Source organism: Candidatus Poriferisodalis sp. (assembly GCF_965204195.1).
In the GTDB taxonomy this organism is placed as follows: Bacteria; Actinomycetota; Acidimicrobiia; order Acidimicrobiales; family Poriferisodalaceae; genus Poriferisodalis.
The window spans coordinates 401,371-516,713 of sequence record NZ_OZ241975.1 but is presented as its reverse complement, the minus strand read 5'-3'; the positions used below and the strand labels follow the sequence as shown (position 1 = coordinate 516,713).

Sequence of the window (115,343 nt, the reverse complement as noted above, 5' to 3'; positions counted from 1 at the left end):
GCCCCCACGTCTGATGCCACCTCGGCATCGGCAATGGCAGCGACGAGCCCGTCCATCATCGGCGTGGACATCGCGTTGCGACGGTCGGGACGGTTCAGCGTGATCGTCATCACGCCGTCGGTGATCTCGACAGCGATGTCGTCGGTCCCGGTATCGAAGATTCGGCTCATCGTGCTCTCCTTGCGTTCAGCCCCCGCAGTATCGCGAACCGCTGTGACACGCGCCCGACTACTCGTCGTCGGTCGGGAACGAGCCGAGCGTCACCTCGATGACGCGCTGAGACCCATCAGATCCGATCAGCGTCACCTCTGCTGAGTCGCCGGGCACCAGCGCCAATATCTCGGTCACCAAGTCCAGGCTGCTCTCGATCCTCACACCGTTGAACGCCACGATCACATCGCCCACCACGATGCCCGCCGCATCGGCCGCCTCGCCCTCCACCACGATCACGACCACCGCGCCCGAGGTCACACCCGGCGGCAGTTGAACATCCGGCGGCGCATCTCCGGTGTCTTGGCCGGGCTCGACCGTCTCGGGCCCCGCATCGCCCAGATCGTCGAGATCGGGGGGACCTTGGGTTGCCTGCCACTCGAGCAGCGTGTCCACCGACACGAGGCTCACGCCGAAGAATGCCCGCGCCTGCACGATGCCCTCGAGCAGCTGGTCGATGACCGGTCGGGCATGATCGATCGAGACGGCGTAACCGATGCCCTCCACGAAGCCGCCTGCGATGGCGGTGTTGATGCCGATAACCTCGCCGGCCGCATTCACCAGCGGCCCCCCGGAATTGCCGGGATTGATGGCCGCGTCGGTCTGGATCAGCCGGACCAGGCGCTTGCTGTCTTCCAGCTCGATCGAGCGGTTCAAGCCCGACACGATCCCCGCCGTGACGGTTGGCTCGCCGACGATGCCGATGGCGTTGCCGATGGCGATCACCTCGTCGCCGACTTCCACACCCGCACTTGAGCCCAGCCGAACCGTCGGCAGATTGACGACCTCGACTTGCAGCACCGCCAGATCGCGGGTCGTGTCGACCCCGATGGCCTCGGCCCGAGTCCGCTCGCCGCCGAAGAATCGCACCTCGATGCTCTCAGCCTCCTCGACGACATGTGCATTGGTGACGATCAGGCCGTCAGAGTCCACGATGAAGCCTGACCCTCCCCCGTCGCCGCCGTCAGGCGTCGTGACATCGACAATCACCACCGCCTCTTGCACGGCCTCCAGCACGGCCTTCACGTTGATGTGCGCGAGACGGTCTCCCAGCGGCGCACCAGCGCCGGAAAACCCGCCCTCCAGCAGCTGCTCCAGGTAGGAATCGTTGCCCCCGAGGCTGTCCAGCACCACCTCGTTCCTGCTTGCCGACAACGCAGCGCCGCCCTCGGCTGCAGTCACCGATGCGGCAACCGCATCGGTCGCGGCGATTGCCTCATCAGCATCCCCTGGACCCGCAGCAGATGTCGCCGGTGCCTGCGAGCCGACGCCGCCACCGGCGGCGACGGGAGGGGCGCTGTCATCGCCCGCCAGCACGATCACCAGCAGCAACCCGGCCGTCAGCGCTCCGATGAGCGCCCCCACCGCGCCTGCGATACCGACCAGCAGGCACCCCGGCCGCCTTGATGTTGCCTGGTCTGCTGGTTCGACGGGCAGATCCGGTTCAGCCATCAGCGAACGGCGAGGCGTTCGGCTGCGCTGGTCGACAAGAAATCGACGTTCTCACGGAACTGATCGGTGTCGGTGTCCTCGGCGTCTGCCATCGCCCCGTGCAGGTACCGGTTGAGCACGCCCTCCGATATAGCAGCCAGACGCCAGTACGAGAACGCGCGGTAGTAGTCGACCTGCGACAGGTCACGCCCCGACGCATCGGCATACCAATCCAGCATCTGGCTGCGGGAAGCGAATCCGCCCGCCTGCGTGGGCGCCGAGGAGCCCGCCGACACCTCATCGGGCGACACCCAGTTGTTCATCAGGTAGCCCACATCGGCCATGGAGTCGCCGAGCGTGCACAGCTCCCAGTCGAGCACCGCAACGATGTCGCCGGAACCCGACAACATGTTCCCCAGCCGGTAATCGCCATGGACGATCGCCGAGCCGACCTGCTCAGGCTTGCGAGCCTCCAGCTCCGCAGCGACCTCGTCCATGATCGGCAGCTCACGAGTCTTGGACTGCTCCCACTGGCGCTTCCAGCGACGCAGCTGCCGCCCCAGGTAGTCCTCCCGCCGCCCCAGATCGCCGAGCCCCACATCGTCGGGCTCGATCGCATGCAGCTCGGCCAGCACATCAGCCACCCGCCGGCTCAGCGGCACACGCTCGCCGTCAGGCACCAGCGCCGCCTCGTCCGCCGAATGCAGCACCGCCCCCTCCTCGTAGCTCATGACGTAGAACGGCGCCTCGTTGACGGTCTCATCGGCGCACAGCGCGATCGCCCGCGGCACCGGCACACCGGTCTGCCCAACACCCGAGATGATCTTGTGCTCCCGACTCATGTCGTGCGCCGTGGCCAGCACATGGCCCAGCGGCGGCCGCCGCAGCACCACCGACGAGCCGTCGGCGCAGTGCACCCGGTAGGTCAGGTTCGAATGCCCGCCGGCGATCAGCTCAAAACGCAGCGGCTGAGCGGCCTGCGGCACATGGGCGGCAAACCACTCGCTGACCGCAGCGGCATCGATGCCGACCGGCACATTCATCCGTAGGTGTAGAAGCCCCGGCCGGTCTTGCGCCCCAGCAGCCCCGCGTCGCACATGCGGCTGAGCATCGGCGGCGGCGCGTAGAGCTGCTCTCGGAACTCCTCGTAGAGCGATTCGGCCACCGCCATCGTCGTGTCAAGCCCGATCAGATCGCACAGCGCCAGCGGACCCATCGGGTGGTTGCAGCCCAGCACCATGCCGGCGTCGATGTCCTCGGTCGAAGCGAAGCCCGACTCGAGCATCCGCACGGCGGACAGGATGTAGGGGATCAGCAGGGCATTCACCACGAAACCGGCCCGGTCCTGGCTGTCCACCACCCGCTTGCCGAGCCGTTCCGATGCGAACGACCGGCAGCGCTCGGCCGTCTCCTCCGCAGTCAGCAGCGACGAGATGACCTCCACCAGTCCCATCACCGGAACCGGATTGAAGAAGTGCATGCCGATGACCTGCGACGGCCGATCGGTGGCCATGGCCAGCTTCATGATCGGGATGGCCGACGTGTTGGAGGCCATCACGGCATTGGGATCGTCGAGCACCTTGGACAGCCGGCCGAACACGTCCAGCTTGGCCGGCTCAGACTCGACCACCGCTTCGATCACGAACTCACGATCCGCCAGCTCGTCAAGATCGAGGCCGAACGACATGGCGCCCAGCGCCGACTCCCGCCCCGCTTCGTCGAGCTTGCCGGCGTTGACAGCCCGGTTCAGGCTCTTCTCGATGCGGGCCATGCCAGCGGTCAGCGCATCCTCGTTGACCTCCACGATCTTCACGTCGCACCCGTTGCGGGCCGCAACCTCGGCGATGCCCGACCCCATCAGGCCGCAGCCCACCACACCGATCTTGTCCATGAGCCCCTGCCCTCAACTCGACGCCGTGGGCAATCTACCGCTCATGGCCCGCTGACTACCTAGCCGACGCCCCGGGAGACTCATGACTCGCGCGGCGGGATCGCTCGATGGCCTCGTTCACCGCAGCCACCACCTCGTCGGCGGTGGCGCCGGGGGTGAGCACTGCCGCCACGCCCGCCTCGCGCATCGACTCAAGGTCGCCGTCGGGCACGATGCCGCCCAGGATGACCGGGATGCTCTCGGCGCCGGCCTCGCGCAGGCGCTCCACCACCAGCGGCATCAGCGCCTCATGGGCGCCCGACAGCATCGACACCCCGATGGCGTCCACGTCTTCGTCGATGGCGGCGGCCACCACGCTTTCGGGCGTCTGGAACAGCCCGGTGTAGATGACCTCGAAGCCGGCATCCCGCAGCATGCGAGCCACCACCTTGACCCCGCGGTCATGCCCGTCAAGACCGAGCTTGGCAATCAGCACCCGTGACACGGGCCGAGATTACCGGCCTGCCCTGCTGATCTGCCGTGCCGATCTGCCCTGCCGGTCAACTGTCCATCAGTCCGGGGAACGGAATGGCCTCGGGCAGCGGACCGGTGATCACCGGCGCCGCGGCCTCCAAGCCGGCGGCAAGCCGGAACGCCGTCTCCCAGCCCGTCGGGCGCGCTCCGAGCTGCGCGATCCCCACCTCCGCCTCCGACCGCAGCGCAGCAGTGTCGGGCGCATCGAAGCACTCATGACCGATGGCACGGGCCAGCCGCACCACGGTCTGGCTGAGCCGGCTGTCGGTGGCCTCGGTCAGGATCATCACCTGCTCGAACGCCGCCTCCATCGCCGGCAGGTCGGCATCACGGGCGTGCGCCAGCGCCCGTGCCACCAAGGCATTGCGCACGTCGACGTAGGTGCCGGTGCCGCTGGCCATAGCGAAGCGCGACTGCTCGAGTGCGTCCACCGTGCGCCCGGCGGTGGCATAGGCGATGGCGAGGCACGAGTGCAGATAGGTCGACGGCAAATCCGCAGTGGGAACGGCCTCGAGCGCAGCAATGGCGTCCTCCGCCTGGCCGAGCTGCGCCAGCGCCAGCCCCAGCGAGACGTCGAGATCACGCTGGCCGATCACTGCGGTCTGGTCGGGGCCCCGTCCCGGCTCGCGCGGCCGCTGATCAGCCGGCTGCTCCCAGCCGGCACGGGCCAGATCCTCACTGACCATCTCGGGCTGGCCCATCTGCACCGCGGCACCGGCCCGCACCGCCCGGGCGAATCCCTCCAGCGGCTGGCCCGGCATGTCGTTGGCCCGCTGCAGGCATTCGGCCAGCATCGCCCGGCTGCGCTGCAGCTCGCCGACGGCCGCGTACGCCCGGCCCAGCAGCCCCATCGCCTGCACCTCGCCGAAATCGCTGTGCACGTCGCGGAACACCTGCTCGGCAGCCTTGGCCCGCTCGACGGCATCCGCCGCCCGGCCCGACCACAGGCTGAGCGACCCCAGCAGCAGGTCCATCATGGCCTCGGTGAAACGCTCGCCCCGCTCGTGGGCGATGGCATGCACCGACGTAGCCAGCTCCTCGGCCTCGTCACGATCCCCGGCATGGAAGCGCAGGAACGCGAGCAGCCCTTCCGCCGTCGCCAAGCCGACCGTGTCGCCCAGATCGCCGAACCGTTCGATGGCAGTGGTGATGCGATCGCCGGCCTCGTCGATCAAGCCCTGCTCGAACGACAGCCACGCCAGATTCTGCAAGCACCACGCCACGCCGCTCTCGTCGCCCAGGTGCCCGAACGTGCCGTTGGCCTCGTTGATGTAGCGGTCGGCCCGGGCGTACTCGCCGGCTCGCAGCGAGGCCAGCCCCCGCAGCCGCAGCGACTCGGCCGCCTCGCGCACCTCGCCCAGCGTGCGGAACTGGTCGAGCGCATCGGCCAGCAGCTTGTCGGCCGCCGCGTGCTCGTCGCCGGCAAGAGCCACCTCGCCCAGCACCCGCAGCCCATGAGCCGCAGCGAGCCGGTTGCCGTTCAGCGTTGCGAGCGCTCGGGCCAGCTCGGCATCGGCATGGGCGCCGTGCAGCTCCCCCAGCCGCAGGCGTGCTGACGCCCGGCCCAGCGCCATGTCGATGAGGCGCGGGTCGGCATCGCCGAGCATCTCGATGGCACGCCGGTAGAACTGCGCCGCGGCGTAGTGGCTGTCTCGGGCCGCGGCCCACTTGCCGGCACGGCCCAGCCACTCGATGGCCACCTCGGTCATGCCGCCCTCGAACGACTCAGGATCTGCAGCGGTCTTGCTGGCTCCGGGCTGACCGGCGTCGGCACCCATCTCCACCGCCGAGGCGAAGTGATCCGCAATCACGCCCACCGAGTCGCTGGCAGGGTCGTCGCGGTTCTGCGCCAGCCACAGCGCGACGTCGAGGTGCCGTTCGGCCCGGTCGGTCTTGGTCAGCATGCTGTACGCCACGTCGCGCACCACGTCGCTGCGGAACGTCCAGACATCTGCCTCGCTGGTGAAGATGTCCTTGTCGACCAGCCGCTGGAAGGTGGCAGCGTCGCTCTCGGCACTGGTGTCGGGATTGGTGGCCGCCGTCATCTCGAGCAGCTCGCTGGTCGAGCCGCCGCCGCCGAGCACCGATGCGGCGTCCACCAGCCGCCGCTCGGGCGAGCTCAGCGTGTCGAGACGGGCCGCAACCAGCCCGCGCAGCGTGTCGGGCATCTCGGCCAGCGATCGTTCCTCGTGATCCGGGCGAGCACCAGGACCCACCACGCCCGACTCACGCAGCAGCACGCACATCTCTTCGAGGAAGAACGGGTTGCCGCCGCTGCGCTCGTAGAGCTGATCGGCCAGGTAGGCGGGAGCGCTGCCGCCCAGCAGCTCGGCGGCCAGCTCGGCGGTGGCCTCGCGGCTCAGCGGATCCAGGTTCAGCACCACCGTGCTGTGGCGACCCGGCGGCACCGTCCAGCGCTGCTCGTCGACGTTCCAGCGGGCCGTGGTGATGACCACGAACGGCTGGTTGGCCAGTGCTGCCAGCAACTGCTCGAGCACGCTGAGCAGCCGCTCTTCGGCCCAGTGCACGTCGCTCAGCAGCAGCACGACGGGCTGGCGACGCGTCATCGCTCCCAGGAAGCGGCGCAGGGAGCGGAAGGTGGCCTCGGCGCGCCACTCGATCTCGGCGGGGTCGCCGCTGCCCACCCGGCCCAGCACGGCGAGCACCACGTCGGTGATCTCGTCGATCTCCTCGTAGTTGACGATCTGGCTCTCGCCGTTGTTGTTCGTGGGCCGCAGCACGTCGGCCACCAGCGACGAGATGCGCCGGGTGGCCTGCACGGTCGAGTCGCCGGCGTTCACCCCTGCTGCGGTCGCGATGGCATCGCCCAGGCAGCGCAGCGGGTTGGTCTCGTCGTAGGGCAGCGCCATGCTCTCGAGCACCATCGCGTCATGGCGTTCGGTGGCGCCGTGCGCGGCTTCACGGGCGAGGCGCGTCTTGCCCATGCCGGCCTCGCCCACGATCTGGCACAGCCCCGCTCGGCGGCGGGCCACTGCGGTGTCGATCGCGGTTTCCAGCAGGGCATGTTCGAGATCGCGCCCCACCAGCGGCGAGATCGTGGCGCTGCGGTGGCGACCGGGCGGCGCCAGCTCGCCGCTGGCCAGGAAGACGGGCACGGGCTCGTCACGCCCGCGCAGGCCGATCTCGCCCCGCGGCGTGTAGTCGACGATGCCGACCGTGGCCGCCTGCGTCGTCGGGCCCACCAGCACCTCGTCGGCCTCGGCCAGCGTCTCCAAGCGGCTCGCGATGTTGACCGTGTCGCCCATGGCCGTGTAGTCGCCGCCGGCCCGCAGCGCCCCTACCAGCACCTCGCCGGTGTTGATGCCGATGCGGATCCGCAGGTCGAGATTGCGCTCGGCGTTGAAGGCTTCCAGTGAGCGCTGCATGCGGAAGGCGGCCCGCAGCGCCCGCTCAGGGTCGTCTTCATGCGCCGTCGGCGCGCCGAACAGCGCCAGGATCGCGTCGCCGATGATCTTGTCGACCGTGCCCCCGAAGGCAGTCACGTCGGCCACGAGCCGCTGGAAGCACTGGTCGATCAGATGCTTGATCTCTTCGGGGTCGGCGGCCTCGCTCATCGAGGTGAACCCGACCAGGTCGGCGAACAGCACCGTGACGACGCGGCGCTCCTCGGTAGAGACGAGCAGGTTGCCGCAGGTATGACAGAAGCGTGCGCCCTGCGGGACCTCGGTGGCGCACGCAGGACACTTCATCGCGGCATTCTAGAAACGACGCCCGGAACAGGCTGAAACCCGCTATTCGTGGGCGATCGCGTCCAGGATCTCCATGCGCCCGGCGCGGCGGGCCGGCAGCACTGCTGCCAGCAGACCCGCCAGCCCCGCAACCACGATGTAGACGGCCAGCGTTGCGTAGGGCACATCGACGGTGGTGATGAACGAGTCTGGCGTGGCCAGCGAACCGGCCACGCCCAGCACGGTGCCGACCACCACTCCCAGCAGGCCGCCGAATGTGGCGACGATCGCCGCTTCCCAGCGCACGGCCCGACGCAGCTGGCGCCGGGTCATGCCCACGGCTCGCAGCAGGCCGATCTCACGAGTGCGCTCGAACACCGACAGCGCCAGCGTGTTGGCGATGCCGATCAGCGCGATCACGAACGACAGGCCCAGCAGCACCGTGATCACCGCGAAGATCGAGTTGACCAGGCTCTGGTTGGCTTCGCGGAACTCGACCCGGTTCTCGCCGATCACGCCGGGATAGCGGTTGACCACATCGGCGAGAGCGACCTGGCTGCTTTCGGCGTGGCCAGCATGAGCCAGTGCAGTGCCGAAGCGGTAGTCGCGGCGGCCGAAATGCTGCTCCCACAAGGCGTTGTCGATGAGCCAGTTGCCGTAGATGGCCGCGTCGGTGAAGATCGCTGTCACGGTTAACGTGACGGTCTCGTTGTCGGGGAACGTCGCCTCGAGCGTGTCCCCGACGGCGACGCCGAGATCCCCGGCGGGGTCGACGTGCAGCGCGATGCCGGTGAGCGGATCACCACCGGTGATCGACCCCGAGATCACGTCGCCGTCCATGTGACGCTCCACCGTGTCGAAGTCGGCAGTGACCACATCACGGCTGTCGCCGTCCACGACCATCCCGCCGAAAGCCACCCGGTAGCCGACGACGCTCTCGATCTCGTCGCGATCTTCGAGGTCGTCGAGAAGCTGCGCCGGAAAGCCAGTCGCAGGATCGAACGGTGATGCTTCGCTGCGGACGAAGTAGTCGGCCCGCACGGCGTCGCTGAGGACATCGGCGATCGTGCTGCTCACCGAGGCGCCGACGACCGACGTCGTCGCCATCAGCGTCACGCCGATCATGAGGGCGCCGGCGGTGGACGCCGTGCGTCGAGGGTTGCGGGCCGCGTTCTCGCGCGCCAGCCGGCCCGGCATCCCGAACAGTGCCTGGATGGGCCGTCCCAGCACGCGCACCACCGGCCGCGCAATCGCCGGACTGGCGACGTTGAGGCCCACGAAGGTGACGAGCGCGCCGATGCCCGTCAGTGCGAGCACCGCGGCGGTGCTGCCAACCCCGGCCATGCCCAGCGCCAAGCACACCACGCCCGCAGCGGTGACGGCTCCGCCCACGGCAACCCGTCGGCGCCACCCGCTGCGCTCGATGCGGTAGTCATGCGCCAGCGCGGCAATCGGCGTGATGCGGCGCGCCCGCATGGCAGGCACGATCGAGGCGATCATCGTGACGCCCAGACCGATCACCACCGCCAGCACGACGGTGCGCGGCCGCAGCACCAGCGGCCCCGACGGCAGGCCGAAGCCGCTCGCACGGATGGCCGCCCGCATGACGAGGCTGACCAGCATGCCCACGGCAATGCCGATCGCGGTGCTGAGCAACCCCACGATCGCCGACTCGACCACGATCGAGCGCGACACCTGCTTGGGCGTGACGCCGATGGCCCGCCACAGCCCGATCTCGCGCACCCGTTGAGTCACCACGATCTGGAACGTGTTGTTGATGATGAACGCCGACACGAACACCGCGATGAAAGCGAACACCAGCAGGATCGAGGTGAAGATGTTGAGGACAGTCTGGAACTGCTCGGTCTGCTCCTCGGCGGCAACCTCCTGGGTGATCACCTCGTAGTCAGCACCCACCGCCGCGCCGATTGCCGCGCGGACCTCGGCGACGTCGGCGTTCACGAGCACGCGTATCTCCACCAGCCGGTCGCCGAAGCCCAGGAACTCCTGGGCGGTGTCAGTGTCGAACACCGACATGGTCTGCCCGAGGCTGGTGTTGGTGTCAGGCGATCCGAAGTTGAAGATGCCGACCAGCTCGAAGGGCTGCGAGCGAACCGGCCCGTTGATGTCGTAGGTCTCGCCGACCCGCAGGTCGTTGTTCGTCGCCGTCGTTGCATCGACGACGAATTCCCCGGACCCGTCCGGAGGTTCGCCCTCGATGAGGAAGAAGACCCGTGACGAGAAGTTCATGCCCAGCGCGGGCGGGCCCTGCGGCCTGATCGCATTGCCGTCGTCGTCCACGATGACCACGTTGCGCGCCTGCACGGTGCCGGAGGCCTCGACCACGCCGTCTATCGCCGCCACTTCGTCGAGCAGTGAGTCCGGCATGGTCGGGCGGTCGGCCTCGTTGCCGATCTCCTGCGCGGCCCGCACGGTCAGGTCGGTCTCGCCGGCGATGTCCTGCGCTAGGTCGCCGAAGGTCGAGCGCAGACTGTCAGTGAGCGCGAACGTGCCCACCACGAACGTCACGCCGGTCACCACCGACAGCGTCGTGAGCGCGAAGCGGATCTTCTTGTCGAGCAGATTCCGCAGGGCGAGCTTCAGCACTGCTTCACCTGCCCCGCACCTGTCCGACCGGCGTTACTCGTCTGCGATCGCGTCGAGCACGTTCATCCGGCTCGCCCGGAATGCCGGGAACAGCGCAGCGATCAGCCCGAACGCCACCGAGATGACCAAGAAGAACACCAGCTGCGCCGCCGGAATCGAAACAGTGTCGATGATGTCGTCGGGGATCGCCGCCGAGGTGGCCAGGCCGAACGCCCCGCCCAGCACCACGCCCACCACGGCGCCGTACAGCGAGACAGCCGCAGCCTCCCAGCGGATCATGCGCCGCATCTGGCGGCGGGTCATGCCGACCGCTCGCAGCAGCCCGATCTCGCGGATGCGCTCGAACACCGACAGCGTGAGCGTGCTCACGATGCCGATCAGCGCGATCAGCAGGGCGAAGCCCAGGAACACGTTCACCAGCACGAGCACGGTGTTCAAACTGGACTCCACGCTCTCCTGGAACTCCTGACGGTCTTCGAGCACGGCTTGTGGGTAGCCGGTCATCACCTCGTCGATGGCTGCGCGAGCGGCCTCGGGGTCGTCGATGTCGGAGCGCACCAGCACGATGTCGTCGAAGGCAGTGGTTGCCACCTGCTCATACTGGGCGCTGTCGATGATCCAGTTGCTCCAGAAGGCGCTGCCGTCGAAGATGGCCGTGACCGTGACCGTACGGCGGTCTCCGCTGACGAAAGTCAGGTCGACCTCATCACCGAGCGCGAGACCTTCGTCTCCGGCGACGTCGCTGTGTATCAGCAGCCCGGTCTGGGGGTCGAAGCCGTCCAGCGTGCCTTCGGTCACGTCGATATTGACCACGGCGTCGAGGTCGCTGACGTTGGCGGCGGTGAGCGTGGACTGCACCACCGTGGCCTGCACTTCAGTGCTGCTGGATCCGATCTGCACGAGATCGAAATCGAATCCCACTGGTGTGCCGATGCCGGCGGCGCGGATGTCGGAGCTGAGCGTCTTCGGCAATCCGGCCTGCGTGTTCACGCTCACGATGAAATCGGCATTCACTGCGCTGGCCAGGCGATCGCCGAAGGACACCTTGAGAGACTGCCCCACGATCGACACCATGGTCACTAAGGCCAAGCCGATCGTGAGCGCCACCGCAGTGGCGGAGGTGCGCCGCGGGTTGCGAGCGGCGTTGGCACGGGCCAGCCGACCCGAGATCGGCATGATCCACTCAAGCGGTCGCGCCAGCAGTGACACCACCGACCTGGCCACCAGCGGGCTGAGCACCGACACTGCCACGAAGGTGATCGCGGCGCCGGCGCCGAGCGTGCTGAGCTGCGGCGTCGCACCGTCGAAGTCGCCGAACAGGCCGAGACCCGTCAGCACCAGACCGATGGCCAGCAGCACACCGCCGCTGGCCAGCCGCTTCCAGCCGAGGCTGGCACGCTCTTCGCTGGTTGTGCCCTCCGACAGACCCGCCACCGGCGAGATGCGCGAGGCCTTGATGGCGGGCACCAGAGATGCCAACACCGTGAAGCCCACACCCACCGCCACCGCCCACAGCACGGTGCGCGGCGTCAGCGGCAGCGAGCCTTCGGGCAGCGAGGCCCCGAGCGCGTTGAACAGGCTCTTGATCCCGAGCGCGCCCAGCATTCCCAGGCCGAGCCCGGCCACCGAGGCGATGACGCCGATGATCGCCGATTCGGTCAGCACCGACATGCGCACTTGCAGGGGTGTGGCACCGACAGCCCTCAGCAGCGAGAGCTCCCGCACCCGCTGGCCCAGCACAATGTTGAACGTGTTGGAGATGATGAACATGCTCACGAACAGCACGATGAACGCGAACACCAGCAGGATGGTCTGGAACGGCCCGATGAAGGTCTCGGTGGCGTCGCTGAATTCCTCTTCGGAGTCGGCGGCGGTGATCACCTCGACGCCGTCGGGCAGTACGGCTTCGATGCGGGCCTGCAGCTCGGCGATGTCGGCGCCTGCTTCGGCCCGCACGCTGATCACGGTGAACTCGCCGGGGTAACCCAGCACTTCCTGGGCTGTCGCCGTGTCGAACAGCGAGAAGATGGCGCCGATGCCGGCATTCTCGGGAAAGCCGAACTGCGCTGCGCCCGTCAGTGTGAACTCGCGCGGACCGGTGGGTGTCACCACCTGGTAGGTGCCGCCGAGCTCGAAGTCGTGGCCGTCGTCTTCGAACGTGGTGATGTCGATGGCGAACTCGCTGCCGCCGACGGGCCAGCGGCCCTCCATCAGGTAGAACTGGCTCAGCGACTCGTCTTCGAGCCAGTTCGTGCCGGCCACCGGCGGCCCGAAGGTGGTCACGGCTTCGCCGTTGCCGTCCACCGGGATCACGCCGTCGACGAACAGGCCGCCCTTGGCGATCTCCACGCCGTCCACCGCAGCAATGTCGTCGACGAGGTCAGCGGGCACGGCGGGTGCCACGGCTTCGGTGATCTCGCCGAACGGCAGCTCGCCTCGCACCGTGTAGTCGGTGCCGGTGTTGATGTCCTCAGCGAGCTGGTCGAAGCCCGAACGCAGCGAGTCGGCCGTCACGAACGACGCCACCACGAAGGCCACGCCGATGACGATGGTGCTCGCGGTCAGCGCAAACCGGATTTTGTGCGCGAGCAGCGATTTGATGCCGAGTCGCAGCATGTATCAAGCGCCGAGCTGGTTCATGTGTGCGCGAATGCGCTCGGGTGTGGGGTCGGCGAGCTCGTCAACGATCTTGCCGTCCACCAGGAACACCACCCGGTCGGCGTATGACGCTGCGACCGCGTCGTGGGTCACCATCACGATGGTCTGACCCATCTCGTCCACGGCGTTGCGCATGAAGCCCAGGATCTCCGCGCCCGTGTTGAGATCGACATTGCCGGTGGGCTCGTCGGCGAAGATCACCTGCGGCTGGCCGGCCAGCGCCCGTGCCACCGCCACGCGCTGCTGCTGGCCGCCCGACAGCTCGCTGGGCCGGTGCTTGAGGCGGTCGGCCAGGCCGGTGGCGCTGACCACCTCGTCGACCCAGTCGGAATCGCCCGCGCTGCCGGCCAGATCCATCGGCAGCATGATGTTCTCGATGGCGGTCAGGGTGGGGACCAGGTTGAACGCCTGGAACACGAACCCCACGTTGTCGCGGCGCAGCAGCGTGAGATCGCGTTCGGAGAGCGTCGACAGATCGACCTCGCCGATCAGCACCTGCCCCTCGGTCACCCGGTCGAGCCCTGCCATGCAGTGCATGAGGGTGGACTTCCCTGATCCCGACGGACCCATGATCGCGGTGAACTGGCCTTGCTCGAACGTGACGTCGATGGCGTCGAGTGCGCGAACCGCAGTGTCGCCCGAGCCGTAGATCTTGGTGGCGGCGACGCCTCTCGCCGCTGCATGCGTGGGTGGAGCCGCGACAGACATGAAGCCTCCCGGAGAGGTTGCAGACCAGCGCGCAACTCTACGCACGCCGACCTGCTGCCCATGTTCAGGTTTTTCTCAGGTTCGCAGCGTGGGACCCCGGTAGCCGGGGGTGGTCGCAGTGAGGTTGTGACACCCTGAGGTGAGACTCGCGCCATCCACCCGCGAGGCCGAGGAGTGCTCTGTGTCGATTACCGAATACCGCAGGTCCATTCGTGCAACACGCGGGACAGAGCAGGCGACTGAGCACAGCTATCGGCCGGCGCTGCAGAAGCTGCTGCAGACTCTCGGTGGCAGTGATGTCGAGGCGATCAACGAACCGACACGAGCGAAGTACGGCGCCCCTGACTTCATCGTCGAGCGACGGCAAGTTCCCATCGGCCACGTCGAGTGCAAGGGCATCGGCACGAGTCTCGACGCCGAGGCAGACAGCGAGCAGCTCAAGCGTTACCGCAAGGCGCTTCCCAATCTCATTCTCACCGACTACTTGGAGTTCCGTTGGTACGTCGACGGTGAACTGCGGGCCGAAGCGAGACTCGGACGATTCGACAGCACGGGACGCCTGACAGTTGCAACCAACGGTGAGGAGTCAGTGCGTGAGCTGCTCGTCGAGTTCTTCAACGCCCAAGTCCCCGTCGTCGGGGACCCAGAGGACTTGGCTCGGCGCATGGCCTCCAAGACGAGACTGCTGCGCGGCACCATCGAACAGGTCCTGACTGAGGATGTCGACGGTGCCCCCGCACTCGCGGGGCTGCTCGCGAGCTACCGAGAGGTGCTAATCAACAACCTGAGCGTCGGTGACTTCGCCGACTTGCAGGCGCAAACGGCTGCGTACGGTCTCTTTGCCGCAAGATGCCTGCACTCTGGACCGGCCAGTGCCTTCAACCGCCAATCGGCAGTCTTCGCTGACACCACGCCCTTCTTGCGGGATGTCTTCATCCAAATCGCCGGGCCTAGTGCCGACAGCCGCATCGCCTGGATCATTGACGATTTAGCGTTCCTGCTCGCCCGGGCCGACATGGCGGCCGTATTGGAAGGCTTCGGAGAGGCCACACGGCAGGAAGACCCGATCGTCCACTTCTACGAGGACTTCCTCGCCGCGTACGACCCGCACCTGAAAGAGCTGCGCGGCGTCTACTACACACCAGAACCGGTCGTGTCCTACATCGTGCGCAGCGTCGATCGGGTGCTGCGTGACAAGTTTGGGCTGACGGACGGTCTCGCTGATACGACCACCGTGGACATCACCACGGACGAGGGGCGCACACGCGCGCTCCCGCGAGTGCTGGTCCTCGATCCAGCCGCAGGCACCGGCACGTTCCTGCGCGAGGTCGTGTCGCATATCCGCAATGACTTGGCGAAGCGGGGGCTCGCCGGGGCATGGGGCTCGTACGTGCCTGAGCAGTTGCTGCCCCGCTTGTTCGGCTTCGAACTGTTGATGGCGGCCTACACGATCTGCCACCTCAAGCTCGCCATGGAGATCAGCGGCGATGCGGACCAGTACACGCTGCCTAGCGACGAGCGCTTGGCCGTCTTTCTGACCAACACTCTTGCTGAAGCCCACGAAGACGCCAGCGGCCCGATGTTCGCCACGGAAATCGTCCGCGAGGCTCAGGAGGCCGACGCCGTCAAGCGTGACCACCCAGTCATGGTGGTGATCGGTAACCCGCCCTACTCCGGCCACTCGGCCAACAAGGGGAAGTGGATCAGCGACTTGCTGCGCGGTCGCATCGCCGACGACCCGCACAGTTACTTCAGCGTGGACGGCGAGCCCCTTGACGAACGCAACCCGAAGTGGCTCAACGACGATTACGTGAAGTTCATCCGGTTCGCGCAGTGGCGCATCAACCAGACCGGCGAGGGCGCACTTGGCTTCGTGACGAATCACAGCTATCTCGACAATCCCACGTTCCGTGGGATGCGGCAGTCGCTGCTGGAAACGTTCGACGAGATCTGGTTGCTCGATTTGCACGGAAACTCGAAGCGAAAGGAACGCTCTCCCGACGGAAGCCAGGATCAGAACGTCTTCGACATCCAGCAAGGCGTCGCGATCGGCATCTTCGTCAAGACCGGCAGTGACAGCGACGGCTATGCGACGGTCCGACACGCGGACCTGTGGGGAGACCGGGGCGACACAGAGACAGGCAAGTATGCATGGCTCGCCGAACACGACATCGACAGCACGCGGTGGCAAGAGGTCGCGCCTCGAGCACCCGACTACTTCTTCGTGCCACGCGACTACGCCCTGCTCGCCGAGTATGAGGCCGGTTGGAAGCTCCCGGACATCGCACCGGTGAACTCAGTCGGGATTGTCACAGCGCGGGACAAGATTGCCATCCAGTGGTCGGATGCCGACATGCGGCGTGTCGCCGTCGACTTCGTGGACCTCCCGGAAACCGTTGCTCGCGAGAAATACAACCTCGGCCGCGACTCGCAGGACTGGACGGTTGCGGCAGCGCAAGAGGACATCAGGACCCACGACGACGCGCGCCAGCACATCAAGTCGGTTCTCTATCGGCCGTTCGACACGAGGTCGACCTACTTCACCGGCACAGCGGGAGGGTTCATCTGCCGACCACGGACGGACGTCATGCGCCACATGCTGGCTGGCTCCAACCTCGGATTGTGTGTCGGTCGCGCGGGAAGCGTGATCGGCTCTGAGGATTGGGATATTGCAACAGTGACGGCTGCACCGACGGACTTCAATCTCTTCCGGCGGGGTGGAAACTGCTTGTTCCCGCTGTACCGCTACCCGGCAGACGGCGATGCGCTGAATCTGGGCGTCGCCGGCCGATCTCCGAATCTGGCTCCCGAGTTTGTCGATGCCGTCGCCGAGCGCACCGCACTGCAATTCGTCCCGGATGGGCACGGAGACCTCGAATCAGCCTTCGGTCCCGAAGATGTCTTGCACTACATCTACGCGGTGCTCCACAGCCCGCAGTACCGGCGCAGGTACGCCGATTTCATCCAATCGGACTTTCCGCGCATTCCAGTGCCGGCCGACCATGTCCAGTTCGTGCAGCTCGCTCAGATGGGTTCCCGTCTCACGTCGCTGCACCTGATGACGACCTACAGCGACGAGCTGCCCGCATTCGACGTTGAGGGGTCCGGCTCGGTCGGGAAGGTCCGCTACAGCGAGCCTTCCCGCGACACGCCCGGTCGTGTCTGGATCAACCGCGACCAACACTTCGAAGGCGTCTCGCCCGAGACATGGCATTTCACCATCGGCGGCTACCAGCCAGCGAAGAAGTGGCTCCAAGACCGCAAAGGACGCGTCCTCGACTTCAAGGACATCCAGACCTACCAGCGCATCTGCGCCGCCCTCGCCGAAACGCCACGCCTCATGCAGCAGATCGACGACATCATCGAAGCCCATGGCGGCTGGCCCCTCAACTCACCAAGGCACCCGGCCTAGCGGTTCGTCGGACAGTCCCGCTCTCGGACGGAACAATCACCGTCATCGGGACACCCGCCCACGATGAACTGCTGGTGTCGGTGACCGACGAGATGCGGGTGCTGGTAGAGCTTGTCGTCTAGGCGCAGGAGGACGGCGTGCCGAAGATGGACTTCAAGCGGGATCTTGGGTGCGAGATCGTCCGCTACTTCGACGAGCGCTCGATCAGCTTTGAACGGGAACAGTCTTCGGATACTCCATGGCTCCTGGAACGGTACTTCCGCCTCCGCTTGAAGGAGATCGCTCCCCGACCGCGCAGAGTGCACCATTCGACTGAACTGCGAGCCAAGCTGGGGGCAGTAGAAGAGCGCTATCGCCTGCCGTTCACGGAGATTGAGCAGCGCTTCGAGATCGGGAGTGATGTCTCGGAGTTTCAGAGCAGGCTTGCGTCGAACGTCAGCGTTCCTGACGCGATGTTGAACGACCTGGGTTTGCACCACCTCCATCTCGGCGCGAAGCGATCTCCGGATGCCAAGCGAGTCGAGCGATCCGACATGCTGCTGCTCGTCATGGTGTGTCCCGATGATGCGTACTTCGTCGACATCCGACCGCATCCCCAATCAAGCGATCCCGACGACTACGGCTGGTCCCAGCAGGAGTACTTGCGACTGATCGACCGCAACTGGAGCCACCTGCTGGACCCCTACGAACTTCGAGGCGTGACCGGAAGCTCGATCCCTGACAGCGGACGGCGAGCCCTCCAGCAAAAGAACGCCAACGTCGCGACACAGATCGGCGACAGGGCGATCGCTCCGCCTGGGGGCGGCATGACATCGAGCGGCGCGAACCTGACCCATGTGTGGATGGCGATGAAAGTGCTCTGGCAATTGGAGCAACTGGAGGGCGCCATCCACGCAGACTGGGAAGGACAACACCAGACGTTTCAGCGAGCGGGGTTGGACGCCGGTCTTGACACCGAACTGCACTTGGTCCCGATCAAGGGAGCGACACTGCCCGAGATTCTTGTAGGACCATTCACCGGCGGGTTGCTGCTGAGCGGCTGGACGATCCAGATCGCCGATACCGGAACGCGGCTGGAATGGGGTCTGCAGTGGGCTTGACCGTGGGTTGCCCATGTACGCAGACCGATAATCGGCCGTCGCTCTCAGCCTGCGCAAATCTCCTGAAGGACGACGGCTGACGGTTCTGTTGCGCCTCGCTTCAGCTCCATACGACGGTCACCCATCGTGCGGTACCGCACTGCGGGCGTGCCATTCCGATGTCGAGAGGGAAGTGCTCGCATCGTCGACCACTCCTGATGTACACCACCACGGCCGGTTACACAAAAAATGGGCCCTACAGCGCCGTATCCCCGGGTGCGGGGTCAAGGCTGTAGCCACCTGTGCCACCGGGCGATGCAACCCGTCACAGCCTCGGCCGTGCGGGGCTTGAAGGGCCGTCGACCCTCAAGCGTCCTGACCGCGCCCAGGTACGTCTTCACGCGGTCACGATTGCGTTCAGCGGGGTCGTGGCCATTGTCGAGACACCACAGCACGTAACGCCCAACGCGCCGCAAGTAGGCGGTTCTGTCATCCGATGTGGCAGCGGACGCTTCCACGCGTGGTGCCCATATGCCAAGCCGTCCGCGGTTCTCATCCCACCAAGATTGACGAGCCACTCGCCGGACGCTACCTGTGCATTCTGTGTGGCACGGCGGCGGGGCCGTTTCCAATCGGAGTCAAGGCGAGGGTCGCCAAGGCCAAGAGGGATAGCTGCAGCAGGCTTCAGACCCGTGTTGGGCGTGCTCGCGCTTCGTGAGCTCCGCTTCCGCGTCGTCCAGCATCGATCGAGCGCCTAGCCGTGCCGCGAACTCGTCGTGCAGTTCGGATAGCGGCCGCAAGCCGAGTTCACGACGACGCCAGAACCAACCCATGCCGCTGTTGCCTACTCCGTATCCGACAGGTAGTGCGCGCCGAGATAGGGCTCGGGATTGTCGACAGACCAGCGGTGCAGTGCTCTCGCCAAGCTGTTCGGCATCGCTCCGCCGCGGCTGAGCCGAGTCTTGCGCACTACGACTACCGGAACCACGGCATCGCCGGCGGCAAACGCCTGCTTCAGGATGCGCTCAAAGTCGTCCTCGTCTTCGGTCACCACGACTCGCGCTTGTTCGACCGCAGTTGCGTACACGCTGTCATCAGGAGCGGCTCGCAAATCGATGTCGACAACGCTCACGGCATCGTGACCTCGCGCATTGAGAGCATCGACGGCGGCACGGGGCAACATCTCGTCAAGCAGCCACCTCATTGCCGGATCAGAGGCTCGGGCCGGAATACCTGTCCCGCGTCCGCTTGGGGCGGGGTTGACTCATCTGTTGATGCGCAGCGTCTCGCTCGCGTTCGGCAATCATCTCTCCGATGCGCACGGCGGCAGCGCGGTTATCGGAGATCTTTGCTTCGATCTCGGTCGGGTATGCCTCGTAGAACTGCACGGCAAGTCTGACCTGTCGAGTGCACAGATCGGCCTCTTCGCAGACTGTCTCGACGGGGTCGTGTTCGCCCCGTGGCACTTCACGCAACGCTCGAATGATCTGCCATACGTCTGGGCCATCGGCCAAGCTGGCTCGGCGCCCCGACGGCCCGTCCGGTAGACAATTCCCGGAAACCGGCGGGCCTTCAGGCCCTCGTCGATGAGCGAGGCAGCCAGAACTGGAGGCGGCTGGTCACTGGCTTCGCCCTCGGCGCGCAGACGCTCAGCAAGATCCTGAGATATCGGAAGAGACACAACCTCTGCCACGACCCCAAGCGTAGGCGTCCGCTTCACGCGGCATCCAGCAGTTTTTGTGTTCAAGGGCGAAGGGTGGGGCCCCGGTATCCGGCGGTGAAGCCGTGCTCGATCAGTGCGTCGTGGATCGGATGCTCGGCTGCGGGGCCGGCGTCGATGCGGGCCAGCTCGACCTTGGCGAGCCGGCCGTCGGCGAGTGCCTGGCGCAGCGCGCCGACCCAGCGCAGGTCGGCTGCGGCGTGCTCGAAGGTGTGCAGGGTGCGCCCGCCGCGGTCCAGCGCGACGAGCGGGGTGCCGTCGGCCAGCACCACGTGCGCGCCGGCAGTTCGGCTGGGCCGGCCGTCGCTGGCCGGCCAGCCCAGCGCGGCGCCGTACGGCTGGGCTGGGTCGGCCGCGCCGAGCACCACTACCTCGTCTGAGCTCTCGCGGTAATCGCGGAGGCGCTCGACTGCTGCGGCGGTGGCGAACTGTGCCGCGCCGAGGCCCTCCACGAAGTGTCCACGCCGCACGCTGCCCCGTTCCTCGAGCGCGCGCAGGATGCCGTATGCCGCTGCGAAGCCGCCCGGATGGCCCTCGGCCAGCACGCCGGGACGGGTGACGATGCCGTGCCGCTCCAGCAGCGCTTGCGCGCCGCCGTGCGCACGCTCGGTGGGTGGCGGCGCCGGTTCGCGCAGCGGCGAGGTCAGCGACCAGCGCCCCGCCGCGCTCGGCGGCCCGCCGCTGCGCAGGCGGCCGGGGCGTCGGCGGGCCGGACCCGAACGGGTGAGCACGCCCGACCGGCCTCGGCGCGCTCCCTGTCGGGCGCCTGCGGCTCGGCCGGCGCCGGAAGACTTGCTTCGGCCGCTGCGGCGCGGGCCGAGCGCTCGCAGCGGGGCAAGCGTGTCGTTGGTGACCAGCCCTGCCCACACCAAGTCCCACAACGCAGTCAGCACCCGCTCGGACAGGCCTGAGAGGTCGGCCTGCCCATCGCTGTCGGTAGTGGCGGCGTGGGCGGCGCTGAGCAGATCGGGCCAGAAGGCCGCTCCGTGCTCGCCCAGGTGAGCGAGCACTGCCGCTGCCACCGGGTCGTCGGGCTCGTCGTCAGTTGGCGGTGCCAAGGTGGCGATTTCGTCGCGCCAGTAGAGACGGATGCGGCCGTCGTTGGGGCCGAGCGATCCCGCACCGATCCACACCAACTCGCCGCTCGCCAGCAGTGCATCCAGGTCGGCACTGCTGTAGCGCGCGACGCGCGCCGGCAGCACATCGGTCTCGAGGATCGAGGCGGCCACGGGCGCACCAGCGAGCTGCGTGATGGCATCGGCGAGCGCATCGGCGCCCCGTCGCGGCCAGTCGATGCTGTGCCACGCCGTCAGGAAGCGGGCATACGCCTCAGGCGGCACCGGCTCCACCTCGCGGCGCAGCCGTGCCAGCGAGCGTCTTCGCACGGTTCGCAGCACCGACGTGTCGCACCATTCGGTGCTGGTGCCGTCGGGCCGGAACGCTCCCCGGGTGACCCGCTTGGCGGTTTCCAGCCGGTTGAGCGCCGCAGTCACGCGCACGATTGCGATGCCCAGCCGCTCGGCAACGGCGTCGGCCTCGAACGGCACATGAGTAGATGCGAAGCGGGCCACCAGCTCGTCGAGCGGATCGGTACCCGGCGTCAGCACGTCGACGGTCAGCGCAGCGGGCAGACCCACGGGCAAAGCACACCCCAGCGCATCCCGGTACCGGGCGGCGTCCTCCACCGCCACATACCGGGTCTCGCCCGCCACCCGCAGCTCAACGGCACGACGTTCGGCCACCAGCTCAGCCAGCCAGTCCTCCCCCGGCGCACTCGGCTCGCAGCGGTGCATGACCTCCAGCGCGGTGAGGTCGCCGACCCGGCTCAGGACGTCGGCGAGCTCGTCTGCGCTGCGAGCCCGGCGTCCGTCGGCCAACCGCTGCAGCTCCAGCTCGAGCGTGGCGAGCACCTCCGCATCGAGCAGCTCGCGCAGCTCCTCGGCGCCGAGCAGATCGGCCAGCAGGTCGCGGTCGAGCGCCAGGGCAGCGGCCCGGCGTTCGGCCAGCGGCGCGTCGCCGCCGTACATGAACACCGAGATCCAGTCGAACAGCAGGCTCTGCGCCATCGGCGAGGCACCGTCGGTGTCGACAGTGACCATGCGGATCTTGCGCGACCGGATGTCGGACAGCACCTCCGCCAGCGCCGGCACATCGAACACTTCCTGCAGGCATTCCCGGGAGGTTTCCAACAGCATCGGGAAGCTCGGGTACTTCGCCGCCACCTCCAGCAACCCGGCAGAGCGCTGGCGCTGCTGCCACAGCGGCACGCGCTCGCCGGGCCGGCGGCGAGGCAGCAGCAGCGCCCGGCCCGCGACTTCCCGGAAGCGCGAGGCGAACAGGGCCGTCGAGGGCAGGTGACTCACGATGGCGTCGCGCACCTCGTCGGGGTCGAGCGCCAAGTCGGTCGCATCCAGCACCGGAGCGCCGCTGGTGCCCGGCGAATCCCACGCCGATCCGTTGCCGGCCGCACCGTCGGGCTCGTCGGGCGACCAGACATCGGGCAGCCGCAGCACGATGCCGTCGTCGCTCCACAGCAGCTCAACGCCGCCCATGCCGTTGACGTCCCCGCTGCCGCCTGCTTGCTCGGCGAGCTTGGCCTGCAGGGCGATGCCCCACGGCGCATGCACCCGGGCGCCGAACGGGGTGAGGATGCAGATGCGCCAATCGCCGATCTCGTCGCGAAAGCGCTCCACCACGATTGTGCGGTCGTCGGGCACCGCGCCGGTCGCCGCCCGCTGCGCGTCGAGGTAGCGCAGCACGTTGACCGCGGCCGAGCGATCGAGGCAGTTCTCGCGCTGCAGCTGTTCGACGAGCTGAGCGGTCGGCTCTGCGGCTTTGGAAGCTCGACGAGGCGGCGCCACACCGCCGCTTGTCTCCGATGACGGCTGGCTTGCCGGATCCACGTCGCCGCGCCGGGCTGCGACGGCAGCGCGCTCCGCTTCGGCGTCGAGCTGCATCAGGTGGGACTCAAGATCGGCCGGCAGCGCGTCGCCGATCGTGCGGATGAACGCCCCGACTGCCCTGCCCAGCTCCAGCGGCCGGCCGGGCCCGTCGCCGTGCCAGAACGGCATCTTGCCCGGCTCGCCCGGCGCGGGGGTCACCACGACACGGTCGAAGGTGATCTCGGCGATCCGCCAGGTCGACGCTCCCAGCAGGAACGTCTCGCCCACCCGCGCCTCGTACACCATCTCCTCGTCGAGCTCGCCCACACGCGACCCGTCGGTGGTGAACACTGCGTAGAGGCCCCGGTCGGGAATCGTCCCGGCGTTGGTCACCGCCAAGCGGCCTGCACCCTGGCGAGCCCGCAGCATCCCGGTAGTGCGGTCCCACACGACGCGCGGCCGCAGCTCGCGGAACTCCTCGGACGGGTAGCGGCCCGCCAGCAAGTCGAGCACCGAGCTGAACACCTCCTCGCTGAGCTGCTCGTAGGGCGCGGCCCGCCGGATGACAGCCAGCAAGTCGGGCACCGGCCAGTCGTCGACCGCGACCATGGCCACCACCTGCTGGGCCAGCACGTCGAGCGGCTGGCGCGGGAAGCGGATCGACTCGATCTCGCCGGTGCCCATGCGCTGCGCCACCACCGCCGCCTCGACCAGGTCGCCCCGGTGGCGGGGGAAGATCTTGCCGACGCTCGGCTCGCCCACCTGGTGCCCGGCCCGCCCGATGCGCTGCATGCCTGCGGCCACCGACGGGGGCGAGGCCACCTGCACCACCAGGTCGACCGCGCCCATGTCGATGCCCAACTCCAATGACGAGGTGGCCACGATGGCGCGCACCCGGCCCGCCTTGAGATCGTCCTCGATTCCGAGGCGCTGCTCGCGGCTGAGCGAGCCATGATGCGCCCGCACCAGCTCGGCACCCTCCGGCGGCGAGGTGCCCTCGGCTTCAGCGGCCCGGTTGAGCCCCTCCAGATGCAGCTCGTTCAGCCGGGTGGCCAGCCGCTCGGCCAGCCGGCGCGCATTGGTGAAGATGATGGTGGAGCGGTGCGCGTAGACCAGCTCCAGCAAGCGCGGATGAATCGCCGGCCAGATGCTGTTGGAGTGCGTCTGCGCCGCGGGCGGGGCCGGCTGGGTTTGCGTGTCTGGGGACACCGTCTCGATCGGCGCTTGCGGCGGCGCTGCGTCTGATGGCGCCACCGCGAGCGGCGCAGTGTCCGATGGCGCCACCGCGAGCGGCGGCGCGTAGTCGTCGTCATGATCCACACGCACGGCGCCGTTGGGAGCGGCGCCGGCACTGGCCGCGGCCAAGTCGCCCATGTCGGAGACGCCGACGATGACCTCCACGTCGAGCTGCTTGGTCATGCCGGCATCGGTGATCTCGACATGTCGCGACGCCGGCTGGTCGGGATCGGTGCCGCCGAGGAACCGGGCCACCTCCGACAGCGGCCGCTGCGTGGCCGACAGCCCGATCCGCTGCGGCGGCTCGCCGGTCAGTTCGCACAGCCGCTCCAGCGATAGCGCTAGATGCGTGCCCCGCTTGGTGGCTGCCACCGAGTGGATCTCGTCGACGATCACCCACCGCACCCACCGCAGCGTCTCGCGCGCTTGCGACGTCAGCATCAGGTAGAGCGACTCCGGCGTGGTAATGGCAATGTCGGGCGGTCGCGTGACCAGCCGCCGGCGTTCAGCAGCGCTGGTGTCGCCGGTGCGCACCCCCACCGTCGGCATATGCACGTCGACGCCCAACCGCTCCGCGGCCAGGCTGATGCCGGCCAGCGGCGCACGCAGGTTCTTGTCGACGTCGACGGCGAGCGCCCGCAGCGGCGACAGGTACAGCACCCGGGTGCGCTCCGCACGCGCCGGCTCGGGCTCGCTCATCACCCGGTCGATCGCCCACAAGAACGCGGCCAGCGTCTTGCCGGACCCAGTAGGGGCGGCAATCAAACAATGCCGCCCCGCAGAAATGCTCTCCCACCCAGAAACCTGGCACTCAGTAGGAGCAGCAAAAGTAGAAGCAAACCACTCCGCCGTCGGCGCGGTAAACGACCCCAATGCCGGGTGCATCCGACCCGCAATGTCGCCCTCAGAGGCAGAACCAGCCATCCAAGGCCATTACTACAACCCCGGTGTCACACCCGCCTTCGCAGCGGGCGCGTCCTAGCTGGGCGGGTTCAGCGTGCCGTCGAACCCCTGGTTATGACTGCCATCACACATCGGCTTGGTATTCGAGTCACCACACCGACAAAGCGCAACAACCGCATCGCCGTCAGACAGCGTGTTCCCTTCGTGGTCCGATACCTGGCACGGACCACGCACCAGCAGCGGTCCATTGTCCAGCACTGTCACCGTGACATCAGCCATGCGAATCTCCCGAGCTCGCCTCTGCCGCAGCGGCGTGAGCGGCAGTGCGGCCAGTGTTGCACGCCCCAGCGCGGTCTGACGCAGCAGCCGAACGGAGCGGTTCAGGCAACGGCCGCGACGACACCACCGCAACCCGCTTGGTGGCGCGGGTCAGCGCCACGTACAGCGCCCGCAGGCCTTGCGGTTCCTCGTCGACCATCGCGGCCGGCTCCACCACCACCACGCCGTCGGTTTCCAGCCCCTTGCACAGCCGCACCGGCGCCAGGGTCACATGCGGATGCAGCGCTCCGGTGGCGTTGCGGCTCGCAGCGGTGGCGCGGCCGAAGTCGACGCCGGCGGCGCCAAGCAGCTCGGCGATGTCATCCATGTACTCGGCCGGTGACACCACCAGCATGCTCCCGCCGTCCAGCTCAGCCGCCTCGGTGATCACCGTGTCGAGCACAGCCTGGGCTAACAGGGAGCGCTCAGATACGAACTCTCCCGTTGGCGAACCTGTTATCTCCCGCTCTTGTTCGCTGCGCTCACGGGCCGCTCGGGCCACGGCTTCGCCTGAAGGCTCAGCCTCTGGACCATCGGGCGCTGTCACGAAACGGGGCGGCGAGCCGTCGATTCGCACCGCGGCGGGCGGTGCCAGGCCGGGCGCCGCCGCGGCCAGCACCTCGTTGGCCAGCTCGAGGCTGGGCTGGGGAATCCGGTAGCTCAGCGTGAGCTCGGACAGCCGTGGCGCCACCGGCCCCGACGGCAGGTGAGCCAGAATCTCGTGCCAGCTCGACGGCGCATGCGCGGAGGTGGCCTGGGCGATGTCGCCGACCAGCGTCATCGAGCCGTTGAGCGACCGCCGGGCGATCATCCGCAGCGCCATCGGCGGCTGGTCCTGGCATTCGTCCACCACGATGTGGCCGTAGGTGCGCATCTCGGTGTCGCTGCGGCGCTTGCGCGAGCGCGACCGGGGCCCCAGCACGGCGTAGGCCTCGTCGAGCACGGGCACGTCGGCGTCGCTCCACTCGTAATCGGCTTCGCTGTCGCCCCGGGGGCGGTACAGCTGCTCGGTTTCGGCATCGGCCAGCGCCTCGCCGGCCGCCGACCGCAGCAGCGCACGCGAGCCGTAGAGGTCGCGCAGCAGCTGTGCTGGGGTCAGCAGCGGCCACATGCGCTCGAACGCCTCCATCACCTCGGGATGGCGGGAGAACCGTTCGCGCAGCTTTCCGGGGTCGGGGCGGCGGCGATGCGAGGCCGACATGGCCGCATAGACCGCCTGCTCGACGTACGCCCGGCCCGCATTGTGATGGCGGAAACGGCGGCGGGCCTCAGCCACGATGGCCCTTGACGTGCTCGCCGCCAGCGTGACGTAGCCCAAGCCGAACTCGAGACGCAGATCGCTGCGCAGCGGGCGCTGCCGGTCGCGCACGGCGTTCGTCACCACCTGCGACATGCGCACATCGCCCTTGATGCGCGCCACGTCGGGCGTATCGGCCAGGCGCACCCGCACGTCGGGAAAGATCTCGTTGAACAGGTCGGCCAGCACGAACAGGTGCACGCCCGCTTCGCCCAGGCTGGGCAGCACCCGTTCCACGTAGCGCAGGAAGAGCCGGTTGGGCCCCACCACCAGCACGCCTTGGCCGGCCAGGGGGAACCGGTACGTGTACAGCAGGTAGGCGGCGCGGTGCAGCGCCACGATGGTCTTGCCGGTGCCGGGACCGCCCTGGGTGACCAGGATGCCCTTGCGCGGGCTGCGGATGATCTCGTCCTGCTCGGCCTGGATGGTCGACACGACTTGGCGGAGCTGGCCGTCGCGGCGCTGCTCGAGCGCGGCGTACAGCGCTCCGTGGGCGTTCAGCCGCGGGCCGTTGCCGCCGTTGGCACTGGCGTCGAGCGCATCGAGGTCGAAGATCTCGTCTTCGAGGTCGGCGAGGACGCGGCCGCGGCACACGAAGTGGCGACGGCGCAGCAGCCCCAGCGGGTTGCCGCCGGTAGCACGGAAGAACGGCTCCGCGATCGGCGCTCGCCAGTCCACCACCACCGGCTCCTGCCGCTCGTCGGCAACTGCAAGCCTGCCGATATAGAACGTCTCGCTGGGACCCGTGGCGTCGGGCACTTGCGCATCGGCGCTCGTCTTGGCCGAGCGGTCGATGCGGCCGAACACCAGCGACGACGAGCCGAGCTCGAGTTGGCTCAGGCGCCCTGCCACGGCGTCTTCGATGACGTCGCGCTCGAAGCGAGCCTGCCGGGTGCCGCCACGACCCACTTCGACCATGTCGCGCAGCCGCGTCGCCCGCTGCCGGGACGACTCCAGCAGCGCGTACGCGCGGTCGATATGAGCTTGTTCTGCCTGGATTTCCGGATGGCTCACGCTTGGCTCGTCACCGCTTTTGAGGCTGATCAAGGCTACTCGCGGCTCGTCATCCCTCCGCGCGGCTTTTCTGTTTGCGGACTGGCGAAACGCACCAGGCGAGCACCACGGCCGCTGCCAGGATCAGCGGCCACGAACCCAGCACCAGCGCGGGCGTCGATCCTGATCGAAGCTCCGCATCCCCGGCCAGCACGACGGATTCGCGCAGCTCGCTGCGGTGGGTGACCTCGCCGCCGGGCGACACGATGGCGCTGTAGCCGGTGGTGGACGCCTGCAGCACCCAGCGCCCGGTCTCGACCGCCCGCAGCCGGGCGCTGGCGAGCGACTGGGAGGGCACCACCGAGGTGCTGTACGACGACGCCAGGGTGGGGTTCGCGACGATGCGGCCTCCCGCCCGGACCGCGTCGCGCACGAGGTCGCTGAAATACACCTCGAACGACGTGACGACGGCGATGTCGCCCAGCGCGGTCGACAGCACGCCGGGACCCTCGCCGGCGATTGCTTCGCGCGAGATCAGCGACAGGTCGGCGAACGGCTCCACCACGCTGCGCAGCGGCACGTACTCGCCGAAGGGCACCAGGTGGGCTTTGTCGTAGCGGTCTGCCAGCCCGGACTGGGGATTGATGGCGACCGTGGCGTTGCGGAAACGTTGATCATCCGCGCGCTCGTAGAAGTTGGCTATCAGGACCGTGTCGCGCGTTTGGGCCAGTTCCGAAATCTCGGCGAGCTGCGGCGAGTCTTCCAGCGGTTCGTCGGCCGAATTGCTGCTCTCGCTCCACACCACGAGATCGGCGCCGCCCTGCCAGGCGTTGGTGGTGTCGAGGTGTCGCAGGCGCACGCTGCGCTGCGGTGTGTCGACGTTGGTGCCCAGTTCGCCGCCGGCCTGCACGACGGCCGCCGTGACGGTGGCATCGACTGTGGTGGCGGGCCACGCCAGTGCCGCAATGGGCGCGGCGATGGCCACCACGGCCGGCCAGGAGACGGCGCACCATTCGCGCGCGCAGAGCCGCTCGACGATGACGGCCCCCACGCCGACGAGCGCAATCACCCCCAGCGCACCCGCAAGCACTGCGGTGCTCAGCCACGGCCCGCCGGCCTGCCCCAGTGCCAGGTTCGACATAGGCACGCCGCCGAAGGGCACCTGCCAGCGCACGGCTTCGCCGAGCACCAATGCTGCGGGCACCCCCAGGGCACGCCATCGGCCGCCAGCCGGAACCAGCGACAGCGGCAGCGCCATGATCAGCGTCTCGACCGGCACGGCCGCGATCCATCCCGGCACGGTCAGCTCAGTCATCCAGAAGAGCCCGAGCAGGTAGGCGCCCAACCAGAAGGCGGCGGCGACCTCGAGCCGGTCACGCCAGCGCTCGGCGCCGCGGTTGCAGAAACGCAGCCAGAGGCCGAGTCCGACCGGACCGAGCGGCCACAGCCCCCACGGCGGCAGCGACAGCATGGTGAGTGCTCCGAGCACGAGCGCAAGGCCGTCGCGCAGCAGCCTGTTCACAGTGAGTTGGCGGCCTGGCTCAAGCCGAGGTGCTGCACGACGGCTGCTGCCGCTTCGTTGCCCTGGCGGATGCATGCGGGGATGCCGAGACCCCGGTAGGCCGCACCGGTCACGAACACGCCAGGCATCTCGCGTGCCAGCGCCTCCTCGATCCGGTCGACGAGACGACCGTGGCCGGGCCGGTACTGCGGCAGCGACTGCGGCCAGCGCGAGACCCGCCTCTCGGTCACGGCACCGGCATCGCTCAAGCCGCGCAGAGACGAAAGCTGCGACAGCTCTGCGAGCACCGTGTCGCGCAGCTCGGCATCGTCGAGGCGCGTATGACGGTCATCGTCGTCGCGGCCCACCGACACCCGCAGCACGACGTTGGGGCGGCCGCTGGGGCTGCCGCCGTCGCCGACAGCGCCGCCAGCGGAATGAGGAGCGCCCTCGCCGACAGGGTGCCGGCGGTCGTCGTGCTCACCGCTGCCGGACCACGCCGGCCACTTCGCCGACCCGTAGCTGCAGGCCGTCGTGAGCCAGCCAGTGTCTCGGGTGACCAGGAAACCGGCCTCAGCCGGCGCCTCGATGGCGTCGGCGCGCACGCTGAGCGTCACCACTGCGACCGACGCGTACTCGATGAGTGCCATCCGCGCCGCAGCGGCGGGCGCGCCGGGCAGCATTCGCGCTGCCGCGTGGGCGGGCGCAGCGACGATGACGGCATCTGCGTCGAGCACCTCCGACCCGGTGTGCACGGCGAAGCGCGTGCCAGGGCGCCGGATTGCCTCCACCGGTGTGCCCAGCCGCAAGATGCATCCGTCCAGCCGCTCCGTCAGCGCCTGGACCAGCCGGCCCATCCCAACAGCGAAGCTGCCGAAGATCGGCGCCGGTGCGGACCCGTCTGCGGCGGGCGTCGGCTGCATCCGGCGCAGTCCCCGCATCAGCGAACGGTTGCGCTCCAGCGCCTGGCCGAGGATCGGTGCCGACGTTGCGGCGTCGAGCCGGCTGATGTCGCCTGCGCTGATGCTGCCGAGCAGCGGGTCGACCACCTGCGACGCCACTGCCGCACCCAGCCGGGCGCGCACGATGTCGCCCACGCTGGCGGCGCCGGGTCGAACGCGCACGGCGTCTTCGTCGCCCGATGTCACAGCGTCGCCAGAGGTCACCGTGCCACGAGCACCGGGCCGCACACGCACGGAGCGAGGCGCGCTGGAAGCAGCGGCAGCTGCGTCCCGCCGGTCGATTGCATCGCGGCGCAACCGGCGTGCAGTGAACCGGCGCGGCAGCACGTAGTCGGCCACCGCCCGCAGCTTGCCTGCCGGACCCAGCAGAGGGGAGCGGATGAGCGGACCCAGACGGGTGGGCACGCCGCCCACGAGCCCATCGGGAAGGGAGGTGAGCTGCGGGCCATCCCCACCCGCATGCACCACCGAAGCACCGCCGACTGCCGGCGAGATGCGCTCGGCCGAGATGCCCAGCTCCTCGCACAGCTCTGTCGCCCACGGCACCCGCAGCAGGAACGCATCGGCGCCCTCGTCCACCAGCCGTCCTTCGAACGGTGTCGAGAGGATCTTGCCGCCCAGACGCTCGGCGCTGTCGATCAGCACCACACGGGGCACCTCGGCCCCCGCGTCGGCAGGGTGCAGCAAGCGGTATGCGGCAGTCAGCCCGGCGATGCCGCCGCCGACCACAACAACCCGCTGAGTTGTCATGCCTACAGGTCACCACGACTGCGGGGTGCCACGATGCAGGCCACCGCTCGCTCAGTCGGGCTGTTTGGGCAGCGGCCGCCGGTACGCGTGCACATAGTCGGTCAGCCGTTCGAGCACCGCGGGGTCGGTCTCGGGCAGCACGCCGTGGCCCAGGTTGAAGATGTAGCCGCTCTCGGTCGTGCCTGCGGCCAAGATGCGGTCGGCGGCGGGGCGCACGGCATCCCATCCCGCCACGCACAGGGCCGGGTCGAGGTTGCCCTGCAGCGCGACGCCGGGCCCGACCCGCTCGCGAGCCGCCTCCAGCGGAACCCGCCAGTCCACGCCCACCACGTCGGCGCCCACCTGCGCCATCTGGTCGAGCAGCTCCCCGGTGCCCACGCCGAAGTGCGCCCGGGGCACGCCCAGGTCGGCCAGTTCGTCGAAGACCCGCTTGCTGTGAGGCGCCACGAACGCCGCGTAGTCGGCGGGCGAGAGCGTGCCCGCCCACGAGTCGAACAGCTGCACGGCGCTGGCGCCTGCCAGCACCTGCGACCGCATCGAGGCCACGGCGATGGACGCCAGCCGTTCCATGAGGTCGTGCCACAGCGCCGTGTCGGTGTACATGAGCGACTTGGTCCGCAGGTGCTGGCGGGAAGGTGCACCTTCGACCAGGTAGCTCGCCACCGTGAACGGCGCCCCGGCGAAGCCGACGAGTGGCACGTCGAGCTCGGCCGCCAGCAGTCGGACGGTGTCGAGCACGTACGGGGTGTGCGCCTCGGCGTCAAGCTCCGGCAGCCGATCCAGATCGGTGCGGCTGCGCAGCGGCTGTCCGGCCACCGGCCCCACGCCGGGCACCACGTCGATCCCGAAGCCGATTGCGGCGGCCGGCACCACGATGTCGGAGAACAGCACGGCCGCATCGACCCCGTAGCGGCGCACCGGCTGCAGCGTGATCTCGGCGGCAGTGGCCGGATCGGCGATGGCGTCGAGAATGCTGCCCTGCCCTCGCAGCGCCCGGTATTCGGGCAGCGAACGCCCGGCCTGACGCTGGAACCACACCGGCACCTGCTCGGTGCGCCGGCAACGGGCGGCCCGCAGGTACAGGCTGTCGCCCAGCCGGTGAATCGGATGATTCGCCGGCAGCGGACCAGCCGGTGCCGCGGCAGTTGACTCAGCCATGCGCTGCGAACGGTACCGGCACCAGGTCGGGATGCTCCGCTGCCGAGCGGGCGCCCGGTTCGCGTCGGCAGGCTGGCAAGTAGCCTCACGCGACCTTGACGAGCTCGCCCGCTCGATCCGGCTCTGCCGGGCCGGTGCCTGCCGGGTTCTCGCTTTCCGACGGAGGCTGCGATGGACCCCGACACCGGGCCGGCAGACATGCAGCCCGTCGACGAGCCGGCTGACAGCGGGCCGCCGTTGCGCATCGCACTGCTGACCTACCGCGGCCATCCCTGGGTCGGCGGCCAAGGCATCTATGTGCGCCACCTGGCACGTGAGCTGTCGTCGCTGGGCCACAGCGTCGAGGTGTTCAGCGGGCCGCCTTACCCGCACCTCGACCCGGGCATCAAGCTCACTGAGCTGCCCAGCCTCGACCTGTACCGCATGCCCGACCCGTTCCGGGTGCCCAAGCTGGCCGAGTTCCGGTCGCCGATCGACGTGCTGGAGTGGCTCATCACCTGCACGGCCTCGTTCGCCGAGCCGCTGACGTTCAGCCTGCGAGCGTTCCGGGCGCTGCGCAGCCGGCTCGACGACTTCGACCTGGTGCACGACAACCAATGCCTCGGCTACGGCATCGACTGGCTGCGGCGGGCCGGCATGCCCACGCTCGGCACCATCCACCACCCGATCACGGTGGACCGGCGGCTCGAGATCGCCCACGCGCCGAACCGCGGCAAGCGCCTCGCCATGCGGCGCTTCTATGCCTTCACCCGCATGCAGAACCGGGTGGCGCGGCGTCTCGACCGGATCGTGACCGTGTCCACCAACAGCTTCGACGACATCGTCACCGACCTCGGCGTGGATCCCGCCCGCCTGAATATCGTGACGGTCGGCGTCGATCCGGCCCAGTTCCGGCCCCTGCCGCAGGTGATGCCGGTGCCGGGCCGGCTCATGACCACCGCCAGCGCCGACGTGGCCATGAAGGGCCTCGCCTACCTGCTCGAAGCGCTGGCCAAGCTGCGCACCGAGGACCCATCGCTGCACCTCGTGGTGATCGGGCGTCCCAAGGACGACTCAGCGGCGAGCCGGCTCATCGATCAGCTCGACCTGGCCGGCAGCGTCGAGTTCGTGAGCGGCGTGCCCGACCAGCGCATCGTGGAGCTCTACAACGAGGCGCAGCTGGCGGTGGTGCCGTCGCTGTATGAGGGCTTCTCGCTGCCTGCCGTCGAAGCGATGTCGTGCGGCGTGCCGCTGGTGGCGACTACCGGGGGCGCTCTGCCCGAGGTCACCGGCGCCGACGGCGAGACCTGCCTGCAGGTGCCGCCTGGCGACTCCGAGGCGCTGGCGGCACGCATCGGGTGGGCGCTCGCTCAGCCCGATCTGCGGGCAACCGTGGGAGCGGCTGGACGGGCGCGGGTGGCAGCGAACTACTCGTGGGCAGCCACGGCCCGCAAGACCGTCGAGCAATACCGTGCGCTGCTGGCAGACACTCCAGCGCCGCCGCCGGGCGGGCGCGACTTCCGGGTGCTTGCCGAGCGCTGATGCTCACCGTCGACTACGAGCGTCTCGGCGCCGTTCGCGGCGACCGGGTGCTGGACCTGGGCTGCGGCGCGGGGCGTCACGCCTTCGAGAGCGCTCGGCGCGGCTGCGTCACCGTGGCGTCGGATCGTGATCCCGACGAGCTGCGCGCCGTCACCGACATGTTCGCTGCCATGGACGACGCCGGCGAGATCGACTCGCCGGCCGACCAGCAACTCGGCCATGCAGTCGTGGCCGATGCCACCGCATTGCCGTACCCCGACGCCAGCTTCGACCGGATCATCGCCGCGGAAGTGCTCGAGCACATCGTCGACGACGGGCGGGCCATCGCCGAACTGGCACGGGTGCTGCGGCCCGGCGGCACGATCGCCGTGACGGTTCCGGCGCAAGCCGCTGAACGGGTCTGCTGGGCGCTGTCGGCCGACTACCACGCACCCGCAGTGCCCGACGGCCATGTGCGCATCTACCGCTCCGGAGAACTGCGGGCGAAGCTGGCAGCGGCCGGGCTGTATGTCTCCGACAGTCACGGCGCGCACGGCCTGCACACGCCCTACTGGTGGCTGCGCTGCCTGGTCGGGCCGCGCAACGACCAGCATCCGCTGGTGCGGGCCTACCACCGGCTGCTGGTGCGGGACATGACCGAGGCGCCGCCGCTGACCCGCACGCTCGACCGAATGCTCAACGCCGTGCTGCCCAAATCGACCGTGCTGTACGCCTACAAGGCCCGTGCCCATGCGACGGTTCAGTCGCTCGCCGAACCAGTGGGAGCCGCGCATGCAGCCTGAGTTCGCGCCCTCGGAGTTCGCGGCGGCGGCCGACGTTGGACCGGACGTGCAGCCCCGGCTCGCCGCGGCTCCCGACGCCGGACGTGCTCGCCAGACGCAGACAGTCGAGCAGGCCGCGCCCCTGCTGACGGGCGCGGAGGTCGCAGCCACGGCCGACGCCATCGAGGCCTGCCAGCAGCCCGACGGTCTCATCCTGTGGTTCGACGGCGGGCATGCCGATCCGTGGAATCACGTTGAGTCAGCCATGGCGCTCGCGTCGGCGGGACGCCGCCGGGCGGCCGAGCGCGCGTACGAGTGGCTGCAGGCGCACCAGCACGAGGCAGGAAGCTGGCACAACTACTACACCGCACTCGGCATCAAGGACTTCAAGGTCGACACCAACTGCTGCGCCTACGTCGCGGTGGGCGTCTGGCATCACTGGCTCGCCACCGGCGACCGGGGCTTCGTGGAGGCGATGTGGCCGACCGTGGCACGGGCGCTCGACTTCGTGGTGAGCCTGCGCACCGCCAGCGGGCACATCCCCTGGGCGGTGCACGCCAATGGCACGCCGTGGCCGTATGCCCTGCTCACCGGCTCATCGTCGATCGTCCACTCGCTGCAATGCGGCCTCGCCCTGGCAGAGCTGACCGGTCACGAGCGCCCCGCATGGGCGCGCACCCTGGCCCGAACCACGCATCAGATCCGCCACCGGCCCGACGGCTTCGAGCCCAAGGACCGCTGGGCCATGGATTGGTACTACCCAGTGCTGTGCGGCGCCCTCGACGGGGCGCAGGCCCGTTCTCACCTCGCTGCAGGCGCACCCAAGTTTCTGTTGAGTCAAGGCGTGCGCTGCGTGGCCGACCAGTCCTGGGTGACCGCGGCGGAGACCTGCGAGTGCGCGCTCGCCTACCTGCGCACCGGCAACGCCGCCGCTGCCCGCCAGCTCGTCGAGGCCACATCTGCGATGCGCAATGACGACGGCAGCTACTACACCGGCTGGGTCGTGCCCAAGTCCCGGACCTTTCCCGACGCCGAGCGCACCAGCTACACCGCTGCGGCCGTGCTGCTGGCCACCGACGCGCTGGACCAGCGCACCGGGGCCGCCGGCGCACTCATCACGACGCCGGGCCGCTGACCGACCTGACCAAGGGCCGGAGTGCGTGGCCCGAGCGGCCCGTGAACAGAGCGAGCGGCAGCGGGAGACGAGATGCCTCGCGTCGTGAAGGCTCACCCGTCGACGGGTCTTTGCAGGACGCGCAGGCTGCCCTCGGCGGCGTGCTCGATGAAGCCGTCATCGAGGGCTCGCAGCCAGATCTCGTATGGCGGCCTGCCGCCGTCGCCGGGATCCGGGAACACGTCGTGGATGGCCAGCAGGCCGCCTGGCAGCAGCTTGGGCGACCACGCCTCATAGTCGGCGTGAGCGGACGCCTCGCCGTGGCCACCGTCGATGAAGACCAGCGCAGCGCTCGACCAGTGCGCCGCGACCGTGACCGAGTCGCCCACGATGGCCACGACGACCTCTTCGAGGCCGGCGTCGATGAGCGTTTGCCGCAGGATCGGCAGCGAATCCATGCGACCGGTGCTGGGGTCGACCAGCTCAGCGTCGTGATGCTCCCAGCCGGCCTGCATCTCTTCGGAACCACGGTGATGGTCAATGGTGAACAGCACCCCGCCAGACTCCGCCGCAGCAGCGCCCAGGTACACCGCCGACTTGCCGCAGTACGAGCCGATCTCCACCAGTGGTCCCTGCGAGGCCACCTCGGCAGCGGCCCGGTAAAGCGCCAAGCCCTCGTCGTGGGGCATGAATCCCTTCACCCGCTGGGCCAGCGCCGCCAGCTCGGAGTTCATGGCCCCTCAGAGGCTGAGCCGGCGGGGGCCTCGGGTCGGGCGAACAGCACCCGGTCGAGCAGGATGAACTTCCCCGCCCACAAGACCCCGAAGCCGATGAGGTTTGCCGCCGAGACGGCCACGGTCGACTGCCACCACCGGTCGGCCAGCGCCACCGCCAGCGATGAGATGCCGAGCCCGGCGAGGCTGTAAGCCCAGAACGGCAGGATCTCGCCGGCGAACGAGTGGCGGTCGGTGCGAGACCACACCCAGCGCCGGTTGGCGTAGTAGGCAGGCCCGGCGGCGACGCATACCGCCACCACGTTGGCCACGACCGCGGGCCAGCCCAGCACCGCATAGGCCGCCACCAGCACGGCCTGGGTCACCACCACCGTGCCGCCCGACACCGTGCTGTAGCCGACCAGCCGCCCGAAGAGCCCCCACCTCATAGCTCGCGCCTCATGACGACAATCTCACTACGGGGATCTCAGCTGCGCGGATCTCTGGACGCGAGGGGTTCTGGCGAGGTGTCGCAAGCGGAGCGGGGCGGTCACTGCTCCGCTGGAGCGTTCGGCCGGTAGAACGCGGCCAGCAGCAACAGCGTGGAGACCAGCCCGCCGGCGATGGCGACCAGGAACCAGACCGGTCCGCTCCAGTCGAGGCCGAGCGCGTTGTCGAGCGACCAGTCGCCGGGACCGGTGGCCGCCACGGCCGCCGCCGCCACTGCCAGCACGAACACGTACTCCCAGCCCTCACGGATGATGAAGAAGCCGTTCTTGCGGTGGCCGACCCACCCGGCGGTGGTCATCACGCCGATGAAGGCCATCGCACTGAGGGGCGTCAGCAGACCGAGCGCGAGTCCGATGCCGGCGCCGATCTCGGTAAGGGCGGCGAGGTAGGCGTGCAGCAGTCCGGGGCGCAGGCCTTCGGCGGCGAACCAATTCCCGACGCCGCGGATGCCGCCGCGGAACTTGGCGATGCCATGGAGCGCCAGCGTGACGCCGACGATCACTCGCAGGACGAACAGGCCCAAGTTGATGCTGTCTGGATCCATGGTTCTGGGGCCTCCTCAAGATGGTGCGGCGAGACGCTCGCGCCCAAACCGTACTTACAGGTCGAGTCGGTAGACGTTGGTGTTCCGCTGGTTGAAACCGAGCCGGGCATACAGGCGGTTGGCGGCCTCCCGGTCGGGTCGCGAGGTCAGGTCGACCGTGCGGGCGCCTGCTTGCCGGGCGATCTCGATGGCGTGCCGGTTGAGCGCAGCACCTATGCCGCGGCCTCGTGCCGATTCGTCCACCACGACGTCTTCGATCCACGCCCGCAAACCGCTGGCCAGCGGGAAGAGCACAAGGATCATCGCGCCCACCATCTCGCCGGGTTCGGAGTGCGGCGCCTCGCCGGGAGCAGTGCGGGCGATCAGCACCGTGTTGGCGGGGTGACCGACGATGCGTTCCAGCGCTGCAGCATCAGGCGGCGGCGAACTCGACAGCTGCGGGTGCAGCCGCGCGAACGCGCCGACCAACGCATCGTCGACAACGTCGCACACGTCAATGCGAACACCAGCGTCCGAGATCGCGGGCACCGCGGCGGGTTCAGCCACGATCCGCATCGTACGACTGCAAGGTCGCCGCGGGTCGTTCAGGGCCGTCTCACAACAGGGTGCCGCTAGCCTCGCCGACGTGGGCCATCTTGAGTGGTTGGAGCGACCCGAACCCGGCAAGGACACCATCCTCATTGCAGCGTTCTCGGGCTGGAACGACGCCGGCGATGCGGCTACCGAGTCCGCCAAGTACCTGCGCCGGCGCTTCCGCTGCCATCCAGTAGCCCACATCGACCCCGAGTACTTCTACGACTTCGCCTCGGTGCGGCCCAGCGTGCAGGTTGTCGAGGGCGAGCGGAAGATCGACTGGCCCACGCCCGATGTGCGCATCGGCGAGGTCGACAACGGCCGGCCGGTGGTGACCGTGCTCGGCGTGGAGCCCCGCCTGCGCTGGCGCACCTTCTGCGACGTGATCATCGAGATGGCCGAATCGCTGGGCGTCTCCACGGTGGTCACGCTGGGCGCGCTGCTCACCGACACCCACCACAACGCACCGGTCAACGTAGTGGGCGCCTCCAACAACGCCGCCCTCAACCTGAACATGGGCCTGCGCCAGTCCACCTACGAGGGCCCCACGGGGATCATCGGCGTGCTGAACGATGCCTGCCACCGGGCCGGCTTCGACAGCGTGTCGTTCTGGGCCACCGTGCCCACCTACGTGCACAACTATCCGTCGCCGAAAGCCGCCCTGGCGCTGGCCGAGCGGGTGGGGCAGTTCCTGGGCGTGACGCTCGGCGAGTCAGAGCTGCACAGCGCCGCCGCCAACTACGGCCGCCAGATCGACGAGCTGGTCGCCGGCGACGAAACGCTGGCCCAGTACGCGCAGCAGATCCTCGAGGAATCCGCCGCCGAAGCCGTGGAGGACTTCAGCGAGATGGTCGAGAACCCCGACGGCCTCATCGACGAGCTGGAGCAGTTCCTGCGTCAGCAGGAACCAGACTGATCAGCAGCGCAGCACCCCCGCGAACCCACGAGATGAAGATCTCTGCCAACTGCGCACGGGGGTGCTGCGTCACTTCGGACTGTAACCGGGTGCTGCGGCAACCGGCAAGGGAATTGCGCTAGGCGAGGGCGTGGCGGAGGGCCAGCTCTACCTCTCGCTGGTGCGCCTCGTCGATGACCGGCCCGTCGGGGCCGACCACGTAGAACGAGTCGACCACCTCGTTCGCCAGCGTCTGGATCTTGGCTGAGCGGATGTCGAGGCCCATCTCGGCCAGCACCCGGGTGACCTTGTAGAGCACGCCGATGTGGTCCTCGGTGCGGACCTCCACGATCGTGGCCCCAGTGGCCGACTCGGCATCGAACGTGACCTTCGTGGCAGCCCGGGTCGCTGACAGCGCCCGGCGGCGCCGGTACACCCGCGCCCGCTCGGCGATGCGCGCCTCCAGCGCCAAGTGCCCGCGCAGCGACCGACGTACGTCGAACGTGACCCGGTCCCAGTCCACCGGCGTGTCGGGCGGCACGATCCGGAACGACGACACGGCCATGCCCGCCGGGCTCGAATAGGCGTCGGCCTGCAGCACGTCGAGCCCCCGCAGCGCCAGCACGCCGGCAGCTCGGCTGAACAGGCCCCGCTCGTCGGGCGCCACCACGGTCAGCACGTCGTCGTCGACTCGCAGCGCCGTCTCGCCCGCAGCCATCAGCTCCACCACCTCTTCGGTGAGCAGGCGGCGGTGGCCCGGCGATGCCTGATCTGCACCGCTCATGTGCTCGGTGGTCATCTCGACCAGGGCAGTCACCAAGTTCGACGTCCACTCCCCCCACGCCATGGGACCGGTCGCTAGGCAGTCGGCTTCGGTCATCACGGCCAGCAGCTCCAAGAACTCCGGCGTCTCGGCGGCCCGGGCGACCGTGGCCACGGTGAGCGGGTCGTCGAGGTCGCGCCGGGTCGCGACGTCGGTCAGCAGCAGGTGGTGCTGCACGAGGCGCACCAGCGTGTCGGCGTCGTCGGAGCTCCAGCCGCAGCGCCGGGCGATGGGACCGGCCAGCCGCATGCCGGCCTGCGTGTGATCGCCCGGGTAGCCCTTGCCGATGTCATGCAGCAGCGCACCCATCACCAGCAGGTCGGGGCGGGCCACACGGTGGGTGAATCGGGCCGCCTCGGCGACGGCCTCGAGCAGGTGCCGGTCCACCGTGAAGCGGTGGTAGCGGGAGCGCTGGGGGCGATTGCGGTTGGGCGCCCACTCGGGCAGCACCCGCGTCCACACGTCGAAGTAATCGAGCGTCTCGATGACGTCGATGGCCTTGTGCCCGCAGCTCAACAGCTCGACGAAGAGCGCTCGTGCGCCGTGAGGCCACGGGTCCGGGAAGTGCGCCTGCCGCTCCGCCAGCTTGTCGAGGCTGGCTCGGCTGATCGGCACGCCGCTGCGGGCCGACTGCACCGCTGCATGCAGCACCAGCACGACGTCGGTTGCGGGGTCGCCGTCGATCACCAGCTCGCCGTCGCGCACCGACAGCCCGGCGATGTCGACCTCGGGGGCCGCGAGCTCAGCGTGCTGGCGGGCGACGCTCGACCACAGCTGGTCCGACAGGAAGGCGATGATGCGCCCGGCCTGTGCGATCTCAGCCACGAACGCATCGGCGTCGATGGCGCCTGATCGCTCGGCCACGGCGTCCTGGTCGTCTGCCGACAGCACATCGCTGCGCAGGCCGGTGGTGCGATGCAGCTCCACGCGTGCCCGCAGCAGCGTCTGGTAGGCCTCGGCGAGGCGTTCGGCGTCTGCGGCGGGAAGCTGGGCGCCAGCCAACTGCGCCCAGCGGATCGCGTGAGCGTCACGCAGCCCGCCACGGCCGGTCTTCAGATCGGGTTCCAGCAGGAAGGCCACCTCGCCGCTCTGGCTGTGCCGACGGCTCACGGCGCGCTGCAGTTCGTCGAGCCGCCCCGATGCGTTGTCACGCCAGTCGGCCGTCACTCCCTCGACGAGCCGTGCGGTCAGGCCTTCGTCGCCGGCGAGGTGGCGTGCATCGACCAGCGCCGTTGCCGTGTCGATGTCCGAGGCTGCCAAGTCCAGCGTGTCGGACAGCGACCGCACGGCGTGGCCCAGCTTCAGCTTCTCGTCCCAGATCGGGTACCACAGGCGGTCGGCCAGGTTGCCGCCATGCGAGCTGTCCCCGAGTGCACCGTGGCTCTCCAGCAGCGACTCGCGGCCGTCGTGCAGCAGGAGCAGGTCGATGTCGCTGCCGGGGCACAGCTCGCCGCGGCCGTAACCGCCGACGGCCACGAGCGCCACGCCCGTGCCGGCTCCATTCGCGCTGTCCCCCGGCGCACTCGACAGCCCGCACTCTGCAGCTTCCGTTTCGAAGCGCTCGGCCAGCCACGCGTCGGTCAGCGCGGACAGCGCCGCCGGCAGCTCGGCTGCGTCAGCGGTCCGGACCAGCGAGGCACGCCGCTCGCCGAACGACGTCATCGCTGCCCCTCTGCTCTTCGACGCTGCAGCACTTCGAAGGCTTTCGCGGCACCCCAGGCGATGCCGATCGGGCCGAGGTCGGGGTCGATGTCGGCGAACGAGGCCGGGGTGAGCCCGTAGGGATCGTCGGGAAAGCGGGAGGCGTCGAAATCGTCGCGGTCCGGTGCCGGCACCCCGCCGTCCGCCAGCACCTGTGTCGGGAATCGCACAGCGCTGCGCAGCACGGTCAACGGTGTGGATGTCTGCGCATCGACGTCGGTCTCAAGCAGCGCGCGCAAGGGAGGTCCAGTCTCGGCGGCGCATCGCAGGCCCGCAGCGCGCGTCTGCTCACTGAGGCCCGCAGCGTCGACACCGACTCGCTTGCACGTCTCAACTACGCAACGCTCCACCCATCCGTGCAACGCAGCAATTGCGCCATCGGCCAGCAGCTCCGCCGCTTCACCAACCGAACCGGGCACCGGCGCAGCAGCTTCCTCGCCGTGCGACCCTCCGGTCGCACCGAACGAACCGGGCACCACTGCGGGCACCGCCTCGCCCCGCGTCTCTTCGGCTTCGTCCCCCGAGCGAGGCATCGCTGCAACGGCAGACGGTGGGGCGCCGACGCCGCAGGCGCTCATCGGTCGGTCTCTTGGGAGGCAGCGGGGCCTACGCAGTTGCCGTCGGCGAGGGCGCCGTTGAGATTGCCGGAGCGGAAGCCTTCTAGGTCGAGCGTCACATAGCGGTAGCCGACGCCGCTGATCGCTTCCACGATGGCTTCACGTCGGCGGACCGCTTCGGCGAGATCATCGAGCGGCAGCTCGATGCGCGCCGTGTCGCCGTAGTCACGCACCCTTAGCTGGCCGAAGCCCAGCCGGCGCATCGCCGCTTCGGCCCGGTCAAGCCGCGCCAGCAGCGGCACCGTCACCTGTGTTCCGTAGGGCACCCGCGAGGCGAGACACGCGGCGGCGGGCTTGTCCCACGTGCGCAGACCCAAGTCGGCGCTGACGGCGCGGACATCGGCCTTGGTGAAGCCCGCCTCCACCAGCGGGAAACGGGCGCCCCGGTCGCGAGCGGCGTGCTGGCCCGGTCGATGATCGCCGAGGTCATCAAGGTTGACGCCCAGCACCACCAGCGCGCGCCGCGCAACCGCCAAGGGTTCGAGTTGGTCCATGAGCGCCGACTTGCAGTGGAAACAGCGGTCTGCGTCATTCACGCGGTATGCGGCGCGTGTCATCTCGTCGGTCTCGACCGTCTGCCATGCGAGTCCCCATTCGGCCGCCAGGGCTGCGCAGTCGGCCGCCTCGTCGGTCGCGAGGCTCGGCGAGACCGCTGTCGCACACAGCGCATCATCACCGAGCACGTCGTTCGCCGCCCAAGCCACCAGCGACGAATCGACACCGCCGCTGAACGCCACGATCACCGGCCCTGACTGCGAGAAGAACCCGCGCAGCAGCGCGAGCTTTCCGTCGGCGGTCGCCGACGCATCCGGCACGCTCAACCGTTCCCTCCCGCGCGAGGCCCACGCCGTCGATGCGGCGCCCGAGGGCTCAGCGCCGGGCATCTCGCCGCTCCCGTTCCCACCCTCGCCCAACGTCATCAGTGCGGCGCCGGGCGGCTCAGAGCCGGTCGGCCGGGATGGCGTAGAACATCTCGGCGCCGCCAGTGACTGCGGGCACCAGCCCGCGAGCCGACGGCAGGATCTGGTCGGCATAGAAGCGAGCAGTGGTGACCTTGTCGGCCAGGAACGCCGGTGACGCAGCGCCGTCGCCACCACCCGAGCCACCCTCGCGGGCATCAGCGACGGTCAGGCCCTGGTCTGCCAGCAGCCCAGCGGCCGCCTCCGCGCTGCGGCCCAGCAGCCAACCGCCGACCACAACGCCGGCGAGCCGCATGAACGGCGACGAACCAGCGGCCACGTCGTTCGGTGCCGTCGAAAGCTGACCGCCCAGCCACATCGCCGCTTCGCCCATCGCCGCAACGCCGTCGCCCAGCGCAGCGCCGATCGCAGCCAGATCGGCATCGTCGCTGGCGGCCAAAGCCCCCGCCGTTGCTCCCATCTCGCCGATGAGGCGCGCCATGGCGTCGCCGCCGCCGAGCGGCAGCTTGCGGAAGGCCAGGTCCGCCGCCTGGATGCCGTTGGTGCCCTCGTAGATCGGGGCGATCCGGCTGTCGCGCCAGTGCTGCGCTGCACCGGTTTCCTCCACGTAACCCATGCCGCCGTGCACCTGCACCCCGAGCGAGGTCATCTCGACGCCGAGATCGGTGCCCCAGCCTTTGCTGATCGGCGTCAGGATCGCGGTGAGCTCGTCGGCCCGCTCGCGCTCGTCGGGATCGGTCGCCACGATGGAGCGGTCGATCGCCGCCGCATTCAGGTACATCACGCAGCGCATGGCCTCGGCGTTCGCACGCATCGTCAGCAGCATCCGCCGCACATCGGCGTGATCCACGATCGGCGACGACTCGCCCGGCGGCAGCTCGGCACCGATCGCCCGCCCCTGCTTGCGGGTCAGCGCATACTCCCGCGCCTGCTGGTATGCCCGCTCGGTCAGCGACAGCCCCTGCAAGCCCACCGACAGCCGGGCGTTGTTCATCATGGTGAACATGGCGCGCATGCCGCCGTGCTCGGGGCCCACGAGATAGCCGACGGCGCCGCCCTCGTCGCCGTAGGACATCACGCAGGTCGGGCTGGCGTGGATGCCGATCTTGTGCTCGGTGGACACGGCCCGCAGGTCGTTGCGGGGCCCCAGGGTGCCATCGGGGTTCACGAGGAACTTGGGCACCAGGAACAGGCTGATGCCGCGGGTGCCGGGAGGCGAGTCGGGCGTGCGGGCCAGCACCAGGTGCACGATGTTGTCGGCGAGCTCGTGCTCGCCGTAGGTGATGAAGATCTTCGTGCCGGTGATGAGGTAGCTGCCGTCGTCCTGCGGGATCGCACGGCTGGTGAGGGCGCCCACGTCAGAGCCGGCGTGCGGCTCGGTCAGGTTCATCGTGCCCGACCACTCGCCGCTGATCATCTTGGGCAGGAACGTCTGCTGCAGCGTCTCGTCGGCGTGGTGGGTGAGAGCGTCGATGGCGCCCTGGGTCAGCAGCGGGCACAGGCTGAACGCCATGCTGGCCGACGTCAGCATCTCCTGGACGGCCAGGCCGACACACCACGGCATCCCGCCGCCGCCGAAGTCGTCGTCGAAGGCCATGCCGTTCCAGCCGGCGTCGACGAACTTGCGGTAGGCATCTGCGAATCCGTCGGGATGCGTGATCACGCCGTCGTCGAAGTCGAGCCCCTGCTGGTCGCCCGGCACATTCAGCGGCGCAACCTCGGCCGACATGAAGCGGCCGGCTTCGTCAAGGAGCGCGCTCGCAGTCTCCAGATCGGCGTGCGCGAACCGTTCGTGCCCGGCCAGATCCTCCAGATCGGCCACATGCTCAAGCACGAACAGCATGTCGTCGACGGGGGCGGAGTACTCAGACATCGCAACCTCGATTGGCGGTCGATTCGGCGCCGGGACATCACAGCGACGCACCAGCCTGCGAACAGACTAAGACGCTGAGCCGCTAAGGACAGATGCCGCGCCGCTCGTCTACAGACCGCGTTGCCTGCGCCTTCTATCGCAGCTGTGTTTGATGCGTCTACTAGTGCAGGCCGATGCGATCGAGGACCGTGGGGGGGTCGGCCAGCAGACCTGTGTAGAAGGTGCCGAACTCGCCGTAGATGGCGCTGGCCTCGTCGTAGCGCATCGTGTACACGACGTCCTTGAGATCGTCGAGATGCTCGCCGAACAGCGTGACGCCCCATTCGAAGTCGTCGACGCCGGTGGATCCGGTCACCACCTGCAGGATGCGGCCGCGGAAGCGCCTTCCCGATTTGCCGTGGTCGTACATCAGCTCGCGGCGGGTGTCGTACGGCAGCGTGAACCAGTTGCCGCTGCCATCGCCCGTTGCGTCACGGCTCTTCGACATGGGGTAGAAGCAGAAGGCCCGCTTGCCCTCGGGCGGCAGCTGCGGGTACAGCCGCGGCGTCTTCATTTCGGGTGGCAGGTCGGGCGCGTACTCGCTCACCTCGGTCATCGAGACGTAGCTGTCGGCGACCTCGAGGCCGGCCTGCTGGAGTTGCGTCTGCAGGCTGCGCAGCCGCCACAGGTCGGGCCCCAGCGCCATGAAACCGACATCGGCCTTGTGTCCCAGTACGGCAACGGTCAGCACCTGGTGGTCGCTGTCGACAGTGTCCTCGAGGGCGGCGAGCAGGCCCGAGCGATCCGCAGCGGGAGTCAGCTTGCAGAACAGGTGCAGCACGCCCCACCCGATCGACGTCGTCACCTCCGGATGCTGCGACACGCCGGCAGCCTATGAACGAACAGCAGGTGCGGGGAATTCGCCGAGACGCTCGGGCACTCCTGCCAGGCTGCCGCTGTAGATGTTCAGCTCGTCGCCGCGTGCGAAGCCCGCCAGCGTGATGGCCGCAGCCCGAGCCGACTCGATGGCCAGCGAGCTGGGGGCGCTGACGGCGATGAGGGTGCCGATCCCTGCCGCCCACGCCTTCTGCACCATCTCGAAACTGGCCCGACCGCTCACGAACAGCGCCATCGCGCCGGCATCGTCACGCCCGTCGAGCAAGCGCCTCCCGATCACCTTGTCGACGGCGTTGTGGCGCCCGATGTCCTCGCGCAGCACATCGATGCGGCCCAAGGCGTCGAAGGTCGCGGCGGCGTGCAGCCCGCCGGTGCGGCCGAACATCTCCTGTGCGCCGGGCACTGCAGCCAGCGCTGCATGAACGGCGTCGACACTGAATTGACGGGTGCCCACCAGCGGTCCCAGGCGGGCGGCCATGTCGGTGATGGTGGTGCTGCCGCAGATCCCGCAGGCGGCGCTGACGTTGCCGAGACGGGGCGTCGGCACCGGCGCCCTGCCGCCGGTTTCCACGGTGACGACGTTGTACTCGAATTCGGCCGCGGGACCCTCGCCGCAGTAGCGCACGCCCGTCACCTCGGCGTCGCCGAGCAGCCCGTCGCCTGCGCAGAACCCCGCCGCCAGCTCGTAGTCGTGGCCGGGCGTGCGCATGGTGGTGGCCACCATGTGGCCGTCGAGGCGGATCTCGAGCGGCTCCTCCACCACGACCTCATCGGGCCACCGTCGCCAGGTGCCCTGCCGCAGCCGGTCCACCCGCACCCGCATCGTGCGCCCCCGCCGCATCCGGTCAGGGTACCGGCACCCCCCGCATCGCTCATTCGGACATCGGGTCAGGGCCGCATGCGGGCCGCGAGTGCTGCGCGCACGAGCGGAAAGCGCAGCGCGCAGCGGCCCGGGCGGGGACCCGGGCCGTTGCGTTGGGTTGGGCTGTTCTTGGGGAGTTTGGGGAGGCTCTCGCTAGAAGTCCATGTCGGGCATGGCGGGAGCGCCGCCGGCATCGGGCTCGTCGCAGATCACAGCCTCGGTGGTGAGGAACAGCGCGGCAATCGACGAGGCGTTCTGCAGCGCCGACAGCGTCACCTTGGCAGCGTCGATGACGCCCGCCGCAACCAGGTCCTCGTACTCGCCGGAGGCGGCGTTGAGGCCCATGGCACCGTCGAGCTCGCGCACCCGGCTGACCACCACGCCGCCTTCGAGGCCGGCGTTCTCGGCGATCTGCTTCAGCGGTCCGGCCAGCGCGCGCTCCACGAGCCGCGCACCGGTGGACTCGTCGCCGTCGAGGCCGTCCGCAACGGAGCGCACTGCTTCTTCGGCACGTACCAGCGTGACGCCGCCGCCGGCCACCACACCAGCCTCGATGGCCGCCTTGGTGGTGCTGACTGCGTCCTCGATGCGGTGCTTCTTCTCCTTCAGCTCGACCTCGGTGGCCGCGCCGACACGCAGCACCGCCACGCCGCCGGACAGCTTCGCCAGCCGTTCCTGCAGCTTCTCGCGGTCGTAGTCGGAGTCGGTGTTGTCGATCTCGTTCTTGATCTGCTCGATCCGGCCGCGCACCTCGGCTTCGTCGCCGGAGCCCTCGATGATGGTGGTCTCATCCTTCGTGACGACCACGCGGCGGGCCGTGCCCAGCAGGTCGAGCGTGGTGTTCTCCAGCTTGAGGCCGACGTCCTCGCTGATGACCTGGCCGCCGGTCAGGATGGCCATGTCGGCCAGCATCGCCTTGCGGCGGTCGCCGAAGCCGGGGGCTTTCACGGCCGCCGAGCGGATCGTGCCGCGGATCTTGTTGACCACCAGCGTGGCAAGGGCCTCGCCCTCGACGTCCTCGGCGATGATCACGAGCGGCTTGCCCGCCTGGGTGACCTTCTCGAGCACCGGCAGCACGTCGCGGACCGCGGAGATCTTGCCCTGCATGAACAGCAGGTACGCGTCGTCGAGCACGGCTTCCTGCGAGTCGGGATCGGTGACGAAGTAGGGCGAGATGTAGCCCTTGTCGAAGCGCATGCCCTCGACCAGGTCCATCTCGAGGCCGAACGTCTGCGACTCCTCGACGGTGATCACGCCGTCCTTGCCGACCTTGTCGAACGCGTCGCTGATCAGCTGGCCGATGTCGCCGTCGGCGGCGGAGATGGCCGCCACCTGGGCCACATGGGTCTTGGAGTCGGTCACGCTGATCGACATGTCCTCGATGGCGCCCACAGCGGCGTCGACACCGGCCTCGATGCCCCGCTTGACGGCCATCGGGTTGGCGCCGGCGGCCACGTTGCGCAGGCCGTCGCGCACCATGGTCCACGCCAGCACGGTGGCCGTGGTGGTGCCGTCGCCGGCGACGTCGTCGGTCTTCTTGGCGACTTCCTTGACCAGCTCGGCCCCGATGCGCTCGACCGGGTCCTCCAGCTCGATGTCCTTCGCGATGGACACGCCGTCGTTGGTGATGGTGGGCGCGCCCCACTTCTTGTCGAGCACGACGTTGCGGCCCTTGGGCCCCAACGTGACGCGCACTGCGTCGGCGAGCTGGTTCATGCCCGACTCGAGTGCACGGCGGGCCTCGTCGTCGAACGTGATCATCTTGGCCATATCGGCTGGCTCCTGTCTCGGATGACTCTCGGGAGGGGTGACTGGGCGTCACGATGCCGCTGCGTTCGCAGCAGCCGTTAGCACTCTAGAGATGAGAGTGCTAACCGCCAACCCCGGAGGCTGAGCCGAAGGCGAAGCCGGGGCCCGAGCGGCCCGTGAGCGAAGCGAACAAGAGCGGGAAGCGAAGCCTTCAACCGCCTCCCTGCTGGTCCACGCTCGCGGAAGCGGGGAGGAGACTGGCAGCGAGGTCGGCGGCGGCATCGCGGACGGCCGCCAGCGTGTCGCCCATCGAGCGCTCGGCCCCGTACCGCTCCGACAGCACCGCCAGGCTCGTGGCCGGGGTATCGACGGCGGGCGGGCACCAGTCCGCGAGATCAGTATCAGGGTCGCGAGCTCCCACCACGACGCCCACGGGCACGCCGGCCTCGGCCGCTATCTCCAGAACGCCACCCACGACCTTCCCGTCGAAGGAGCTCGCATCGAGCCGCCCTTCGCCGGTGATGACCAGATCGGCGCCGTCGATCGCGTCGGGCAGGCCGACTTCGGCTGCGACAACGTCGAATCCCGGTGCCAGCTCGGCTCGGAGACCGGCTGCCAGCCCGCCCGCCAAACCGCCCGCGGCACCTGCGCCCCGCATCTCGCTGACATCCACGTCGTAGCGCTCGCGGTACAGGTCGACGAGCCGCTCAAGGCGACGGGTGAGCAACTCGATCTGCGGCGGCGACGCGCCCTTCTGCGGTCCGAAGATGTGCGCGGCATCGCAGAAGCGAGTGCGGACATCGCAGGCCACCACCACCGAGACGCCGGCGAGGCGGGCCAGCGGCGACATCGCGTCGAGCGCGCCAAGGCCGCCGTCAGTGGTCGCCGAGCCGCCCACGCCCACGACGACCCGCCGTGCACCGCTCGCAACGGCTTCCGCTATCAGCTCGCCGGTGCCCGCGGTGGTCGCGGCGAGCGGGTCGTTGCCTTCGGCACCGCCTGCCAGCAGCAGGCCGCTCGCACAGGCCATCTCCACGATGGCAACCTCGCCATCCAGCCGCCACCCCGCTTCGATCCGGTCCCGCAACGGCCCGATCACCAATGAGGTGCGATTCGGCCCGCCCAGCGCGTCGAGCGTGCCCTCGCCGCCATCCGCCACGGGCAGGCAGACAACCTCGACGTGCTTGCCGAGCTGCCGGCGCACGCCATCGGCGATCGCTGCTGCCACCTCCGCAGCCGACGCAGTGCCACGGAACTTGTCCGGGCACGCGACGACCCGCATGTTGACAGCCCGCTACTCGGCCAGGTCGGTCCCCAGCGCCACCAGCACGTCAGGCGTCTCGAAGCCTTGCACTGCCGCCGTGTCTGCCAGCATCGGGAACACGTCGTTGTCGGCGTCGAGCTCCAGCACCCCCGCAATCGCCCGCGCTTCGAGCAGCGAGCCCGGCTGGTAGTAGATGCGCGTCCGGTCGATGGGCGTTCCCACGTAGTTAGTGGGCGTCTTGGTGATGTAGCTCAGCGTCTTGAACCGGTCGGTGAGCCGCCCTGCAGCCCCCCGGACGGTCGTGGAGTTGGCAACTTGCACCGACACTTCGGCCGCCGGTCGCGGCTGGAACGGCTCGGCGCCCGCCGAGGTGGTGTCGGTGGCGGGTGCGGCGGTGACGGTGGTCGCCACGGTGGCGACCGTGCCCGAGCCGGAGTCGCCGGCATCGGCGGGGCTGCTCGTAGGCGTGGGCGCCTCTGTTGCGGTCGGGAGCGTGTCGCCTGGTGCGGCAGGCGGGGCTGTGTCGGTCACGGTCGTGCCGTCTGGATCGTCGACCGAGCGGAGCAGCAGCACGCCCACGACGACGGCAACCAGCACCAGCAGCAACCCGCGCACTGCGGCGCCGCTGTTGGATTCGCCAGCTTGGCTATTCACGGCTGTGAGCGTAGAAGGAAAGATGCGCTGCCGGGTGTACCCCTCAGTAGTTTGCGAAACGGACCCCGACTGTGAGAGCCAGCCCATGAGTGTCACCATTGTCGACCACCCGGTAGCCGCAGCCCTGCTCACCCGGCTGCGCGACAAGGACACCGCCGTCGAGGAGTTCCGCCAGCGGCTCGACGCGCTGACGTTCCTGCTGGTGTCCGAAGCGCTCGCCGATGCGACATCGGTGGCCGAGCCGGTGGAGACGCCGCTCGGGCCCGCGGAGGGCTCGCGCCTCGATCCGATGCCAGCGATCGTGCCCGTGCTGCGCGCCGGGCTGGGAATGCTCGATGCGGCGCTGCGGCTCCTGCCTGCTGCGCCGGTGGGTTTTGTCGGGATGCGGAGGATCGAGACGTCCGACGGTGTCGGCCACGAGTGCTACCTCGAGTCGCTGCCGGGCGTGCTGGAGGATCGACCGGTGCTGGTGCTCGACCCGATGCTGGCGACGGGCGGCTCGGCGGCCGAGGTGATCCGGGTGCTCGCGGCGTCGGGCGTCGGCCGGGTCACGATGGTGTGCACGCTGGCCGCACCCGAGGGGATCGCTGCCCTGCAGCGCAGCGCCGCCAACGTTCGCATCGTGACGGCCGCCGTCGACAGCCATCTCGACGAGCGGGCCTTCATCGTTCCCGGTCTGGGCGATGCCGGCGACCGTCTCTACGGCTCAGCCTGACCGATAGCCCGCTCTTGTTCCCCGCCCTCATTTGATACGGGCTCACGGGCCGCTCGGGCCCTGGCCTCGCCCAACCGCTCAGCCTCTGGGTTGTGCAGCTGCGCCATCGTCGGCAGGCTCGGCTGAGCTCCCGCGACTGTCACCGCCCAAGCGCCAGCCCGCACGGCCAGTCGCGCCGCCTCGGCCACGGTCGCGCCCGATGCCATGCCGACCGCGAACGCCCCGGCAAATGCGTCCCCTGCACCGGTGGCGTCGACCACGGCAACCCGCGGTGCGGCCACAGTGATCTCCCCGTCGGCATTGGCCGCGGCATCGGCGCGAGACGCAGGTGAATCGGGCGGTTGCTGCGCAAGATCAGCGGTGCGCGGCGGCTGAATGACGCAGCCCGCTGCGCCCCGTGTCTCGACGAGCACCGCTTCGGGACGCAGCTCGGGCACGCTGCCGTCGGCGTCGGGGTGACGCAACTGCTCGGCTTCGGCGCGGTTCACGATGACGATGTCCGCCAGCGGCAGCACAGCGGGGGCAACGTCGTTGTACGGAGCGGGGTTCAGCACCACGAACGTGCCGTGCTCGCGGGCGATGTCGGCTGCCGCCAGGGCCGCGGCGACGCTCACCTCGCCTTGCAGCAGCAGCGCATCGGCCGCGGCGATCTCGTTGGCGGCTGCCTGCACGCCCCTGGCATCCAGCGATGCGTTGGCGCCCGCGGCCACCACGATCGACACGTCATCGGGATCGACGGTGATCGCCGCCAAGCCGGTCGGCACATCGACACTGGCCACGTGCCCACAGTCGATCCCCTCGGCCTCCAGGCCAGAGCGCAGCCACCGGCCCTGTTCGTCGTCGCCGACCCGGCCCACCATCACCACGTGCGCGCCCAGCCGGGCCGCGGCCACTGCCTGGTTGGCGCCCTTGCCGCCACGGAACCATGCGATGCGCTCGGCGTGCATCGTCTCGTCGGGCGACGGGCGCCTCGGCACCCACAGCGTCACGTCGGCGTTGAGGCTGCCGACAACGGCAATGCGCGGCCGGTGCGTCTCGCTCACGGGATCAGGCGCGCTCTGGGGCCTGTTCATCGCCGAAGGCTGAAGCGGCCAAGGCCCCCAGATGTGCCACGGCATCCTCGCTGTGGATCGACGCCGTGCCCGACGGGTCACAGATGAGCGGTCCGGGGCGATAACCGCGGCTCCGTATGCCGCGTTGCGTCGACTCGACAAGCTTCAGGTCCTCGGACACCGTGGTATTCCAATCCAAGTCGATGATTCCCTGCTGCACTTCAGTCGGCTCGGCACCGTCGAACCACCACTCGCGTATGAGCAGCGTTCGATCCGGCCCGAGCGGCAGCCAGCGGTAGGTATTGAGCGCTTGACCGGGATAGCACTGGAACGACGACGCCGGCCAGATGTAGAACGCGGCATAGTCGTCGCTGTCGACGGGCCGGGTGTACCGGGAGATCTCGTCGGGGACGCCCCGGGCCGTGTGGCGGATCACGTTTCCCTCGGGACGGATGCGGTAGCTGGCCGGGTCGACCACGCCCGAGGTGAACGATCGATGCACGTTGGGGCAGTGGTAGCACTCGTTGTAGTTCTCCACCGCGATCTTCCAGTTGGCCTCGATGAGGTGGGTCCGGCGCCACGTCAGCACCCGGGATTCCGCCTGCGGGGCGAGCGCCAGAAGCTCCTCCTCTACACCGGGGGCATGCAGCGCCAGCGGCGGCGCTTCGAGATCCACATTGACGAAGAGGAATCCGGCGAGCCGGTCGACCTGCAGTCGCGGAATGTGCACGTCGCCGACATCGCGACTGCGCGCACTCACCAGCGTGCCGTCCAGCCCGTACACCCAGGCGTGATACGGGCACGTAATGACGCCGGCCGTGTCGAGGAGGTCGCCGCCCGGTCGCTCTGGCGGGAACAGCTCGTGACCTCGGTGCTGGCACACGTTGTAGAAGCCGCGGATCTCGCCGCCGTCGTTGACGACGAAAACCGGCTCGTCGCCGACCGTCGCCGTGAGGACCTGGCCGGGTGTCGCAACCTGGGAGGCGTGTCCGACGAGGTGCCAGGACCGGGCGAACAGCGCTGACATCTCCACAGCGAAGATGTCTGGATCCGTGTAGCAGTGGGCTGGCAGCGCGCGTGGCCGTGCGTTTGCGGCAACCCCATGATCGGCGTCATGGGCCCGACCGGCGCCGTGCGGGGAACTCACCCAGCGATGCCGATCACCAACTGCAGTGCGGCTTCCACTGGCCGATATTCTGCCGCGCGTTCATGGCCGCACCTGTCCACCTTTCCTGCCGATGACCGCCGCCACGCTTTCCAGCGAGACGGGCGGTCCGACCATGCGAGCAGCGTTGCTGGTGGGCCACGGCGGCCCCGAGATGATCCAGGTGCGCGACGACGTGCCGGTGCCGGCGCCGGGTCCCGATGAGGTGCTCATCGAGGTGGCGGCGTGCGGCATCAACAACACCGACATCAACACCCGGGTGTCCTGGTACAGCAAGTCGGTGACGGCGGCGACATCGGGCGAGGGCTACGCCGACGCAGACGCCGCAGATTCCACCTGGGGCGGCCGGGGCGTCGAGTTTCCCCGCATCCAGGGTGCCGATGTGGTGGGACGGGTGGTGGCCGGCGGCGATCATGCCGATGCCGACCTGGTGGGGCGGCGGGTCATGGTGGAGCCTTGGCTGAAAGATCCCGCTGACCCGGCTGACCGCAGCAAGGCTCGCTATCTCGGCAGCGAGGTCGACGGCGGCTTCGCGGAGTACGTCGCGGTGCCGGCCGTCAACGCCTACCCGGTCGACTCCGAGCTCCCTGATGCCGAGCTGGCGACGTTCGCCTGCGCCTCCTCGACGGCTGAGCACATGCTCCAGCGCATCAGGCTCACCGGCGGCGAGAGCATTGCGGTTCCCGGTGCGAGCGGTGGCGTGGGCTCGGCGCTGGTGCAGCTCGCCCGCCGCCGCGGCGCACGAGTCGTGGCGGTATCCGGCGCTTCCAAGGCAGCGCAGGTGCTTGAGCTCGGGGCGGATGCGGTGGTAGCGCGGCAGGGCCCTGAGCACGATGTCGCTGCGGCGGTCGAAGCCAACGGCGGACCGTTCGACGCGGTCGCCGATGTGGTCGGCGGCGATGCCGTGGGGACATGGCTCGATGCGCTGACCGGCCGCGGGCGCTATGTCACTTCAGGCGCCATCGCCGGACCCATCACAGAGATCGACCTGCGGGCGGTCTACCTCAATGATCTGGAGCTGCACGGCGCCACGATCTACGGGCCCGGCCTGTTCGCAGACCTCGTCGGCTACATCGAGCGGGGCGAGATCCGCCCGGTGCTGGGCGGCACGTTTCCCCTTGAGCGAATCCGCGAGGCCCAGGAAGCCTTCGTGAGCAAGGAGCACTTCGGCAACCTGGTGATCACCCTGTCGTGAGCCCGAGGTGGGAATCGAACCCACAACCCCCGCTTTACAAGAGCGGTGCTCTGGCCGTTGAGCTACTCGGGCAGCGGTCCCAGCGTATGGGCGGCGCCCCAGACACGTTGCGCAGATGCGTGAACGCTCCGTCGTCGCGCAAGTCGTTTCCCGCTCTTGTTCGCTGTCGCTCACGGGCCGCTCGGGCCCCTGGGCTCAGCCTCTTGCTTCAGGCCGAATTGCGGGTGCGGGCGATGTCGAACAGGGCCACGGCTGCAGCAGCCGCCACGTTGAGCGATTCGATGCGGCCAAGCACCGGGATCGACACCACCTGATCGCACCGGCGCTCCACCAGCGCCGACAGCCCCCGGCCTTCGGCGCCGAGTACCAGCACCAGCGGCTCGTCGCCCACCCGCAGCGATTCGAGCCCGTCCGGTGCGTAACCGTCGAGACCGATGGCCCACAGACCACTATCGCGCAGCTTTGCGATCGCAGCGGGCAGGCCGCCGACCAGCGCAATCGGCAGGTACTCGATGGCACCCGCGGCGGCCTTCACCGCGGCCGGCGTGAGGTTCGCCGAGCGGTGGCTGGTGAGCACGACCCCGGTTGCACCGGCGACCTCTGCCGTGCGCAGGATGGCACCGAGATTGCCCGGGTCGGTGACACCGTCGGTCGCCACGACGAGCGGCAGCGTGTTCCCCGCAGATCTCGCTAGCTCTTCCAGCGGCACCGGCTGAACAGCAGCGGCCTTGGCAATCACGCCCTGCGGTGCGGCGGTGAGCGCCGCCTCGTCCAGCTTGCGGCGGGTGACCTCGCGCACCGGCACCCGCCGGTCGCCGGCGAGGTCGACGATCTCGGCCAGCGTGGCCGCCGAGTGCGCGTCCTCGGAGATCAGCACCTCGTGCACCTTGCGCTTGCCGGCGCGCAGCAGCTCACGCACGGCTTGTCGGCCCTCAACGTGATCCCCACCGAGACCCTTCGGCCGCGACTGGTTGCGTGGTGCCGGTACCCGAGCTTCGCGGCCGTCTCTTCGGTCTCCACTCCGCGCCGGGCTCGCAGCACCCCGCCCGGGCCTCGCCCGGTTCGCCGAACCAGCACCCCGCTGTTGTCCGCCTCGGCCGCGATCTGACGGTCCGCTACCCCGCTCGCCACGCCGCGGGGAGGCACCACCGCGCCGAGGGGAATCATCTCGCCGCCTGCCGCGCTCGGCACTCACTGCTCGCCGCCACCCTCAACTGCCGCAGATTGCCGCCCACCGTTGGCGAGACGTGCCGATTGCTGCCCGCCACTGGCGAGCAGCAGCGCCACGGCGTGGGCCACGATCCCATCGGCATTGCCCAGCCCCTCGGTCCGCTTGCCGCACACCGTGACCGGTCCGCCGGCTGCGCTGCTGAGCCGCTCCCGCATCTGATCGCGATGCGGGGCGATCATCGGCCGATCGCAGATCACCGTGCAGTCGGCATTCGCCAACTGCCAGCCGTTCTCAGCAAGCAGCGCCGAAACCTGCCGCAGCATCTCGACGCTGTCAGCATCACGCCAGCGCTCATCGCTGTCAGGAAACTGCGTGCCGATGTCGCCGAGTCCGGCGGCACTCAACATCGCATCGATCACCGCATGCGCAACAACATCGGCATCGCTGTGGCCCTCCAGCGGCGGATCACCCGGAAAGCGAACCCCGCCCAGCACCAACGTCCGCCCCGAAGGAGCGACATCAGCAAACGGATGCGCGTCATAGCCATGCCCCACCCGCATCGCCGGCCCAGCCCCGCCGTCAGCAGCACTCACGCCAATTGACGCTAGAGCCCCCCGCCAGCGGCGCGGCCACGCAGCAACGCCTCCACGACGAGGAGATCGGCCGGCGTCGTGACCTTGTGCGCCGTCGCCTCGCCCAGCACCGCCAGCACGGTGCCGCCCGCAGCCTCCACGAGCGCAGCATCGTCGGTTGCCTCGGGCTCCCCAGCATGAGCCGCCACCAGCGCCTCCCGCCGAAACGCCTGAGGCGTCTGCACTCCAAACAACCCCGAACGGTCCACCGTCCCAGCGACCACGCCGCCCGATTCGTCCCAGTCCGGCACCCGCTTCAACGTGTCGCTCACAGCGAGCGCAGGCACAGCAGCATCGGCCCCGCCCCGCACAGCACCGATCACCGCCGCAAACAACTCCGCCGAAGCCCCCGGCCGAGCAGCGTCATGACACACCACCACATCAACATCATCCGGAACGGTCGCCAGCCCAGCCCGAACAGACCCAGACCGAGTCCCCCCACCCGCCACGACCGCGTCTACCCCCGCGCCGAACCTGTCAACCATGGACGGTGCGACCACGAGCGTCACTCCATCGCACGCCGCCCGAGCCGCCTTGACACCCCAGGCAACCATGGGCCGCCCCGCGATGTTCGCCATCACCTTGGTGTGACCACCGGCCACGGCCCCATACCGCGTCCCCTCGCCAGCAGCCAGTACCAGAGCCCAAGCCCGCCCCACCCCCCAAGTCTGCCCCCGCCAAAGGCAGCAGGAAACGACGGCTGGGGACGAACTGGGGCCCCGCGCGCAGTTATGAAGCCCCCCACACACGCCCAAGAGCGGGACTGTCAGATTTTTTGTGTAACCGGCCGTGATGGTGTTCATCGGATGTGGTCGGCGATCCGGTCGCCGTAGTGGACGGTCAGGGTGTTCAGGATGGTCTTCCAGCCGTTGGTCTTTCCGGTCAGGTTGCTGCGGTTTTTGCGTCTGGCGTTGGCGACAAGGTAGAGGACCTTCATCGCGGCCTGCTCGTTGGGGAAGTGGCCTCGATGGCGCACGGCCCGTCGGAATCTGGCGTTGAGGCTCTCGATGGCGTTGGTGGTGTAGACGACTCTGCGCAGCTCAGCGGGGAACTCCAGGAACGGCACGAATTCGTCCCAGGCCTGCCGCCAGGAGCCGATCATGGCGGGGTAGGTGTGCTCCCAGTCCTCGGCGAAGCTCTCGAAGCGTGCCTCGGCGGCCTCGGCGGTGGGCGACGTGTAGATCTCCCGCATTGCCTTGGTGATCGGCCCCCAGTGCCGTTTGGAGGCGTAGCGGAGGCTGTTGCGGACCATGTGCACCACGCAGGTCTGCACCGTGGCCTGGGGCCAGGTCGCCCGGATCGACTCGGGCAGGCCCCGCAGCCCGTCGCAGCACACGATCAACGCGTCAGCGAGGCCTCGGTTTCTCAGCTCGGTCAGCATCGCTGCCCACTGCTTGGCGCCCTCGCCGCCTGCGGGGCCCAGCCACAGGCCCAGCACGTCGCGCTCGCCGGCGAGATCGACGCCGATGGCGACATAGACGGGCCGGTTGGCGACCTGGGAGTCGCGGACCTTGATGACGATCGCGTCGATCAGCAGCACGGCGTAGACCGGCTCAAGGGGCCGGTTCTGCCACACCGCCATGTCGGCGACGATCTCGTCGGTGATCTTCGAGATCGTCTCCCGGCTCACCGAGGTGTCGTAGATCTCTGCTAGATGGTCCTGGATCTCCCCGGTGGTGAGCCCCTTCGCATAGAGGCTGATCACGTTGCCCGACAGCCCGTCGAGACGGCGCCGGTGCTTGGGCACCGTGGTCGGCTCGAAGGTGCCCGCCCGGTCACGCGGCACCGCCAGGTCGACCTCGCCGATCTCGGTCGTCACCCGCTTGGGCGTCGACCCGTTGCGCGAGTTCGGGGTGCCGCGGCCCTCAGGAGCGTGACGCTCATAGCCCAGATGCTCGGTCATCTCGACCTCGAGACCGGTCTGGAGCACCTGGCGCACCAGCCCGGTCAACAGGCCACCGTCACCGGTCAGCTCCACGCCCTCAGCGCGGGCCTGGGCCACCAGCTGCTCGGCCCAGTCGGCCATCGCCGCCTCGCCGGCAGCCTCGCTCGCCGGCACAGCCGGCATGTCATGATCAGTCACAGACATGATCCTCTCCAGCCCACAGCCCCCGGCTGCGGACCCTCAGATCACGCCCGATACACAAAATTCCTGACAGGCCCAAGGACCCGAGGAGACGAGGGCTGGGGAGGGGCTGGGGTACCCGCGCGCAGTTATGAAGCGCCCCGCACACACCTAGCGAGCGCACGAAGCGCTTCGTCTGTTTGAAGCACGGGTGCCCCAGCCCGTCCCCAGCCCGGGCGTACCACTCAAGGGCTAGCGGAAGGTGAGCCCCCGTCGGCGACGCCGGTTGCGAATCGCAAGCGCCACCAAGAGCGCTGCGATGATGGCCACAGCAATCCCCCAGATGATCGCAATGCGCGCCCCCCGGCTAGCACGCTGAGCCAGCCGCTCGGCTTCGGCGTCTGCGGCCGCGATCTCGGCATCAACCAGCTCGCCGACCACCCGAAGCTCCCGCGTGCCCCCTTCGTTCAACGTCATCGCCCCAGATGCGGGCAATCTGCCGGCGCCATTGGGCACGGACGCCTGCACCACCAGCGACACCAGCTCGTCCAGCGGAGCTCCCGCGCGAGCTTCGATGTCGGCGATCGGCATGCCGAACAGCTCCCCTTCGAGAGCATCAGCGGTGGCGGGGTTCACCAAGCTGCTGACCGGACGGTCCAGGCCGACCGTGAGGGTCAGCTCGTAGCGCACCCGTGCGCCGTCGCGCGAACCCACATAGGTCGCTGACCTGAACAAGCCGGCTGAACCGTCCGCAGGCCGGTCGATCTCGTCGAGCACCTCGGCCAGCTCAGCGGGCGACGCGAAACGCTTCGACGCAACCACTACCAGGCGCTGGCCGGCGGCGGTGTCCGAGGCCTGCTGGCTGACATCCCAGTCGACCAAGTCGTCGTGGGTGATCAGCTCAGCGAGATCGGGCGTCCAGCGCATCACCTCCTCGTCGAAGGTGACCTCGACGATGACCTCGCCGGCGCCGTCATGCGCGATGTCGACGTCGACGACGATGTCGGCGCGGCAGCCCACTGCCAGCACCGCTGCTGCCGCAGCCACCAACGGGACAGCAAAGCGCAGCCACGACTGCCCGCGGGTCAGAGGCGCTGGCGTTGGAAGCACCGTGCCCGCCATGGCACGGCTACTCGGCCGTCGCGGCCTCTTCGAGCTCGATCGGCCCGGGGTCGAAGCCTTCGATGGCGCGGAACACGATCTCGTCGTCCTCCACATCCACCACGATGATCTCTCCGGCGTGGAATTCCTTGTAGAGGATCCGCTCGCTCAGCGCGTCCTCGACGTGGTGCTGCAGTGCACGGCGCAGCGGCCGGGCGCCGAGCTGGGGGTCGTACCCGGTGCGGGCCAGCCATTCCTTGGCAGCGTCGGTCAGCTCCAAGCCCAGACCCTGCGCCCGAAGCTGGTCGGAGGTGCGCTTGATCATCAGGTCGACGATCTGCACCACTTCCTCGACGCTCAGCTCGTGGAAGACGATCGTGTCGTCGATGCGGTTCAGGAACTCGGGCCGGAATTGCGCCTTGAGCGCATCGTTGACCTTCTCCTTCATCCGCTCGTAGCTGGCGCTCTCGTCGGCGGTCGCGAAGCCCACGCGAGCTTTGCGCAGGTCGGCGGTGCCCAGGTTGGAGGTCATGATGAGCACGGCGTTGCGGAAGTCGACCGAGCGGCCCTGCGCGTCGGTCAGCCGTCCTTCTTCGAGGATCTGCAGCAGCGTGTTGAAGACGTCCGGGTGGGCCTTCTCGATCTCGTCGAACAGCACCACCGAGAACGGCTTGCGTCGCACCGCCTCGGTGAGCTGGCCGCCCTCGTCGTAGCCCACGTAGCCGGGGGGCGCGCCCACGAGGCGGCTCACCGTGAACTTGTCCATGTACTCGGACATGTCGAGGCTGATCAGTGCGCCCTCGTCGCCGAACAGGAACTCGGCCAGCGTCTTGGCCAGCTCGGTCTTGCCGACGCCCGACGGGCCCAGGAAGATGAACGATCCGCCGGGCCGCTTGGGGTCCTTCAGGCCGGCGCGTGTGCGGCGGATGGCCTGGCTGACGGCCTTGATGGAGTCGTGCTGGCCGATGACCCGCTTGTGCAGCTCGTCTTCCATCTTGAGGAGCTTCTGGGTCTCCTCCTCGGTGAGCTTGTACACCGGGATGCCGGTCCAGATGGAGAGCACCTCGGCGATGCCTTCCTCGTCGACCTCGTCGAACAGGTCGTGCCCCTCCGAGCGAGCCTGGGCCATCACCTCGGTCCGCCGCTCGAGCAGCTCCTTCTCCTCGTCGCGCAGCGCCCCGGCGGTCTCGAAGTCTTGCGATTCGACCGCCTGCTTCTTGCGCTCGGTGACATCGGCCAGCTTCGTCTCGATCTCCTTGAAGTCGGGCGGCGTCGACATGCGCTTGATGCGCAGGCGCGACCCGGCCTCGTCGATGAGGTCGATGGCCTTGTCGGGCAGGTGACGGTCGGCGATGTAGCGATCGGCCAGGTTCGCCGCGGCCACGAGGGCCTGGTCGGTGATGGTGACCCGGTGGTGCTGCTCGTAGCGGTCGCGCAGCCCCTTGAGAATCTCGATGGTGTGGCTGAGCGTGGGCTCGTCCACGGTGATCGGCTGGAAGCGGCGCTCCAGCGCTGCGTCTTTCTCGAGGTACTTGCGGTACTCCTCGAGCGTGGTGGCACCGATGGTCTGCAGCTCGCCGCGGGCCAGCATCGGCTTGAGGATCGACGCGGCGTCGATCGCGCCCTCTGCGGCGCCGGCGCCGACGAGGGTGTGCAGCTCGTCGATGAACAGGATGATGTCGCCGCGGGTGCGGATCTCCTTGAGGACCTTCTTCAGGCGCTCCTCGAAGTCGCCGCGGTAGCGGGAACCGGCCACAAGCGCGCCGAGGTCGAGCGTGTAGAGCTGCTTGTCGCGCAGCAGCTCGGGGACGTCGTTGTTGACGATCTTCTGGGCGAGACCCTCCACGATGGCGGTCTTGCCCACGCCGGGCTCGCCGACGAGCACCGGGTTGTTCTTGGTGCGGCGCGAGAGCACCTGCATGACGCGCTCGGTCTCGCGCAGTCGCCCGATCACCGGGTCGAGCTTCTTGGCCCGGGCATCGGCGGTCAGGTTGCGCCCGAACTGGTCGAGCACCAGCGAACCGCTCTGCGCGCTCTGCTCGCTGGATTGGCCCGACGAAGCACCGACGGTCTCGCGCCCGCTGCCCGAGCCGCTGTAGCCGGAGAGCTGCTGGATGACTTCCTGGCGGACCTTGGAGAGATCGGCGCCGAGCTTGACCAGCACCTGCGCGGCGACGCCCTCGCCCTCGCGTATCAGTCCGAGCAGGACGTGCTCGGTGCCGATGTAGTTGTGGCCGAGCTGCAGCGCCTCTCGCAGCGACAGCTCGAGCACCTTCTTGGCGCGCGGCGTGAAGGGAATGTGGCCGCTCGGCGACGAGCTGCCCTGCCCGATGATCTCCTCCACTTGGCTGCGCACGGCCTCGAGCGAGATGCCCAGCGATTCGAGCGCCTGGGCCGCGACGCCTTCGCCTTCGTGGATCAGCCCCAGCAGGATGTGCTCGGTGCCGATGTAATTGTGATTCAGCAGGCGCGCTTCTTCCTGCGCCAACACCACCACTCGGCGAGCCCGATCGGTGAAGCGTTCAAACACTTGGCCTCCTGGCGTGAGCCCTGCACACGGGAGCTTCGGGTCTCCTGATCGCAGTGTAACGATGCCTTGTCGGATCGCTCCCTGCTGTCGCTGTCGTTTACGGTTGCGCCGTGGCGTTGCTTTCGCCCCTGCAAACCCGACCCCGTCCCGATGACGACTTGGCCCGCGTCGAAGCGGCATTGCGCGCCGCCGCGGTCACCGGCGACGAATTCCTCACCGAGGTGACATCGCATCTGATCCCTGCGGGCGGCAAGCGCCTGCGTCCGGCGTTTGTCATCGCTTCGGCGCTGGCGCTCGATCCCGAGGGCGCCGCGCCCCCAGCAGTCACCGACGAGATGGTGCGCGGCGGCGTGGCCGTGGAGCTGGTGCACCTGGGCTCGCTGTATCACGACGACGTCATGGACGATGCCGAGACACGACGCGGCATCGAGGCCGTCAACCATCGCTGGGGGAACCTCAAGGCGATCCTGGCGGGCGATTTCCTGCTGGCCAAGGCGTCGGAGCTCGCAGCGTCGCTGGGGACCGACGTGGCCGCGCTGCTGGCCGCCACCATCGGGCGGCTGTGCGAGGGGCAGGTGCGTGAGCTGCAGCTGATCTATGACCGCAGCCGCACCGAGGACCAGTACTTGCTGGCCATCCAGGGCAAGACTGCGGAGCTGTACGCCACTTCGTGCCGCATCGGCGGGCTGGTCTCGGGCGCTGACTCCCGGTCGCTGGAACGTCTCACCAGCTTCGGCCTCGCGTACGGCATGGCATTCCAGATCGTCGATGACGTGCTCGACTTGGTGGCTACCGACGAGGAACTCGGCAAGCCCTCGGGCAACGATCTGCGCGAGGGCGTGTACACGCTGCCGGTCATCCGGATGCTGGCTGACGGCCATCCGTCCCGTGAGACGTTGGCGGCGCTGCTGGGAGAGCCGCTGGACGACGAGCGGAGGGATCGAGCCCGAGCGATCGTGGTGGACAGCCCCGAGATCGCCACGTCGGTGGACACAGCGCAGGGCTACGTGCACGACGCGCTCGACGCTCTGGCCCCGCTTGATGCGACGCCGGCGGTGGTCGGCTTGCGGGCCGCGGCGTCGAATCTGCTCGGGACGCTGCCGCCGATCGCCTCGCGTGCGGGCGCCGCGGGCCGATCCTGAGCGTGCCCGAAATGGGTCCTCTCTGGCCGGTGCGACGCTGCTACCGCCACCCGGTGTGGGACGCCGGCCGGGGCCCGTGCTGGGAGTGGGGCACCCGCACGTTCGTGATGGGCATCATCAACGCCACCGACGACTCGTTCTCCGGCGACGGCGTCGCCGATCGGCTCGACGATGCGCTGGCCTTGGCACGAGAGCTGGTGGCAGCCGGCGTCGACATCATCGACGTGGGCGGCGCGTCCAGCAGGCCCGGCGCCGAGCCCACTCCGCTGGAGGAGGAGCGACGCCGCGCCGTGCAGGTCATCGGAGCCGTCCGGGCCGAGCTCGACCGCATCGGGGCCGAGCTGCCGATCTCGGTCGACACGACGTGGGCCGGCGTGGCGGCGCCCGCCTTCGATGCCGGCGCGTCGGTGGTGAACGACATCACCGGTTTCCGCCTCGATCCCGACATGGCGCCGCTGGTGGCCGAACGCGGAGCGGCCGCCGTCATCATGCACAACCAGCGCGGCCGGCCCCACACCGATCTCGTCGCCGATGTGACCGCCGGGCTGGAAGCCAGCCTGCAGATCTGTGCGGACGCCGGTGTCGGCACCGATCGGATCGTCGTCGACCCGGGTTTCGGCTTCGGCTTCGGTGTGTCGCAGAACCTCGAGATGATGCGCCGCCTGCCCGAATTCTGGTCGCTGGAGCTGCCCGTGCTCATCGGCACGTCGCGCAAGTCCACCATCGGCGCGGTCACCGACACCAAGCCCGGCGATCGCCTCTTCGGGACGGCATCCACCATCGTGGCCGCCATCTGCGCCGGCATCGACGTGGTGCGAGTGCACGACGCTGCGGAGATGATGCAGGCGGTTCGCATGACCGACGCCATCGTCCGCCCCGCCCGCTGATCGCGGGCCGTTGGCGCCTCAGCTCTCGACTGGTGTGACAGCGCCGTCGGGCATGAGCTGGGTGCGGGTGCCGTCAGCGGCCTCGCTGTAGAACGTCGGCCGGCCTGACGCTTCGAGCGTGGCGAGCATGGCCGGCAGCGGCGCACCGACACCTCGGAGGAAGTCGATCACCCGGCCGGGGCCGAGGTGGTCGAGCATCTCGAACGGGCCGTGCACCCAGTTGAATCCCCAGCGGATGGCGTTGTCGACGTTCGCGATGTCGTCGGCGATCTCGGGCACCAGGTCGGCCGCGTAGGCCAGCGTGCCGCCGAAGATGTGCCGAGCCAGCTCGCCCTGCGGGGAGTCGGCAAACATCACCTCGCCCAGGTCTGCGGGCACGCCCTCGAGATCAGGCGCAGAGGCGGCACGCCATTCGCCGGTCAGGAGATCAAACGTCTCGGCCTTGCGTGACCCGTCGTCGAGCTTGGTCCGCCGGCTGAAACCGCCGCCGGTCTTGCGGCCGAGCTGTCCCCGGTCGGCCATGTCTTGTTCCGCTGCGGGAAACGCAGTGAACTCGAGCCCCCGGTCGCCTGCCGGCAGGTTCTGGGCCAGGTTGGCGCCCACCAGCTCCATGACGTCGAGGCCGATGAGATCGATGAGCCCGTACAGGCCCGTGGGCGGCAGCCCGACCGGCGCGCCCAGCACGGCGTCGATGGTCTCCTGGGTCATGCCGTCGGCCAGGAACGGCTTGGCCATGTGCAGGCCCGACAGCATGAAGAAACAGCCGATGCGGTTGCCGATGAAGTTGACGGTGTCCTTGGCGTGCACCACGCCCTTGCCGAGACGCTCGGCGCCGAATCGGGCGAAGGCGTCGATCACCTCGGGCTCAGTGTCCTCGCCGGGCACCAGCTCGAACAGCTTCATCACCCGCACGGGATTGAAGAAATGGGTGATCGCCACATCACGGCGGAAGCGCTCGCTCATGCCATCGGAGATCTGGCGCAACGGGATGCCCGACGTGTTCGACGAGATGACCGAGCCGTCGCTGCGCGCGGCTTCGAGCCGCTCGAACAGCTCGCGCTTGGTGGCCAGATCCTCGATGACCGCCTCGCACACCCAGTCGTAGCCGGCGATGTCGTCGAGCCGGTCGTCGACTGTGCCGATGCCGACCAGATCCCGGCATTCGGGGTCGACGCCGTCCAGTGCACGCTGCGCCGCGGCCTCGTCGCTGTCGAGCACGAGCACCCGGCACCCCGCCGCTGCAGACGCGGCGGCGATGCCGGCGCCCATCGTGCCCGCGCCGATGATCGCTACTGAACTGATCTCACGCATGGCCTCTGCCTATCGGGTGCCGGAGACTTCGCGGCCGATGATCTCCTTCATGATCTCGGTGGTGCCGCCGTAGATGGTCTGGATCCGGGCGTCCGCGTACGCCTTGGAGATCGGGAACTCGCTCATGTAGCCGTAGCCGCCGAACAGCTGCAGGCAGCGGGTGATGAGCCGAAGCTGCATCTCGGTCACCCACCACTTGGCCTCGGCGGCATCGGTGGCGGTCAGCTCCCCGGCATTGAGCGCTTCGATCTGCCGGTCCACGAACACCCAAGCAATGTCCAGCTCGGTCTTCATCTCGGCCAGCTCGAAGCGGGTGTTCTGGAACGAGGCGATGGTCTGTCCGAACGCCGTGCGCTCGCCGACGTAGTCCACCGTCCAGTCGAACGCAGCCTGCGCGTGCGCCACCCCGCCCACCGCGATCGACAGGCGTTCCTGGGGCAGGTTCCGCACCAGGTGCAGGAACCCGTTGCCCTCGCCGCCGAGCAGGTTCTCCTCGGGCACGAACACGTCGTCGAAGAACAGTTCGGCCGTGTCCTGGGACTTCAAGCCCAGCTTGTCGAGATTGCGGCCCCGCTCGAAGCCCTCCATGCCCTCCTCCAGCACGATCAGCGACATGCCCCGGTGCTTCTCGGTGGGGTCGGTCTTGGCCGCCACGATCACCAGGTCGGAGTTGATGCCGTTGGTGATGAACGTCTTGGCGCCGTTCACCACGTAGCCGTCGCCCGAGCGCACCGCCGTGGTGGTGATCGAGGCCAGATCGGAGCCGGTCCCCGGCTCGGTCATGGCGATGGCGCTCATCAGCTCGCCGCTGGCGAGGCCCGGCATCCAGCGTTCGGCCTGCTCGTCATTGCAGAGGTTGATGAAGTACGGCAGGCAGATGTCGTTGTGCAGCGTCATGCACTGCCCCGAGCTGGCCGCGCCCGACGCGTGGACTTCCTCGTTGACGATGGCGTTGTAGCGGAAGTCGAGAACCCCGCCGCCGCCGTATCGCTCGTCGACGGCCGTGGCCAGCAAGCCCACATCACCCGCCTTGCGGAACATGGCCTTGTCGATCTTGCCGTCGGCTTCCCATTTCTCGTGGTTGGGGACGATCTCGCGCTCCACGAAGGCTTTGGCCGTCTCGCGGAACATCTCGTGCTCGTCGTCGAAGATGGTGCGCCGCATGAGGCGAGCGTATGCCGCCGCGCTGCGGCGAGCCACGGCCGGCCGCGGCGGGCAGGCGTCGGGGCTGCACAGATGCCGCACAGATAGCGTCTCGGCCCGTGACCGAGCACGACTCACCGAGCGATCTCGGCGCCACGGTCGAGCCCGGTCACGACTGGAGCGCGGTCGAGCGAGCGGCTGCCGCGATGCGACGGCTGAACCAGGCGCTGGCGAACCGGCGGGTCGACGACGAGGTGCTCGACGAGATCACGGCCACGGTCGAGGCCACCGCGGCGCGGCTGGAGCAGGGCACGCTGCGGGTGAAGATCGACGACATGCTCTCGCGGCCCTACCTCCGCGAGATCTACGAGGGGCAGTACTTCCCGCTGCCGCTCGAACCCGGCGACGAGATCGAGTTCGACCCGTTCTCGATCGGCGGCGGCACGCTGCATCCGGCTTCGGTGAACGTCAGGTACTTCAAGGAGTCCGACGACGCCGTGACCGGCGAGGCGGTGGTGGACCCCATGTTCGCCGGGCCGCCCGAGCGCACCCACGGCGGCGTGGTGGCGCTGATCATCGACGAGCTGATGGGGGCGCTGAACCGCATGCGGGGCCGGCAGGCATATACCGGCCGGCTCACCGTTCATTACCGTGCCGCGACCCCGCTGGACGTACCGCTGCGTCTGCGGGCGTGGATCGAGAGCACGTCGGGCCGCAAGATCGTCCAGCACGCCGAGGTGCATGGCCCCGAAGGCCTCTGCGTCAACGCTGAGGGCCTGTTCATCCTGCGAGCCGACGCGCCGCCGATTCCCGAGGGCTAGTCCTGCCGTTGCTCCGGCGAGGCGGTGGCGAGCTGGTGCAGCAGCTCGACGGTGCCGACGTACTCGCAGTCTTGGTCGGCGACGGCTGACAGTTCGCCGAGCGTGACCAGCTCGGGTGCCAGCTCTGCGAGGGGGTCGAGCACGAATCGGCGCTCGCGTAGGCGGGGGTGCGGGATCTGCAGCTCGGGGTCGCGCATCTCCACGTCGCCGAACAGCAGTACGTCGACGTCGAGCGTGCGCGGGCCCCAGCGTTCACGGCGCACCCGCCGTGCCGCGGCTTCGAGGGCTTGGCAGCGGGCCAGCAGTTCGTAGGGGCCGTCGGGCACCGACAGCTCGGCCACGAGGTTCAGGAACTCCGGCTGTTCGGGGCCGATCGGCGCGCTGCGGTACACGCCCGAGACAGCCACGAGCACGCCAGCGGCATCCAGCGAGTCGAGGGCATTTGCCAGCTGTGCGGCGGGGTTGCCGATGTTCGCACCCAGCCCTATGAACGCCCGCGTGCTGGACTGGCTCACGCCGGGCGGCGGGTGATGCGCACGCCGCTGGTGCCGAGGTCGGCCGCTACGGGCGGGCGGAGCTTGGTGACCGTGACCGTCGTGGCGGTCACGCCGTCGATGCCGCACAGCTCCCCGGCGATCAGCTCGGCCAGCCGTTCGAGCAGCTGCGGCTGTGCGTCTTCGCACAGCGCCACGATGCGGTCGCACACGGCGCCGTAGTCGACGGTGAGGCCCAGGTCGTCGGTGGCTCCCGCCCGGCTCAGATCGGCGTAGAGATCAACGTCGATGCTGAGCGGCTGCGGCGCGGTGCGCTCATGCGCCAGCGCCCCGATCACGCACGTCACCCGCAAATCGCGCAACTCAATGCAGTCGATGCAGTCGGTCACTGCAGTGCTCAGCTCGTTGCGCCCTGGCCGGGGAGAATGCTCAGCGCCACGTCCACCACACGCCGCCCCTCAGGGCCGACTCGCTGGCCGAAGATCCGCTCGGTGATGGCCGTGGCCTGGGGACCGGTGGGCACCTTGCCCGACAGCAGGAGATACGACGCCACGAACCCGCAGACATCCTCGCCGACGCGCTCCTTGTGCAGGATGACGCGCTTGCGCTCGCCGGCCAGCCGCTCCAAGTCGTCATGGACCGACTGCAGATACTCGCCCAGGTCGTCGAAGGCGGGCCACGGCCGGTGCAGGTAGGGCATGTCCAGCTCGTCGTAGTTGTGCAGGTTGTGCGGCGCCGAGATCAGCGACACGACGATGTCGAACTCGTGACGCCGCAGCCAGATGATCTCCTCCTGACGGCGGACGCGCCGGTGGCTGGCGCCATAGCCGCCAGGACGCTCGCACACCGCCAGGCGGTCGGCGACGACCCAGTTGAAGTTGCGGGGCTGAATGCCCTCCGCCCACTTCCCTCTCATTGCTCGCCGTCCCTCGGAGCGTCGCACGCGCTCGCCATGCCTCAGTGCGCGTCTGCCGCCGAATGTACCGGTGCCGATCCGGCGGTGCACGGCGCTGTCGAGCAAGCTCTAGCTGCCGTCGTCGACCGAGGAGTCGTACGCCCGAATCTCCGCCAGATTGCGATATTTCTGCGCCAGGTCGAGCCCGTAGCCGATCACCCACACCGGCGGCAGGCGGAATCCGATGTAGTCGACGAGCCCGTTCAGGCTGCCGTTGTGCTCGCGTGTCAGCAGCGAGCAAACCGCCAGGCTGGCAGGACCGCGGGCCAGCAGGCTGCGACGCAGGTACGACAGCGTGAGACCGCTCTCGACGATGTCCTCCACCAGGATCACGTCACGCCCCGCGATGTCGATGTCGAGATCCTTGAGAATGCGGACGACGCCGCTGGATCGGGTGCTGCTCCCGTACGACGACACGGCCATGAAATCCATCTCGACCGGCAAGTCGATGGCACGGCTGAGATCGGAGGCGAACATCACCGCCCCCTTGAGCACCGCTACGAGCAGCGGCTGGCGGCCCGCGTAGTCGGTGGTGATCTGCGCGCCCAACTCGGCCACTCGTGCGGCAATCTCGGGGCCCGACACGAGCACTTCGCCGACGGCGGGGTCGCTGGCGAGCATCGAGCCGAGGTCGCTGTGGGATTCCTCTGAAGCCGATGCCCCTGCCACGTGAGCCGAACTTAGCGGTTATGCGTTTCCGATGGCGGAACGGCTTGCTCGAGTCGGAGCCGATCGGCCGAGCGGCTGACTCGCCGCCCGCCGCCCACCTCGGTGGCGCGGTGGGTGTGTCGGGCCACCTCGAGCACCCGCTCGACTGCGCTGGCGTCGGGCGGATGATCGGTACGCAGCCACGACCGGATGGCTCGCCGGGCCAGGGCCACCGGCGCATTCCGCAGCTCACACGCACTGGTGGGATCGATGTCGGCCGCCAGCACGTCCAGCAGGTCGGCGTCGGCAGCCGCCAGCCCGGATCCACGGGCCAGCAACGGCACCACGTCACGCCCGGCGATGTCGCACAGCAGCGGGATCACCTCGTGACGGACACGGCTGCGCCAGAAGCGAGGGTCGGCGTTGGATGGATCACGGACGGGCTCGTAGCCGACCAGCTCGCAGACCCGCTCGGTATCGGTGCGCCGCAGCCCCAGCAGCGGCCGCCGGTCGGCTCTCATGGCGGCGAGCGCATCGAGCGCGCCGCCGCGCAGCAGCTGCAGCAGCACTGTCTCTGCCTGGTCGTCGGCGGTATGGCCGAGCAGCGCATGGGGGCCGAGCGCGGCGTGGCGGGCCTCGCGAGCCCGCGCCTGCAGGTTCGCCCCAGGGGCAAGGTCGAGGTGCATCACGCTGAACCGCGCCCCGAACTGGTCGCACAGCGCCTCGACTCTCGCCGCTTCCGCCCTGCCCGCTTCGCGCAGCCCGTGATCGATGTGGACTGCGGAGACGGCGGTGATCCCGCTGCCGCTCCGCTGGGCAAACCGGCAGGCAAGCACCAGCAGCGCAGCCGAATCGGCGCCGCCCGACACTGCGCACACCAGTTCAGGGCCCTCGATGTCGTCGAACGTGCACCGGTCCACCAGGCATTCGAGTTCGTCTGAGCCCCTTGACGCATCGCCAGCAGAACTGGGTGGCGCGGAAGGGGCGCCTGCTGCCGTCACCCGCGGCGAGCGGGGTCCAGCGGCTCGATCAGGCCGCGGGGACACGCTCCAGCCAGGCTTGAGGGTCGCGGATCTCCGCCATGGACGGCAGGTGCTCGACGCGTTCCCAGATCCTGTCCACCGCCCGCGGGCCGCGCTCGGCCTCGATCTCGGCAATGAAGTCTTCACCGGCCTGGTATTGCGCCAGCTTGGCCTCGATGCCCAGCAGGCGCTGGATCAGCCGCGCCATGCCGCGCACATTGCGACGCCGGTGGTGCATCACCACGGCAAACCGGTCGGCATCGGGGATGTGCCCGCGGGCGGCTCGCGCCATCGTGACGTCGCCGTGCCCTTCCACCAGGCTCATCATGCCGCCCACCTGGGCGATCAGCTCGCGCTGGTGGTCGGTGGCGAACACTGCGGCGAGCCCCCCTTCGCCCAGCAGGTCTTGGCCGTTCTGGCCGTCCTGGCCTGAACCACTGCGACGCAGGGACATCAGGCTGCGGAGACCCTCGCGCACACGCTCGGGATCGGGCTGGGCCTCGTCGACCAGCCCGTTCACCAGATGCAGGAAGTGGGGCCGCAGCCACGGCACACCGGTGAACTGCGAGCGGTGTGTCAGCTCGTGGAGGGCCAGCCACAGGCGGAATTGAGCCGGGACGAATGCGTAGCGCTTCTCAGTGACCAGGATGTTCGGGCCGACGAAGTAGACCGTGTCTCCCGCTGTGCCCGCCGAGCCGCCTGCCGGCGCGGTGTCGTCATCGGAGGCCCACAGCAGGTCGTACTGGCCGAGCACCCGCTTGGACATCCAGCCAAGTACGGAGCCCAGCTCCACCGCTCCCAGCGTCTGCGTCACCCGCGAGGTCTCGGCGGTGCCGTCGGCACCGGCCGATGCGCCCAGCAGCGGTTGCAGCAGCCGCCGGAACGCCGCGATGTTGGCGTCGATCCAGCCCGTCCGGTCGATCACCTCTGCGTGCGCCTCGCCCGGCGTCTCCAGCCCGGTCTCGATGGCCACCAGCTCAGCCGCAACCGGCACGAAGCGGGCGAAGTCCTGCCGCAACGGTTCAGCGAGGTAGGACTGGTACAGCGGCTCGGTGCCTGCGACCCGCACCGCGATGCGGCGCGCCAATTCCCAGTCGACGTGCTCGTCGGCGGGATCGCTCACTGTGTGGCTCAGCGCTTGGGGTACCGCGGCGCAACCACCTTCTGCACGTAGCCCGCGACCAGCTTGAAAACGGTCAGCACCGTCACGATGGTCAGCGGGACCGCCAACCAGTAGTGCCAGACCTGCGCGCCAAGGAGCTCCATGGCGCAGATAGTAGTGGTCGACTGCGCCAGAACCCCATCGGGAGGGCGACCTGCCGCTGCTACCGTGAGCCGCCCGTTGCCCGAGTAGCTCAGTGGCAGAGCGGCTCTCTCGTAAAGAGCAGGTCGTGGGTTCAATCCCCACCTCGGGCTCGCCGGCGCCCCGGCGGCCGTCTCTTGTGCGCGGAGCGCTACAGGCCCGAGTGGCCGAGGCGGATGAATAGGCAGCTGAGCGCTAGGCGCTGGTTGGCGTTGAAGCGCAGTGCCTCGGCGGCGTCACCGATGGCATCCAGCTGCCCCGCCGCTGCCTCTGCACGCAGGCCGCCGTTGCCGGATTCATCGCGGATCTGCGCTGCCAGCACGGCCAAGCCCATCGTGATCTCGTCGGTGCGCACCCGGCGCAGCTCGCGGCGGTGACGCTCGTCGAGCGAGCTGCGGCCCACATTCGTGCCGTACAGCTCGGCCTGCTCGTCGGCCGCTGCTCGCTCGGCTTCTCGGCGGGCCTCGAGCGGTGCGGCGGCCTGCTCGGCTGCCTCCAGCGCGGCATCCACTGCTGCCATCGCTGCGGATGCCGTGCCGTTCAGGGTGCCCCGCAGACCGCGCCACGTCTCGATGCGCACGGCAGCGTCGTCGTCGGAGGCGAGCAGCCGAGCACGGTCGATCGAGCCGCCGGCAGCAGCCGCAGCGAAGCTGGCACGGCCATGCTCAATGCCCTCGGCAATGAGCAGCGCTTGCAGGTCGGCGTTGCCCAGCGATTCGAAGTCGACGCGTGCACAGCGGGAGGCCAACGTCTCCATCGACCGGTTGACTTCCTCCGCGAGCAGCACGAAAACGCACGACGGCGGCGGTTCCTCGACGGACTTGAGCAGGATCGGCGCGCTGAGCGCGGCACGGTCGACGTCGCAGAGCACGATGACCTTCTGCTCGCCGGCGACAGGCGCAGCCGCGGCGGCGCGCACCGCCTCGCGGGCCTGCTCGGCCGTCATGGCCGCACCGACACGGTCGAAGATCAGCAGGTCGGGATGCTGCTCGGCGAGCGCGAGGCGGCGTTCGCGTTCGGGGGTCGGGCTGCGCGCCGCCAGCAGTTCGCCAGCGAAGCAGCACGCTGCGCCGCGCAGGCCGGCGCCTGCGGGGCCGACGAACAGATAGGCGGGCAGCGGCGAGGCCAGCGCTGCCTGCAGCCGTTCAACCGCTGCCGGCTGGCCCACGATGCCGTCGAGCAGGTTGCCAACCGGCGCCTCGTCCACGGGCGCTTCGGCCGCTGCCGGCTCGTCGATCGATGGCGGGGCAGGCGAAACCGAGAGCTCGTCCGCTGCCGGCATCCCGGCTGGAGCCGGTATCGATTCGCTCGCAGGCGCCGAGCGGTCAGGTTGTTGCGGCGCCTCATCGGGCGGTTCTGGCAGGTCATCGGACGGTGCTGGCGACTCCGGCGGCGGTGAGGGCGCTGGCGCGGCGTCGCCGAAGTCGAACAGCGACAGCGGGGCCGGCTCGGCCGCAGCGTGCTCCGACGCTTCTCCCGGTTCGTCGGTGCCGTCTTCCGATGCCACGGCGAACGCTCTAGTCCGCCATCGCGGGATGCTCGCCGATCGCGACTCGCACCCGCTCAGCCACCTCGTCGACGCTGCCGGTGGCGTCCACACGGACCCAGCGATCGGGTTCCGCGTCGCACAGTTCGCGATAGCTGCGCCACACCCGCAGCGCGAACTCCAACGCCTCGCCCTCCAGCCGATCCGGCCCGTCACCGTCGAGCTCGTCGGCGTCGGGATCGGCGTCTGAGTCGCCTTCGAGCAGCGACATCTGCTCGCCGCCGACCCGGTCCAGCCGGTGAACGCGCCGGTCAGAGTCCGCGAGCGGCACATCGAGCAGCACCACCACGTCGGGCAGCACGACGTCAGGCAGTTCGTCGGAAGCATCGGCGGGCCGGCGGCAGGCGTAGTCGATCAAGGCCCGCAGCTCGTCGAGCGGCAACCCCCGTCCGTAGCCCTGGTAGGCCAGCGTGGAGCCGTAGGAGCGGTCGGTGACAACATCGCGGCCCGAACTCAGGGCGGGCGAAACCACCGTCGCAATGTGCTGCGCCCGATCGGCACAGAACAGCAGCGCCTCGGTCCGGGCCGACGGCGCCTCGTCGGGCGCGGCATGCAGCAGCACCTCCCGCAGCGCCTCGCCGAGCGGCGTGCCGCCCGGCTCGCGGGTGAGCACGGCATCGAGGTGGGACGCCAGCATCTCGGCCTGCGTGGACTTGCCGCTGCCGTCGAAGCCCTCCAGCGCGATGTAGCGGCCGCGGCCGGTCATGAGCTGTCCCCCGCGGCCTGCGGTGCCCGGCGCCCCTCGCCCTGCCGGCTGCGCAGCGACAGGGCGGCCAGCACGCCTGCCATCAGGATCAACAGAGCACCCAGCCACAGCGCTCCCCTCACCCCGGGCAGCGCGAGCACCGAGTCGCCGACGCGGATCTCGTTGTCGAACGCAACCTCGAAGAGCCACTGGAAGCCGTCCGACAGGAAGCCCCCAGCCGCCATCGAGATCAGCAGGCAGAAGCGCACCAGCGTGTACATGGCCGCGAAGACCCGCCCGCGCAGCACCTCCTCCACGTTCTCGTGCAGCAGCGTCAGCCCGGTGACGTACACCGAGCCGGCCGCCAGCCCCAGCAGCAGCACCCCAGCCAGCACCAGCAGCGTGATGGACACCGAGGCGGCAAACATCAGCGAGGCACCGGCGAGGAACACCGAGAACACAAAGAGCCGGGCGCGCCCCTCCGCGGCAAGCGCGGACTGGCGGCCGAGGTAGTTCGCGGCGCTCTGCAGCAGCGTCACCAGCGCCACCCCGCCGCCGACGCCCAGGCCCATCGCCACCAGGATCGAGCTGAAGCCGGCGCTGCCGGCACCCAGCACCTCGTCGTTGAAGACCGCTCCCAGCGGTACGAGCATGCCGCCGCCGATCATGCCGGTGCCCAGGCCCACCAGCACGGCACGCACCTGCGGGTTGAGGGCGATGAAGTCCCAGCCTTCGCGCAGCTCGCGGAAGCCCTGGCGCCAGTCGATGCGGCGACCGGTGTCGCGCTTGCGATGCGCTGCGGTGATGTGCGGCGACAGCGGCAGCGTGGCGATGATCGCTGCGGCAATGAGGAAGGTGGCCGAGTCGAGGACGAGCGACATCTCCACCTGGCCTATGTCGGTCCAGCCGATCAGCTCGCCCAGCTTGGCCATGAGGGCGAAGGCGCCGGCGCCCAGCGGGAACGTGCCATACGCGGCCACCAGGCCCAGCGAGTTGGCCGCGGTGAGGTGCTGGGCGGGCACGATGTTGGGGACGATCGCCTCCTTGGCCGGGCTCCACAGCGAAGTGGCCAGCTCCAGCGCCAGCGATGCCAGCACCAGCAGCCACACCCGGTCGATGAACGGGATGGTCAGCAGCACGCTGGCCCGCACGATGTCGCAGATCACCAGCAGGCGCTTGCGGTTGAAGCGATCCACGATGATGCCGCCGGCCGATGCCAGGAAGAAGCCCGGCAGCACCCGCGCCGTCACCACCAGTGCGATGGCGGAGCCCGGCTGATCGCCGCCGATGCGCCGCGCCACCTCGATGGTGGCGAGCAGCCCGATCCAGTCGCCGAACGAGCTCACCACCTGCGCGACCCACAGGCGCAGGAACCCCGGCGCTGCGAACAAGCCCGGCTGCGGCGCCTCGGCCCCTGCGTCCGGGTCGTCGACGGCTTCAGCGTCGGCGTCAGGTACCCCCGAGCCCCCGAACGACTGCATCGAGCGGTCCGAATCCATGGCACTCAGCAGGCTAGAAGCCGGACGCTCCCTGCTATCCCGGTTTCTTCTTGGCAGGCGATTTCTTCGCAGCGCGCTTGCGGGTGGGCGATTTCTTGGCGGCGCGCTTCTTTGCCGGCGACTTCTTCTTTGCCGGCGACTTCTTCCGGGCGGGCTGCTTGCGCCGGGCCGCACGCTTCTTCGCCGGGCCTTTGGCACGCCGCATCGCCAGCAGCTCGGCCGCGCGCTCCACGCTCAGCGTATCGGCATCGTCGCCCTGGCGCAGCGACGCGTTGTACTCGCCGTCGGTCACGTACGGGCCGAAGCGGCCGTCCTTCAGCACCATCGGCTTGCCGCTGTCGGGGTCCTGGCCGATCTCGCGGCCCGCATTGGCCGCCTGCTGGCCCCGGCGGCGGCGGGGCTGGGCGAGCAGCGCCAGCGCCTCGTCCAAGGTGAGCGTGAAGAGCTGCTCCTCCGATTCGAGGCTGCGGTTCTCTGCCTTGGCGTCGCCGACCGGCGCCTTGGTGAGATAGGGGCCGAAGCGCCCGTTCTGCACCGTGATCTCGGCGCCGTCTGCCGGATCGACGCCGACGGCGCGCGGCAGCGTCAGCAGTTGCAGCGCGTCTTCCAGCGTCACGGTCTCGGGCGACTGAGCGGACAGCAGCGAGGCTGTGCGGGGCCGGTCGTCGGTCTCGTCGGGCCGACCCACCGAGACGTACGGCCCGAAGCGCCCGGGCCGCACGATGATGTCGAGGCCGCTTGCCGGGTCGGTGCCCAGCACCCGTTCGGTGGGCGCGGCGAGCAGTTCGAGCGCCCGTTCGATGGTGAGCTCGTCGGGCGCGAGATCGTCCGGCAGCGGCCGGGTGGCATCGCCGCGCCGCAGGTACGGCCCGAAGCGTCCCACCCGCGCCACCACCGACTCGCCGTCGGCATCGGTACCGATCGGGATGCTGTTGATCTCGGCTGGGTCGATGTCTGCCAGCCGGTCGTCGGAGACGAGGTAGCGCAGGCCGCCGGTCGCTTCGGGCGTGGCGGCGCCCTCATCGCCGAAGTAGAACGCCGTCAGCCACGGCTGGGCGTCGCGCTCGCCGCTCGCTATCTCGTCGAGGTCCTCCTCCATGCGGGCGGTGAGCGCGTAGTCGACCAGGTGATCGAAGTGCCGCTCCATCAGTCCCACCGTGGCGAATGCGGTGAACGCCGGCACCAGCGACGAGCCCTTCTTCCACACGTACCCGCGCGCCTGGATGGTCTCGATGATGCTGGCGTAGGTGCTGGGCCGGCCGACGCCCAGCTCCTCGAGCCGCCGCACCAGCGACGCCTCGGTGAACCGGGCCGGCGGGCTCGTGCGGTGCTCGGCAGGTTCCAGCGACACCGCCGTTGCTGCATCGCCCGCGTCGAGGTCGGGCAGGATGCGCTCGGGCTCCTCATCGGCACCGGCCGGCGGCGGTGCGTAGACGAGCCGGAAGCCGGGACTGCGCACCACGGTGCCGGCGGCGGACAGCTCGACGCTGTGGCGCCCGGCCGCCGGCGAGCCTTGCGACAGTGCCGGCGCCAGGTCGCAGGCTGCCGTGCCGGCCAGCCTGATCGTGACTGTCTCGCCGGTTGCATCGATCATCTGGCTGGCCACCGTGCGCTGCCACACGAGGTCGTACAGCCGGGCGGCGTCGCCGCCGAGATCGGTGACGCCGCCGGGCGCCGGCCAGCTCTCGCCGGCCGGACGGATCGCCTCGTGCGCCTCTTGGGCGTTCTTGACCTTGCGGGTGTAGATGCGGGGCTTGGGCGGCAGGTTGTCTGCCCCGTAGCGGCCGGCGACGATCCGCCGTGCGGCGCCGAGCGCCTGGCCCGACAGCGTGGTGCTGTCGGTGCGCATGTAGGTGATGCGGCCGTTCTCGTACAACCGCTGAGCGGCGGCCATCGTGCGTGAGGCGGAGAAGCCCAGCCGGGCACCGGCCGCCTGCTGCAGCGTCGAGGTGATGAACGGCGCCGGCGGGCGGCGCCGGTACGGCTTGGATTCGCGCGAGGTCACGGCGAACTGCGCCCCGGTCAAGGCACCGGCGAGCGACGCCGCAGCGTCGGCGTCGAGCACCGACACGGAGTCCGCGCGCAGCTGGCCTTGCTGATCGAAGTCGCGACCGGTGGCGATGCGGCGCTCGTTCAACGACACCAGCGACGCGTCGAACCGCTCCGCGGCGCGAGACGAACCGGCACCGGTGCCGGGCTGGGCGTCGAGCGTGGCGGTGATGCTCCAGTACTCGGCGGCCCGGAAGGCCATCCGCTCCCGCTCGCGCTCCACGATGAGCCGGTTGGCCACGCTCTGGACCCGCCCCGCCGAGAGCCGGGGCGCCACCTTGCGCCAGAGCACCGGCGAGACCTCATATCCGTAGAGGCGGTCGAAGATGCGCCGAGCTTCCTGCGCGTCCACCAGCCGCCGGTCGAGGTCGCGGGGGTTGTCGATGGCATCGCGGATCGCCGCGGCGGTGATCTCGTGGAAGACCATGCGCCGTACCGGTATCTGCGGGTTCAGCACCTCGAGCAGGTGCCACGCGATGGCCTCGCCTTCGCGGTCCTCATCGGTCGCGAGGTAGAGCTCATCCGCGGTGCGCAGCAGCGACTTGAGGCGCCGCACCTGATCCCGGGCCGTCACCACATAGAGCGGCTTGAAGCCGTCGTCGGGGTTGACGCCCAGCGTCGCCCACGACTCTGACTTGTAGGCGGCGGGCACCTCGGAGGCATTGCGCGGCAGGTCGCGGATGTGACCCACGGACGACTCCACCACGTACTCGTCGCCCAGCAGGCGCGAGATCGTGCGCGCCTTCGCGGGCGACTCGACGATGACGAGAGAAGTGGCCATGGAGATCCGAGGTGAGCAGCGCCGGACGGTAGCGCAACTGTTTCAGTAAACAGCAGCCAGGCGAACCTACGGGGATGCCTGCCGGGTGCCCATCCGATACAGCGCCACCGCAACAGCACCCGCAGCGACCGCAGCAATAACGGCCACTGCCAGGTCGGATGCAGGCGGCGCGCCGAGCGCAGCATTCCCGAAGCCGCCCGAATCGGCGTCGCCCACCGGCCAGGGCCACAGCACCCGCAGCGAACCGGCCATCAGGCCCATCAGCACGGCAATCATCGCGTCGCGCCAGCGGTCCAGCAGTCGCTGCAGCAGCCGTGAGAACACGGCGAGGCCGATCACCGCGCCCAGCCCGAACAGCACCACCGTGCCGACGTCTCGATCGGATACCGCTTCGGTGATGGGGTCGTACAGCCCCAGCAGCAACAGCACGAACGCCCCGGAGATGCCCGGCAGGATCATGGCGCAGATCGCCAGCGCGCCGGCGCCGACGATCACCACCGCAGCCGGATCGGCAACGCTGCCCGCGCGAATCCCCAGCAGCAAGAACACCCCCACCCCCACCGCCACAAAGATGACCGCAAGGCCCGCACGCCAACGGCTCACCTGCGACCTCGTAGCCACCACGGTCACCGCAACCAGCCCGAAGAACGCCGCCGACAAGCCGACCGGCTGCTCATCAATCAGCAGCCGCACCACCTCAACAAGAGCCACGATCGCAACGCCGATTCCCGCCGCCAAAGCAACAAGAAACCCCCACTCGGCTCGCCCAGCCATGGCCACCGCGCTGCGAAGCCGACCCCGCAACGCCTGAGACCCCGCAGCGCTCAAGTGCGCGATCTGCCCCACCAGCCGGTCATAAATCCCCAGCAGCAGCGCCACGGTCCCACCAGACACCCCCGGCACAACATCCGCAGCCCCCATAGCCAACCCTCGCGCCAGGTTCGTGAGCGCCCGCCGGAACATCAAGTCGAAGCTAGACGCGGGAAGTCCCCGGGCGATGACCCGGGGACTTCCGCTGACAGCAGAGATGGTGCCGCTGGGCAACTCAGCCCATGGCCGAGTGTCAGCCGCTCGAAACCACGTCGTCCAGCGCCATACCTGGGCCCCCGTGTTCGGAAACGTCGAGACCCACCATTTCCTCCTCCGCCGACACTCGCAGCCCGATGGTCGCCTTCAGGATCCCGAACAGGATCATCGAGGTCACAATGACCCACACGGCCACGATCACCACCATCAGGAACTGCACGATCAACTGCTCGATGCCGCCGCCGTAGAACAGGCCTGCGTTCTCACGGCCCAGGAACGCATCGTCGTGGGTTGCAAACAGGCCGATGGCCAGCGTGCCCCACATGCCGGCCGCGCCGTGGACGGCGAAGGCACCGACCGGATCGTCGATCTTCATCTTGCGGTCCACGAAGCCGACCACGCCCACCACGATGAGCCCGGCGATGAAGCCGGTGACGATGGCGCCCCACGGATCCATCGTGCCGCAGCCGGCAGTGATGCCGACCAGGCCGCCCAGCGCGCCGTTGCCTGCCATCGGCACGTCGGGCCGGCCGGTGCGCAGCCAGTTCAGCGCTGTCGCACCGATCGTGCCAGCACACGCCGCCAGCACCGTGTTCAGCGCCACGAACATCACGAACTCGTCGGCTGCGAGCTCCGAGCCGGGGTTGAAGCCGAACCAGCCGAACCACAGGATGAACACGCCCAGGATGGCGAGCGTCACGTTGTGGCCCGGAATGGTGCGCGAGGTGCCGTCGGCTGCGTACTTGCCGATGCGAGGCCCGAGCATCCAGGCGCCGACGAGGGCGATCCAGCCGCCCACGCTGTGGACGATGGTGGAGCCTGCGAAGTCGCTGTAGACGGCGTCGCCGATCGAGATGTTGGCGATGAGCCCGCCGCCCCAGGTCCAATGAACCACGATCGGGTAGATGATCGCCGTGGTCACGAGGCTGAAGATGAGGTAGGTGCTGAACTTGGTGCGCTCCGCCATGGCGCCCGAGGCGATGGTGACCGCCGTGGCCGCGAAGACGGCCTGGAAGAAGAAGTCGGTGGAACCCGACAGGCCTTCTGAGATGTCGAACAGGTCGACGCCCGACAGGGCGAACGAGCCCCAGCCGAACGCACTGTTGCCGTCGCCGCCGTAGGCCAGCCCGTAGCCCACCAGGAAGAACGCCAGGATGCCGATGGATGCGTCGGCGAGGTTCTTGGCCATGATGTTGGCCACGTTCTTCGAGCGGGTGAGGCCCGACTCGAGCATGGCGAAGCCGGCCTGCATCAGGAAGACGAGCACGCCGGCGATGAACACCCACAGGTTGTCCATCACGGCCTGCACCATCTCGGCGGACAGCGAGTCGTCCTGCGCGCCGGCGGGCCCGGCGAACAGGAACAGGCCGCCGAGGGCGCCCGCGACGATGAGGAACAGCTTGCGTTTCATGGCCAATCTCCTACGACTCGGCTCCAGATGTGTGGCTGATGCAGCGAAGCTAGGAATGGCGTGTTGCGCGGGAGTCACCCCGACGTGACCGCTCGATGCACAGCGCGGGTCGGGGCTGTTGCCGAGATGTTTCGGCCGCGTTGCGGCCCGGGTTCCCCGCTCTTGTTCCCGAGTTCGATTCGATACGGGCTCACGGGCCGCTCGGGCCCCAGCTAGCTCATGGGGTAGCGGAGCTTGGGGCCGGCTTCGGCCCAGTCCATGTGGTCGCGGATGTACTCGTTGGCCGGGTCTCGAGGTGGCGAGTAGTCCCAGCCCTCGGCTGCTGCGGCATGGACTACCCGGCGGGCACGCTGGGACGCCAGCACCTGCTCACGGATCGAGGCGGAATCCCAGCGCTGGGTGACCTCCGCGGCGAACGCAGCCGACAGATCCGCCAGCTCCGGCGAGCCCGCCAGATTCCGATGCTCTGCCGGATCGGTCGAGACGTCGTACAGCAGCGGCGGGTCGGTATCGCAGTGGATGTACTTGTAACGGCCGCGGCGGATCATGAACAGGGGATGCGACGTCAGCTCGCCCATGTACTCGCCGACGGTCTCGTCGACGGGATCATCGCCCCCGGTCGCCGCGGGCCAAAGGCTGCGGCCGTCGAGCGGTGCGCCCAGCTCAGCCGGCGGACCTCCCGCGATATCCATCAGCGTGGGGGCCAGATCCAGCAGGGAGCACACGTTGGGCACCGTGCCCGCAGCGACGTCAGGCCCCGCCATCACCAACGGGACGCGGGCCGAGCGCTCGAAGAACGACATCTTGAACCAGGAGTCCCGGTCGCCGAGCATGTCGCCGTGATCGCCGGTGGCGATCACTACCGTGTCGTCGGCGCGGCCGGTCTCGTCCAGCACCGCGAGCAGCTCGCCCAGCCACCAGTCGAAGTAGCTCGTGTTGGCGTAGTAGGCGTGGCGGGCGGTGCGGCACTGCTCCTCGGTCCACCCCCGGGTGTCGGCCTCGATGCCGGCCCGGATGCGCACGGTGTGCGGATCGAAGTCGGCGGGCACCGGTCCCGGCAGGTCGATCCGGTCGTGGTCGTAGAGGTTCCACCACTCGGGCCGTGCCACATAGGGGTCGTGGGGGTGGATGAACGCCACCGCCAGGAAGAACGGGCGGTCGTCGGGTTCGCGCGCCAGGTCGTACAGGCAGCGGCGTGTGGCGAAGCCGACCTCGTTGTCGTAGTCGATCTGGTAGGTGGCGAGCGCTTGGCCGGCCCCCGAGAGGCTGTCCATGTTGTGGTACCACTTGCCGATCCGCTCGCCGGCCGCATCCCAGTTGGGCGTCCACGCGAAGTTCGCCGGGTAGATGTCGGTGGTGAGGCGCCGGCTGAAGCCGTGCAGCTGGTCGGGCCCGACGAAGTGCATCTTCCCCGACAGCACCGTCCGGTAGCCCGCCAGGTTCAGCCAGTGGGCGATGGTGGGGGCTGCGGCACTCCACTCCGACGCGTTGTCCCAGGCACCGATCTGCGATGCCGCCCGGCCGGTCATCATCGAGTACCGCGACGGAGCGCACAGCGGCGAATGGCAGTACGCGGCATCGAACCGCGCACCGCGCTCCGCGAGCGAGTCCATCGACGGCGTCTGCACCACGGGGTGGCCGTAGGTGCCGGTGAAATGCGGCGCCAGCTGGTCCGCCATCACGAGCAGAACGTTGGGCGCAGCCATCAGTCGAACAGTACGCCCGCCCGAACCCAACGCGCACCAGCGCGCGGTCAAGGTCAATTTCGGGCGTGCTAAGGTTTCGAAAACCGTCTAAATAGCCTGTTTTGGTCCGGGTCGGCTGGGACAGCCGGACCGGCGGCGGGCCGAGCGCTCTCGGGGAGGGCTGCCGGCACCTGCCGGCGACAGGCGGGAGACACACACCGGGGGGTGCCCATGTCCGAAACACGCAAATCCGGCGAACGAACTCGCCTGTCACGACTGCGCCAGCAGCGAGGACTCAGCGGCTGGCAGCTGCTCATTGCGCTGCTTGCAGCCATCGGGTTGCTCGCAGCGGCATGCACCGGCGGCGACGGCGACGACGCAGCCGAGGAGCCGGCCGCCACCACCGAGGCGATGGCGGAAGAAGAGCCAGCCGAGATGCCGGCCGATGAGGGTCCGGACCTGGGCTCCCAGACCACGATCACCTTGGCCGCGAATCCGTGGAACGGCTCGACCTTGAACGTGGCCGTCGCTGCGCAGCTGCTCGAGAGCGAGCTCGGCTATGCCGTCGAGATCGTCGACATCGACGAGAACGCCCAGTGGGCTGCGATCAACACCGGAGACATCAGTGCATCGCTGGAGGTGTGGCCGTCGGGCCACGCTCACAACGTGATCGACTTCATCGACAACGCCGATGCCAACGTGGACCACGCGGGCCTGCTCGGCCCGGTCGGCAAGATCGGCTGGTTCACGCCGACCTACATGATCGAGCGCCATCCGGAGCTGGCGACCTGGGAAGGCTTCGCCGATCCGGCGCTGGCCGGCCTGTACGCCACAGCCGAGACCGGCGACTTGGGGCAGTTCCTGGGCGGTGATCCCAGCTTCGTCCAGTACGACGAGGACATCATCAACAACCTGGGCCTGCCGATGCAGGTGGTCTACGCCGGGTCGGAGGCTGCGATCCTGGCCGCCGTCGACGCTGCCTACAGCCGGGAGGAGCCGATCCTGGTGTACCTGTGGACACCGCACTCGGCGTTCAACAGCTACGACCTCACCAACGTGCTGCTGCCCGAGTACAGCGACGACTGCTACGCCACGGCCGACGCCGGCGGTGTTAACTGCGACTATCCCGCCGATGTCCTGTTCAAGATCATCGATGCGAGCCTGGCCGAGAACGCCCCCGCAGCTGACGCCTTCCTGCGGGCCATGAACTACGACAGCGCCGACCAGATCTCCATGCTGGCCGCCGTCGAGGGCGAAGGCATGTCGATCGACGATGCCGCTGCGGCCTGGATCGCAGACAATGAGGCAACCTGGAGCGCCTGGCTCGAGTAACCCATCAGCGCTCACTTCCTCCTAGGGCGCTGACCCGTCGGCGTCGGCCTCCCACGGCCGGCGCCGGCGGGGCTCGTCCCGCATGTCCCCAGAGGCTGAGCCGCAGGTGATCCGGTGACCGAACCCCTGTACGACTTCATCATCGTCGGCGGCGGATCGGCTGGCTGCGCGCTCGCCAACCGGCTGAGCGCGGATCCTGCCAACAGGGTGCTGGTGCTCGAGGCCGGTCGCCGCGACTACCGGTGGGACGTGCTCATCCACATGCCGGCCGCGCTGGCCATGCCGATCGGCAACCGCTTCTACGACTGGCAGTACGAGACCGAGCCGGAGCCGCACATGGGCGGGCGGCAGGTGTACCACGCCCGCGGCAAGGTGCTCGGCGGCTCCAGCTCCATCAACGGGATGATCTTCCAGCGCGGCAACCCGGCCGACTACGACAAGTGGGCCGGCCAGCCCGGCATGGCCGCGTGGAGCTACCGGCACTGCCTGCCGTACTTCAAGCGGATGGAGACCTGCCTGGCGGGTCCCGATGACTGGCGCGGCGGCGACGGCCCGCTGGTGCTCGAGCGGGGCCCGGCCACCAGCCCGCTGTTCGAGGCCTTCTTCGACGCCGTGCAGCAGGCCGGCTACGAGCTGACCGACGACGTGAACGGATTCCGCCAGGAAGGCTTTGCAGCGTTCGACCGCAACATTCACCGCGGCCGGCGCCTGTCCGCCTCACAGGCCTACCTGCACCCGGTGATGGGACGCCGGAATCTGGAACTCCGCACCGGCGCGCTGATCAGCCGGGTGCTCTTCGACGGCAGCCGGGCAACCGGAGTCGAGTACCGGCAGAAGGGCCGGCGGGGCCGCACCCGGGTCGCCCGAGCGGGGCACGTGATCCTGTGCGCGGGGGCGTTCGGCTCAGCGCAGCTGCTGCAGCTCTCGGGCGTGGGCTCCCCCGCGCTGCTCGGCCAGCACGGCATCGGCGTGGTCTCGCCCCTGGACGGCGTGGGCGAGAACCTCCAGGACCACCTGGAGGTGTACATCCAGTACGCCTCGAAGCTGCCGGTGTCGATGCAGCCCCACCTGCGGCGCTGGCGCCACCCGTGGATCGGCCTGCAGTGGCTGGCACGGCGGGGACCGGGGGCCACCAACCACTTCGAGGCGGGCGGCTTCGTGCGCAGCAACACCGACGAGGCCTACCCCAACCTCATGTTCCACTTCCTGCCGCTGGCCGTGCGCTACGACGGCTCGGCACCGGTCAGCAAGCACGGCTACCAGGTGCATGTCGGGCCGATGTACTCCGATGCCCGCGGCTGGGTGCGCATCAGCTCAACCGACCCCACCGCCAAGCCGGCGATCCGATTCAACTACCTGTCCACCGCCCAGGACCGGCGCGAGTGGGTCGAGACCGTGCGTGTCACCCGTCACATCATGAACCAGCCCGCCTTCGCGGTCTACAACGACGGCGAGCTGTCGCCCGGCCCCGGCACACAGTCCGACCACGAGATCATGGACTGGGTGGCACGCGACGCCGAGACGGCGCTGCACCCTGCGGGCACGGCGCGGCTGGGCACCGACGAACTGGCGGTGACCGACCCGGCGACCATGAACGTGCTGGGCACCTCGGGCCTCAGCGTTGTGGACGCCTCGGTGATGCCCACCGTCACCAACGGCAACATCTACGCGCCGGTCATGATGATCGCCGAGAAGGCCGCCGACCTGCTGCTCGGAAACGAGCCGCTCGCTCCGCTGGACGTGCCGGTCTACGGCCGGGCGTGCGGGGGTTCGGGGCCGGGCCCTGTGCCGTCGTGACGGCCGTCGTGATCGGAGATCATCGCGGAGACGAGGTCGAGCACCTCGTGGCGCTCGGCCTTGGTCGGGGGTGCGAGGCCGAACAGGTCGATCAGCCAGAGCCCATCGCCCACGATGCGTGCGAGCAGGCCGGCGGTCTCGGCCAGCTTGTCGTCATGCATGAGGCGCTCCTGCCAGCGCTCGAACGTTGCCCGGGTGTTCGCCAGCAGCTCGTCGTCGAGCGCCGCGGCCGCCAGGATCGATGCCGAGGTGTCATCGGCGGCCTTGTAGGGCTCGCGCACGTAGTCGAGGTAGGCGAGCGCGAACGTGCCACGGGCGGCGGGATCGGCTGCCCGGAACCGGGCTTCCCGTATGTCCAGCTCGTCGTCGAGCACGGCGAGCGTCTCGTCGAGCAGCCCGGCCATCAGGGCATCCTTGGAGCCGAAGTGGTAGAGGAAACCGCCCTTGCTGACGCCGGCCGCTATCGCGACCCGGTCGAGCGTGAGATTGGCTGCGCCGTCGGTGCGGATGACCTCGATGGCCGCCCGCAGGATGCGCTCGCGGGTCTGCACGGCTCGCTCCTGCACCGGGCCCGATCTCGAGGCTGCGCTGTCCGCGGCAGGCGGCGGTGCTTCGCTGTCACCGGATGTCGCGTCGGGGGGGCGAGATCGTGCCACAGTCAGCACAGCGTATCGACGCGCCAAACCCGTCCAGGCAGACGGTAACGCGGCACGCGGGGGCAATGGGGGCAGCCATGGAGCCGATCGTCACGGTCAGCGGCCTGTGGAAGATCTTCGGCAAGAAAGTCGATGCTGCCCGTGAGCTGGCGGCCGAAGGCGCCGATCGGGAGCAGATCCAAGCCGACACGGGCTGCCTGGTGGCAGTTCGCGATGTCACCTTCGACGTGCATGCCGGCGAGACGTTCGTGGTGATGGGCCTGTCGGGTTCGGGCAAGTCCACGCTGGTGCGCTGCGTGTCGCGCCTGATCGAGCCCACATTCGGCCACATGGAAGTGTGCGGAACCGTTCTCGCCGACGCCAGCGATACGGCACTGCGCGAGCTGCGCCGCAGCAAGATGGCGATGGTCTTCCAGCATTTCGGACTGTTCCCCCACCGGCGCGTGGTCGACAACGTGGCCTACGGGCTGGAAGTGCAGGGCGTTGCGCGTGACGAGCGCCATGAGCGGGCGCGAGAGGTGCTCACCACCGTGGGGCTCGACGGCTGGGGCAACCACTACCCGCAGCAGCTGAGCGGCGGCATGCAGCAGCGAGTCGGGCTGGCACGTGCCCTTGCTGTCGAGCCTGAGGTGCTGTTCTTTGACGAGCCGTTCTCGGCGCTCGATCCGCTCATCCGGCGCGATATGCAGGACGAGCTGGTGACGCTGCAGATCGAGCTGCAGCGCACCATCGTGTTCATCACCCACGACTTCGCCGAGGCACTGCGCCTGGCCGACCGGATCGCCATCATGCGCGACGGGGCCTTCACCCAGGTCGGGACGCCGCTCGAGATCTTGACGCAGCCCGCCGACGACTATGTGCGGGCCTTCACGCAGGATGCGCCGATCGCCAAGGTGCTCCCCGCGTGCTCCCTGATGCGGCCGGTCGGTGACGTCGCTGTCGAGGAGAGCTGGCCACGCACCACTGAGACCGCCACGCTCGAATCGGCCCTGCCGTTCCTGCTGTCGGAGCACCGCCCGGTGGTGGTCTGCAACGCCGAGGGCGACCCCCTGGGCCTGCTCCACCAGGACGATGTGGCAGCGGTGCTGGAGCAGAACCTGCGATGAGCCAGACAGTCGCCGCTGGGCCCGGTGCCAGCGTCGGCGCGCCCGTCTCGCGGCGACGGTCGCCGTTCGCCGTGGGGCTGGCGGCCTCCGCGGTCGCGCTCGTGATCGTCGGCTTCGTCGCATCGGTCGGCGCCTTTCCCGAGTCATGGAACCTCGGCCTGGCCGACCCCATCGACCGCACACGGCGCTGGCTCATCAACAACCAGACGTCCCACTGGCTGTACACGGTGCTGCTGAACCCGCTGACCGACCTGGCCGATGCCGGCATCCGCCAGCTCGAGGCGATCCTGCGGTGGTTCCCGTGGTACGTGTACCCGGTCGTCTGCGGCCTCGGGCTGTGGCGTGTGCGCGGCCGGGTGGCAGGCGCGCTCGGCTTCTGCGGCGTCGTGCTCATCGGCATGACCGACCTGTGGCAGCAGGGCTTCGCCACGCTCGCGCTGATGGGCGTAGCGGTGTTCCTGTCGCTGCTGGCCGGCATCCCGCTCGGCATCGCTGCATGGCGCAACGACCGGTTCGCCGGCGTGCTGCGCCCCACGCTCGACGCCATGCAGACCATGCCCGGGTTCGTCTATCTCATCCCGTTCGTGCTGCTGTTCGGCATCGGGCGCGTGCCGGCGCTGATCGCGACGGTCATCTTCGCCCTGCCACCGGTGGTGCGGCTCACCGATGTCGGCCTGCGCAACGTGCCCGGGCCGATGGTGGAAGCCTCGGAGATGTTCGGCGCCACCGACCGCCAGACGCTGCGGCTGGTGCGGATCCCCGCCGCTCGCCCGGCGATCCTGGCCGGCACCAACCAGACCACGATGCTCGCCATGAGCATGGTGGTGATCGCCGCATTCATCGGCTCGGGCGGTCTCGGCCAGGACGTGCTGCGAGCCATGCGCGACATTGATGTCGGCGAAGCCTCTGAAGCCGGCATCGCCATCGTCATCATGGCGATCATCCTGGATCGCTTCACGCGGGGCATCGCCACGCTGGGCGAGCGCGGGCGCGGCCAGGACACGAACGCCCATACAGGCGGCTCGCTGCGGCCCGCGGACACCGTGGCGATCCGCTGGATCGCCGCAGCAACGGCGCTGGTGGCGCTGGTGGGCGGCATCGCAGGTCACAACAGGTTTCCCGAATGGCTGCAATGGCACTACGCGCCGTACATCAACGACATCACGGCGTGGGCTCGCGACAACCTCTACGACATCGGCAACTCGGGCATCGGCACCGGACCGCTCAGCGACTTCATCACCGTCTACATGGTGACGCCGCTGCGGGAGCTGCTCTCGTCGGGCATTCCCTGGCCGGCCATGATCGGGCTCGGCGTGCTGGGCGGCCTGCTGGCTCGTGGCGTCACGCTGGGACTTGGCATCGGCGTCGCACTGTTGCTGATCGGGTGGCTGGGCATGTGGGAGCTGTCGATGGACACGCTGGCCCAGACGCTGGTGGCCGTGGCCGTCACGCTGGCCATCGCAGTGCCGCTGGGAATCCAGGCCTCCCACAGCGATCGCTTCCAGAAGCTGATCGACCCGGTGCTCGACTTCCTGCAGACCATTCCCAGCTTCGTGCTGCTGGTGCCGGTCATCACGCTGTTCCACGTGGGGCGGATCCCGGGCATCATCGCCTCGGTGGTGTACGCGCTGCCGGCGGCGGTGCACTACACCGATCTGGGGCTGCGCCGGGTTCCCGCCGAAGTGCACGAAGCGGCCACGAGCTTCGGCGCAACCCGTTGGCAGCGCCTGCGGCGCGTCGAGCTGCCGCTGGCCGCACCCGAGCTGATGGTGGCGGTCAACCAGGTCATCATGCTGGTGCTGGCCATGGTGGTGATCGCCGGGCTCGTCGGCGGCGGCGGGCTCGGCCTCGAGACGGTGAACGCGCTGCGCCGCAGCGACGCCGTCGGCCGGGGCTTCGAGGCCGGCATAGCGATCGTGCTGCTGGCAGGGATCCTGGACCGCCTCACCAGAGGCGTGGCGGACCGCCTCCGCCCCCCCGCCGCCGCCTAGTCCCGCTGCCAGCGGCATCGGAGCGACTCGAACCGGCAAATGTGGCCGCGGGTGGTTCCTGCAAGCGGCAACCACGATGGCGGCCGGCAGATACGGGAGCACTACGGTGTCGTCATGACTGGTTCGCATCGCTGTCCGAACAGTTCCTCACACTGGCGGTCAATGATGCAGAAGGCGGTTGCTGTTGGCGTGCTGGCCCTGCTGGCGGCCGCATGTATCGACATGGAGCTGGACTTTCTCGTCCACGACGACGGCTCGGGATCGGTGACCATGACGATGCGCATCGACGAGGCAGTGATGGAGTTGGCTGCCCTCGGAGAAGGCGGGACCGCCGAAAGCCTCTGCCAAGAGATGCTCGACGATATGGACGCCGACGACATGTTCGGTCTCGGCCTCAGCAGCCTCGATTCGAGTGCTGAAGTGGGCGTCGTGGACGGGAGTTGTGTCACCACAATGACCGCCACGTGGGATGCAAGCCAATCCGAAGTGATCCTGGCCTCCTTCGCTGAAGACGACGGCCCTGACATCCGCCGCCTCGACAACGGCGGCTGGCGCTTCGAGATGGACCTTGGCTCGCTCGAGGACGATGAGCTCTCGCTCGACGATCTCGAGATGGTCACGGCGATGGGCTTCGACTTTCCCACGCTGGCGATTTCGGTGACGCTGCCCGGCGATGCCGTTGAGCACAACGCCCACTCGGTGAGTCAATCGAAGTACACGTGGGAGATTGACTTCGAGAACCTGGACGAGGTTCCCGAGGCGCTCTACGCAGAAACGGCGCCCGGCGGCGGACTGGGGCCCGCGGCAATCGGAGCGATCGTGGCCGGGGTCGGGTTGGCCCTCGCGGCTCTTGTCACGCTGCGCCGCCACCGCGAGGCTCAGGCCGCAGCAGCAGATGACACAGATGACAGCGACGATGCTTCGTGACCACAAATTGAGTTGATGTAGTCACAATTTGTCCACGCTGTGACCACTTCACTTGCTAGTGTGGTCACATGAGCAATGACATCGGCATCCGGGAGCTGAAGGCGAAGCTGTCGGAGTGCGTGCGGCGGGCTGCCGGCGGCGAACGCCTCATCGTCACCGACCGGGGCCGGCCGGTGGCACAACTCACCCCGCTGGACCCCTCGACGCTCGACGACCTGGCACGCATCGAGCAGGGCGTCGCCGAAGGCTGGATCACGCCCGCCAAGCGGCGCGGCGGCCTCAAGCACTTCGATCCGCCACAGCCAGTCCCGTCCAGTTCAGGACTCACCATCATGGAGGTACTCGACGAGGATCGCGGTGACTGATGCTCTACGTGGAGTCGAGCGCTCTCGTCAAGCGCTACGTGGCCGAACCGGACTCTGACATCGCTCTGCGGTTCATGGACGCTGAACCGACGCTCGTGACCTCACGTCTTGCCGAAGTCGAAGTGCGCCGCAGCCTCGTGCGCCTTCTGGCCGGACCAGAGCTGGCAGACAAGCGCCGCGACTTTCAACTTCATCTCACCGCGTTCGACATCGTGGCTCTCGACGAACACGTACTCGAGGACGCGGCCCGGATTGCTGAGGAGACGCTGTGCCGCTCGCTCGACGCGATCCACCTGGCGGCTGCCCGACGGGCGAGCCCGAATGCGACCGTGCTGACGTTCGACCGGCGTCAGGCAGAAGCGGCCCGCTCCATCGGCATGGCCGTCCTCGGCGCTTGATCTCTGAGCGGGCGCAGCTGCCCGCGCGGTTGCCTAGAGGAAGGCGGGGACGAAGACCAGGCTGACGATGGTCATCACCTTGATGAGGATGTTCATCGCCGGGCCCGAGGTGTCCTTGAACGGGTCGCCGATGGTGTCGCCGACCACCGCCGCCGCATGGGCATCGGTGCCCTTGCCGCCGTGCGCGCCCGCCTCGATGTACTTCTTGGCGTTGTCCCAGGCGCCGCCCGAGTTGGCCATGTAGATCGCGATCAGGAAACCGGTCACCACCGCGCCGGCCAGGAAGCCGCCGAGCGCGTTCACGTCGATGAAGCCGATCACCAGCGGCAGCACCACCGCCAGGCCGCCCGGCAGCAGCATCTCGCGCAGGGCCGCCTGGGTGGAGATGTCGACGCAGCGGCGGCTGTCGGGCTTCACGCCCGGCTCGCCCTCGCGCAGCCCGGGGATCTCGGCGAACTGGCGGCGGACCTCCACGATCATCGCCTGGGCCGCCCGGCCCACCGAGCTCATCGTGAGCGCCGCAAAAATGAACGGCGTCATCGCGCCCAGGAACAGGCCGATGGTGACCGCCGTGTCGTTGATGTCGCGGAACACCTGGTCGCCGGCGGTCAGGCTGAACGACTTGAACAGCGCCAGCGCCGTCACCGCAGCCGAGCCCACCGCGAAGCCCTTGGCAACCGCTGCGGTGGTGTTGCCCAACGAGTCGAGGCTGTCGGTGACGCCGCGCACCTCGGGCGGCAGCTCGGCCATCTCGGCGATGCCGCCGGCGTTGTCGGCGATGGGCCCGTAGGCGTCCACGGCCACGATCACGCCGGTCACCGCCAGCATGCCGATGGCTGCCAGCGACACGCCGTACAGCCCGATCACGTCGCCGGCCTCGCCGAATGCAAGCCCGCCGAACAGGTACGACAGGCCGATCATCGTCACCACCAGTGCGACGGCAGGCAGCGTCGAGAGCTTGCCCTGCGCGATGCCCTCGATGGTGACCGTGGCGGGGCCTGTCTCGGACTGCTGGGCGATGCCCTTCACCGGCCGGAAGTGCTCAGAGGTGAAGTACTCAGACGTGAAGCCGATGGCCCAGCCGCCGAGCAGTCCCACGATGATCGTGAACGCCAAGAAGATGGGAGCGCTGAGCTCGTAGCTGCCGATCGTCGGGCTGCCGCTGAACAGCACCAGCGTGCCGACGATGGCAAAGACGACCGTGAGCGCCATGGCCACGTACTGACCGGTGTGCAGCTGCCCCGACAGGCTGCGGCCCTCGCGGCCGCGCACGAACAGCGCGCCGATGATCGAGGCGATCATCCCGAGCGCCCCGATCAGTATCGGGTACATCAGCAGCCCTTCGGCGTCGCCGAAGCTGCCGGCCAGGCTGTCGCCTTCGAGGAACACCGGCACCAGCAGCGAGGCCAGCACCACCGGCGCCACGATCGACCCGGCGTAGGACTCGAACAGGTCGGCGCCCATGCCGGCCACGTCGCCCACGTTGTCGCCGACCGCGTCTGCAATGGTGGCCGGGTTGCGGGGATCGTCCTCGGGGATGCCGGCCTCCACCTTGCCCACCAGGTCGCCGCCGACGTCGGCTGCCTTGGTGTAGATGCCGCCGCCGATACGGGCGAACAGCGCGATCGAGCTGGCACCCAGCCCGAACGCAGCCACCACCTGGAAGGCCTGGTCGACGCCCAGCCACTTCACCCACAGCAGGTAGTTGATCGAGATGCCCAGCAGCGCCAGGCCGGCCACGCTGAAGCCCATCACGGCCCCGCCCTTGAACGCCAGCGGCAGCGCCTTGGCAGCGCCCTGGCGGGCAGCGTTGGCCGTGCGGGTGTTGGCCGCGGTGGCGATGCGCATGCCGATGAAGCCCGCCACCGACGACAGCACCGCGCCCATCAGGTAGGCGAAGCTCGCCGCCAGCCGAGGTGTGAAATCGTCGGCGATGGGCACGATCAGCAGCAGCACGAACATGGCCGCCACGAAGACCGACACCCACCGGTACTCCCGGCGCAGGAACGCCATGGCCCCCTCGCGGATGGCTGCGCCGATCTCGCGCATCAGCTCGGTGCCCTGGTCGGCCCGCAGCACCACCTTGGCGAAGTAGTACGCCAGCAGCAGCGCTAGTACGGAAGCGATCAGGGCGAGATACGGAACAGCAGTCACATGGGCCTCCAGGGGCACATCGAAATCAGGTCAAGTCGGGTCAGATCAGGATCAGGTCGAGTCAGGACCGGGTCACGTCGGGATGGCTCGGGGGAGTATGCCGGACCGAAGGTCAGGATGCAGAAGTCCCGTCGTGGGAGTGGTGCTCCTCGGGCGGCACTTCGGTGTGAGCGCCGCGCTTGCCGGAGAACCACAGCAGCGCCAGCGCGGCCCCGCCCGCAGCGCCGGAGGCGACCAGGATGCCGATCTTGGCCAGATCGGTGATGCCGCCGTCGTCGAAAGCCAGCCCGGTGATGAATATCGACACGGTGAAGCCGATGCCGGCGGCGAAGCCCATGCCCACGAACTGCGGCCAGTTCATCCCTTCGGGCAGGCTGAAGCCGAACAGGGTCGCCACCCAGGTGAACAGCGCGATGCCGAGCGGCTTGCCGACCACCAGTCCCAAGATGACACCCCAGGTGACAGGCGAGCCGGCTGCTTCGGTCACCGTGTCGACCGAGAGCGGCACCCCGGCGTTGGCGAGCGCGAAGATCGGCACGATCAAGAACGCCGTGAACGGGTGCAGCAGCGACTCGAGCCGCTCGGTCACCGGCACCGATTCCTGCACCAGGAATGACGCCTGGTGGACCTGCTCGACGCTGGGATCGTCGGGGAGATGATCCACCATGTCCTGGGCCTTGGTGCGGTCCAGCAGCGGCTTGGCGGGAGTCAGCAGGCCGAGCACCACACCGGCGATGGTGGCGTGCACGCCCGATTCCAGGGTGGCGTACCAGATCACAAGGCCGATCACCCAATACACCTCGAGCGCCCACACCTTCATCAACGCGAGCATCCGCACCAACACGGTCAGCACGACGGCCACCGCCAGCCATCTGAGGTCCAGATCGCCGGCGTAGAAGATCGCGATCACCGCGATGGCCCCGATGTCGTCCACGATGGCCAGCGTCAGCAGGAACAGCTTGAGGATCGGGGGCACCCGAGACCCCAGCAGCGCCACCACGCCCACTGCGAAAGCTATGTCGGTGGCCATCGGAATGCCCCAGCCCGAGGCGGCTTCCCCTGTCGGGTTGAACACCACGTAGAACAGCGCGGGCACGACCATGCCGCCGATAGCGGCAATCGCCGGCAGCGTCGCGGCACGAACGGTCGAGAGGTACCCCGTCACCAGCTCGCGCTTGATCTCGAGTCCCACCACGAAGAAGAACATCGCCATGAGCCCGTCGTTGACGAACGCTTCCAAGCTCAGCGGGTGGACGTGGTAGCCGCCTACGGTCAGGTCGATCTCGGTGTGCCAGAAGTCGAAGTAGCTCTGGCTCCACGGCGAATTGGCCCAGATGAGCGCCGTGGTCGCGGCCACCAGCAACAGCACGCCGCTGGCGACCTCGCGATGGACGAACCTGAGGATCGGCTGGGCCACGAACCGGGCCAGCCACCTGTCGCCGCCTGCGAATGTCTCGCGCTGGAACAGGTACTCCGGACCCGCCATATGGCCGCACAGGATAGGTGCCGCTACAAGAGGTGCCTTGCGGCGTCGGTTGTCGCCCGCCTTGTTGTGGCGAGGTTCAGCGAACAGTCACCGCCGCAATGGCTGCTTCTAGCCCGGCGGCTGTGTCGAAGAGCGAATCGACCCCGGTTTGGGCCAACGTCGCGGCCACCTCCGACGCACGCACCACCAGCACCACACCGCCGCCCGCGGCCCGGCAGCGTCGGCGCGCATCGAGCAACACGCCGAGGGTGACCGGCTGCAGGACGTCCACATCGGACAGGTCGATCACCAGCTGCGGCTGGGTGCTGGCTGTCGCCAGCGCCGAGCGCAGCGCAGTGTCCAGCGACGCGATGGATGCCAGATCGAGCTCGCCGCGCGGCGTCACCACCACAACGGCAGTGCCGTCGGCGGCCGTCACCGTGCGCTCAGCGATACCCAGCATCAGGGTGACTGTGCTAATCGTCGGGGTTGCGTCGACAGGTGCATGGGACCAGCCGGGGGCTCACGCAAAGCGGGGCATCACCTTGTCGCTGATGAGCTCGAGCGACGTGTTGATCTGGTCGGCGGAGTGGATGCCCTGGGGCACCAGGAAGAAGGCTTCCTCGACGCCGAGCACCGTCTGCGCCTCGGAGATCTGGCGGCTGATCGTGTCGGGGCTGCCGACGAGCTGCAGCGGCATGCCCTGGCCGAACTGGATGGCCCACTGGTTCCAGAACCACTCCATGTCGGCGAACTGTGCCCAGGCTTCCTCGTCGGTGGGCGCGCACACCGCTACGCCGCCCCAGCCGCACTCGTGACCGCGGGGTTTCTCGATGCCGTGCTGCGCGGCCTCGTCGCGGTACGCCTTCCACAGCGCCTCGCAGAAATCCATCTTGTCGCTGAGCACGATCGGCGTGCCGCCGTAGCGCGCCCAGAAAACCGCCGAGTCCATCGACATGGTGAACCCGCCATACAGCGGCGGGTGCGGCGACTGCAGCGGGCGTGGGGCGATGCCCACCTCGTGGATCGTCATGTCGGGGTCGACCCCGGCGCCGTAGTCGGAATAGACGGTGTGGGTGTGGGGGTTGAGGTTGTCGTTGGGGAAGCGCCAGAACTCGCCCTCGTAAGAGAACGTGTTGTTCTTCAAGGCGGTGAGCACCACATCGACGAACTCTTCGAAGAAGCGGCGGTTGTGGGCGTCTTCGTCGGTGCCGCGGTTCCACTTGCCCACCGCTGCGAGGTCGGGGCGGATCTTGAACTGGTCCACCCAGCGGTGCTGGTAGCCGCGCACCACGCCGAAGCACAGCCGCCCGCCGGTCATGTGGTCGAGCGTCGCCACCTGCTCGGCCACACGCAGCGGGTTGTGTGTGGTCGAGACGTAGCCGCACGCGATCGGCCGCAGCCGGCTGGTGTGCTGGGCGATCCAGCTCGCCATCAGGTTCAAGTCGTTGGAGATCTCGAAGCCCTCGATCTGCAGGTGGTGCTCGGGATGGCCGAAGCCGTACCAGCCGTTGTTGTCGGCGAAACGCGCGATCTCGGCAATCTCGCCGAGCATCCGTTGGTAGTAATCGTTATTCAGTCCTGCGAGGCCGGCTTCGAGTTCATGCCGGCGGCCGATCGTGCAGTACATGAACAAGCTGAACTTCACTCTGGCTCCCGCTGTCTCGCTCCCCGGCACGATCCGGGGTTCACTGCGGAGTGTAGGTGAGCGTCCTGCGGAGGGTCCCGAGAGCCCCGCACGCACCTTTCGGCCGCCGACCACTGCATGAACGCCTGTTCAGGACTAGGTTTTTCTGCGGCATGAGCAGCACCGATGCAGCCGATCTAGAGCCCGTTCCCGCAGAAGCCGGCGATTCGCCCGGCAACGGCAATGACGACGCCAGCAGCGACGACATCGGGAACGGCAATGGCCGCCGGATCCGCAAGGGCGAGCGCAGCCGTATGCGGATTCTCGATGCCGCCGCGCGCCTGCTCTCCTGCCGCGGCTACGCCGCCACCACCCTGACGGACATCGCCGCTGCAGCGGAGATGCAGGCCGGCAGCCTCTACTACCACTTTGATTCGAAAGACGCGATCGTCGAAGAGGTGCTGAGCGTCGGCATCGACCACGCCCGCTCCGCGATCGACGCCGCACTGGAAGCGCTGGGTCCCGAGGCCCGAGGTTCCGACCGCTTGGCCGAGGCCATCGTCGCCTACGTCAACTGCATCGTCGCCGAAAGCAACTTCACGGTCGCCAACATCCGCTGTTTCAACGAATCGCCCCCGCAGACCCGCGAGAGCCTGGCGGTGCCACTGCGCGAGTTCGCCAATCTCTGGGTGGGCCTGCTCACCGAGGGTCAGGCCGATGGTTCGCTGCGAGCCGGCGCCAACGCCAAGGTCCTCGCCCGCATCATGATCTCCGGACTGAATTCGCTGGCCAGCTGGTACCGACCCGGCGGCGAACTGCGCCTCGAAGACCTCGCCCGCCAGTTCGCCGACATGGTCCTCGACGGTCTGCACCCCCCCGACTGAGCCACCGGGAACGCACCAGCTACAGGCGGCCGCTGGTGATGAGCTTGCGGCGGTGCTCGAGGAAGTCGACGAGCACGTAGTCGCCCAGGTTGTGGGGGCTGGTGAAGAAGGCCCGTCCCCCGTTCATCTCGGTCATCTTCTCCACGAACGCCCGCAGGTAGCTGTTCGGATCGAGCATGAACACGTTGATGCGGATGTCCTCGCGGGTGGCCCGGGCCACCTCGAGCAGCGTGGCCTCGATGGTCTCGCGCACCGGCGGGTAGGCGAAGTACGGCCGCCCGTCACGGGCCAGGTGGGCAGTCGGCTCGCCGTCGGTGATCATGATGATCTGCTTCGAGCCGGTCTGGCGGGCCAGCAGGCGACGGGCGATCATGAAGCCGTGCTGCATGTTGGTGCCGTAGGCGAAGTCCCACGACACCTCTGGCAACTGCGCCGCGGTCAGTTCGGAGGCTGACTCGGCGAAGCCCACGATGCCCAGGTAGTCGCGCGGGAACTGCGTGGAGATCAGCGAGTGCAGCGCCATCGTGACCTTCTTGGCGGGCAGGAAGTTGTCGCGCATCGGCATCGACAGCGACAGGTCCAGCATCAGCACCGTGGAAGCCCGCGACAGCAGCTCGGAGCGCTCGATCTCGAAGTCGTCCGGCGTCAGGCTCACCGGCGTGCCGGTGCCCTGGCGGGCCACCGCGTTGCGCACGGTGCGCTCGATGTTCAGGTTGAACGTGTCGCCGAATTCGTACGGCTTGGTCTCGTACGCGAACTCGTGGCCGACGCCCGACTTGCGCACCTGGTGGCTGCCGACCTTGTCGTCCATCAGGCGGTTGAACAGGTCGCCGAGCGCGTTCTGCCCGATGCGCCGCAGCGCACGCGGCGTCAGCTCCAGGCGTCCTTCGGTGTGCTGCGCGAGGCCTGATTCCTCGAGCATGCGCGCCATCTCGCTGAGCCGTTCGAGAGCCTCGGCCGACTGGTCGCCGAGCAGCTCGCGCACCCGCTCGGGATCCACTTCGGCCAGCGCCGAGGGGCTGACCGCACCCTGGAGCATCTCCGACAGCGCATCGAGGTCACCGAGCTGGGCGAGCACATCGGCTGCCTGCGACATCGACAACGGGTCGTCGCCGCCGAACTGGTAGCCCCGGTCCCAGCCCATGTCGGGAAACGCCTGCTGGAGATTCTGGGCGAGCTGCTGGGCCTGCCACTGCAGATCCATGTCGTCCATGAGCTGCGCTGCCAGGTCGGCGAGCTGCTGGCGCTGAGCGGGCGTCATCGAGTTGAGCATCGATGCCATGGCCGCCATGCGCTTGGCCATGATCTCGAGCAGCTCATCGAGCGACTGGGGATTCTCGGGGAAGAAATCGCCGTAGCGATCCATGAAGCCCTCGAAGTCAGGCTCCTCGCCGCGGGCACGCTGCTCGAGCATCTGGTTGAGCTCGGCCATCATGTCCTTGGTGCGGGCCAGATCTTCAGGGCTCATGTTGCCCATCGCCCCGGTCATCTGGTCGAAGTAGCTCTGGGCGACTTCCTGGCGCAGCCGCTCGACGAGCTCGTTGAACTGCTCGCGGGCCTCGGGCGACTCGAAGTCGTAGCCCTGCAGGCCGCGCATCTTCCCGGCCAGGTCGGGGGGCAGCATGTCGAGCTGCAGGTTGCGCTCGGCGGCGCTGGACTGGGCGATCTCTTCGCGGCGCTCGTCGCCGCTGTCGGCTGCGTCCTGTGCGAATTCCTCCAGCGCCTCACGCTCGGTGTCGGTGATCTCGTCGAGTTCGCGGGCGATGTCGTCGTAGACGCCGCCGAGGTCGAACTGCTCGAGCATCTCTTTTCGCCGGTCGCGCAGCCGCTCGATCATCTCGCGCAGGCCTTCGAGCCGGTTGCCCTCGGAGTCGGTGAAGCCCTGCTGCATGAGCCGGCGCAGGGCGGCATTGAGATCGCCGTGATACAGCAGGTCGTCGGTCATCTCGGCGAAGAGGCTGTCCGCGTCGAAGTCGAAGCCGGTCTGGGTGCCGTCCCACGCGGAGTAGCGGAACCGGGCGCCCTCGCGCCGGGCACGGCGCCAGCGGATCTTCATCGCTGGCCGCCGTCCGGCGCGAGTGCAGCCACCCATCTCGGGAATGCAGAACTTCCCTGCATGACGGTGCTCGCTCCGTCGGGCGCGAGTGCAGCCACCCTTTTCGGGAACACCGAACTCACCTGCATGAACTCACTCTCTCACGACGGCGGGTGCGGCGGCGGACTCAGCCGCGGGAGCGGTAGGTGGCCCGGGCGCCGACGTGCTCCTTGTTGAGCCGCTTCGACAGGTGCAGGCCCTCGAGCACCAGCTCGACGGCCGAAGCCAGCACTGCGGGCGCTGCGCCTTCGTCCGACTGCGCATCGGCTGCGGCGGCGACCAGCGACTCCGCGGCAACTGCCAGCGCTTGGTTGCCGGCGAGCAGCTCCATGTACGCCTCCGAGCCGAGGTCGTCGCCGGTGTGCACCACCTTGCCCTCGCCGAAGCTGGCGACCACATCGCTCAGCTCGTCGGGCGAGAAGCGGTTCTTGAACACTTCCAGCACGGCCGCCTTGAGCATGGTCTCCACGATCTTGCCGTCGCGCCCCTCCTCCATCGACTCGATCTCGATCTTGCCGGAGGTGGAACTCATGAGCGATTCCAGGTCGCTGACCCGGGGCACCACGTGCCGCTCGCCGCGTTGCAGCGCCCGGCGGGTGGCGTTGGCTGCGAGCGTCTCGGTGTTGGTGACGGTCATGCGCACCGACACACCCGAGCGCTGGTTGACCTGGCTGCTGGCACGGGCCACATGGCTGAAGGTCGCCACGATCTCGGCCATGAAGTCGGGCAACGTGACCACCACGCCTTCGCCCATCTCGGTCAGGTCCAGCGGGCGGGCCTCCGCCGACGCGATATCCATCTCGGTGTCGACATCGAGCGGGTAATGGGTGCGGATCTGGGCGCCGAAGCGGTCCTTCAGCGGTGTGATGATGCGGCCCCGGTTGGTGTAGTCCTCGGGGTTGGCGGTGGCCACCAGCAGCACGTCGAGCGGTAGGCGGATCTTGTAGCCACGGATCTGGACGTCGCGCTCTTCGAGAACGTTCAGCAGGCCCACCTGGATGCGCTCGGCCAGGTCGGGCAGCTCGTTGATGGCGAAGATGCCGCGGTTGGTGCGCGGTACCAAGCCGTAGTGCAGCGTCAGCTCGTCGGACAGGTACCTGCCCTCCGCCACCTTGATCGGGTCGACCTCGCCGATAAGGTCGGCAATTGACGTGTCGGGCGTGGCCAGCTTCTCGCCGTAGCGAATGCTGCGATGCGCCCAGGCGATCGGCGTGTCATCGCCGTGCTCGACAACCAGATCGAGGGCATGGCGGGACACCGGGTTGTATGGGTCGTCGAAGATCTCCGAGCCCTCGATGTAGGGCATCCACTCGTCGAGCAGGTTCACCAGCGAGCGGATCATGCGGGTCTTGGCCTGGCCCCGCTCTCCCAGGAACACCACGTCGTGGCCGGCCAGCATGGCGTTCTCGAGCTGGGGCAGCACGGTGTTCTCGTAGCCCAGCACTCCTTCGAACAGCGGCTCGGATGCGGCGATGGCCTTCGCGGCATTCGCACGCATCTCCTCTTTGACCGGCCGGGAGACCCAGCCGATCTTGCGCAGTTCGCCGAGCGTGGTGGGTTGGGTCATGGCGGGCAACCTACCCGCCCGCTTCGATTCCGCGCAGGTGTGTTGCACCGCAAGTTCCCTGCGCGTAGCGTGACCGGCGGAGGCGCGGGGGCTCGTACCCCTCGGGAGTAGTTTTGGAGTCCGTCCCGGTTGCGCCTCCGATTTGTCCCGCATAGCGTGACTGGTGGAGGCAAGGGGAATCGAACCCCTCGGGAATGGATTTACAGCCCCTCCCGGCCACCCGGCTGCCCCCTGGAACGAAGCCGTACAGCTCCGCTCCTCGAAGACCCCCGCTCGGCTAGCTGGGCGGGGGTCTCGCATGATATTCGCATTTCTCTTTTTTGTCCCTTTCAATATCTTTCAGTGATTTTCACCTTGACCTCCGAGGGCGGAGACGCCCGGTCGCTGGCGGGCGACTGGCTGGTGCGGGCGGCAGGGGCCGGCGAGTGGAGAACGGTGGCCGACCGTGGGCTCGACGAGTCGGGCTGGCAGGCAACCTCGACTCCCGGCCGGTGGTGGCTGGACCCTGGCCTCGCCGACGAGAACGCCGTCTTGTACCGGCGGCACTTCGAGCTGCCGGCGGATCTGGCGGCTGAGCTGGACAGTGCTGAACACGATGACACTCACTGGGACACTCACCGGGACACTCACCGGGACGCTCGCTGGTGGCTCGTTGCGAGCGGGTTGTGCGAACTCGGTCACCTGTGGTTCGACGGCACGTACCTAGGGGATCTGCGGGGACGTCATGCGCAGCACGCCTTCGAGGTGGACCATCTGCTCCGCCGCGGTCGCGAGCACCTGGCAGCAGTCGAAGCTGCGCACGGCACCGCCCGCGTGCCCCAGCCCGAGAACGCGCAGGTGCAGATCCAGCGAACCGGACCAGCGCGCATCCAACGTGTGCGTGCGCTGGTCATCGAGGCGAGCCCCGACCGGGCGGTGCTGCGCGTCGCGGCGACCGTGGACAGCAGCGGCACACACCGCGCAGAGGTGACGACCACCGTGCTGCCCACCGCCGACCCCGATGCCGGGTGGTCCAAGGACCCGACGCGTCAAGTCGCAGTCCTCGGCGACGGCCTGTCGGTGTCCGAACCCGTCCTGGCCCGCGGCAGAAACGATCTGGAGTGGCTGGTTGCGATCGAGCGACCGTCGCTGTGGTGGCCCGCCGGCATGGGCGACCAAGCGCAGTACTGCATCGACATCGACGTCGCAGTCGACGGGCGCTCCAGCCATGCCGTGAGACTCCCGACGGGCATCCGTACCGTGTCAATCGGCCGCGGCAAGCTGGCAGTGAACGGCGAACCCCACCGGGACGGGCTCGACGCCCTGCGCATCGTCGAGCACGAACTGAGCCATCCCAGCTTCTACGAGTCAGCGAACACCGACGGCCGGCTGCTGTGCCAGCAGGTCACGCTCGATCCCAGCGTGTTCGCCGGCGCCCAACGCGGCCTGCGCGCGCTCGCTGCCCAAGCCGCCAGCGCCGCAGCCGATCACGCAGGCCACCACCCCAGCGTCGCCACCTGGCAACCAGTGCACCCACCCGGCAACCGACGCCGAACACCGCGGCTCAGCTCATGGGCAGACCGCACCGCGCGCACAGCCATGCAAGTCGCCGACCCCACCCGCCCCCAAACCCAGATCCGCCCGAAGGCGGCACTCGGGCAGCGTCCGTGAGGCGAACGGACGCGTGAGCTGAGCCGACAAAACCCGAATCTTGTCGGGCGAGCGACGGCGTAGCGAAGCGAAGCCTCGGCGCTCGCAAGGAATCTGCAAGTACCGTACGACCCTGGCGTGCTCGGCCCCCGACTGAGCCGCGCCAACCGCCGCCCCCAGGAGGAACACATGGCGCCGACTGCCACGCAGGCCGCCGGGTCTGCACCTGTGTTCAAGTCCAAGCGTCCGCTGCCATTCCCACTGAACATCTACCAGTCAGCCATCGGCCGCAAGTGGGTCATGGCATGGACCGGCATCGGGCTGCTGGGCTTCGTCATCGTCCACATGGTCGGCAACCTGCACCTCTACGAGGGTCCCTCGCGGATGTACGAGTACGCCGAGACGCTGCGCGACCTCGGCGGCGGATTGCTGCCCCGCACGCTGCTGCTGTGGATCATGCGGGTCGGGCTGCTGGCGATGTTCGTGGTGCACCTGCACTCGGCGTACACGCTGAAGGAGCGCAGCCGGCTGGCGTCGGAGCGGGCGGGCTTCGTGGGCGGCGCCAAGAAGTACGCATCCAAGCGCGACTACATCGCTGCCAACTATGCCTCGCGCACCATGCGCTGGACGGGTCCCATCGTGGGCCTGTACGTGCTGTTCCACCTGGCCGACCTGACGTGGGGCTGGTGGCTGGGCGACGACTATGTGCGGGGCGATCCGTACCACAACGTGGTGGAGTCGCTGTCGTCGATCCCGGTGGCGATCATCTATGTCGTGGCCAACGTTGCGCTGGCCATCCACATCTTTCACGGCACCTGGAGCATGTTCCAGAGCCTCGGCGTGAACAATCCGCGCTACAACGGCCTGCGCCGCAACCTGGCCACGGTGCTGGCCGGCGTGGTGCTGGTGGGCAATCTGTCGTTCCCGGTGCTGGTGCAGGCCCGCCTGGTCGATGAGGACAACCGGGACTGCCCGGTCAACGACACCACCGGCCTGGAGTGTCTGGGCGAAGCTGCGGAGGCGCACTGACATGGCGATGAATGCCCCCGCGCGAAGCAGCGCAGGCCACAACCAGCACAGCGAAGCTGCGGAGGCGCACTGACATGGCTGAGTCGCACAGCGGTGGGAACGGTGCATCCAACGGCGTGCTCGACGCCCGCGTGCCCGACGGCACGATGGCCGACAAGTGGACGGACCACAAGTTCTCCATGAAGCTCGTCAACCCGAACAACAAGCGCCGCTTCGAGATCATCGTGGTGGGCACCGGCCTGGCGGGCGCCTCTGCGGCGGCGTCGCTGTCGGAGCTGGGCTACCGGGTGAAGGTGTTCACGTTTCACGACTCGCCCCGCCGGGCGCACTCGATCGCAGCCCAAGGCGGCATCAACGCGGCGAAGAACTACACCAACGACGGCGACTCGGTGCACCGGCTGTTCTATGACACGGTCAAGGGCGGCGACTACCGCAGCCGTGAGGCCAACGTGCACCGCCTGGCCGAGGTGTCGCTCAACATCATCGACCAGTGCGCCGCCCAGGGCGTGCCGTTCGCACGCGAGTACGGCGGCCTGCTCGACAACCGCTCGTTCGGCGGAGCGCAGGTCAGCCGCACGTTCTACGCCCGCGGCCAGACCGGCCAGCAGCTCCTGCTGGGCGCCTACCAGGCGCTCGCCAAGCAGGTGGCGGCCGGCGGTGTCGAGCTGTACACGCGCACCGAGATGCTCGACCTCGTCACCAAGGACGGGCGGGCCTGCGGCATCATCACCCGCGACCTCATCTCGGGCGAGATCGCAGCGCACGCCGGCCATGCGGTGGTGCTGGCCACCGGCGGGTACGGCAACGTCTATTACCTGTCCACCAACGCCATGGCCTGCAACGTCACCGCCGCGTGGCGGGCACACCGGCGCGGCGCCTACTTCGCCAACGCCTGCTACACGCAGATCCATCCCACCTGCATCCCCGCCAGCGACGAGTTCCAGTCGAAGCTGACGCTGATGTCGGAGTCGCTGCGCAACGACGGCCGCATCTGGGTGCCCGAACAGCTCGACGACGCCCGCTCGCCGGACCAGATTCCGGAGTCGGAGCGCGACTACTACCTCGAGCGCAAGTACCCGGCCTTCGGGAACCTGGTGCCGCGCGACGTGGCCAGCCGCAACGCCAAGACCGTGGTGGACCAGGGCAAGGGCGTGGGGCCGCTGCGCAACGGCGTGTACCTCGACTTCTCCGAGGTGATCGAGCGCGACGGCCACACCGCCGTGGCGGCGAAGTACGGGAACCTCTTCGACATGTACGAGCGCATCACGGGAGAGAATCCCTATGCAGTGCCGATGCGCATCTACCCGGCCATCCACTACACGATGGGCGGGCTGTGGGTCGACTACCACCTGATGACCACGGTGCCCGGCTGCTACTCCATCGGCGAGGCCAACTTCTCCGACCACGGGGCCAACCGGCTGGGCGCCTCGGCGCTCATGCAGGGCCTGGCCGACGGCTACTTCGTGCTGCCGTACACGATCGGCGACGACCTGGCGGCCCGCTTGGGCGAGCCGGTGGTGCCGCTCAGCGACCCGGTGTTCGCCCAGGCAGTGTCGGAGGTGAACGACGCCACGCAGCAGTTCCTGTCGATCGGCGGCACCCGCTCGGTGGACTGGTTCCACCGGGAGCTGGGCAAGATCGTGTGGGACTACATCGGCATGGAGCGCACCGCCGAGGGCCTCGAGAAGGCCCTGTCGGAGATCCCGGCGCTGGAGGCCGAGTTCTGGGCCGATCTGCGGGTGCCCGGATTGGGCACAACGCTGAACTCCAGCCTGGAGAAGGCCGGCCGGGTGGCCGACTTCTTCGAGCTGGCCAAGTTGATGGCCCGTGATGCGCTCCTGCGCGAGGAGAGCTGCGGCGGGCACTTCCGGGCCGAGCACCAGACGCCCGAGGGAGAGGCGCAACGCGACGACGAGAACTTCGCCCACGTCGCCGCCTGGGAATGGCACGACACCGGCACCGTGCAGACCCGTCACGTCGAGGAGCTGGAGTTCGAAGAAGTGGCACTGACACAGCGGAGCTACAAGTGAGCGGGACCAACGGCCAGAACGGCCAGGCCAGCCAGCCGGCGCACGGTGGCACCTTGAGCCTCACGCTGCGCATCTGGCGCCAGGACGGACCCGATGCGCCGGGACGGTTCCACACCTTCGACGCCCCGGATATCAGCGAGGACATGTCGTTCCTGGAGCTGCTCGACATCATCAACGAGCGGCTGATCGACGAGGGCGGCATCCCGATCGAGTTCGACCACGACTGCCGCGAGGGCATCTGCGGCATGTGCAGCCTGATGATCAATGGCCGGGCGCACGGGCACGAGCTGGCCACCACCACCTGCCAGCTGCACATGCGGAAGTTCACCGACGGCGACGTCATCACGGTGGAGCCGTTCCGGGCGAAGGCATTCCCGGTGGTGCGCGACCTGGTGGTGGACCGCAGCTCGTTCGATCGCATCATCGAGGCCGGCGGCTACATCTCGGTCAACACCGGGGCGGTCGGCGACGCCAACCAGACGCCGGTGCCGAAGGAAGCCGCGGACACCTCGATGGACGCAGCGGCGTGCATCGGCTGCGGGGCGTGCGTGGCGGCCTGCCCGAATTCGGCAGCGCAGCTGTTCACCTCGGCGAAGCTGGCGCATCTCAACCTGATCCCCCAGGGCCAGCCCCAGCGCTGGGAACGCACCGAGGCGATGGTGGAGACGATGGAGCAGTACTTCGGCTCGTGCACCAATCACGGCGAGTGCACCGAGGCCTGCCCCAAGGAGATCAGCCTCGACTTCATCGCGTTCATGAACCGCGACTACGTCAAGGCCAAGATCAAGAACCGCAAGCTTGCTGGCCAGAGCTGAGCCGGTCAGGCGCTGATCGTACGCGTGACTATCGTGCCGCGTTCGTGGAGAGACTTCGCCCGTGACGCGCCATAACCGGCCCCGCTCCAGAACCGCCAAGGCGGCGGTGGCGCTGCTTGCGGCGCTGGCAATCGCCGTGCCTGCGCTCCCGGCTGCTGCACAGCAGCCGTCGAACTTCGTGCGCAGCGGGCCGAATCTGACGCTGGTCGTGGCGAGCTGCCCAGTTCCGGCCGATAACGCGGTCGCCGAGGCGCTGGCGGCCCACGCTCGCAACGCAGCGAAAGTGTGCGTCGATCCGAGCGGCCTGTCGCCGGACACCGCCGCGCTCATCGCCGAGTTCGCACCCGACCGTGTGATCGTGGTGGGCGGCGAGACGGCGATACCGGCGGCGGCGATGGACGAGCTGACGGAAGCGGCACGTGCTGCATATCGCTGGACGGTCGTCGAGCGCCTTGACGGCGCCACGCGAATCGAGACCGCCGCGCTGGCGGCGCGCGCCGCCCTCGAATCGCCCGAGGTCGCGGGCCCGGGCACCGTCACGCTGTTCGTTGCGAACGGCTGGAACGGCAGCGACGTGCGCACGGCTGCTGATGCAGCGGGCGTCACGGGCGATGCCGCTGTTGCGTACATCACGCCTCGCACCATCACCGAGGGTCTCCCCGCCGAGACAGCGTCGCTTCTTGCCGACTACCGGCCGGCGCGCGTCGTCGTGGTGGGCCGTCCCGACGAGATCGGCGCAGCCACCGAGATGGCGCTGGCTGCAGCGCTCGACGCGAACGATCTGGTCGTCGAGATCGAGCGCATCGCTGCGGCCGGCGAGCCTCGCTTCTTCACGCCCGAGGCATCGCCATCGGTCCAGCGGGCCCGCGAGATCTTCACGTCCATCGTCGAGGGCACGCACCGGCGCACGACGGTGACCGGCGAGCAAGCACCGGTCCTGGCGGCGAGTTCGGCGCGCGGCCCCCTGGGCTCAGGGCGCGGACACCGACTCTGGACGGTTCGCGCTGACGGCTCGGGGCGCCAGCTGCACTCGACAGAACACCGAGGCTGGGCGTGGAACCCCCACAGCGGCCAATTGAGCTGGACCGGCCTCGACGGGCGGCTGCGAGTCTCCGAGCTCGCCGGCGACGAGAGCGTCCTGTTCGAGCCGGGCCAGTACCCGGCCTGGTCACCCGACGGCAGCCATGTCGTCACCTTCAGCTTCGCCGGACCCTCCGCATTCGGTGCCCGCAATCGCACGACAGCGCACATTGCCACCGCGGACGGGCGCGGTCTCCGGCGAATTGGCGTTGTCGATTACCGCACGTTCCTCTATGCCGACTTGCCCCTGTCGTCATGGTCGCCCGACGGCAAGCACTTTGCCTATGTCGAGCTGGTCGCCGAAGGCGAGACCGGCGACACCACATCGGTTGCCCGCATCTGGTCGACCGATGCGTCGGCGCCGACGATCACGCTCGGCGACGACGTCACGTTCCTGGGCTGGTCGCCCGATGGCTCCCGCTTCGCGTATGGGTCGCCGAACGACTGCGACGGCAACGGGCGCGATGACAGCCAGATCCTGTGGGTGTCGGGCACCGGCGGCGCCGCACCTCGCGAGGTGGGTCCGATCGATCGCATCCAGTGGCGATTCGTGCATCTGTGGTCTGCTGACGGCCGTCATCTCGCCTACGAATCGCTCGATCCGTCGGACTGCTCGACACGCCTCAAGGTGGAATCGGCCGCCGGAGAGGCCTCACCGCTCGGCGCAGTGGACGGCGGGCGGCTCATGGGCTGGTCGCCCAACGGCTCCCACCTGGCATTCGGCCTCACGGTCGGCACCGCAGGCAAGGGGGTCCCGCTGCGGGAGCACGCCTGGGTGGTGCGCCACGACGGCAGCGACCGGCGCGAGTTGGGTGAGGCGCGTCCCACGGTCTTCGGCCACGTGCTGTGGTCGCACGACGGCGAGCACCTCGCCTACTCCGAGGTGCTGCGAGACGCCGAAGGCGAACCCACCGGAACCCGGCCCGTAGTGATGCGAACCAACGGGATCGGCGGTCCGACACTGCTCGCCGAGATGGGCAACGTGCTTGCATGGTCGCCTATTGACGGCCGTCTGGCTTACGTCGCTCACTACAACCCCAACGGCGACAGCGAGATCGACCGTCGAGCGCTGCGGATCCACACGGTGGGATCGCCCGACGCCGATGTCACGCTCGTCTACGAGCTGACAGATATCACGCTGGGAGCGAGATGGTCGCCGGGCGGCGAGTACCTCGGGTACGTCTCGGGTCCGACGGAGTTGCTGCTGGACTGGTTCATCAACCGCCGGCGCGGGTCCGATGCCTGGGTGGTGGCCACCAGCGAACCGCTCTGGACGCGCCGCCTGATCACCGACGTCACCTGGGGCGAATGGCAGCCCCGCTGAGCGCTGGCAGCGCAGCAGTGGTCAATCGACCCAGCGGTAGCATTCCGCCCCGATGAACATGCCTCATGCAATAGCCAGTCCGCACGCCCTGTCGGGTCGGCGACACGGGGGGCGGGCACGAGTTGCCGCTGCGGCGATGGCGCTCGCGACCCTGCTGGGTGCGGTCGTGCTGGCGACGCCCGCCGCAGCACAGGAACCGCCGGCGAACTACGTGCGCAGCGGGCCCAACCTGACGCTGGTGGTCGCGAATTGCGAAAGCTCGGCCGACACGACAGCAGCGGTGGAGCTGGCCCGGCATTCCCGCAACGCGGCCGCGGCATGCCTGAGCTCCGACGGCGTGCCCGAAGAGCTTTCAGAGCTCATCGCCACATTTGCACCCGATCGCGTGATGGTCCTCGGCGGCCCCGACGCCGTGCCGCCGGCGGTGATGGATGAGTTCTCCGCAGCAGTGCGTTCGGCCTACCGGTGGGGCGTGCTGCAGCAGCTCGACGGGGCTACCCGCGCCGAGACGTCGGCTGCGGCCGCTCGCATCGGGCTGGACTTGCCCGACCGCGTCGGACTCGACACTGTCGTGCTGATCGTGGCCGACGGCTGGAACGATGCCGACATCGACACTGCGAGGGAGTTCGCCGCAGGCTTCGAGGATGTCGCCATCGCGTACATCTCGCCTGCCACTGTCGCCGACGGCCTGTCCGACGCGACGGTGTCGCTGATCGCGGACTACCGACCGGCACGGATCGTGTTCGCCGGGCTCGCCGACGAAGCTGGCATGGCCGCGGAGGCAGCAGTCGAAGCGGTGCTGGAGGAGATCGAGTCCGACGTCTCGGTGGAGCGCGTTGCGCTCGCAACCGACGCACCGTCTCCTGCCGTGGAGGTGGCAACGCTCAACAGCGCTGCACGCACGACATTCGAGGTGATCAGCAGGGGTGAGCGAATTCGACCCGGCGCTGCCGACGAGAGCGATCAGTCGCCGTTCCTGGCGCTCACCGAGGCATCGGGCATCCGGGGCATCGGCTCCACGCTGTTCACGGTTCGAGCCGACGGCAGCGATCGCATGCTGCGCACCGTCGACCACAACGGTTGGGAATGGCACGACAGCGACGCGCGGCTGACGTGGGCTGACGACGAGAAGCAGGTGCTGGTGGCCGCGCCCGACGGCGAAGCCGAGCTGGTGGCGCCCGAGGGCGAATGGCCGTGGCGGTCGCCCGACGGCGAGCACCTCCTTGTCTGGAACAACGCCGACACCGACGACAACGGCCGACTCGATTCATTTGAGGCCCTGCTGTTCGACGCCGACGGCGCTCCGCAGCGCAGCCTGGGCCAGATGGAAGCACGCACCTGGTACTACGGCGACCTCCGCGACTTCATCTGGTCGCGCGACAGCGCCTACATGGCGTACGTCACCGAGCACGCCGACCCCGAGACGGGCGAGGAGGTCAACCAGGCTCGCATTGAGCCGACCGACGGCAGCGCCGAGCCCATCGCGCTGGCCGACGATGCCGTCATCCTGCGCTGGTCGCCCGACAGCAGGCACCTCCTGTACGCCACGCCGCACGAATGCCCCGCCGACCCGACCGATGAGAGCTGGGTGCTGTGGCTTGCGTCTGCCGACGGCAGCGAGACACGCGAGATCGGCCCGGTCCACTACCACGCCTGGACAGTGGTCATCGTCAACCCGTGGTCGCCCGACGGGAAGCACTTCGCCTACGAGGCGCTCGATCCGGACGACTGCTCGACGGAGTTGCGCATTAGCTCGGTGGACGGCAACGCCGAGCCGGTTCGGATCGCCGAGAACGTGGAGTTCCTGGGATGGTCGCCCGACAGCACCTACCTCGAATACGGCGAAGAGACCGACCGCCCGGTGACCGACTTCCTGTTGCCGGAGCTGTCGTGGGTGGCCCATCGCGACGGGAGCTCGAAGCGGTTCATCGGCGAGCTCTCTCCGTCGGCGTATGGCTGGATCTTCTGGTCGCACGACGGCACGCACATCTCCTACACCGAGATGCTGCGCGACCACGAAGACAACGTGACGGGCCTTGTCGCTCGCACTGAGCGAGCCGACGGCACGGGTGAGGTGACCACGCTGGCGGAATCTGGCAACTCGCTGTCATGGTCTGACGACGGCCGTGTCGCTTATGTGGCCCAGCACGACGACGACGGCGACGGCATGCCGGAGCGCGAAGCGCTGTACTTGCACACGCCGGGTTCGCCCGAAGGCGACGTGGAACTCGTGCACACGCTGCCTGCGCCGACCCGGGTTGCCATCTGGTCGCCAACCGACTGCCATCTGCTCTACGCCTCGGGTTCGATCGAGTCGCTGATCGGCTGGTTCCGCGACCGCGGACGCGGCGTGAACGTGTGGGGCATCGAAACCGGCCAGCCCCGGTGGATGTATCGCCTGATCACCGACGTCACCTGGGGTCAGTGGCAGCCCGAGATCGAGCCAGAGACGGACGCTGAGGCCGAGGGCGGCGCCGAGTAAGAGGTTGAGCCCGGGGCCCGAGCGGCCCGCGAGCCCAATCGCATGAGAATGGGGAGCCAGCGCGGACAGCGCAGGGCGAGCCGTGGCCGTTAGGGCTCTACAGCCGCTAGGCGGAACACCGCGCCGACACTGCTGAGCGCGTAGAGCTCGCCGTCGGCGTCCTCGCCGAACGACACGAGCGAGCTGCGCTGCACCGACACGCCCAGATCGATGCGCTCGGCCGTGCCGCCGGGGCCGCGGACGAGGCCCCACAGATCGCCTGTGCAGTAGTCGCCGAACACGTAGGTGCCTTCCAGCGCCGCTATGTCGCCGCCCCGGTACACGTAGCCCCCGGTCACCGAGCAGCCCTCGTCGTGGGTGTACGTGTAGACGGGGAAGACGAGATCGGCAGGTGTCCGGTCGCCGGAGAAGCGCTCGTTGCCCTCGAACAGCGGCCAGCCGAGGTTGGCGCCAGGCAGCCAGCCCTCAGCAGCGGGCAACACGTGGATCTCTTCGATGCGGTTCTGGCCGACATCGGCGATCCAGAGGTCACCGGTCAGCCGGTCGAACGAGAAGCGCCACGGGTTGCGGGCGCCGTATGCCCACACCTCGGGCGCTCCGCCGCTGGCGGCGAACGGATTGCCGGCGGGAATGCCGTAACCCTGTCCAGAGGCGGGGTTCGGGTCGATGCGAGCCATCGTGGCCAGCAGGGTGGAGCGGTCTTGGCCTTGGCCGAAGACGTCGTCCGCGCCGCCGCCGTCGCCGAAGCCGATCCACAGGTTCCCGTCGGGCCCGAACGTCAGGTCGCCGCCGTTGTGGTTGCACGCCGGCTGATCGAGCGCCAGCAGCACCCGGCGCCGGTCGGTCTGGGGTGTCTCGCCGTCCATGGGCATCACGGCGATCCGGCTGTTGCGGGCCGTGTCGGTATAGCTGAGGTAGAGCTGCGATCCATCGGGGCTGAATGCGATGCCGAGCAGCCCGTTCTCGCATCCTTGGCTGACCCTCGAACCGATGTCGGCCACGAGCCGCGGAGCGGCCCGGGCGACGGCCCCGTCATCGGAATCGCTTCCGTCAGCGACGTCCAGCAGCCACACCTGCCCCGTCAGTGTCGCCACGTACCGCTGGCCGGTGTCGGGCTTGGCGACGAGCGCGACCGGCGCTTCGATCTCAGCCACCGGCACCAACTCGAACCGAGTCTCGGCAAGCGAAGGCACAGCATCGCCGTCCGTCGGTTCGCTCGTCTGCGGCGGTGCCGTCAATCCAGGTGCGGTGCTTGGGGACGCAGGAACGGAACTCGCGGGAGAGTCGGCGGTCCGCAGTGCCGCCGGCGCCGTCACGACAGAGGTGGTCCCTGCAGACGCCGGATCGACCTGCCAGTCGACAGTCCGCCCGCCGGGATCGTCGGCCGTGATCCCGCATGCGCCCGCGAGCAGTGGTGCCACAAGCAGTGCCGCCGATACGCGTGCCAGCCTCACGATGGCTGACCGTACCTACAGCGCTGGTGCAGAATCACGCGGGGCAACCAGCGGAGGTGACCCGATGGGCGCACACGGCGGCGACGTGAGCTGGGGAGCGTTTGCGGCGGCCAGCCCGGAATTGGCCGCACGCATCCAGAAGCGCTTCGAGAGCCACCTGCATGCGGTCATGGCCACGATCCGTGCCGACGGTTCGCCGCGCATGTCCGGCATGGAAGCCCCGATCCGCGACGGCCATCTCTGGCTGGGGATGGACCGCAACTCGCGCAAGGCCGCCGATCTGCGGCGCGATCGGAGGTTCGGGCTGCACTCAGCGCCCGAGAGCGGGGAGCTGAAAGCAGGCGATGCCCGTATCGAAGGCACGGCAGTGCCGGCCGACGCCGACCAGCTCGAGACCTTCATGCGCGGGCACCATCACGAGATCGACGACGCGACTCCGATGGCCCTGTTCACCGTGAGAATCGCTCACGCCGTGCTCGTGCGCGTCGACGGCCAGCATCTCGTCATCGAGACGTGGACCCCCGCAGGCGGCCTGACCGAACGCCGCCTCAGCTAGAACCTCCCCCCGCCTCCCGCCAGAACCGTCTGCGGCAATCCGCGCAGACAGGCGGCCCGTATCGACACGTAGAGTTCCCGCAGGGAGGCAGTTCATGGGCGACTGGTGGCAGGCTCTGACCGGCGATCTGCAGATCTTCTATGCGATCGCATTCATCTCCAGCTTCTTCCTGCTGGTGCAGATTGCGCTGCTGGCATTCGGCATCGGAGCGGATGTCGACATCGGCGACGAGGACCCGAGCAGCGGGTTCCTCTCGATCCGGACGTTGACCGCGTTCTCGTTTGCATTCGGCTGGACGGGCGTCCTCATGAAGCAGGCAGACCGCTCCACAGCCCTGTCAGTCGGCGTCGCCATCGCCGCCGGCCTCGCAGTGTTCCTTGCCGTGGGCTTCTTGTGGCGCTCGTTTGCGAAGCTCGGCGAGAGCGGCTCGGTCGACTACCAGTCCGCCGTGGGCGCACACGGCACCGTCTATCTCACGGTTGCTGCGAACCGTTCGAAACCCGGCAAAGTCGAAGTGATGGTGCAGGGACGCATGCGGGTCATCAATGCCCTGACGGAGTCCGACGAGAGCCTGCCGGCGCAGACTGCCATCACCGTCGTCGGCGTCGTCGACCCTTCGACCGTGCTCGTGGCACCTCACTAGCCTGACTTTCCCCACCACTCACTACGAGAGGCAAATATGGCCGTCATCGCCCTCGCAGGTGGCATCTTCGCCATCCTGCTCATCGCCCTGCTGTGGATCTCGTCGCGCTTCAAGCGCTGTCCATCCGACCGGATCCTCGTGGTCTATGGACGCGTCGGCGGGGAAGGCGAGTCGGCGAGGTGCCTGCACGGCGGCGGAGCCATGGTGTGGCCCATCGTGCAGGGCTACGCATACCTGGACCTGACGCCTATCCCCATCGAGATCAAGCTCCAGGGAGCGCTCTCCCAGCAGAACATCCGGGTCAATACTCCAGCAACGTTCACGGTCGGTGTCTCGACCGAGCCCGGTGTCATGCAGAACGCTGCGGAGCGGCTGCTGGGCCTGTCGCTGCTGGACATCGAGAACTTGGCCCGCGACATCATCTTCGGCCAGATGCGCGTGGTGATTGCCACGATGCCGATCGAGCAGATCAACGCCGACCGCGAGCAGCTCATCACCAACATCACCGAGTCGCTCGAGCTCGAACTTCGCAAGGTCGGGCTGCGCCTCATCAACGTCAACATCCAGGACATCACCGACGAATCGGGATACATCGACGCCCTCGGCCGCGAAGCAGCGGCCCGCGCCATCAGCGAGGCGAAGGTCAAGGTGGCCGAGCAGGAGCGCGACGGCGACATCGGCGCCGCCGAGGCCCAGCGCGAGCAGCGCATCCGTGTGGCACAGGCCAACGCCATTGCAACCGAAGGCGAGAACGAATCGCACGTGGTGATCGCCGAATCTGCCAGCGAGCGGCGCCAGAAGGAAGCAGAAGCCGAACGTGCCGCCAACGCTGCCGAACGCGTCAGCCAGGCCCAGGCCGAACAGGAATCGTTCATGGCTGAGGCAGAAGCCGAGCGGGTGCGCGCAGAGCGCGACAAGGCCGCGCAGGACGCTGACATCGTGGTGCCCGCTCAGGTGGAACGCGAGCGAGTCCGCACGCTGGCCGAGGCCGAGGCCGACCGCATCAGGCTGGTCAAGGCCGGCGAGGCCGACGGTCAGCGACTGCTGATGGAAGCCGAGGCATTGGGCTTGCTGGCGTTGCTGACCCGCCGCGCCGAGGGCTTGGGCGCGCTGGTGACTGCCAGCGGCGGTGCAGCGCCAGAAGCAGCGCTGCTGCTGGTTGCCGAGCAACTGCCGAACCTCGTGGCCGAGCAGGTGAAGGCCATCTCGAACCTGCAGATCGACAAGATCACCGTGTGGGATTCCGGCGGCGGTCCCAATGGCGAGAACGGCACCACCGCCAACTTCATCTCCAGTCTGATCGGGGCGCTCCCCCCGCTGCACGAAGTTGCCAGCCAGGCGGGCATCCGGCTGCCTGAATTCTTGGGCGAGCTCGACAACGCAGACACCGTCGAGCAGCTGCGTCAGATCGCTGAGCAGCTTCGTGAACGCTCAGCGGGCGCACACGTCACCGAGGCCGAGGTGGCCGATGACGGCGGCAGCGACGCCGACATCTAGGGAGCGCGTCTAGGGAGCGTCCCCTGGATCACCGGGCGCCGTGTCGGCGCCGTCGCCCCCGTCTTCAGCAGGTGCCGATTCAGCAGGTGCGAACTCGGGCATGCGGCGCTCGTGGAACTCGACGGGCGGCGTGCGGGCCTGGCGATTGCGCTTCATCCGCAGGTTGAGCGCTTCCACCAGCACGGCGAAGCCCATGGCGAAGTAGATGTAGCCCTTCGGGATGTGGAACTCGGCGCCCTCGGCCACGAGCGACATGCCGATGAGCAGCAGGAACGCCAGCGCCAGCATCTTGACCGTCGGGTGCTTGCCCACAAAGCGCATCACCGGTCCTGACGACCACAGCATCACGCCGACGGCGATGACGACCGCGGCGATCATCACGCCCACCCGATCGGCCATGCCCACCGCGGTGATCACCGAGTCGAGGCTGAAAACCAAGTCGAGCACGAGGATCTGGATGATGACCCTGGTGAACGTGGCGCCTGCCCGGTCGCCCGCATCATCGTGGCCGTCGCCTT

91 protein-coding genes and 3 tRNA genes (2 of these 94 only partly in view) are annotated in these 115,343 nt (G+C 68.7%); 30 read left to right on the top strand and 64 right to left on the bottom strand.

Going from position 1 to position 115,343, the window contains the following annotated elements; translation table 11 throughout:
- The 9 genes in view from ACOGI8_RS02260 to ACOGI8_RS02220 are tightly spaced (at most 58 nt apart) and all read right to left on the bottom strand, a layout consistent with a single transcriptional unit that may run on beyond the window.
- A protein-coding gene (locus ACOGI8_RS02260; RefSeq protein ID WP_419855277.1) for an enoyl-CoA hydratase-related protein crosses the window boundary here: on the bottom strand, positions 1-170 show its start. 658 nt of this gene lie to the left of the window's left edge; the window shows 170 of its 828 coding nt (coding positions 1-170); its start codon is at positions 168-170; its stop codon lies off the left edge, out of view.
- A 58-nt stretch (positions 171-228) separates the two neighbouring features.
- A complete protein-coding gene (locus ACOGI8_RS02255) occupies positions 229-1,662 on the bottom strand; it encodes a S1C family serine protease (RefSeq protein ID WP_419855276.1) in 1,434 nt (477 codons plus the stop codon).
- Positions 1,662-2,684 carry a phosphotransferase family protein gene (locus tag ACOGI8_RS02250; RefSeq protein WP_419855275.1) on the bottom strand — a complete coding sequence of 341 codons (1,023 nt, stop codon included), beginning with the start codon at positions 2,682-2,684 and terminating at the stop codon, positions 1,662-1,664. Before ACOGI8_RS02250 ends, ACOGI8_RS02255 begins: the two co-directional genes overlap by 1 nt.
- A complete protein-coding gene (locus tag ACOGI8_RS02245) occupies positions 2,681-3,532 on the bottom strand; it encodes a 3-hydroxybutyryl-CoA dehydrogenase (protein ID WP_419855274.1) in 852 nt (283 codons plus the stop codon). The genes ACOGI8_RS02250 and ACOGI8_RS02245 overlap by 4 nt, the downstream gene beginning before the upstream one ends.
- 55 nt (positions 3,533-3,587) lie before the next feature.
- Entirely contained in the window at positions 3,588-4,016 is a 429-nt protein-coding gene (locus tag ACOGI8_RS02240) for a cobalamin B12-binding domain-containing protein (RefSeq protein ID WP_419855273.1), read from the bottom strand.
- A gap of 55 nt (positions 4,017-4,071) precedes the next feature.
- Positions 4,072-7,755 (bottom strand): adenylate/guanylate cyclase domain-containing protein, encoded by a 3,684-nt coding sequence (locus ACOGI8_RS02235; protein WP_419855272.1) that lies wholly within the window; start codon positions 7,753-7,755, stop codon positions 4,072-4,074.
- A gap of 42 nt (positions 7,756-7,797) precedes the next feature.
- Positions 7,798-10,341, bottom strand: a complete 2,544-nt coding sequence (locus ACOGI8_RS02230) for an ABC transporter permease (protein ID WP_419855271.1) — start codon at positions 10,339-10,341, stop codon at positions 7,798-7,800.
- Positions 10,342-10,374: 33 nt separating this feature from the next.
- Entirely contained in the window at positions 10,375-12,957 is a 2,583-nt protein-coding gene (locus ACOGI8_RS02225; protein ID WP_419855270.1) for an ABC transporter permease, read from the bottom strand.
- A gap of 3 nt (positions 12,958-12,960) precedes the next feature.
- Positions 12,961-13,707, bottom strand: a complete 747-nt coding sequence (locus tag ACOGI8_RS02220; protein WP_419855269.1) for an ABC transporter ATP-binding protein — start codon at positions 13,705-13,707, stop codon at positions 12,961-12,963.
- Between the two features lie 181 nt (positions 13,708-13,888).
- Between ACOGI8_RS02220 and ACOGI8_RS02215 the strand changes: the two genes are divergently transcribed.
- Together ACOGI8_RS02215 and ACOGI8_RS02210 are read left to right on the top strand one after the other, a co-directional pair.
- Positions 13,889-17,119, top strand: a complete 3,231-nt coding sequence (locus ACOGI8_RS02215) for a type ISP restriction/modification enzyme (RefSeq protein ID WP_419855268.1) — start codon at positions 13,889-13,891, stop codon at positions 17,117-17,119.
- 137 nt (positions 17,120-17,256) lie between these two features.
- Positions 17,257-18,219, top strand: coding sequence for a hypothetical protein (locus tag ACOGI8_RS02210; protein WP_419855267.1), 963 nt, complete (start codon positions 17,257-17,259; stop codon positions 18,217-18,219).
- Between the two features lie 823 nt (positions 18,220-19,042).
- Here the strand turns inward: ACOGI8_RS02210 and ACOGI8_RS02205 are convergent.
- Positions 19,043-19,402: a DUF5615 family PIN-like protein gene (locus ACOGI8_RS02205; RefSeq protein ID WP_419855266.1), complete on the bottom strand. Its 360-nt coding sequence runs from the start codon at positions 19,400-19,402 to the stop codon at positions 19,043-19,045.
- Positions 19,403-19,472: 70 nt separating this feature from the next.
- Between ACOGI8_RS02205 and ACOGI8_RS02200 the strand changes: the two genes are divergently transcribed.
- Entirely contained in the window at positions 19,473-19,745 is a 273-nt protein-coding gene (locus ACOGI8_RS02200; RefSeq protein ID WP_419855265.1) for a hypothetical protein, read from the top strand.
- A 196-nt stretch (positions 19,746-19,941) separates the two neighbouring features.
- Here ACOGI8_RS02200 and ACOGI8_RS02195 read toward each other — a convergent pair whose 3' ends face one another.
- The 6 genes from ACOGI8_RS02195 to hemE all read right to left on the bottom strand — a co-directional run bounded on the left by ACOGI8_RS02195 (position 19,942) and on the right by hemE (position 31,918).
- Entirely contained in the window at positions 19,942-24,921 is a 4,980-nt protein-coding gene (locus tag ACOGI8_RS02195; RefSeq protein WP_419856353.1) for an Lhr family helicase, read from the bottom strand.
- A gap of 93 nt (positions 24,922-25,014) precedes the next feature.
- Positions 25,015-25,218, bottom strand: coding sequence for a CDGSH iron-sulfur domain-containing protein (locus ACOGI8_RS02190; protein ID WP_419855264.1), 204 nt, complete (start codon positions 25,216-25,218; stop codon positions 25,015-25,017).
- Positions 25,211-27,568, bottom strand: coding sequence for a HelD family protein (locus ACOGI8_RS02185; RefSeq protein ID WP_419855263.1), 2,358 nt, complete (start codon positions 27,566-27,568; stop codon positions 25,211-25,213). Before ACOGI8_RS02185 ends, ACOGI8_RS02190 begins: the two co-directional genes overlap by 8 nt.
- Before the next feature lie 49 nt (positions 27,569-27,617).
- Positions 27,618-29,069 (bottom strand): apolipoprotein N-acyltransferase, encoded by a 1,452-nt coding sequence (gene lnt / locus ACOGI8_RS02180; protein ID WP_419855262.1) that lies wholly within the window; start codon positions 29,067-29,069, stop codon positions 27,618-27,620.
- The gene (gene hemG / locus ACOGI8_RS02175; protein ID WP_419855261.1) at positions 29,066-30,760 is read right to left on the bottom strand and encodes a protoporphyrinogen oxidase; all 1,695 of its coding nucleotides are present in this window, start codon (positions 30,758-30,760) and stop codon (positions 29,066-29,068) included. Before hemG ends, lnt begins: the two co-directional genes overlap by 4 nt.
- Positions 30,761-30,811: 51 nt before the next feature.
- The gene (gene hemE, locus ACOGI8_RS02170) at positions 30,812-31,918 is read right to left on the bottom strand and encodes a uroporphyrinogen decarboxylase (RefSeq protein ID WP_419855260.1); all 1,107 of its coding nucleotides are present in this window, start codon (positions 31,916-31,918) and stop codon (positions 30,812-30,814) included.
- Positions 31,919-32,089: 171 nt separating this feature from the next.
- On the opposite strand from hemE, the gene ACOGI8_RS02165 reads away from it, so the two are divergent.
- The 3 genes from ACOGI8_RS02165 to ACOGI8_RS02155 are packed head-to-tail and all read left to right on the top strand — an operon-like array spanning position 32,090 to position 35,335.
- Entirely contained in the window at positions 32,090-33,439 is a 1,350-nt protein-coding gene (locus ACOGI8_RS02165; protein WP_419855259.1) for a glycosyltransferase family 4 protein, read from the top strand.
- Positions 33,439-34,221: a class I SAM-dependent methyltransferase gene (locus ACOGI8_RS02160; RefSeq protein WP_419855258.1), complete on the top strand. Its 783-nt coding sequence runs from the start codon at positions 33,439-33,441 to the stop codon at positions 34,219-34,221. Before ACOGI8_RS02165 ends, ACOGI8_RS02160 begins: the two co-directional genes overlap by 1 nt.
- Entirely contained in the window at positions 34,211-35,335 is a 1,125-nt protein-coding gene (locus ACOGI8_RS02155; protein WP_419856437.1) for a prenyltransferase, read from the top strand. The genes ACOGI8_RS02160 and ACOGI8_RS02155 overlap by 11 nt, the downstream gene beginning before the upstream one ends.
- 92 nt (positions 35,336-35,427) lie before the next feature.
- Here the strand turns inward: ACOGI8_RS02155 and ACOGI8_RS02150 are convergent, their stop codons facing one another.
- From ACOGI8_RS02150 to ACOGI8_RS02135, 4 genes are all read right to left on the bottom strand, one after another.
- On the bottom strand, positions 35,428-36,048 hold the full coding sequence (locus ACOGI8_RS02150) for a class I SAM-dependent methyltransferase (protein ID WP_419855257.1): 621 nt from the start codon (positions 36,046-36,048) through the stop codon (positions 35,428-35,430).
- The gene (locus tag ACOGI8_RS02145) at positions 36,045-36,476 is read right to left on the bottom strand and encodes a GtrA family protein (protein ID WP_419855256.1); all 432 of its coding nucleotides are present in this window, start codon (positions 36,474-36,476) and stop codon (positions 36,045-36,047) included. Before ACOGI8_RS02145 ends, ACOGI8_RS02150 begins: the two co-directional genes overlap by 4 nt.
- Before the next feature lie 101 nt (positions 36,477-36,577).
- Positions 36,578-37,081, bottom strand: a complete 504-nt coding sequence (locus ACOGI8_RS02140) for a DoxX family protein (protein WP_419855255.1) — start codon at positions 37,079-37,081, stop codon at positions 36,578-36,580.
- Between the two features lie 54 nt (positions 37,082-37,135).
- Positions 37,136-37,627 (bottom strand): GNAT family N-acetyltransferase, encoded by a 492-nt coding sequence (locus ACOGI8_RS02135; RefSeq protein WP_419855254.1) that lies wholly within the window; start codon positions 37,625-37,627, stop codon positions 37,136-37,138.
- Between the two features lie 79 nt (positions 37,628-37,706).
- Here ACOGI8_RS02135 and ACOGI8_RS02130 point away from each other — a divergent pair, with 79 nt between their 5' ends.
- On the top strand, positions 37,707-38,570 hold the full coding sequence (locus ACOGI8_RS02130) for a PAC2 family protein (RefSeq protein ID WP_419855253.1): 864 nt from the start codon (positions 37,707-37,709) through the stop codon (positions 38,568-38,570).
- A 118-nt stretch (positions 38,571-38,688) separates the two neighbouring features.
- On the opposite strand, the gene ACOGI8_RS02125 is transcribed toward ACOGI8_RS02130, so the two are convergent.
- The 9 genes from ACOGI8_RS02125 to ACOGI8_RS02085 form a co-directional block, all read right to left on the bottom strand.
- Positions 38,689-41,034, bottom strand: coding sequence for a [protein-PII] uridylyltransferase (locus ACOGI8_RS02125; protein ID WP_419855252.1), 2,346 nt, complete (start codon positions 41,032-41,034; stop codon positions 38,689-38,691).
- Positions 41,031-41,606 (bottom strand): hypothetical protein, encoded by a 576-nt coding sequence (locus ACOGI8_RS02120; protein ID WP_419855251.1) that lies wholly within the window; start codon positions 41,604-41,606, stop codon positions 41,031-41,033. The genes ACOGI8_RS02125 and ACOGI8_RS02120 overlap by 4 nt, the downstream gene beginning before the upstream one ends.
- Before the next feature lie 41 nt (positions 41,607-41,647).
- The gene (gene larE / locus ACOGI8_RS02115; RefSeq protein WP_419856352.1) at positions 41,648-42,505 is read right to left on the bottom strand and encodes an ATP-dependent sacrificial sulfur transferase LarE; all 858 of its coding nucleotides are present in this window, start codon (positions 42,503-42,505) and stop codon (positions 41,648-41,650) included.
- Positions 42,506-42,629: 124 nt separating this feature from the next.
- Positions 42,630-44,483, bottom strand: coding sequence for an acyl-CoA dehydrogenase (locus ACOGI8_RS02110; RefSeq protein WP_419855250.1), 1,854 nt, complete (start codon positions 44,481-44,483; stop codon positions 42,630-42,632).
- A 160-nt stretch (positions 44,484-44,643) separates the two neighbouring features.
- Positions 44,644-45,345, bottom strand: a complete 702-nt coding sequence (locus ACOGI8_RS02105; RefSeq protein WP_419855249.1) for a chlorite dismutase family protein — start codon at positions 45,343-45,345, stop codon at positions 44,644-44,646.
- A 9-nt stretch (positions 45,346-45,354) separates the two neighbouring features.
- The gene (fdhD, locus tag ACOGI8_RS02100; protein WP_419855248.1) at positions 45,355-46,200 is read right to left on the bottom strand and encodes a formate dehydrogenase accessory sulfurtransferase FdhD; all 846 of its coding nucleotides are present in this window, start codon (positions 46,198-46,200) and stop codon (positions 45,355-45,357) included.
- A gap of 174 nt (positions 46,201-46,374) precedes the next feature.
- Positions 46,375-47,991: a chaperonin GroEL gene (gene groL / locus ACOGI8_RS02095; RefSeq protein ID WP_419855247.1), complete on the bottom strand. Its 1,617-nt coding sequence runs from the start codon at positions 47,989-47,991 to the stop codon at positions 46,375-46,377.
- Between the two features lie 190 nt (positions 47,992-48,181).
- Complete coding sequence (locus ACOGI8_RS02090; RefSeq protein ID WP_419855246.1) at positions 48,182-49,252, bottom strand: glycerate kinase; 1,071 nt, start codon at positions 49,250-49,252, stop codon at positions 48,182-48,184.
- A 12-nt stretch (positions 49,253-49,264) separates the two neighbouring features.
- Entirely contained in the window at positions 49,265-49,888 is a 624-nt protein-coding gene (locus ACOGI8_RS02085; protein ID WP_419855245.1) for a LytR C-terminal domain-containing protein, read from the bottom strand.
- A gap of 85 nt (positions 49,889-49,973) precedes the next feature.
- Here ACOGI8_RS02085 and upp point away from each other — a divergent pair, with 85 nt between their 5' ends.
- Positions 49,974-50,603, top strand: coding sequence for a uracil phosphoribosyltransferase (gene upp, locus ACOGI8_RS02080; RefSeq protein WP_419855244.1), 630 nt, complete (start codon positions 49,974-49,976; stop codon positions 50,601-50,603).
- Here the strand turns inward: upp and ACOGI8_RS02075 are convergent.
- Positions 50,588-51,676 (bottom strand): PfkB family carbohydrate kinase, encoded by a 1,089-nt coding sequence (locus ACOGI8_RS02075; protein WP_419855243.1) that lies wholly within the window; start codon positions 51,674-51,676, stop codon positions 50,588-50,590. The genes upp and ACOGI8_RS02075 overlap by 16 nt on opposite strands.
- Positions 51,651-52,802: an aromatic ring-hydroxylating oxygenase subunit alpha gene (locus ACOGI8_RS02070; protein WP_419855242.1), complete on the bottom strand. Its 1,152-nt coding sequence runs from the start codon at positions 52,800-52,802 to the stop codon at positions 51,651-51,653. Before ACOGI8_RS02070 ends, ACOGI8_RS02075 begins: the two co-directional genes overlap by 26 nt.
- A 91-nt stretch (positions 52,803-52,893) precedes the next feature.
- Here ACOGI8_RS02070 and ACOGI8_RS02065 point away from each other — a divergent pair, with 91 nt between their 5' ends.
- A complete protein-coding gene (locus ACOGI8_RS02065; protein ID WP_419855241.1) occupies positions 52,894-54,015 on the top strand; it encodes an alcohol dehydrogenase family protein in 1,122 nt (373 codons plus the stop codon).
- Here ACOGI8_RS02065 and ACOGI8_RS02060 read toward each other — a convergent pair.
- The 7 genes from ACOGI8_RS02060 to ACOGI8_RS02030 form a co-directional block, all read right to left on the bottom strand.
- Positions 54,015-54,087, bottom strand: a tRNA-Thr gene (locus ACOGI8_RS02060). The two genes, ACOGI8_RS02065 and ACOGI8_RS02060, sit on opposite strands and share 1 nt — an antisense overlap.
- Before the next feature lie 136 nt (positions 54,088-54,223).
- Positions 54,224-55,210, bottom strand: coding sequence for a 23S rRNA (guanosine(2251)-2'-O)-methyltransferase RlmB (rlmB, locus tag ACOGI8_RS02055; protein WP_419855240.1), 987 nt, complete (start codon positions 55,208-55,210; stop codon positions 54,224-54,226).
- Positions 55,207-55,779, bottom strand: coding sequence for a 2-C-methyl-D-erythritol 2,4-cyclodiphosphate synthase (gene ispF, locus ACOGI8_RS02050; RefSeq protein ID WP_419855239.1), 573 nt, complete (start codon positions 55,777-55,779; stop codon positions 55,207-55,209). The genes rlmB and ispF overlap by 4 nt, the downstream gene beginning before the upstream one ends.
- An 11-nt stretch (positions 55,780-55,790) precedes the next feature.
- Positions 55,791-56,621, bottom strand: a complete 831-nt coding sequence (locus ACOGI8_RS02045; protein WP_419855238.1) for an IspD/TarI family cytidylyltransferase — start codon at positions 56,619-56,621, stop codon at positions 55,791-55,793.
- Positions 56,618-57,907 carry an IS256 family transposase gene (locus ACOGI8_RS02040; protein ID WP_419855237.1) on the bottom strand — a complete coding sequence of 430 codons (1,290 nt, stop codon included), beginning with the start codon at positions 57,905-57,907 and terminating at the stop codon, positions 56,618-56,620. The genes ACOGI8_RS02045 and ACOGI8_RS02040 overlap by 4 nt, the downstream gene beginning before the upstream one ends.
- A 228-nt stretch (positions 57,908-58,135) precedes the next feature.
- Positions 58,136-59,005, bottom strand: coding sequence for a hypothetical protein (locus ACOGI8_RS02035; protein WP_419855236.1), 870 nt, complete (start codon positions 59,003-59,005; stop codon positions 58,136-58,138).
- 7 nt (positions 59,006-59,012) lie between these two features.
- Entirely contained in the window at positions 59,013-61,514 is a 2,502-nt protein-coding gene (locus ACOGI8_RS02030; RefSeq protein WP_419855235.1) for an ATP-dependent Clp protease ATP-binding subunit, read from the bottom strand.
- A gap of 110 nt (positions 61,515-61,624) precedes the next feature.
- Between ACOGI8_RS02030 and ACOGI8_RS02025 the strand changes: the two genes are divergently transcribed.
- Complete coding sequence (locus ACOGI8_RS02025; RefSeq protein ID WP_419855234.1) at positions 61,625-62,656, top strand: polyprenyl synthetase family protein; 1,032 nt, start codon at positions 61,625-61,627, stop codon at positions 62,654-62,656.
- An 11-nt stretch (positions 62,657-62,667) separates the two neighbouring features.
- Positions 62,668-63,543, top strand: a complete 876-nt coding sequence (folP, locus tag ACOGI8_RS02020; RefSeq protein WP_419855233.1) for a dihydropteroate synthase — start codon at positions 62,668-62,670, stop codon at positions 63,541-63,543.
- 18 nt (positions 63,544-63,561) lie between these two features.
- Here folP and ACOGI8_RS02015 read toward each other — a convergent pair whose 3' ends face one another.
- Positions 63,562-64,854, bottom strand: coding sequence for a 3-hydroxyacyl-CoA dehydrogenase family protein (locus ACOGI8_RS02015; protein WP_419855232.1), 1,293 nt, complete (start codon positions 64,852-64,854; stop codon positions 63,562-63,564).
- 9 nt (positions 64,855-64,863) lie between these two features.
- A complete protein-coding gene (locus ACOGI8_RS02010) occupies positions 64,864-66,018 on the bottom strand; it encodes an acyl-CoA dehydrogenase family protein (RefSeq protein WP_419855231.1) in 1,155 nt (384 codons plus the stop codon).
- Positions 66,019-66,116: 98 nt separating this feature from the next.
- Between ACOGI8_RS02010 and ACOGI8_RS02005 the strand changes: the two genes are divergently transcribed.
- Positions 66,117-66,818 (top strand): PaaI family thioesterase, encoded by a 702-nt coding sequence (locus ACOGI8_RS02005; RefSeq protein WP_419855230.1) that lies wholly within the window; start codon positions 66,117-66,119, stop codon positions 66,816-66,818.
- Here ACOGI8_RS02005 and folK read toward each other — a convergent pair.
- The 7 genes from folK to ACOGI8_RS01970 form a co-directional block, all read right to left on the bottom strand.
- Positions 66,815-67,333: a 2-amino-4-hydroxy-6-hydroxymethyldihydropteridine diphosphokinase gene (gene folK / locus ACOGI8_RS02000; RefSeq protein ID WP_419855229.1), complete on the bottom strand. Its 519-nt coding sequence runs from the start codon at positions 67,331-67,333 to the stop codon at positions 66,815-66,817. The two genes, ACOGI8_RS02005 and folK, sit on opposite strands and share 4 nt — an antisense overlap.
- Positions 67,330-67,701 carry a dihydroneopterin aldolase gene (gene folB / locus ACOGI8_RS01995; RefSeq protein ID WP_419855228.1) on the bottom strand — a complete coding sequence of 124 codons (372 nt, stop codon included), beginning with the start codon at positions 67,699-67,701 and terminating at the stop codon, positions 67,330-67,332. Before folB ends, folK begins: the two co-directional genes overlap by 4 nt.
- Before the next feature lie 8 nt (positions 67,702-67,709).
- Complete coding sequence (locus ACOGI8_RS01990; protein WP_419855227.1) at positions 67,710-68,228, bottom strand: hypothetical protein; 519 nt, start codon at positions 68,226-68,228, stop codon at positions 67,710-67,712.
- Positions 68,229-68,336: 108 nt separating this feature from the next.
- Entirely contained in the window at positions 68,337-68,888 is a 552-nt protein-coding gene (hpt, locus tag ACOGI8_RS01985) for a hypoxanthine phosphoribosyltransferase (RefSeq protein ID WP_419856351.1), read from the bottom strand.
- A 59-nt stretch (positions 68,889-68,947) separates the two neighbouring features.
- On the bottom strand, positions 68,948-69,835 hold the full coding sequence (tilS, locus tag ACOGI8_RS01980; protein ID WP_419855226.1) for a tRNA lysidine(34) synthetase TilS: 888 nt from the start codon (positions 69,833-69,835) through the stop codon (positions 68,948-68,950).
- 109 nt (positions 69,836-69,944) lie between these two features.
- Positions 69,945-71,060: a zinc-dependent metalloprotease gene (locus ACOGI8_RS01975; protein ID WP_419855225.1), complete on the bottom strand. Its 1,116-nt coding sequence runs from the start codon at positions 71,058-71,060 to the stop codon at positions 69,945-69,947.
- An 8-nt stretch (positions 71,061-71,068) separates the two neighbouring features.
- On the bottom strand, positions 71,069-71,203 hold the full coding sequence (locus ACOGI8_RS01970) for a hypothetical protein (RefSeq protein ID WP_419855224.1): 135 nt from the start codon (positions 71,201-71,203) through the stop codon (positions 71,069-71,071).
- Positions 71,204-71,281: 78 nt separating this feature from the next.
- Between ACOGI8_RS01970 and ACOGI8_RS01965 the strand changes: the two genes are divergently transcribed.
- Positions 71,282-71,353 (top strand) — tRNA-Thr (locus ACOGI8_RS01965).
- 38 nt (positions 71,354-71,391) lie between these two features.
- On the opposite strand, the gene ACOGI8_RS01960 is transcribed toward ACOGI8_RS01965, so the two are convergent.
- The 7 genes from ACOGI8_RS01960 to betC form a co-directional block, all read right to left on the bottom strand.
- Positions 71,392-72,747 carry a hypothetical protein gene (locus ACOGI8_RS01960; protein WP_419855223.1) on the bottom strand — a complete coding sequence of 452 codons (1,356 nt, stop codon included), beginning with the start codon at positions 72,745-72,747 and terminating at the stop codon, positions 71,392-71,394.
- A 10-nt stretch (positions 72,748-72,757) separates the two neighbouring features.
- The gene (tmk, locus tag ACOGI8_RS01955) at positions 72,758-73,492 is read right to left on the bottom strand and encodes a dTMP kinase (RefSeq protein WP_419855222.1); all 735 of its coding nucleotides are present in this window, start codon (positions 73,490-73,492) and stop codon (positions 72,758-72,760) included.
- The gene (locus ACOGI8_RS01950; RefSeq protein WP_419855221.1) at positions 73,489-74,970 is read right to left on the bottom strand and encodes an MFS transporter; all 1,482 of its coding nucleotides are present in this window, start codon (positions 74,968-74,970) and stop codon (positions 73,489-73,491) included. The genes tmk and ACOGI8_RS01950 overlap by 4 nt, the downstream gene beginning before the upstream one ends.
- 34 nt (positions 74,971-75,004) lie before the next feature.
- Positions 75,005-77,800 (bottom strand): type I DNA topoisomerase, encoded by a 2,796-nt coding sequence (gene topA, locus ACOGI8_RS01945; RefSeq protein WP_419855220.1) that lies wholly within the window; start codon positions 77,798-77,800, stop codon positions 75,005-75,007.
- A gap of 66 nt (positions 77,801-77,866) precedes the next feature.
- The gene (locus ACOGI8_RS01940; protein ID WP_419855219.1) at positions 77,867-78,721 is read right to left on the bottom strand and encodes a DUF368 domain-containing protein; all 855 of its coding nucleotides are present in this window, start codon (positions 78,719-78,721) and stop codon (positions 77,867-77,869) included.
- Positions 78,722-78,863: 142 nt separating this feature from the next.
- On the bottom strand, positions 78,864-80,237 hold the full coding sequence (locus tag ACOGI8_RS01935; RefSeq protein ID WP_419855218.1) for an ammonium transporter: 1,374 nt from the start codon (positions 80,235-80,237) through the stop codon (positions 78,864-78,866).
- Between the two features lie 212 nt (positions 80,238-80,449).
- Positions 80,450-81,943, bottom strand: a complete 1,494-nt coding sequence (betC, locus tag ACOGI8_RS01930; RefSeq protein WP_419855217.1) for a choline-sulfatase — start codon at positions 81,941-81,943, stop codon at positions 80,450-80,452.
- A gap of 210 nt (positions 81,944-82,153) precedes the next feature.
- Here betC and ACOGI8_RS01925 point away from each other — a divergent pair, with 210 nt between their 5' ends.
- Together ACOGI8_RS01925 and betA are read left to right on the top strand one after the other, a co-directional pair.
- Positions 82,154-83,254 carry a glycine betaine ABC transporter substrate-binding protein gene (locus ACOGI8_RS01925; RefSeq protein ID WP_419855216.1) on the top strand — a complete coding sequence of 367 codons (1,101 nt, stop codon included), beginning with the start codon at positions 82,154-82,156 and terminating at the stop codon, positions 83,252-83,254.
- A gap of 114 nt (positions 83,255-83,368) precedes the next feature.
- Positions 83,369-85,051 carry a choline dehydrogenase gene (gene betA / locus ACOGI8_RS01920; protein WP_419855215.1) on the top strand — a complete coding sequence of 561 codons (1,683 nt, stop codon included), beginning with the start codon at positions 83,369-83,371 and terminating at the stop codon, positions 85,049-85,051.
- Here the strand turns inward: betA and ACOGI8_RS01915 are convergent.
- Positions 85,003-85,707 carry a TetR/AcrR family transcriptional regulator gene (locus ACOGI8_RS01915; protein ID WP_419855214.1) on the bottom strand — a complete coding sequence of 235 codons (705 nt, stop codon included), beginning with the start codon at positions 85,705-85,707 and terminating at the stop codon, positions 85,003-85,005. The genes betA and ACOGI8_RS01915 overlap by 49 nt on opposite strands.
- Before the next feature lie 77 nt (positions 85,708-85,784).
- Here ACOGI8_RS01915 and ACOGI8_RS01910 point away from each other — a divergent pair, with 77 nt between their 5' ends.
- The 5 genes from ACOGI8_RS01910 to ACOGI8_RS01890 all read left to right on the top strand — a co-directional run bounded on the left by ACOGI8_RS01910 (position 85,785) and on the right by ACOGI8_RS01890 (position 90,494).
- On the top strand, positions 85,785-86,813 hold the full coding sequence (locus tag ACOGI8_RS01910; protein ID WP_419855213.1) for a quaternary amine ABC transporter ATP-binding protein: 1,029 nt from the start codon (positions 85,785-85,787) through the stop codon (positions 86,811-86,813).
- Positions 86,810-88,804, top strand: a complete 1,995-nt coding sequence (locus ACOGI8_RS01905; protein WP_419855212.1) for an ABC transporter permease — start codon at positions 86,810-86,812, stop codon at positions 88,802-88,804. The genes ACOGI8_RS01910 and ACOGI8_RS01905 overlap by 4 nt, the downstream gene beginning before the upstream one ends.
- A gap of 162 nt (positions 88,805-88,966) precedes the next feature.
- The gene (locus ACOGI8_RS01900; protein WP_419855211.1) at positions 88,967-89,731 is read left to right on the top strand and encodes a hypothetical protein; all 765 of its coding nucleotides are present in this window, start codon (positions 88,967-88,969) and stop codon (positions 89,729-89,731) included.
- A 68-nt stretch (positions 89,732-89,799) separates the two neighbouring features.
- Positions 89,800-90,096 (top strand): type II toxin-antitoxin system Phd/YefM family antitoxin, encoded by a 297-nt coding sequence (locus tag ACOGI8_RS01895; protein ID WP_419855210.1) that lies wholly within the window; start codon positions 89,800-89,802, stop codon positions 90,094-90,096.
- Entirely contained in the window at positions 90,096-90,494 is a 399-nt protein-coding gene (locus ACOGI8_RS01890; protein WP_419855209.1) for a type II toxin-antitoxin system VapC family toxin, read from the top strand. Before ACOGI8_RS01895 ends, ACOGI8_RS01890 begins: the two co-directional genes overlap by 1 nt.
- Positions 90,495-90,527: 33 nt before the next feature.
- On the opposite strand, the gene ACOGI8_RS01885 is transcribed toward ACOGI8_RS01890, so the two are convergent.
- From ACOGI8_RS01885 to ACOGI8_RS01870, 4 genes are all read right to left on the bottom strand, one after another.
- Positions 90,528-92,648, bottom strand: a complete 2,121-nt coding sequence (locus ACOGI8_RS01885; protein ID WP_419855208.1) for a sodium-translocating pyrophosphatase — start codon at positions 92,646-92,648, stop codon at positions 90,528-90,530.
- Positions 92,649-92,760: 112 nt separating this feature from the next.
- Positions 92,761-94,134 (bottom strand): Na+/H+ antiporter NhaA, encoded by a 1,374-nt coding sequence (gene nhaA / locus ACOGI8_RS01880; RefSeq protein ID WP_419855207.1) that lies wholly within the window; start codon positions 94,132-94,134, stop codon positions 92,761-92,763.
- A 76-nt stretch (positions 94,135-94,210) separates the two neighbouring features.
- The gene (locus tag ACOGI8_RS01875) at positions 94,211-94,576 is read right to left on the bottom strand and encodes an STAS domain-containing protein (RefSeq protein ID WP_419855206.1); all 366 of its coding nucleotides are present in this window, start codon (positions 94,574-94,576) and stop codon (positions 94,211-94,213) included.
- Between the two features lie 60 nt (positions 94,577-94,636).
- Entirely contained in the window at positions 94,637-95,761 is a 1,125-nt protein-coding gene (locus ACOGI8_RS01870) for an LLM class flavin-dependent oxidoreductase (protein ID WP_419855205.1), read from the bottom strand.
- A 152-nt stretch (positions 95,762-95,913) separates the two neighbouring features.
- Between ACOGI8_RS01870 and ACOGI8_RS01865 the strand changes: the two genes are divergently transcribed.
- Positions 95,914-96,624 carry a TetR/AcrR family transcriptional regulator gene (locus ACOGI8_RS01865; protein ID WP_419855204.1) on the top strand — a complete coding sequence of 237 codons (711 nt, stop codon included), beginning with the start codon at positions 95,914-95,916 and terminating at the stop codon, positions 96,622-96,624.
- A 19-nt stretch (positions 96,625-96,643) separates the two neighbouring features.
- Here the strand turns inward: ACOGI8_RS01865 and ACOGI8_RS01860 are convergent, their stop codons facing one another.
- From ACOGI8_RS01860 to ACOGI8_RS01850, 3 genes are all read right to left on the bottom strand, one after another.
- Positions 96,644-98,680 carry a hypothetical protein gene (locus tag ACOGI8_RS01860; RefSeq protein WP_419855203.1) on the bottom strand — a complete coding sequence of 679 codons (2,037 nt, stop codon included), beginning with the start codon at positions 98,678-98,680 and terminating at the stop codon, positions 96,644-96,646.
- A gap of 166 nt (positions 98,681-98,846) precedes the next feature.
- Positions 98,847-100,286 carry a sigma 54-interacting transcriptional regulator gene (locus tag ACOGI8_RS01855; RefSeq protein ID WP_419855202.1) on the bottom strand — a complete coding sequence of 480 codons (1,440 nt, stop codon included), beginning with the start codon at positions 100,284-100,286 and terminating at the stop codon, positions 98,847-98,849.
- Positions 100,287-100,447: 161 nt separating this feature from the next.
- Positions 100,448-100,518 (bottom strand) — tRNA-Tyr (locus ACOGI8_RS01850).
- A gap of 110 nt (positions 100,519-100,628) precedes the next feature.
- Between ACOGI8_RS01850 and ACOGI8_RS01845 the strand changes: the two genes are divergently transcribed.
- The 6 genes from ACOGI8_RS01845 to ACOGI8_RS01820 all read left to right on the top strand — a co-directional run bounded on the left by ACOGI8_RS01845 (position 100,629) and on the right by ACOGI8_RS01820 (position 110,675).
- Entirely contained in the window at positions 100,629-101,936 is a 1,308-nt protein-coding gene (locus tag ACOGI8_RS01845) for a hypothetical protein (RefSeq protein ID WP_419855201.1), read from the top strand.
- Positions 101,937-102,104: 168 nt separating this feature from the next.
- The gene (locus ACOGI8_RS01840; protein WP_419855200.1) at positions 102,105-102,944 is read left to right on the top strand and encodes a succinate dehydrogenase cytochrome b subunit; all 840 of its coding nucleotides are present in this window, start codon (positions 102,105-102,107) and stop codon (positions 102,942-102,944) included.
- Between the two features lie 146 nt (positions 102,945-103,090).
- Positions 103,091-104,974, top strand: a complete 1,884-nt coding sequence (locus ACOGI8_RS01835; protein ID WP_419856350.1) for a fumarate reductase/succinate dehydrogenase flavoprotein subunit — start codon at positions 103,091-103,093, stop codon at positions 104,972-104,974.
- Between the two features lie 53 nt (positions 104,975-105,027).
- Entirely contained in the window at positions 105,028-105,789 is a 762-nt protein-coding gene (locus tag ACOGI8_RS01830; protein WP_419856349.1) for a succinate dehydrogenase/fumarate reductase iron-sulfur subunit, read from the top strand.
- Between the two features lie 61 nt (positions 105,790-105,850).
- Positions 105,851-108,193, top strand: a complete 2,343-nt coding sequence (locus ACOGI8_RS01825) for a hypothetical protein (protein WP_419855199.1) — start codon at positions 105,851-105,853, stop codon at positions 108,191-108,193.
- A gap of 52 nt (positions 108,194-108,245) precedes the next feature.
- Positions 108,246-110,675: a hypothetical protein gene (locus ACOGI8_RS01820; protein ID WP_419855198.1), complete on the top strand. Its 2,430-nt coding sequence runs from the start codon at positions 108,246-108,248 to the stop codon at positions 110,673-110,675.
- Between the two features lie 89 nt (positions 110,676-110,764).
- On the opposite strand, the gene ACOGI8_RS01815 is transcribed toward ACOGI8_RS01820, so the two are convergent.
- Positions 110,765-112,129, bottom strand: a complete 1,365-nt coding sequence (locus ACOGI8_RS01815) for a PQQ-dependent sugar dehydrogenase (protein ID WP_419855197.1) — start codon at positions 112,127-112,129, stop codon at positions 110,765-110,767.
- A gap of 64 nt (positions 112,130-112,193) precedes the next feature.
- Here ACOGI8_RS01815 and ACOGI8_RS01810 point away from each other — a divergent pair, with 64 nt between their 5' ends.
- The 3 genes from ACOGI8_RS01810 to ACOGI8_RS01800 all read left to right on the top strand — a co-directional run bounded on the left by ACOGI8_RS01810 (position 112,194) and on the right by ACOGI8_RS01800 (position 114,825).
- Positions 112,194-112,685, top strand: coding sequence for a pyridoxamine 5'-phosphate oxidase family protein (locus ACOGI8_RS01810; protein WP_419855196.1), 492 nt, complete (start codon positions 112,194-112,196; stop codon positions 112,683-112,685).
- Positions 112,686-112,779: 94 nt separating this feature from the next.
- Positions 112,780-113,328 (top strand): hypothetical protein, encoded by a 549-nt coding sequence (locus tag ACOGI8_RS01805; protein WP_419855195.1) that lies wholly within the window; start codon positions 112,780-112,782, stop codon positions 113,326-113,328.
- Positions 113,329-113,364: 36 nt separating this feature from the next.
- Positions 113,365-114,825: a flotillin family protein gene (locus ACOGI8_RS01800; protein WP_419855194.1), complete on the top strand. Its 1,461-nt coding sequence runs from the start codon at positions 113,365-113,367 to the stop codon at positions 114,823-114,825.
- 9 nt (positions 114,826-114,834) lie between these two features.
- Here ACOGI8_RS01800 and ACOGI8_RS01795 read toward each other — a convergent pair whose 3' ends face one another.
- Positions 114,835-115,343, bottom strand: partial view of a TerC family protein gene (locus ACOGI8_RS01795; protein WP_419855193.1) — the 3' portion only. Its footprint extends 328 nt past the window's final position; 509 of the gene's 837 nt are visible here — the last part of the coding sequence; the start codon falls outside the window, past its right edge; its stop codon occupies positions 114,835-114,837.

Excerpts from the sequence above, each read along its gene's own strand:
- ACOGI8_RS02255 (WP_419855276.1), bottom strand. The coding sequence starts at position 1,662 with ATGGCTGAACCGGATCTGCCCGTCGAACCAGCAGACCAGGCAACATCA.
- ACOGI8_RS02250 (WP_419855275.1), bottom strand. The coding sequence starts at position 2,684 with ATGAATGTGCCGGTCGGCATCGATGCCGCTGCGGTCAGCGAGTGGTTT.
- ACOGI8_RS02245 (WP_419855274.1), bottom strand. The coding sequence starts at position 3,532 with ATGGACAAGATCGGTGTGGTGGGCTGCGGCCTGATGGGGTCGGGCATC.
- ACOGI8_RS02235 (WP_419855272.1), bottom strand. The coding sequence starts at position 7,755 with ATGAAGTGTCCTGCGTGCGCCACCGAGGTCCCGCAGGGCGCACGCTTC.
- ACOGI8_RS02225 (WP_419855270.1), bottom strand. The coding sequence starts at position 12,957 with ATGCTGCGACTCGGCATCAAATCGCTGCTCGCGCACAAAATCCGGTTT.
- ACOGI8_RS02220 (WP_419855269.1), bottom strand. The coding sequence starts at position 13,707 with ATGTCTGTCGCGGCTCCACCCACGCATGCAGCGGCGAGAGGCGTCGCC.
- ACOGI8_RS02205 (WP_419855266.1), bottom strand. The coding sequence starts at position 19,402 with ATGAGGTGGCTGCTTGACGAGATGTTGCCCCGTGCCGCCGTCGATGCT.
- ACOGI8_RS02200 (WP_419855265.1), top strand. The coding sequence starts at position 19,473 with ATGCGCAGCGTCTCGCTCGCGTTCGGCAATCATCTCTCCGATGCGCAC.
- ACOGI8_RS02195 (WP_419856353.1), bottom strand. The coding sequence starts at position 24,921 with ATGCACCCGGCATTGGGGTCGTTTACCGCGCCGACGGCGGAGTGGTTT.
- ACOGI8_RS02190 (WP_419855264.1), bottom strand. The coding sequence starts at position 25,218 with ATGGCTGATGTCACGGTGACAGTGCTGGACAATGGACCGCTGCTGGTG.
- hemG (WP_419855261.1), bottom strand. The coding sequence starts at position 30,760 with ATGACAACTCAGCGGGTTGTTGTGGTCGGCGGCGGCATCGCCGGGCTG.
- hemE (WP_419855260.1), bottom strand. The coding sequence starts at position 31,918 with ATGGCTGAGTCAACTGCCGCGGCACCGGCTGGTCCGCTGCCGGCGAAT.
- ACOGI8_RS02165 (WP_419855259.1), top strand. The coding sequence starts at position 32,090 with ATGGACCCCGACACCGGGCCGGCAGACATGCAGCCCGTCGACGAGCCG.
- ACOGI8_RS02160 (WP_419855258.1), top strand. The coding sequence starts at position 33,439 with ATGCTCACCGTCGACTACGAGCGTCTCGGCGCCGTTCGCGGCGACCGG.
- ACOGI8_RS02155 (WP_419856437.1), top strand. The coding sequence starts at position 34,211 with ATGCAGCCTGAGTTCGCGCCCTCGGAGTTCGCGGCGGCGGCCGACGTT.
- ACOGI8_RS02150 (WP_419855257.1), bottom strand. The coding sequence starts at position 36,048 with ATGAACTCCGAGCTGGCGGCGCTGGCCCAGCGGGTGAAGGGATTCATG.
- ACOGI8_RS02145 (WP_419855256.1), bottom strand. The coding sequence starts at position 36,476 with ATGAGGTGGGGGCTCTTCGGGCGGCTGGTCGGCTACAGCACGGTGTCG.
- ACOGI8_RS02140 (WP_419855255.1), bottom strand. The coding sequence starts at position 37,081 with ATGGATCCAGACAGCATCAACTTGGGCCTGTTCGTCCTGCGAGTGATC.
- ACOGI8_RS02125 (WP_419855252.1), bottom strand. The coding sequence starts at position 41,034 with ATGACGTCGTTCGGCGAGCGGCGTGCCTCGCTGGTCCGGACCGCTGAC.
- ACOGI8_RS02120 (WP_419855251.1), bottom strand. The coding sequence starts at position 41,606 with ATGCCTCGCTCGGGGGACGAAGCCGAAGAGACGCGGGGCGAGGCGGTG.
- ACOGI8_RS02110 (WP_419855250.1), bottom strand. The coding sequence starts at position 44,483 with ATGTCTGAGTACTCCGCCCCCGTCGACGACATGCTGTTCGTGCTTGAG.
- fdhD (WP_419855248.1), bottom strand. The coding sequence starts at position 46,200 with ATGCGGCGGGGGCGCACGATGCGGGTGCGGGTGGACCGGCTGCGGCAG.
- groL (WP_419855247.1), bottom strand. The coding sequence starts at position 47,991 with ATGGCCAAGATGATCACGTTCGACGACGAGGCCCGCCGTGCACTCGAG.
- ACOGI8_RS02090 (WP_419855246.1), bottom strand. The coding sequence starts at position 49,252 with ATGCGGGTCGTCGCGTGCCCGGACAAGTTCCGTGGCACTGCGTCGGCT.
- upp (WP_419855244.1), top strand. The coding sequence starts at position 49,974 with ATGAGTGTCACCATTGTCGACCACCCGGTAGCCGCAGCCCTGCTCACC.
- ACOGI8_RS02075 (WP_419855243.1), bottom strand. The coding sequence starts at position 51,676 with ATGAACAGGCCCCAGAGCGCGCCTGATCCCGTGAGCGAGACGCACCGG.
- ACOGI8_RS02065 (WP_419855241.1), top strand. The coding sequence starts at position 52,894 with ATGACCGCCGCCACGCTTTCCAGCGAGACGGGCGGTCCGACCATGCGA.
- ACOGI8_RS02045 (WP_419855238.1), bottom strand. The coding sequence starts at position 56,621 with ATGAACACCATCACGGCCGGTTACACAAAAAATCTGACAGTCCCGCTC.
- ACOGI8_RS02040 (WP_419855237.1), bottom strand. The coding sequence starts at position 57,907 with ATGTCTGTGACTGATCATGACATGCCGGCTGTGCCGGCGAGCGAGGCT.
- ACOGI8_RS02035 (WP_419855236.1), bottom strand. The coding sequence starts at position 59,005 with ATGGCGGGCACGGTGCTTCCAACGCCAGCGCCTCTGACCCGCGGGCAG.
- folP (WP_419855233.1), top strand. The coding sequence starts at position 62,668 with ATGGGTCCTCTCTGGCCGGTGCGACGCTGCTACCGCCACCCGGTGTGG.
- ACOGI8_RS02015 (WP_419855232.1), bottom strand. The coding sequence starts at position 64,854 with ATGCGTGAGATCAGTTCAGTAGCGATCATCGGCGCGGGCACGATGGGC.
- ACOGI8_RS02010 (WP_419855231.1), bottom strand. The coding sequence starts at position 66,018 with ATGCGGCGCACCATCTTCGACGACGAGCACGAGATGTTCCGCGAGACG.
- ACOGI8_RS01990 (WP_419855227.1), bottom strand. The coding sequence starts at position 68,228 with ATGAGAGGGAAGTGGGCGGAGGGCATTCAGCCCCGCAACTTCAACTGG.
- hpt (WP_419856351.1), bottom strand. The coding sequence starts at position 68,888 with ATGCTCGCCAGCGACCCCGCCGTCGGCGAAGTGCTCGTGTCGGGCCCC.
- ACOGI8_RS01970 (WP_419855224.1), bottom strand. The coding sequence starts at position 71,203 with ATGGAGCTCCTTGGCGCGCAGGTCTGGCACTACTGGTTGGCGGTCCCG.
- tmk (WP_419855222.1), bottom strand. The coding sequence starts at position 73,492 with ATGACCGGCCGCGGCCGCTACATCGCGCTGGAGGGCTTCGACGGCAGC.
- ACOGI8_RS01950 (WP_419855221.1), bottom strand. The coding sequence starts at position 74,970 with ATGGATTCGGACCGCTCGATGCAGTCGTTCGGGGGCTCGGGGGTACCT.
- topA (WP_419855220.1), bottom strand. The coding sequence starts at position 77,800 with ATGGCCACTTCTCTCGTCATCGTCGAGTCGCCCGCGAAGGCGCGCACG.
- ACOGI8_RS01940 (WP_419855219.1), bottom strand. The coding sequence starts at position 78,721 with ATGGGGGCTGCGGATGTTGTGCCGGGGGTGTCTGGTGGGACCGTGGCG.
- ACOGI8_RS01935 (WP_419855218.1), bottom strand. The coding sequence starts at position 80,237 with ATGAAACGCAAGCTGTTCCTCATCGTCGCGGGCGCCCTCGGCGGCCTG.
- betC (WP_419855217.1), bottom strand. The coding sequence starts at position 81,943 with ATGGCTGCGCCCAACGTTCTGCTCGTGATGGCGGACCAGCTGGCGCCG.
- ACOGI8_RS01925 (WP_419855216.1), top strand. The coding sequence starts at position 82,154 with ATGTCCGAAACACGCAAATCCGGCGAACGAACTCGCCTGTCACGACTG.
- ACOGI8_RS01910 (WP_419855213.1), top strand. The coding sequence starts at position 85,785 with ATGGAGCCGATCGTCACGGTCAGCGGCCTGTGGAAGATCTTCGGCAAG.
- ACOGI8_RS01905 (WP_419855212.1), top strand. The coding sequence starts at position 86,810 with ATGAGCCAGACAGTCGCCGCTGGGCCCGGTGCCAGCGTCGGCGCGCCC.
- ACOGI8_RS01900 (WP_419855211.1), top strand. The coding sequence starts at position 88,967 with ATGATGCAGAAGGCGGTTGCTGTTGGCGTGCTGGCCCTGCTGGCGGCC.
- ACOGI8_RS01895 (WP_419855210.1), top strand. The coding sequence starts at position 89,800 with ATGAGCAATGACATCGGCATCCGGGAGCTGAAGGCGAAGCTGTCGGAG.
- ACOGI8_RS01890 (WP_419855209.1), top strand. The coding sequence starts at position 90,096 with ATGCTCTACGTGGAGTCGAGCGCTCTCGTCAAGCGCTACGTGGCCGAA.
- nhaA (WP_419855207.1), bottom strand. The coding sequence starts at position 94,134 with ATGGCGGGTCCGGAGTACCTGTTCCAGCGCGAGACATTCGCAGGCGGC.
- ACOGI8_RS01875 (WP_419855206.1), bottom strand. The coding sequence starts at position 94,576 with ATGCTGGGTATCGCTGAGCGCACGGTGACGGCCGCCGACGGCACTGCC.
- ACOGI8_RS01865 (WP_419855204.1), top strand. The coding sequence starts at position 95,914 with ATGAGCAGCACCGATGCAGCCGATCTAGAGCCCGTTCCCGCAGAAGCC.
- ACOGI8_RS01860 (WP_419855203.1), bottom strand. The coding sequence starts at position 98,680 with ATGAAGATCCGCTGGCGCCGTGCCCGGCGCGAGGGCGCCCGGTTCCGC.
- ACOGI8_RS01855 (WP_419855202.1), bottom strand. The coding sequence starts at position 100,286 with ATGACCCAACCCACCACGCTCGGCGAACTGCGCAAGATCGGCTGGGTC.
- ACOGI8_RS01840 (WP_419855200.1), top strand. The coding sequence starts at position 102,105 with ATGGCGCCGACTGCCACGCAGGCCGCCGGGTCTGCACCTGTGTTCAAG.
- ACOGI8_RS01835 (WP_419856350.1), top strand. The coding sequence starts at position 103,091 with ATGGCCGACAAGTGGACGGACCACAAGTTCTCCATGAAGCTCGTCAAC.
- ACOGI8_RS01820 (WP_419855198.1), top strand. The coding sequence starts at position 108,246 with ATGAACATGCCTCATGCAATAGCCAGTCCGCACGCCCTGTCGGGTCGG.
- ACOGI8_RS01810 (WP_419855196.1), top strand. The coding sequence starts at position 112,194 with ATGGGCGCACACGGCGGCGACGTGAGCTGGGGAGCGTTTGCGGCGGCC.
- ACOGI8_RS01805 (WP_419855195.1), top strand. The coding sequence starts at position 112,780 with ATGGGCGACTGGTGGCAGGCTCTGACCGGCGATCTGCAGATCTTCTAT.
- ACOGI8_RS01800 (WP_419855194.1), top strand. The coding sequence starts at position 113,365 with ATGGCCGTCATCGCCCTCGCAGGTGGCATCTTCGCCATCCTGCTCATC.